Annotated in this window: 99 protein-coding genes and 12 tRNA genes (2 of these 111 cut by a window edge); 32 read left to right on the forward strand and 79 right to left on the reverse strand. The window is 41.3% G+C overall.

Translation table 11 applies throughout. The features are described from left to right. The 17 genes from L3V77_RS13960 to rlmE form a co-directional block, all read right to left on the reverse strand. Positions 1 to 798 carry the 5' portion of an MATE family efflux transporter gene (locus tag L3V77_RS13960; protein WP_275134690.1) on the reverse strand. It extends 519 nt beyond the left edge of the window, so only the first 798 of its 1,317 coding nucleotides appear in the window; its start codon is at positions 796 to 798; the stop codon falls past the left edge of the window. 52 nt (positions 799 to 850) lie between these two features. Then, a complete protein-coding gene (locus L3V77_RS13965; RefSeq protein ID WP_275134691.1) occupies positions 851 to 1,261 on the reverse strand; it encodes a MarR family transcriptional regulator in 411 nt (136 codons plus the stop codon). 132 nt (positions 1,262 to 1,393) lie between these two features. Beyond that, positions 1,394 to 2,323 (reverse strand): lipoprotein NlpI, encoded by a 930-nt coding sequence (gene nlpI / locus L3V77_RS13970; RefSeq protein ID WP_275134692.1) that lies wholly within the window; start codon positions 2,321 to 2,323, stop codon positions 1,394 to 1,396. Between the two features lie 186 nt (positions 2,324 to 2,509). Next, positions 2,510 to 4,633 carry a polyribonucleotide nucleotidyltransferase gene (gene pnp / locus L3V77_RS13975; RefSeq protein ID WP_275134693.1) on the reverse strand — a complete coding sequence of 708 codons (2,124 nt, stop codon included), beginning with the start codon at positions 4,631 to 4,633 and terminating at the stop codon, positions 2,510 to 2,512. 293 nt (positions 4,634 to 4,926) lie between these two features. Then, positions 4,927 to 5,196, reverse strand: coding sequence for a 30S ribosomal protein S15 (gene rpsO, locus L3V77_RS13980; protein ID WP_275134694.1), 270 nt, complete (start codon positions 5,194 to 5,196; stop codon positions 4,927 to 4,929). A gap of 145 nt (positions 5,197 to 5,341) precedes the next feature. Further along, positions 5,342 to 6,295 (reverse strand): tRNA pseudouridine(55) synthase TruB, encoded by a 954-nt coding sequence (gene truB, locus L3V77_RS13985; protein WP_275134695.1) that lies wholly within the window; start codon positions 6,293 to 6,295, stop codon positions 5,342 to 5,344. Next, positions 6,295 to 6,726 carry a 30S ribosome-binding factor RbfA gene (gene rbfA / locus L3V77_RS13990; protein WP_275134696.1) on the reverse strand — a complete coding sequence of 144 codons (432 nt, stop codon included), beginning with the start codon at positions 6,724 to 6,726 and terminating at the stop codon, positions 6,295 to 6,297. Before rbfA ends, truB begins: the two co-directional genes overlap by 1 nt. A gap of 85 nt (positions 6,727 to 6,811) precedes the next feature. Continuing rightward, a complete protein-coding gene (gene infB / locus L3V77_RS13995) occupies positions 6,812 to 9,514 on the reverse strand; it encodes a translation initiation factor IF-2 (RefSeq protein ID WP_275134697.1) in 2,703 nt (900 codons plus the stop codon). A 21-nt stretch (positions 9,515 to 9,535) separates the two neighbouring features. Continuing rightward, entirely contained in the window at positions 9,536 to 11,023 is a 1,488-nt protein-coding gene (nusA, locus tag L3V77_RS14000) for a transcription termination factor NusA (RefSeq protein ID WP_195704204.1), read from the reverse strand. A gap of 35 nt (positions 11,024 to 11,058) precedes the next feature. Continuing rightward, on the reverse strand, positions 11,059 to 11,514 hold the full coding sequence (rimP, locus tag L3V77_RS14005; RefSeq protein ID WP_275134698.1) for a ribosome maturation factor RimP: 456 nt from the start codon (positions 11,512 to 11,514) through the stop codon (positions 11,059 to 11,061). 244 nt (positions 11,515 to 11,758) lie between these two features. Beyond that, positions 11,759 to 11,835 (reverse strand) — tRNA-Met (locus L3V77_RS14010). A gap of 86 nt (positions 11,836 to 11,921) precedes the next feature. Next, positions 11,922 to 12,006, reverse strand: a tRNA-Leu gene (locus L3V77_RS14015). Between the two features lie 68 nt (positions 12,007 to 12,074). Beyond that, entirely contained in the window at positions 12,075 to 12,416 is a 342-nt protein-coding gene (gene secG, locus L3V77_RS14020) for a preprotein translocase subunit SecG (protein ID WP_195704206.1), read from the reverse strand. 151 nt (positions 12,417 to 12,567) lie between these two features. After that, positions 12,568 to 13,911 (reverse strand): phosphoglucosamine mutase, encoded by a 1,344-nt coding sequence (gene glmM / locus L3V77_RS14025; RefSeq protein ID WP_275134699.1) that lies wholly within the window; start codon positions 13,909 to 13,911, stop codon positions 12,568 to 12,570. A gap of 14 nt (positions 13,912 to 13,925) precedes the next feature. Next, positions 13,926 to 14,762, reverse strand: coding sequence for a dihydropteroate synthase (gene folP, locus L3V77_RS14030; protein WP_275136780.1), 837 nt, complete (start codon positions 14,760 to 14,762; stop codon positions 13,926 to 13,928). A 68-nt stretch (positions 14,763 to 14,830) separates the two neighbouring features. After that, positions 14,831 to 16,810: an ATP-dependent zinc metalloprotease FtsH gene (gene ftsH / locus L3V77_RS14035; protein WP_275134700.1), complete on the reverse strand. Its 1,980-nt coding sequence runs from the start codon at positions 16,808 to 16,810 to the stop codon at positions 14,831 to 14,833. Between the two features lie 86 nt (positions 16,811 to 16,896). After that, on the reverse strand, positions 16,897 to 17,526 hold the full coding sequence (rlmE, locus tag L3V77_RS14040) for a 23S rRNA (uridine(2552)-2'-O)-methyltransferase RlmE (RefSeq protein ID WP_275134701.1): 630 nt from the start codon (positions 17,524 to 17,526) through the stop codon (positions 16,897 to 16,899). 185 nt (positions 17,527 to 17,711) lie between these two features. On the opposite strand from rlmE, the gene yhbY reads away from it, so the two are divergent. Then, entirely contained in the window at positions 17,712 to 18,008 is a 297-nt protein-coding gene (gene yhbY / locus L3V77_RS14045) for a ribosome assembly RNA-binding protein YhbY (RefSeq protein ID WP_195704210.1), read from the forward strand. Between the two features lie 81 nt (positions 18,009 to 18,089). Here yhbY and greA read toward each other — a convergent pair whose 3' ends face one another. After that, positions 18,090 to 18,563, reverse strand: a complete 474-nt coding sequence (gene greA / locus L3V77_RS14050; RefSeq protein WP_195704211.1) for a transcription elongation factor GreA — start codon at positions 18,561 to 18,563, stop codon at positions 18,090 to 18,092. 491 nt (positions 18,564 to 19,054) lie between these two features. Here greA and L3V77_RS14055 point away from each other — a divergent pair, with 491 nt between their 5' ends. Together L3V77_RS14055 and dacB are read left to right on the forward strand one after the other, a co-directional pair. Next, positions 19,055 to 20,119 (forward strand): porin, encoded by a 1,065-nt coding sequence (locus tag L3V77_RS14055; protein ID WP_275134702.1) that lies wholly within the window; start codon positions 19,055 to 19,057, stop codon positions 20,117 to 20,119. Between the two features lie 114 nt (positions 20,120 to 20,233). Then, positions 20,234 to 21,637: a serine-type D-Ala-D-Ala carboxypeptidase gene (dacB, locus tag L3V77_RS14060; protein WP_275134703.1), complete on the forward strand. Its 1,404-nt coding sequence runs from the start codon at positions 20,234 to 20,236 to the stop codon at positions 21,635 to 21,637. Here dacB and L3V77_RS14065 read toward each other — a convergent pair. Together L3V77_RS14065 and tyrS are read right to left on the reverse strand one after the other, a co-directional pair. Beyond that, a complete protein-coding gene (locus L3V77_RS14065) occupies positions 21,603 to 22,448 on the reverse strand; it encodes a magnesium transporter (protein WP_275134704.1) in 846 nt (281 codons plus the stop codon). The genes dacB and L3V77_RS14065 overlap by 35 nt on opposite strands. Before the next feature lie 354 nt (positions 22,449 to 22,802). Next, a complete protein-coding gene (gene tyrS / locus L3V77_RS14070; RefSeq protein ID WP_275134705.1) occupies positions 22,803 to 23,990 on the reverse strand; it encodes a tyrosine--tRNA ligase in 1,188 nt (395 codons plus the stop codon). Positions 23,991 to 24,114: 124 nt separating this feature from the next. On the opposite strand from tyrS, the gene L3V77_RS14075 reads away from it, so the two are divergent. Together L3V77_RS14075 and L3V77_RS14080 are read left to right on the forward strand one after the other, a co-directional pair. Continuing rightward, positions 24,115 to 25,407 carry a peptidoglycan DD-metalloendopeptidase family protein gene (locus L3V77_RS14075; RefSeq protein ID WP_275134706.1) on the forward strand — a complete coding sequence of 431 codons (1,293 nt, stop codon included), beginning with the start codon at positions 24,115 to 24,117 and terminating at the stop codon, positions 25,405 to 25,407. Positions 25,408 to 25,889: 482 nt separating this feature from the next. After that, on the forward strand, positions 25,890 to 27,356 hold the full coding sequence (locus tag L3V77_RS14080; protein WP_275134707.1) for an SLC5 family protein: 1,467 nt from the start codon (positions 25,890 to 25,892) through the stop codon (positions 27,354 to 27,356). 103 nt (positions 27,357 to 27,459) lie between these two features. Here L3V77_RS14080 and tyrA read toward each other — a convergent pair whose 3' ends face one another. After that, on the reverse strand, positions 27,460 to 28,587 hold the full coding sequence (tyrA, locus tag L3V77_RS14085) for a bifunctional chorismate mutase/prephenate dehydrogenase (protein WP_275134708.1): 1,128 nt from the start codon (positions 28,585 to 28,587) through the stop codon (positions 27,460 to 27,462). Positions 28,588 to 28,695: 108 nt separating this feature from the next. Beyond that, positions 28,696 to 29,766 carry a 3-deoxy-7-phosphoheptulonate synthase gene (locus tag L3V77_RS14090; protein ID WP_195704218.1) on the reverse strand — a complete coding sequence of 357 codons (1,071 nt, stop codon included), beginning with the start codon at positions 29,764 to 29,766 and terminating at the stop codon, positions 28,696 to 28,698. Positions 29,767 to 30,007: 241 nt separating this feature from the next. On the opposite strand from L3V77_RS14090, the gene L3V77_RS14095 reads away from it, so the two are divergent. Continuing rightward, positions 30,008 to 31,678 carry a sensor histidine kinase gene (locus tag L3V77_RS14095; RefSeq protein WP_275134709.1) on the forward strand — a complete coding sequence of 557 codons (1,671 nt, stop codon included), beginning with the start codon at positions 30,008 to 30,010 and terminating at the stop codon, positions 31,676 to 31,678. A gap of 17 nt (positions 31,679 to 31,695) precedes the next feature. Then, entirely contained in the window at positions 31,696 to 32,421 is a 726-nt protein-coding gene (btsR, locus tag L3V77_RS14100; RefSeq protein WP_275134710.1) for a two-component system response regulator BtsR, read from the forward strand. A gap of 28 nt (positions 32,422 to 32,449) precedes the next feature. On the opposite strand, the gene nagZ is transcribed toward btsR, so the two are convergent. Then, complete coding sequence (nagZ, locus tag L3V77_RS14105) at positions 32,450 to 33,433, reverse strand: beta-N-acetylhexosaminidase (protein WP_275134711.1); 984 nt, start codon at positions 33,431 to 33,433, stop codon at positions 32,450 to 32,452. Between the two features lie 124 nt (positions 33,434 to 33,557). Here nagZ and L3V77_RS14110 point away from each other — a divergent pair, with 124 nt between their 5' ends. Next, positions 33,558 to 34,676, forward strand: coding sequence for an anhydro-N-acetylmuramic acid kinase (locus L3V77_RS14110; protein WP_275134712.1), 1,119 nt, complete (start codon positions 33,558 to 33,560; stop codon positions 34,674 to 34,676). Between the two features lie 13 nt (positions 34,677 to 34,689). Then, positions 34,690 to 35,604 carry an N-acetylmuramic acid 6-phosphate etherase gene (gene murQ, locus L3V77_RS14115; RefSeq protein ID WP_275134713.1) on the forward strand — a complete coding sequence of 305 codons (915 nt, stop codon included), beginning with the start codon at positions 34,690 to 34,692 and terminating at the stop codon, positions 35,602 to 35,604. A 51-nt stretch (positions 35,605 to 35,655) separates the two neighbouring features. Here murQ and L3V77_RS14120 read toward each other — a convergent pair whose 3' ends face one another. Then, the gene (locus L3V77_RS14120; protein WP_275134714.1) at positions 35,656 to 36,000 is read right to left on the reverse strand and encodes a DUF2799 domain-containing protein; all 345 of its coding nucleotides are present in this window, start codon (positions 35,998 to 36,000) and stop codon (positions 35,656 to 35,658) included. A gap of 273 nt (positions 36,001 to 36,273) precedes the next feature. On the opposite strand from L3V77_RS14120, the gene L3V77_RS14125 reads away from it, so the two are divergent. After that, positions 36,274 to 37,758, forward strand: coding sequence for a carbon starvation protein A (locus tag L3V77_RS14125; protein ID WP_275134715.1), 1,485 nt, complete (start codon positions 36,274 to 36,276; stop codon positions 37,756 to 37,758). Between the two features lie 117 nt (positions 37,759 to 37,875). Here L3V77_RS14125 and ispH read toward each other — a convergent pair whose 3' ends face one another. The 7 genes from ispH to murJ form a co-directional block, all read right to left on the reverse strand. Next, positions 37,876 to 38,820: a 4-hydroxy-3-methylbut-2-enyl diphosphate reductase gene (gene ispH / locus L3V77_RS14130; RefSeq protein ID WP_275134716.1), complete on the reverse strand. Its 945-nt coding sequence runs from the start codon at positions 38,818 to 38,820 to the stop codon at positions 37,876 to 37,878. A 28-nt stretch (positions 38,821 to 38,848) separates the two neighbouring features. Beyond that, positions 38,849 to 39,313 carry an FKBP-type peptidyl-prolyl cis-trans isomerase gene (fkpB, locus tag L3V77_RS14135; RefSeq protein ID WP_275134717.1) on the reverse strand — a complete coding sequence of 155 codons (465 nt, stop codon included), beginning with the start codon at positions 39,311 to 39,313 and terminating at the stop codon, positions 38,849 to 38,851. Between the two features lie 118 nt (positions 39,314 to 39,431). Further along, positions 39,432 to 39,725 carry a type II toxin-antitoxin system RelB/DinJ family antitoxin gene (locus L3V77_RS14140; protein ID WP_275134718.1) on the reverse strand — a complete coding sequence of 98 codons (294 nt, stop codon included), beginning with the start codon at positions 39,723 to 39,725 and terminating at the stop codon, positions 39,432 to 39,434. Between the two features lie 300 nt (positions 39,726 to 40,025). Continuing rightward, positions 40,026 to 40,529, reverse strand: coding sequence for a signal peptidase II (lspA, locus tag L3V77_RS14145; protein WP_275134719.1), 504 nt, complete (start codon positions 40,527 to 40,529; stop codon positions 40,026 to 40,028). Positions 40,530 to 40,541: 12 nt separating this feature from the next. Then, the gene (gene ileS, locus L3V77_RS14150) at positions 40,542 to 43,373 is read right to left on the reverse strand and encodes an isoleucine--tRNA ligase (protein WP_275134720.1); all 2,832 of its coding nucleotides are present in this window, start codon (positions 43,371 to 43,373) and stop codon (positions 40,542 to 40,544) included. A gap of 58 nt (positions 43,374 to 43,431) precedes the next feature. After that, positions 43,432 to 44,367, reverse strand: coding sequence for a bifunctional riboflavin kinase/FAD synthetase (gene ribF / locus L3V77_RS14155; RefSeq protein WP_275134721.1), 936 nt, complete (start codon positions 44,365 to 44,367; stop codon positions 43,432 to 43,434). 166 nt (positions 44,368 to 44,533) lie between these two features. Then, positions 44,534 to 46,093 carry a murein biosynthesis integral membrane protein MurJ gene (murJ, locus tag L3V77_RS14160; RefSeq protein ID WP_342752038.1) on the reverse strand — a complete coding sequence of 520 codons (1,560 nt, stop codon included), beginning with the start codon at positions 46,091 to 46,093 and terminating at the stop codon, positions 44,534 to 44,536. 257 nt (positions 46,094 to 46,350) lie between these two features. On the opposite strand from murJ, the gene rpsT reads away from it, so the two are divergent. Then, a complete protein-coding gene (gene rpsT / locus L3V77_RS14165) occupies positions 46,351 to 46,611 on the forward strand; it encodes a 30S ribosomal protein S20 (RefSeq protein ID WP_195704231.1) in 261 nt (86 codons plus the stop codon). A gap of 90 nt (positions 46,612 to 46,701) precedes the next feature. Here the strand turns inward: rpsT and L3V77_RS14170 are convergent, their stop codons facing one another. Then, a complete protein-coding gene (locus tag L3V77_RS14170; RefSeq protein ID WP_195704232.1) occupies positions 46,702 to 46,998 on the reverse strand; it encodes a metalloregulator ArsR/SmtB family transcription factor in 297 nt (98 codons plus the stop codon). Between the two features lie 149 nt (positions 46,999 to 47,147). Next, positions 47,148 to 48,038 carry a transcriptional activator NhaR gene (gene nhaR, locus L3V77_RS14175; RefSeq protein WP_275134722.1) on the reverse strand — a complete coding sequence of 297 codons (891 nt, stop codon included), beginning with the start codon at positions 48,036 to 48,038 and terminating at the stop codon, positions 47,148 to 47,150. A 356-nt stretch (positions 48,039 to 48,394) separates the two neighbouring features. Here nhaR and L3V77_RS14180 point away from each other — a divergent pair, with 356 nt between their 5' ends. Beyond that, entirely contained in the window at positions 48,395 to 49,561 is a 1,167-nt protein-coding gene (locus L3V77_RS14180) for a Na/Pi symporter (protein WP_331275667.1), read from the forward strand. Between the two features lie 174 nt (positions 49,562 to 49,735). Here the strand turns inward: L3V77_RS14180 and L3V77_RS14185 are convergent, their stop codons facing one another. The 4 genes from L3V77_RS14185 to rppH form a co-directional block, all read right to left on the reverse strand. Further along, complete coding sequence (locus L3V77_RS14185; RefSeq protein ID WP_275134723.1) at positions 49,736 to 50,587, reverse strand: thymidylate synthase; 852 nt, start codon at positions 50,585 to 50,587, stop codon at positions 49,736 to 49,738. Next, on the reverse strand, positions 50,588 to 51,403 hold the full coding sequence (gene lgt, locus L3V77_RS14190; RefSeq protein ID WP_195704236.1) for a prolipoprotein diacylglyceryl transferase: 816 nt from the start codon (positions 51,401 to 51,403) through the stop codon (positions 50,588 to 50,590). A gap of 106 nt (positions 51,404 to 51,509) precedes the next feature. After that, the gene (ptsP, locus tag L3V77_RS14195; protein WP_275134724.1) at positions 51,510 to 53,759 is read right to left on the reverse strand and encodes a phosphoenolpyruvate--protein phosphotransferase; all 2,250 of its coding nucleotides are present in this window, start codon (positions 53,757 to 53,759) and stop codon (positions 51,510 to 51,512) included. A 2-nt stretch (positions 53,760 to 53,761) separates the two neighbouring features. Beyond that, entirely contained in the window at positions 53,762 to 54,280 is a 519-nt protein-coding gene (gene rppH / locus L3V77_RS14200; protein ID WP_275136782.1) for an RNA pyrophosphohydrolase, read from the reverse strand. A gap of 609 nt (positions 54,281 to 54,889) precedes the next feature. Between rppH and mutH the strand changes: the two genes are divergently transcribed. Then, a complete protein-coding gene (gene mutH / locus L3V77_RS14205) occupies positions 54,890 to 55,555 on the forward strand; it encodes a DNA mismatch repair endonuclease MutH (RefSeq protein WP_275134725.1) in 666 nt (221 codons plus the stop codon). Positions 55,556 to 55,578: 23 nt separating this feature from the next. Here the strand turns inward: mutH and L3V77_RS14210 are convergent, their stop codons facing one another. The 8 genes from L3V77_RS14210 to hrpB form a co-directional block, all read right to left on the reverse strand. Beyond that, positions 55,579 to 56,022, reverse strand: coding sequence for a cytidine/deoxycytidylate deaminase family protein (locus L3V77_RS14210; protein WP_195704239.1), 444 nt, complete (start codon positions 56,020 to 56,022; stop codon positions 55,579 to 55,581). A 233-nt stretch (positions 56,023 to 56,255) separates the two neighbouring features. Continuing rightward, complete coding sequence (locus tag L3V77_RS14215; protein ID WP_275134726.1) at positions 56,256 to 56,570, reverse strand: DUF6482 family protein; 315 nt, start codon at positions 56,568 to 56,570, stop codon at positions 56,256 to 56,258. A 498-nt stretch (positions 56,571 to 57,068) separates the two neighbouring features. Further along, on the reverse strand, positions 57,069 to 57,320 hold the full coding sequence (locus tag L3V77_RS14220; protein WP_275134727.1) for a hypothetical protein: 252 nt from the start codon (positions 57,318 to 57,320) through the stop codon (positions 57,069 to 57,071). A 566-nt stretch (positions 57,321 to 57,886) separates the two neighbouring features. After that, positions 57,887 to 59,215: a sigma-54 dependent transcriptional regulator gene (locus L3V77_RS14225; protein ID WP_275134728.1), complete on the reverse strand. Its 1,329-nt coding sequence runs from the start codon at positions 59,213 to 59,215 to the stop codon at positions 57,887 to 57,889. A 231-nt stretch (positions 59,216 to 59,446) separates the two neighbouring features. Beyond that, positions 59,447 to 62,044 (reverse strand): bifunctional aconitate hydratase 2/2-methylisocitrate dehydratase, encoded by a 2,598-nt coding sequence (acnB, locus tag L3V77_RS14230; RefSeq protein ID WP_275134729.1) that lies wholly within the window; start codon positions 62,042 to 62,044, stop codon positions 59,447 to 59,449. A gap of 243 nt (positions 62,045 to 62,287) precedes the next feature. Beyond that, on the reverse strand, positions 62,288 to 64,591 hold the full coding sequence (locus L3V77_RS14235) for a patatin-like phospholipase family protein (RefSeq protein ID WP_275136783.1): 2,304 nt from the start codon (positions 64,589 to 64,591) through the stop codon (positions 62,288 to 62,290). Positions 64,592 to 64,701: 110 nt separating this feature from the next. After that, a complete protein-coding gene (gene mrcB / locus L3V77_RS14240) occupies positions 64,702 to 67,095 on the reverse strand; it encodes a penicillin-binding protein 1B (RefSeq protein ID WP_275134730.1) in 2,394 nt (797 codons plus the stop codon). Beyond that, positions 67,092 to 69,557: an ATP-dependent helicase HrpB gene (gene hrpB, locus L3V77_RS14245; protein WP_275134731.1), complete on the reverse strand. Its 2,466-nt coding sequence runs from the start codon at positions 69,555 to 69,557 to the stop codon at positions 67,092 to 67,094. Before hrpB ends, mrcB begins: the two co-directional genes overlap by 4 nt. Positions 69,558 to 69,612: 55 nt before the next feature. Between hrpB and sfsA the strand changes: the two genes are divergently transcribed. The 7 genes from sfsA (at position 69,613) to panC (ending at position 75,503) form a co-directional block, all read left to right on the forward strand. Continuing rightward, positions 69,613 to 70,320, forward strand: coding sequence for a DNA/RNA nuclease SfsA (sfsA, locus tag L3V77_RS14250; protein WP_275134732.1), 708 nt, complete (start codon positions 69,613 to 69,615; stop codon positions 70,318 to 70,320). 136 nt (positions 70,321 to 70,456) lie between these two features. Then, positions 70,457 to 70,900, forward strand: a complete 444-nt coding sequence (dksA, locus tag L3V77_RS14255) for an RNA polymerase-binding protein DksA (RefSeq protein WP_195704247.1) — start codon at positions 70,457 to 70,459, stop codon at positions 70,898 to 70,900. 74 nt (positions 70,901 to 70,974) lie between these two features. Beyond that, positions 70,975 to 71,865, forward strand: a complete 891-nt coding sequence (gene gluQRS, locus L3V77_RS14260) for a tRNA glutamyl-Q(34) synthetase GluQRS (protein ID WP_275134733.1) — start codon at positions 70,975 to 70,977, stop codon at positions 71,863 to 71,865. Positions 71,866 to 72,002: 137 nt separating this feature from the next. After that, the gene (pcnB, locus tag L3V77_RS14265) at positions 72,003 to 73,313 is read left to right on the forward strand and encodes a polynucleotide adenylyltransferase PcnB (RefSeq protein ID WP_275136784.1); all 1,311 of its coding nucleotides are present in this window, start codon (positions 72,003 to 72,005) and stop codon (positions 73,311 to 73,313) included. Next, positions 73,313 to 73,795, forward strand: a complete 483-nt coding sequence (folK, locus tag L3V77_RS14270) for a 2-amino-4-hydroxy-6-hydroxymethyldihydropteridine diphosphokinase (protein WP_275134734.1) — start codon at positions 73,313 to 73,315, stop codon at positions 73,793 to 73,795. Before pcnB ends, folK begins: the two co-directional genes overlap by 1 nt. A 29-nt stretch (positions 73,796 to 73,824) precedes the next feature. Further along, positions 73,825 to 74,619, forward strand: coding sequence for a 3-methyl-2-oxobutanoate hydroxymethyltransferase (gene panB, locus L3V77_RS14275; RefSeq protein WP_275134735.1), 795 nt, complete (start codon positions 73,825 to 73,827; stop codon positions 74,617 to 74,619). Positions 74,620 to 74,630: 11 nt separating this feature from the next. Next, on the forward strand, positions 74,631 to 75,503 hold the full coding sequence (gene panC, locus L3V77_RS14280; protein WP_275134736.1) for a pantoate--beta-alanine ligase: 873 nt from the start codon (positions 74,631 to 74,633) through the stop codon (positions 75,501 to 75,503). Positions 75,504 to 75,620: 117 nt separating this feature from the next. Here panC and L3V77_RS14285 read toward each other — a convergent pair whose 3' ends face one another. After that, positions 75,621 to 76,391, reverse strand: coding sequence for an ABC transporter permease (locus L3V77_RS14285; protein WP_275134737.1), 771 nt, complete (start codon positions 76,389 to 76,391; stop codon positions 75,621 to 75,623). A gap of 6 nt (positions 76,392 to 76,397) precedes the next feature. Next, a complete protein-coding gene (locus L3V77_RS14290; RefSeq protein ID WP_275134738.1) occupies positions 76,398 to 77,315 on the reverse strand; it encodes an ABC transporter ATP-binding protein in 918 nt (305 codons plus the stop codon). A 261-nt stretch (positions 77,316 to 77,576) separates the two neighbouring features. Between L3V77_RS14290 and can the strand changes: the two genes are divergently transcribed. Beyond that, positions 77,577 to 78,233, forward strand: coding sequence for a carbonate dehydratase (gene can, locus L3V77_RS14295; RefSeq protein WP_195704254.1), 657 nt, complete (start codon positions 77,577 to 77,579; stop codon positions 78,231 to 78,233). A 92-nt stretch (positions 78,234 to 78,325) separates the two neighbouring features. Here can and hpt read toward each other — a convergent pair whose 3' ends face one another. Beyond that, the gene (hpt, locus tag L3V77_RS14300) at positions 78,326 to 78,856 is read right to left on the reverse strand and encodes a hypoxanthine phosphoribosyltransferase (protein ID WP_275134739.1); all 531 of its coding nucleotides are present in this window, start codon (positions 78,854 to 78,856) and stop codon (positions 78,326 to 78,328) included. A gap of 343 nt (positions 78,857 to 79,199) precedes the next feature. Between hpt and L3V77_RS14305 the strand changes: the two genes are divergently transcribed. After that, complete coding sequence (locus L3V77_RS14305) at positions 79,200 to 79,811, forward strand: TetR/AcrR family transcriptional regulator (protein ID WP_275134740.1); 612 nt, start codon at positions 79,200 to 79,202, stop codon at positions 79,809 to 79,811. A gap of 104 nt (positions 79,812 to 79,915) precedes the next feature. Here L3V77_RS14305 and lpdA read toward each other — a convergent pair whose 3' ends face one another. The 5 genes from lpdA to ampD form a co-directional block, all read right to left on the reverse strand. Then, a complete protein-coding gene (gene lpdA, locus L3V77_RS14310) occupies positions 79,916 to 81,340 on the reverse strand; it encodes a dihydrolipoyl dehydrogenase (protein WP_275134741.1) in 1,425 nt (474 codons plus the stop codon). 269 nt (positions 81,341 to 81,609) lie between these two features. After that, on the reverse strand, positions 81,610 to 83,490 hold the full coding sequence (aceF, locus tag L3V77_RS14315) for a pyruvate dehydrogenase complex dihydrolipoyllysine-residue acetyltransferase (RefSeq protein WP_275134742.1): 1,881 nt from the start codon (positions 83,488 to 83,490) through the stop codon (positions 81,610 to 81,612). Between the two features lie 119 nt (positions 83,491 to 83,609). Next, positions 83,610 to 86,273, reverse strand: coding sequence for a pyruvate dehydrogenase (acetyl-transferring), homodimeric type (gene aceE / locus L3V77_RS14320; RefSeq protein WP_275134743.1), 2,664 nt, complete (start codon positions 86,271 to 86,273; stop codon positions 83,610 to 83,612). A gap of 51 nt (positions 86,274 to 86,324) precedes the next feature. Further along, positions 86,325 to 87,092 carry a pyruvate dehydrogenase complex transcriptional repressor PdhR gene (pdhR, locus tag L3V77_RS14325; RefSeq protein WP_195704260.1) on the reverse strand — a complete coding sequence of 256 codons (768 nt, stop codon included), beginning with the start codon at positions 87,090 to 87,092 and terminating at the stop codon, positions 86,325 to 86,327. A gap of 284 nt (positions 87,093 to 87,376) precedes the next feature. After that, a complete protein-coding gene (ampD, locus tag L3V77_RS14330; protein ID WP_275134744.1) occupies positions 87,377 to 87,928 on the reverse strand; it encodes a 1,6-anhydro-N-acetylmuramyl-L-alanine amidase AmpD in 552 nt (183 codons plus the stop codon). A 186-nt stretch (positions 87,929 to 88,114) separates the two neighbouring features. Between ampD and nadC the strand changes: the two genes are divergently transcribed. From nadC to yacG, 8 genes are all read left to right on the forward strand, one after another. After that, entirely contained in the window at positions 88,115 to 89,002 is an 888-nt protein-coding gene (nadC, locus tag L3V77_RS14335; protein ID WP_275134745.1) for a carboxylating nicotinate-nucleotide diphosphorylase, read from the forward strand. A gap of 428 nt (positions 89,003 to 89,430) precedes the next feature. Next, positions 89,431 to 89,835: a pilin gene (locus L3V77_RS14340; RefSeq protein ID WP_275136785.1), complete on the forward strand. Its 405-nt coding sequence runs from the start codon at positions 89,431 to 89,433 to the stop codon at positions 89,833 to 89,835. Between the two features lie 57 nt (positions 89,836 to 89,892). After that, positions 89,893 to 91,140, forward strand: coding sequence for an ATPase, T2SS/T4P/T4SS family (locus tag L3V77_RS14345; protein WP_275134746.1), 1,248 nt, complete (start codon positions 89,893 to 89,895; stop codon positions 91,138 to 91,140). A gap of 36 nt (positions 91,141 to 91,176) precedes the next feature. Next, positions 91,177 to 92,400 (forward strand): type II secretion system F family protein, encoded by a 1,224-nt coding sequence (locus L3V77_RS14350; protein WP_275134747.1) that lies wholly within the window; start codon positions 91,177 to 91,179, stop codon positions 92,398 to 92,400. A 36-nt stretch (positions 92,401 to 92,436) separates the two neighbouring features. Further along, positions 92,437 to 93,306, forward strand: a complete 870-nt coding sequence (locus tag L3V77_RS14355; protein WP_275134748.1) for an A24 family peptidase — start codon at positions 92,437 to 92,439, stop codon at positions 93,304 to 93,306. Between the two features lies 1 nt (position 93,307). After that, positions 93,308 to 93,910 (forward strand): dephospho-CoA kinase, encoded by a 603-nt coding sequence (gene coaE / locus L3V77_RS14360; protein WP_275134749.1) that lies wholly within the window; start codon positions 93,308 to 93,310, stop codon positions 93,908 to 93,910. 38 nt (positions 93,911 to 93,948) lie between these two features. After that, entirely contained in the window at positions 93,949 to 94,689 is a 741-nt protein-coding gene (gene zapD / locus L3V77_RS14365; RefSeq protein WP_275134750.1) for a cell division protein ZapD, read from the forward strand. 24 nt (positions 94,690 to 94,713) lie between these two features. Further along, on the forward strand, positions 94,714 to 94,911 hold the full coding sequence (gene yacG, locus L3V77_RS14370) for a DNA gyrase inhibitor YacG (RefSeq protein ID WP_275136786.1): 198 nt from the start codon (positions 94,714 to 94,716) through the stop codon (positions 94,909 to 94,911). Between the two features lie 120 nt (positions 94,912 to 95,031). On the opposite strand, the gene rplS is transcribed toward yacG, so the two are convergent. The 5 genes from rplS to ffh all read right to left on the reverse strand — a co-directional run bounded on the left by rplS (position 95,032) and on the right by ffh (position 98,683). Next, positions 95,032 to 95,385 (reverse strand): 50S ribosomal protein L19, encoded by a 354-nt coding sequence (gene rplS, locus L3V77_RS14375; RefSeq protein WP_195704269.1) that lies wholly within the window; start codon positions 95,383 to 95,385, stop codon positions 95,032 to 95,034. 56 nt (positions 95,386 to 95,441) lie between these two features. Continuing rightward, on the reverse strand, positions 95,442 to 96,182 hold the full coding sequence (trmD, locus tag L3V77_RS14380) for a tRNA (guanosine(37)-N1)-methyltransferase TrmD (protein ID WP_275134751.1): 741 nt from the start codon (positions 96,180 to 96,182) through the stop codon (positions 95,442 to 95,444). Positions 96,183 to 96,209: 27 nt separating this feature from the next. After that, a complete protein-coding gene (gene rimM, locus L3V77_RS14385; protein WP_275134752.1) occupies positions 96,210 to 96,764 on the reverse strand; it encodes a ribosome maturation factor RimM in 555 nt (184 codons plus the stop codon). Positions 96,765 to 96,782: 18 nt separating this feature from the next. Next, entirely contained in the window at positions 96,783 to 97,031 is a 249-nt protein-coding gene (gene rpsP / locus L3V77_RS14390) for a 30S ribosomal protein S16 (RefSeq protein WP_195704272.1), read from the reverse strand. Positions 97,032 to 97,288: 257 nt separating this feature from the next. Continuing rightward, entirely contained in the window at positions 97,289 to 98,683 is a 1,395-nt protein-coding gene (ffh, locus tag L3V77_RS14395) for a signal recognition particle protein (protein ID WP_195704273.1), read from the reverse strand. 184 nt (positions 98,684 to 98,867) lie between these two features. Between ffh and L3V77_RS14400 the strand changes: the two genes are divergently transcribed. After that, positions 98,868 to 99,665, forward strand: coding sequence for an inner membrane protein YpjD (locus tag L3V77_RS14400; protein ID WP_275134753.1), 798 nt, complete (start codon positions 98,868 to 98,870; stop codon positions 99,663 to 99,665). Positions 99,666 to 99,767: 102 nt separating this feature from the next. Beyond that, positions 99,768 to 101,033, forward strand: coding sequence for a CNNM domain-containing protein (locus L3V77_RS14405; protein ID WP_275134754.1), 1,266 nt, complete (start codon positions 99,768 to 99,770; stop codon positions 101,031 to 101,033). A 93-nt stretch (positions 101,034 to 101,126) separates the two neighbouring features. Here L3V77_RS14405 and luxS read toward each other — a convergent pair whose 3' ends face one another. From luxS to alaS, 21 genes are all read right to left on the reverse strand, one after another. Continuing rightward, positions 101,127 to 101,642 carry an S-ribosylhomocysteine lyase gene (gene luxS, locus L3V77_RS14410; protein ID WP_275134755.1) on the reverse strand — a complete coding sequence of 172 codons (516 nt, stop codon included), beginning with the start codon at positions 101,640 to 101,642 and terminating at the stop codon, positions 101,127 to 101,129. A 43-nt stretch (positions 101,643 to 101,685) separates the two neighbouring features. Next, positions 101,686 to 103,251 (reverse strand): glutamate--cysteine ligase, encoded by a 1,566-nt coding sequence (gene gshA / locus L3V77_RS14415; RefSeq protein WP_275134756.1) that lies wholly within the window; start codon positions 103,249 to 103,251, stop codon positions 101,686 to 101,688. Between the two features lie 126 nt (positions 103,252 to 103,377). Next, positions 103,378 to 106,230 (reverse strand): pitrilysin family protein, encoded by a 2,853-nt coding sequence (locus L3V77_RS14420; protein WP_275134757.1) that lies wholly within the window; start codon positions 106,228 to 106,230, stop codon positions 103,378 to 103,380. 10 nt (positions 106,231 to 106,240) lie between these two features. Continuing rightward, positions 106,241 to 106,693, reverse strand: a complete 453-nt coding sequence (locus tag L3V77_RS14425) for a YqaA family protein (RefSeq protein WP_275136787.1) — start codon at positions 106,691 to 106,693, stop codon at positions 106,241 to 106,243. Further along, on the reverse strand, positions 106,675 to 107,670 hold the full coding sequence (locus L3V77_RS14430; protein WP_275134758.1) for an NADP-dependent oxidoreductase: 996 nt from the start codon (positions 107,668 to 107,670) through the stop codon (positions 106,675 to 106,677). The genes L3V77_RS14425 and L3V77_RS14430 overlap by 19 nt, the downstream gene beginning before the upstream one ends. 64 nt (positions 107,671 to 107,734) lie before the next feature. After that, on the reverse strand, positions 107,735 to 108,865 hold the full coding sequence (locus tag L3V77_RS14435) for a sodium ion-translocating decarboxylase subunit beta (RefSeq protein WP_195704280.1): 1,131 nt from the start codon (positions 108,863 to 108,865) through the stop codon (positions 107,735 to 107,737). Between the two features lie 9 nt (positions 108,866 to 108,874). Then, positions 108,875 to 110,647 (reverse strand): sodium-extruding oxaloacetate decarboxylase subunit alpha, encoded by a 1,773-nt coding sequence (gene oadA / locus L3V77_RS14440; RefSeq protein ID WP_275134759.1) that lies wholly within the window; start codon positions 110,645 to 110,647, stop codon positions 108,875 to 108,877. Positions 110,648 to 110,680: 33 nt separating this feature from the next. Continuing rightward, positions 110,681 to 110,938, reverse strand: a complete 258-nt coding sequence (locus L3V77_RS14445; protein ID WP_275134760.1) for an oxaloacetate decarboxylase subunit gamma — start codon at positions 110,936 to 110,938, stop codon at positions 110,681 to 110,683. A gap of 430 nt (positions 110,939 to 111,368) precedes the next feature. Continuing rightward, positions 111,369 to 111,445, reverse strand: a tRNA-Arg gene (locus L3V77_RS14450). Between the two features lie 85 nt (positions 111,446 to 111,530). Continuing rightward, positions 111,531 to 111,607, reverse strand: a tRNA-Arg gene (locus tag L3V77_RS14455). An 87-nt stretch (positions 111,608 to 111,694) separates the two neighbouring features. Beyond that, a tRNA-Arg gene (locus L3V77_RS14460) sits at positions 111,695 to 111,771 on the reverse strand. Positions 111,772 to 111,858: 87 nt separating this feature from the next. Beyond that, positions 111,859 to 111,935 (reverse strand) — tRNA-Arg (locus L3V77_RS14465). 93 nt (positions 111,936 to 112,028) lie between these two features. Then, positions 112,029 to 112,105 (reverse strand) — tRNA-Arg (locus tag L3V77_RS14470). 87 nt (positions 112,106 to 112,192) lie between these two features. After that, positions 112,193 to 112,269, reverse strand: a tRNA-Arg gene (locus L3V77_RS14475). An 87-nt stretch (positions 112,270 to 112,356) separates the two neighbouring features. Continuing rightward, positions 112,357 to 112,433, reverse strand: a tRNA-Arg gene (locus tag L3V77_RS14480). Positions 112,434 to 112,537: 104 nt separating this feature from the next. Continuing rightward, positions 112,538 to 112,630: transfer RNA gene (locus L3V77_RS14485), tRNA-Ser, on the reverse strand. A gap of 12 nt (positions 112,631 to 112,642) precedes the next feature. Further along, positions 112,643 to 112,719 (reverse strand) — tRNA-Arg (locus L3V77_RS14490). Between the two features lie 23 nt (positions 112,720 to 112,742). Then, positions 112,743 to 112,835 (reverse strand) — tRNA-Ser (locus L3V77_RS14495). Positions 112,836 to 113,037: 202 nt separating this feature from the next. Further along, positions 113,038 to 113,274 (reverse strand): carbon storage regulator CsrA, encoded by a 237-nt coding sequence (gene csrA, locus L3V77_RS14500; RefSeq protein WP_195704283.1) that lies wholly within the window; start codon positions 113,272 to 113,274, stop codon positions 113,038 to 113,040. An 86-nt stretch (positions 113,275 to 113,360) separates the two neighbouring features. Beyond that, positions 113,361 to 114,545: an aspartate kinase gene (locus L3V77_RS14505; protein ID WP_275134761.1), complete on the reverse strand. Its 1,185-nt coding sequence runs from the start codon at positions 114,543 to 114,545 to the stop codon at positions 113,361 to 113,363. 283 nt (positions 114,546 to 114,828) lie between these two features. Continuing rightward, positions 114,829 to 115,343: the final stretch of an alanine--tRNA ligase gene (gene alaS, locus L3V77_RS14510; RefSeq protein WP_275134762.1), read on the reverse strand. It continues 2,068 nt past the right edge of the window; the window shows 515 of its 2,583 coding nt (coding positions 2,069-2,583); its start codon lies off the right edge, out of view; the stop codon is at positions 114,829 to 114,831.

Genomic DNA, 115,343 nt, shown 5'->3' on the forward strand with positions numbered 1-115,343 from the left:
ACCAATAGTCAAAACTGATCCATACTGTATGAACATCCAATTGTGTACGGCAACCATCACAGAACCATACATATACATGAACATACTCGATGCACCTATCGAGAGTATCTGAGGTATATACCCATAGTGGACTGTGAAATTGGATACCGATATCCTCACTTTAGCGTACCGACTAAAGAAATACCCAACACCCAATGTCGTCACCACACTTTGTGCCAACAAGGTCGCTATCGCAGCCCCTTTTAACCCCCAACCTAGTATGGCAATAAAAAGATAGTCAAATCCTATATTGATGAGCGCGCCTAGTACCATTAAAAAAGTAGCGAAATTAGGGCTTCCATCGTTACGCAATAGAAATGGTACCGCTATTGAACCTAACGAAAACAAACTACCTAATATCAGAACTTTTAGGTACTGTTGCCCTAATTCGAATACGATTCCTCCAATACCTTGAGCCAGTAATAAGGCATCAGAATATTGCCATAGAACCAATGCGATGAATGGGAAAACCATCAATATAAGAGCGAGCCCTGTACTTACCGTGCCCTTTGCCTTCTTGTCACTTCCCGCACCACTATTGATAGACAAGATGGCACCAGTACCGACGCCGATCATCATACCGATACCTAGTACTGAACCAATCACCGGCCAAACGACGTTTATTCCTGCAAGCCCATCCGCGCCTATATAACGACCGATAAATATCCCGTCAACGATCTGATAAAGTCCGTTGACCAACATTGCGGCAACCGTGGGTATAGTATATTTCCAAAACTGTTTGTAGATGGATTGTTCCATTTCTTGCCACTCTGTTAGCTAAGCTAACTAATTAATTAAAATTTTTTCAATATTACTTGAGCATCTTAGATAAGATTTTTACGAGTTGTTTAAACTCTTGCTCTGACACTTTGTTTTCAAGTTTTTCTGTAATAATTTGAAGAACACTATCTTCAGTCGATAGACCTTCAATCGCTTTATCGGTTAAGACGACTCTTTTCGCTCTTGCATCTTCAGGGCAAGAAATTCTACGCACTAGTGCCTTTCTTTCCAGTCTAACCACCATATTTGAAGCAGAAGGCTTGGTTACCATCATCTCGGAAGCTAAATCAGTGATACGAATAGGTTCGCTTGAGTACTGAATAACCTTTAAGTAATCAAATTCGTTGAAACTTAGGGATGATAGAGGATCATCTTTCGCGTGCACACGCCACTCTTTTGACATGAAACGTTCAAGATCGATTAAGCAGGTTTGAAAAGACATACAAAAAACCCAACATGGTTAGCAAGGCTAACTATATTAGTGCAGATAGAATAATTTACAAGAAAAAAACGCCAGATCTTCATCTAGCGTTTTTTATTAAGTTAAGTTGAGCGAGGCAATATTCTCAATAGATTATTTTTCTACCGTCAATCCATTTTCAATCGCATTCTCTTTTTGTGCTTCTTCTTGTAAGGCCCTTACGTCATCATAGATACGTCCTAGTTCTAAGAAAGAATAGCGATGTTCTACGTATTCATAAACATTAAACGACAGTGCGAGCTTATAGAGGGCGATAGCATCAGCATATTGTCCAGAGAACTGGTAGCGTTTACCTAAATAGAAATAGGTTTCGGTCAAACGCTGCGCCAGCATAACGTTATCTCTCGTCCCATTTAAAACGGCTTTAAAAGCCTGTTCTTCGCCTACTTCATTCAGCATGATACCAACCAATACCCAACCCCACTCTTGGCTCTTATCTGAATAACGTGCTCTTAAATTTTCTTCCGCTTTGGCTGCGTCTATTTCACGCTCAATTATATAGAGCCACAGCGCCCTAAAGGGGTCTTCTGGATTATCCGAATAATGTGCTTGCATCTCTTGGTATGAGAGATCGATACGGTCACCATAATAAAGGGCTATCGCCATATTGCGTTCCGCATATTCATTCGAGGGGTCGAGTTCTAATGTCGAATCAAATGCTTCATACGCGGCGTCGTATTCACCTACTTGAGTAAAATAAACACCGAGTAAATTGAAAATATCTGGTTGAGCAGGATTGATGCTCAGTGATTTATTGAAATCTAGACGGGCTAAATCGCGTAGGCCGACGCTGTCATAATAACTTCCTCGTTCATAAAACATCTTCGCCCTAACGGCGTTTTCTAAGTCTGGACGTTTTAATAATTGATTTAGCCTTGCTATCTGCACTTCTTGCTGAATACTCGCTTGTAACGGCACAGCCATTGGTGGATAAACCCACTGGTTTGAATTATTACTCGGGTTAGTGGCACAACCCGAAAGTATTATCAAGAATCCCAGACTTGCTATTTGAAACCATTTCACAGACGCCTATCTCCTTTTATGATCCACAATTTCCGCATAACCATTTTATAGCAGCAAAAGAAAAGGGGGAACAATCATGTTCCCCCTTTTATAACACGCTTTACGCTATATACGCTAGGAAAGCCATCATCTCTCAGGATTTACTCTATCCACAATAAAGAAGCTTAGCTAACGCAGCTACAGAGCTTATTCAGCTTCTGGTGCTTGTGCTTCTTCAGCAGGTTTATCTTGTGCTTCTTTCATACTTAGACGTACACGACCTTGGCGGTCAATTTCTAGTACTTTAACTTTAACTTCTTGTCCTTCACTTAGGTAATCAGTCACCTTCTCAACACGCTTGTCAGCGATTTGAGAAATGTGTACTAAACCGTCTTTACCCGGAAGAATAGTAACAAACGCACCGAAGTCAGCTAAACGAGCAACTTTACCAATGTAAATAGTGCCAACTTCAACTTCAGCGGTTAATTCTTTAATACGATTAATCGCATCTTCAGCTTGCTCACCAGACGTTGCAGCGATTTTAACAGTACCGTCATCTTCTATTTCGATAGTTGTACCCGTTTCTTCACAAAGTGCACGAATAACAGCGCCACCTTTACCGATAACGTCACGAATCTTGTCAGTGCTGATCTTCAACTGGTGGATACGAGGTGCAAACTCAGAGATATCATCACGAGCACCAGAGATAGCTTCATCCATTACAGAAAGGATGTGCTTACGAGCACCTTGAGCTTGGTTAAGCGCAATTTGCATTATCTCTTTAGTGATACCCTCAATTTTGATATCCATCTGAAGTGCAGTGATACCTTCATTAGTACCCGCTACTTTAAAGTCCATATCTCCTAAGTGATCTTCATCACCAAGGATGTCAGAAAGAACAACAAAGTCGTCGCCTTCTTTAACTAGACCCATTGCAATACCCGCAACAGACGCTTTAATAGGAACACCAGCATCCATTAGTGCTAGAGAGGTACCACATACAGAAGCCATTGAAGAAGAACCGTTAGATTCTGTGATTTCAGATACTACACGAACCGTGTACGGGAATTCTTCAGCTGAAGGCATAACCGCTTGGATACCGCGTTTTGCAAGCTTACCGTGACCAATTTCACGACGCTTAGGTGAACCAACAAAACCAGTTTCGCCTACACAGAATGGAGGGAAGTTATAGTGTAGAAGGAAGTGTGACTTCTTCTCACCAGTTAGTTCATCAATGATTTGAGCGTCACGTTGTGTACCAAGAGTCGCGGTTACCAATGCCTGAGTTTCGCCACGAGTAAATAGTGAAGAACCGTGAGTACGAGGAAGAACGCCAGTACGTACATCAAGTGCACGAACCATATCTTTTTCACGTCCATCAATACGAGGGCTACCCGCAATGATGCGACCACGAACTACGTTTTTCTCTAAAGAACCAAGCATTTTTTTCACTTCGTTCACGTCTAGCTCTGCATTTTCAGCCGAAAGCGCGGTAACAACGTCTGACTTAATTTCGCCAACTTGCTCATAACGAGCCATTTTTTCTGTGATTTGGTAAGCTTCGGTCAAACGAACTTCAGCTAACTCAGCAATTTTCGCTTTAAGATCTGCATCCACTGTTGGTGCAACCCAATCCCATGAAGGCGTTGCTACTTCTGCAGCAAACTCTTTTATTGCAGATATAACAACTTGTTGTTGATCATGACCAAATACTACCGCAGATAGCATTTCTTCTTCTGATAGATTGTCCGCTTCTGATTCAACCATAAGCACGGCACCATCAGTACCAGCAACAACAAGATCTAACTTAGATGTTTCTAGCTCAGTATTGCTTGGGTTAAGCACAAGTTGACCATCGATATGACCAACACGAGCAGAACCAATAGGGCCATTAAATGGAATCCCAGAGATAGAAAGAGCCGCTGAAGTACCAATCATCGTTACAATATCAGGTTGGACATCTGGATTTACAGAAACAACGGTTGCGATAACTTGAACTTCGTTTTTGAATTCATCTGGGAATAGAGGACGAATTGGACGGTCGATTAGACGCGCTGTCAATGTCTCGCCTTCTGATGGGCGACCTTCACGTTTGAAGAAACCACCTGGAATTTTACCAGCGGCGTATGTACGCTCTTGGTAGTTAACAGTAAGAGGGAAGAAGCTTTGACCTTCAACCGCTACTTTTTTACCAACAACGGATACTAATACAGCAGTATCGTCCATTGTTACCATAACAGCAGACGTTGCTTGACGTGCTATTACGCCTGTTTCTAAAGTAACAGTATGGTTACCATACTGGAATGTTTTTACGATAGGATTCGCGAACATTATATTTCCTTTCATATAACTGGATTCTAAGTAATTAGAATCACATAGTGAATACACCTTTCTGTATTACCAATCGCGACTAATGAAAAGTATCTTAATAGAAAATTTTCATTAGTCGCGACCTTAAGGCCGGCTACGCTGACTGTAATACTAGATAAAGTGCAGATTGGCTAAGCTAAGCTTAGTTGGGCAGTATTATAGATGAAAAACGTTGATATGTGCAGATGGAAGCGAGGAATATTTCTGATAAAAAAAAAGAGGCTATAAATAGCCTCTTTTTTTACAAACTGTTCTTAGCGACGTAGGCCTAGACGTTTGATAAGACTTTGGTAACGATCTAGATTCTTACCTTTCAAGTAGTCTAGAAGTTTACGACGGCTTGAAACCATACGTAAAAGACCGCGACGACTATGGTGATCATGTTTGTGGTTAGCAAAGTGACCTTGAAGGTGGTTGATAGAAGCAGTAAGTAGAGCTACTTGTACTTCTGGTGAACCTGTATCGCCTTCGCCTTGTGCATAATCGGCTACGATAGCTGCTTTTGTTTCTGCGTTCAGAGACATAATCTCTCCTAAATAAGAGTTAAATTAATAAAGTGTGCCGCCAATCTCTGATTCAGCTGACACGATGAGCGCGCATATTACTTTGCTACGCATCTAACCGCAAGCGATATTTACGTAACAACCCTACATACGCCAAATCTAGAACCTAAAGTTCTTCATCTCGAAAAACAACCAATCTCTTTGGTGCGACTCTACCATCATCGTCTATCTCGCCGATGCCAATAAATAGTCTTTCCTCTCCACTGGTCATTCTTACTATACCGTCAGTTGGCGCACCAAATACTTGTACGGGTTGGCCATGCTGAACCATATGAGTTAGATCTGGAATCAAATTGACTTCTGGTAAATCTTGTACCGCTGAGTCCATAGGCATCAAGAGTGGATCAAGCAATTCGCGAGGGGCAATATCTTCTTCGCGCGCTTTCTCTAATAATGCTTCTAACTGCTCTAATGTCACCATATTTTCATATGGGTAGTTCGATACACCTGTTCGACGAAGATAAGTAACATGAGCGCCACAGCTCAACATTTCACCTAAATCATCAACAATCGTTCTGATGTATGTCCCTTTAGAACAGTGCACTTCCATTTCGACTTCCGTACCTTCAAAGTTCAGAAGCTCAATAGAATATACAGTGATTTTCCGTGATTCTCTCGGAACTTCGATGCCTTCTCTCGCGTATTCGTATAACGGCTTGCCCTGATGCTTCAGAGCTGAAAACATTGATGGGATCTGATCGGTTTCGCCACGAAATTTTGCAATACAACGTTCGAGCTGTCCACGGTCGACTTTCACATCACGGGTCTGAACCACCTCGCCATCTGAATCAGATGTATTGGTTCTTTCACCAAGTTTAGCGACAACACGATAGCGTTTATCCGATTCAAGTAGAAATTGGGAGAACTTAGTTGCTTCCCCAAAACAGATTGGTAACATGCCAGTCGCTAACGGATCGAGCGCGCCAGTATGCCCTGCCTTTTCTGCAAAGTAGATTCTTTTTACTTTCTGAAGTGTGTCATTAGAAGTAATTCCAGCTGGCTTATCCAGCAATATAACGCCATCTACAGGGCGACCTTTACGACGACCTCTGCGACCCATTACTCTTTTTCCTCGTTAAGACCACTCTCATCATGAACAACACTTTCATCACGGCCAGATTCATGAGCACGACGTTTGTCATCACTGATTATTTCACTCACTAGGTTAGACATTCGCATGCCTTCCACAAGCGTATTATCGTAGGTAAAACGTACTTCTGGCGTCAATCTTAAGCGAATGCGCTTCCCTAAAATCATGCGCACATTAACTTCATGTTCTTTCAACGCAGCAAGACTTTTCTCTGGTGTTTGCTCGCCAACACATAAGAAGGTAACGAACACTTTTGCATAAGCAAGATCTCGAGAGACTTCCACGTCAGAGATAGTAACCATACCAATGCGGGAGTCTCGAACTTCACGCTGTAATATTAGCGCGAGTTCTTTTTGTAATTGTTGCGACACGCGTTGCGTGCGACTAAATTCTTTTGACATTATTTTTTCTCTTAGAAAAAATGAGGGGCTAAAGCCCCTCATGGTGTATTTAACAACCGTTTTTCAAAACGTTAGCCAATAATGACTAATCGAGGGTACGCTTTATTTCAATCGTTTCGAATACTTCGATTTGGTCACCAGCGCGAACATCGTTATAGTTCTTAACACCAATACCACATTCGTAGCCATTCTTCGCTTCTTGCACATCATCTTTGAAACGACGTAGCGATTCTAGTTCACCTTCGTATATAACCACGTTTTCACGTAGAACACGGATAGGTGCATTACGTTTGATAACACCCTCGGTAACCATACAACCAGCGATAGCACCTAGTTTAGGAGACTTAAATACTTCACGTACTTCAGCAAGGCCAATGATTTCTTGTCTGAATTCTGGTGCCAACATGCCACCCATCGCTTGTTTAACTTCGTCAATCAATTGGTAAATGATTGAGTAGTAACGAAGGTCTAAGTTTTCATTTTCAATCATACGGCGTGCAGATGCATCAGCACGAACGTTGAAACCTAGGATGATAGCGTTAGATGCAGCGGCTAGAACAGAATCAGTTTCTGTAATACCACCGACACCTGAACCGACTACATTCACTTTTACTTCTTCAGTAGAAAGTTTAAGTAGTGAATCTGATATCGCTTCAACAGAACCTTGAACATCCGCTTTCAGAACAACATTAAGTTCTGCTACTTCGCCAGCTTCCATATTAGAGAACATGTTCTCTAATTTCGATTTCTGTTGACGTGCAAGTTTCACGTCGCGGAATTTACCTTGACGATAATTAGCAACTTCACGTGCTTTACGCTCATCACGTACTACCGTGGCTTCATCACCTGAAGCAGGAACACCCGACAGACCGATAACTTCAACAGGAATTGACGGACCTGCTGTAGTGATTTCTTTCCCATTTTCGTCACGCATTGCACGAACACGGCCATACTCTTGACCACAAAGTAAGATATCACCTTTATTCAAAGTACCTGATTGAACAAGTACCGTTGCAACTGGGCCGCGCCCTTTATCAAGACGAGATTCAACAACAACACCAGACGCCATACCATCAGCAACAGCAGTCAGCTCTAGAACTTCAGATTGAAGAAGAATCGTTTCCAATAAACCTTCAATGTTCGTTCCTTGTTTAGCAGAGATGTGAGCAAACATGTTTTCGCCGCCCCACTCCTCAGGAATAACATTATATTGAGCAAGCTCATTCTTAACGTTATCTGGGTTTGCGCCTTCTTTGTCGATCTTATTCACAGCAACAATAAGAGGTACGCCAGCCGCTTTAGCATGCTGAATCGCTTCTACTGTTTGAGGCATAACACCATCATCTGCAGCAACAACAAGTACAACGATATCCGTCGCTTGAGCACCACGAGCACGCATCGCGGTAAACGCGGCGTGTCCAGGGGTATCCAAGAAAGTAATCATTCCGTTGTCGGTTTCAACGTGATAAGCACCAATATGCTGTGTAATACCACCCGCTTCGCCAGATGCAACGTGGGCTTTACGGATATAATCCAGTGTTGATGTTTTACCGTGGTCAACGTGACCCATGATAGTAACAACAGGTGCACGTGGCACCGCATGCTCTGTTCCATCACGATCAGAGAGAATCGCTTCTTCAAGTTCATTCTCTTTACGTAGAACCACTTTATGACCCATTTCTTCAGCCACTAGAGCCGCAGTTTCTTGGTCAATAACTTGATTAATCGTTGCCATTGCACCCATTTTCATCATCACTTTGATGACTTCAGAGCTTTTCACTGACATTTTATTCGCCAGTTCAGACACAACGACGGTTTCACCTATCACAACATCTTGCTTAGCAACTGTTGCTGATTTATCAAAACCATGTTGTTGCATTGACGTAGGTTTAGCCAACTTACCTTTGCGGCCTCTGCCACGTTGGTTACGACCACCGCGACCTTGTGCTTCGTTGCTTTCAGGCGCTTTTTTCTTGCGCTTACGGCGACTAGTAGGACCAGGTGCAGCAGCTTGACGATCCGCTTCATCTTCGGCTTCACGAGCGTGAGTTGAAGTAGTGACATGGTAGTCAGTCGTCTCTTCCTGAGCCTTCTTCTTCTTCTCTTCTTCCGTCCAGCGTTCTTGATTGTCTTCAGCCAACTTACGAGCGTCTTCAAGTAATTGAAGAGCTATAACTTCCGCTTTCTTCTTCGCTTCTTCGTCTTGACGAATTCTCAAATTATCTGCTTCTTTTTGAGCCGCGTCTTGTTTTGCTTTTTCTTCTGGATTCATTTTTTGCTCTGCTTCGCGCTTAGCTTTTGTTTCGGCTTCTCGTTTCGCTTTTACTTCCGCTTCCGCTTCACGCTTAGCTTTAGCTTCTACTTCACGTTTTGCAGCTTCTTCTGCGTCGCGTTGAGCCGTTTCTTTAGCTTCACGTTTTGCCACTTCTTCCGCTTCACGTGTTGCTGCGTCATCTGCTTCGCGTTGAGCTTCTTCATCAACTGCGCTGCGTTTAACGTAAGTACGTTTTTTACGTACTTCAACTTTCACGTCTTTACTCTTACCGCCAGTCGCAGCAACACTTAGTGTGCTGTGCGTTTTACGTTGTAAAGTTAAACGTGTTGGTTCTGCTTCACCAGAAGTATCACCGTGTTCTTTCTTAAGGTGAGTAAGAAGATGTGACTTCTCCTCATCAGAAACATTGTCGTTGCTGGTCTTTTTCATACCGGCATCAGCAAGTTGTTCTAACAAGCGATCAACCGGTGTACCGATTTCATCACTCAGTGCTTTAACTGTTAGTTGCGTCATTGCGCTACCTCCTTGCTGAAATTAATCTTCGTCGCTAAACCAACAGATGTTACGCGCAGCCATAATTAATTCGCCTGCTCGTTCTTCTGTTAGACCTTCGATACCTTCTAGGTCATCGATGCCTTGTTCAGCTAAATCTTCTAGTGTTGCAACGCCTTTGGCTGCAAACTTAAATGCCAATTCACGTTCTAGACCTTCGAGACCTAATAGGTCCTCTGCTGGTTCTAGACCATCGAATGACTCTTCTTGTGCAAGAGCTAACGTTGTTAACGCATCTTTAGCGCGGCCACGTAACTCTTCAACGATCTCTTCATTCAGACCGTCCACTTCTAATAATTCATTAACGGGTACGTAAGCGACTTCTTCTAACGTTGAGAAGCCTTCTTCAACTAGCATCTCTGCGAACTCTTGTTCTATATCAAGATACTTCATGAAGTTTTCGATAGAAGCTACTGATTCTTCTTGGTGCTTCTTCTGCAACTCTTCGACCGTCATTACGTTCAATTCCCAACCAGATAGTTGAGAAGCTAAACGCACATTCTGACCATTACGACCAATCGCTTGTGCTAGGTTATCGGCTTCAACAGCGATATCCATTGCGTGAGCATCTTCATCAACAATAATCGATGCAACATCAGCTGGTGCCATTGCGTTAATAACAAATTGTGCCGGATTATCATCCCAAAGCACGATATCGATACGCTCACCGCCAAGTTCACTAGATACGGCTTGAACACGAGCGCCACGCATACCTACACACGCTCCTACAGGATCTATGCGGCGATCATTTGTCTTCACTGCGATCTTAGCTCGAGAACCCGGGTCACGTGCAGCTGCCTTAAGTTCAATCAACTCTTCAGCAATTTCTGGCACTTCAATACGGAAAAGCTCTGTCAACATCTCAGGTTTTGAACGGCTAATGAACAACTGGAATCCACGTGCTTCTGGTCGCACTGAATATAGAAGTCCACGAATACGATCACCTGGGCGGAAGTTTTCACGCGGAAGTTGGTCATCACGCATGATGACCGCTTCTGCGTTGCTACCTAAATCAATAATAATTGATTCACGATTTACCTTTTTGACTACACCAGTAACCAGTTCGCCTTCATTATCGATAAACTGTTCAACAACTTGAGCACGCTCAGCTTCACGTACTTTCTGTACGATAACTTGCTTAGCCGTTTGTGTAGTAATACGGTCAAACGTAACGGATTCGATATCATCTTCGATGTAATCGCCCAGTTCAATTGTTTCGTCCTCGTATTGCGCTGCTTCAATAGAGATCTCTTTAGTTGGACTCTCTACTTCTGCAACCGCCATCCAACGACGGAAAGTACCAAAATTACCTGTTTTACGGTCAATTTCGACACGAACTTCAATCTCCAGTTCGTGTTTTTTCTTCGTGGCTGTCGCTAATGCAATTTCTAACGCTTCAAAAATACGCTCACGAGGAACCGCTTTTTCGTTAGAAACAGCTTCAACAACTGCTAAAATTTCTCTGTTCATTAATCTAGCCTCTCAAACAATTCTCTCTAGGAGAACTAAAATTTAGGGATCAGGTTAGCTTTAGAAATATTGCTTAATGCAAATTCTTCCGTTTGTTCTTCAGCGATGATAGTTATCAATTCACCGTCAACTGCTTGAATAACACCTTTCCATTTACGGCGGTTACCCATAGCCATTTTGAGAACAATATTGACCTCGTGACCAATAAATTGTTGGTAATGCTCTGTTTTAAAAAGTGGTCTCTCCAAGCCAGGAGAAGATACTTCCAAGCTATACGCTACCGAGATTGGATCTTCGACATCTAGCACCGCACTTACCTGACGGCTTACTTCAGCACAATCATCAACATTAATGCCGTTTTCACTATCAATATAAATACGTAAAGTTGAGTGTTCGCCTGCGCGAATAAACTCGAGACCGACTAATTCGTAACCCGACGCTCCTACAGGAGACTCAAGCATTTCAGTTAGTTGCCTTTCTAAACCAGTCATTTAACCACTCCAGAAACAAAAAAAGGGCTCAGAGCCCAATCTAAACCCCAAGCAATAACACTGTATTTCGACCAATTGGCGAAGTACAGATAATAAAAAACCCCGAAAAAGTCGGGGTTTATTATTGCTGGACCCTGATAATACTAAACAATAACCAAAAATAATTATTATTTAGTTCATAGTTAATGTGACTCTGTAAATCGCCATTAACTATGAAAACTTATAAATCAGACTCAGTGAGTATTGGTTGCGGGGGCCGGATTTGAACCGACGACCTTCGGGTTATGAGCCCGACGAGCTACCAAACTGCTCCACCCCGCGTCCGACTGTCGAGCATTATACGCTCAACAGATTGATTTACAAGTTACATCAACCTAATCCTGACATTACTATCAATCTTAAATTAATGGTGCCGAGAGAGGGACTTGAACCCTCACACCCTAAGGCACTAGCACCTCATGCTAGCGTGTCTACCAATTTCACCATCTCGGCATTTAAAGCTTATGCTTTTCAAAAAACAATCAATAAATTAATAACAATTGCCATTTTAAAACAATTACTTATTGAGGAATTTCGTCGCCACTTTTTTCAGCGGGAATTTCACTCGGTACGTCTGCAGCTTCTTCTTGGATTATTTGACCTTGTGTAGGATCAATCCATTGAGACTCAGTTTGATGTGTTGCCATGTTACCAAACATCAGAGCTACAGCGAAAAATACAGTTGCACATATTGCAGTCATTCGGGTTAGGAAACTTCCTGAACCACCAGCACCAAACACTGTGTTTGAAGCACCGGCACCGAAAGATGCTCCCATATCTGCGCCTTTACCTTGTTGAATCAAAACAAGACCAATTACACCAGCCGCTGCCAACAGGTAAACCACAAGTAATATAGTAGTCATTTTTCCACCTATGTTACTATTTGCCTAACTAGCAACGCCTATGATAATTAAAGGCAAAGCTAACGACCTCCGGTATCGAAGGCCGAGCAATACTATAGGATTGGTATTAGGCTGACAAGTAAAAATTCATACTTAAACTCTAAGTGGTTAATTAAGCGTCAAAGCTCGACCTAACCGCATCGGCGATCTTTAGCGCAGACGATGTCACGAGTTCTTCGTCTTCACCCTCAACCATCACACGAATTAACGGTTCGGTACCAGATTTTCTTAAAAGGACTCGCCCTTTTGAACCTAGTTTTTGTTCCACTTCTTTCGTCGCATTGATAACCGCAGACGCCTCTAATGGATTAGAATTACCGTTAAATCGTACATTCTCCAACACTTGAGGATAAAGCGTCATACCTTCCGTCAATTCTTTGAGTGACATTTCGCTGCCTATTAACGACGCCAAAACCTGTAACCCAGCAACAATAGCATCACCAGTGGTGACTTTATCAAGCAAGATGACATGTCCGGAGTTTTCGGCACCAATGGACCAACCTTTTTCCTGTAGTTGCTCCATGACATATCTATCACCAACAGCCGCACGAACAAAGGGTATACCTAGTTGCTTGAGACCATTCTCCATGCCAAGGTTTGTCATTAATGTACCAACCACGCCACCTTTCAACTCGCCACGTCGCAAGGCATCACGGGCGATGATATAAGCTATTTGATCACCATCCACCTTATTACCTTCGTGATCGACCATAATGATACGGTCACCATCACCATCAAAAGCTAAACCTAAATCTGCTTTTTCTTCCACTACTCGTTTCTGAAGCGCTCTGACATCGGTCGCGCCGACCTCAGCATTAATATTGGTACCGTTAGGCTCAACCCCTATTGTTATGATTTCTGCGCCTAACTCTTTAAACACTGAAGGTGCAATATGATACGTTGCACCATTTGCACAATCCAAAACGATTTTAAGGGCGGTTAAATTAAGATCTTTCGGAAAAGTACTTTTGCAGAACTCAATATATCGTCCTGCGGCATCAACAAGTCGAGCCGCTTTACCGAGTTCGGCAGACTCCACACAGACAAGTGCTTTATCTAATTCAGCTTCAATTGCCAATTCAACTTCATCAGGTAACTTCATCCCCTCAGAAGAGAAGAACTTTATGCCATTATCATAATATGGATTATGAGAAGCAGAAATAACGATGCCCGCTTCAGCACGAAAAGTCTGAGTTAGATACGCGATAGCTGGTGTAGGCATTGGTCCAGTTAGCGTTGCATTTAACCCAGCAGCAGCGAGCCCTGCTTCTAATGCCGATTCAAGCATGTATCCAGATATTCGAGGGTCTTTACCGATAATAACCTGTTTAGTGCCTTGCTTAGCGAGAACTCGTCCAGCTGCCCAACCTAGTTTTAGTATAAAATCTGGCGTAATCGGGAACTGACCAACTTTGCCACGTACACCATCGGTACCAAAATAACGTCTTTCTGACATAGGGAATTTCCTACTTAAATAGTTTTATATTCATTTAGACATTGAACAACCTTTAATGCATCCAACGTCTCTTCAAAATCATGCACTCGTATAATTTGTGCACCTTTTAATGCCGCGACGGTTGCACAAGCAACACTCGCGGCTACCGTCTCCGACGGTGGTTTATTTAGCACATTAAACAACATGGATTTCCTAGACATACCAACGAGTAATGGAAAACCAAAATGGTGAAAATTATCTAATTTATCAAGTAATTGATAATTATGTTGTAACGATTTACCAAATCCGAAACCAGGATCTAAAATGATTCTGCTTTTATCAATGCCAGCATTTTCACAAGCCGCTATTCGGCCCACCAAAAAATCTTCTATATCTAAAAAAAGATCGCTATATATTGGATTTGACTGCATCGTTCGAGGCTGTCCTTGCATATGCATAAGACAAATAGGCACATCAAACTGAGCGGCTACTTCAAGTGTTCCAGGCTCGCTCAGCGCACGGACATCGTTAATAATGTCGGCACCAGCGTCTATCGCTTGGTGCATCACCTCAGCTTTACTCGTATCGATTGAGATCCAGATGTTTGAACGTTTCCGTATTGCCTTAATGACAGGAATCGTTCTTGAGAGCTCTTCTTGTAGAGTAACGTCAGGTGCCCCTGGACGAGTTGACTCGCCGCCGATATCAATGATAGCGACACCCGCCTTGATCATTTTTTCAGCACGAGCTAAAGCATCGTTAATATTGTTGTAGTTTCCACCGTCAGAAAAAGAATCAGGGGTCACATTTAATATCCCCATCACTTTGGAAATACCTAGGTCAAGCTCTTTGTCGTTGGATTTTAGTTTCATCATTAGGCATATTGAATATACAAAAAGACCCCGATTATATCGAGGTCTTGGCTTTATTTATTCAGAAATCACTCAGATTTGTCGTCTTTCTCAACATCACTTTGATCTTCTGTTTTCGTTTCAGGCGATTCGTCTGCCGGTTTTTCTGGTGACGTTTCTTTCTTCGCACTTCCACTCAGCACTGCTTTTGCTTCATCACGCGATTTCTTTACTAGATCTGCAGAGTCAGTCGTCCAACCTTGAGGTTCTCGTATTTCGTCTTTACGCGCCATTAAGTCATCAAGCTGTCCAGCATCAATGGTTTCATATTTCATCAACGCATCTTTCATAGAATGCATGATATCCATATTTTCTTCCAAAATCTTCTGAGCATGTTTGTAGTTCTTATCGATAATGATACGAATCTCATCATCGATTAACTTAGCGGTATCATCAGACATGTGTTTCGTCTGTGTGACACTACGACCAAGGAATACTTCACCTTCTTCTTCTGCGTACAAAAGAGGACCCAATTTTTCAGAGAAACCCCATTGAGTCACCATCTTGCGCGCAATATCAGTTGCACGTTCAATGTCATTTGAAGCACCTGTTGATACTTTATCCGCACCGTAAATGATCTCTTCCGCGAGACGTCCACCATACAGAGTCGCAATCGATGATTCTAATTGCAAACGAGACATGCTGATACGATCTTGTTCTGGTAAGAACATCGTCACACCCAGTGCACGACCGCGTGGGATAATAGATACCTTATAAACAGGATCATGATCTGGCACTAAAAGACCGACAATTGCGTGACCTGCTTCATGGTAAGCCGTCGATTCTTTTGACTCTTCAGACATAACCATTGAGTGACGCGCCGCGCCCATCATGATTTTATCTTTCGCGAGTTCAAACTCAACCATAGACACATTACGCTTGTTACCACGAGCTGCGAAAAGCGCAGCTTCGTTCACAAGGTTGGCTAAATCTGCGCCAGAAAAACCAGGCGTACCACGAGCGATAAGCGAAGGTTCAACATCATCAGATAAAGGAACTTTACGCATATGTACTTTTAAAATCTGCTCACGACCACGTACGTCAGGAAGACCAACCATAACTTGGCGGTCAAAACGTCCAGGGCGTAATAATGCTGGATCAAGTACATCTGGGCGGTTCGTTGCTGCAATGACGATGATACCTTCATTACCTTCAAAACCATCCATCTCAACAAGCATTTGGTTTAGTGTTTGTTCTCGTTCATCATGTCCACCACCAACACCTGCGCCACGTTGACGACCTACGGCATCGATTTCATCGATGAAAATGATACAAGGTGCAGCTTTTTTTGCCTGTTCAAACATGTCACGCACACGAGATGCACCAACACCAACAAACATTTCAACAAAATCTGAACCTGAGATAGTAAAGAACGGTACTTTGGCTTCGCCTGCAATAGCTTTTGCCAAGAGCGTCTTACCTGTACCAGGAGGACCAACCAACAACACACCCGTTGGTATTTTACCGCCTAGCTTTTGGAATCGACTTGGATCACGTAAGTAGTCCACCAGTTCTTTCACATCTTCCTTGGCTTCGTCACAACCTGCAACGTCGCCAAATGTAGTTTTGATTTGCTCTTCGCTCATCATACGAGCTTTACTCTTGCCAAAGGACATCGCGCCTTTGCCACCGCCGCCTTGCATTTGACGCATGAAGAATATCCACACACCAATAAGCAGGATCATCGGGAACCAAGAGATAAAGATAGAACCAAGCAAACTCTGCTCTTCAGGTGGAGAACCCTGAACCTTTACGTTCTGATTTATGAGATCATCAAGCAACTTATTATCATAGAAAGGCATATAGGTAACGTTGCGAGAGTTATCGCTACGATAGAATACGATTTCTTGATTATTAAAGGTTGCTTCACGAACTTGGCCTTGTCCCACTTCTTGTACGAACGTGGTGTAATCCACCGTTCTGCCGTTACTTTCACTAGGTCCAAAACTCTGGAATACCGACATCAAGACAACAGCGATTACCAGCCATAGAATTAAATTTTTTGCCATGTCACTCAAGGTGGCAGCCTCTCGATAACTAATTGTAATTAAAAGTAGAGTACTACAGATCGTTGTCCGTAGCTACAGCGCGTTAGTTAGCCTTTATAACCAGTGGCTACTATATAGACCTCTCGAGAACGAGCTCTCGATGAGTCTGGTTTTCTTATTCTCACGACTTTAAACATGTCGCGTACATCTTTCACGTATTGGTCAAAGCCTTCACCTTGGAATACTTTAACAACAAAGCTACCATTAGGAGCAAGAACCTGTCGGCACATATCAAGTGCAAGCTCTACTAAATACATAGCTCTTGGTTGATCAACTGACAAGTTTCCCGCCATATTCGGCGCCATGTCTGACATAACCACATCAATCATATCCGGTTGAATTTTCGCTAATAGTGCCTCTAATACTGCATCTTCTCTAAAGTCACCTTGTAAAAAATTCACTCCGGCAATGGAATCCATTGGCAAAATATCACACGCAATTACTTGGCCTGCATCACCAACGACTTTGGTCGCATATTGTGACCATCCTCCTGGAGCTGCACCCAAGTCTACAACAGACATGCCTTGTTTAAGCAATTTGTCTTTTTCTTGAATCGCTTCAATCTTAAATATAGCACGTGAACGATAACCTTTTTTCTTCGCCTCGTTGACATATTTATCATCAAGGTGCTCTTTAAGCCAACGTCCAGAACTTGCTGAAAGTTTCGATTTACTCATTCTATTCCTAGTAAATTTCGACAAATAACCAAATAAGTATGGTAGAAAAATTAGTCTTCGTGATTAGATGGCGTTAAAATACGGTTTTTCAACCCCGAATCCGCTTAACTTTCAAAAATTATCATGCGATTTTTTAATCTTTTGAAACTTGAGCACTTTTAACTACTAACATAATTGGCCGCGTAATGAATCTAAGCACCAAGCAAAAACAGCACCTTAAAGGCCTAGCACACAACTTAAAACCAGTTGTGCTAATGGGCGCGAACGGATTGACCGAGGCTGTTCTGGCGGAAATAGAACTGGCCCTTGATCACCACGAATTAATCAAAATTAAAGTTGCATCAGAAGATAGAGACACCAAAGAACTCATTATTGATGCAATTATTCGTGAAACTAAGGCCGAAAAAGTACAAGGCATAGGTAAAGTTTTAGTTATTTATCGCCAATCTGAACAACGAAAAATTGAGATACCTAGAAAGTAAGTAATGAATTATTTTGTAACAGAATAATAAAAAAGGTCGCAATTAAAGCGACCTTTTTTACATCTCGAACTCATTACTCGTCTAGACGTATAGTACTTTATCGATTTCGTAGTCCTTATCTCCACCAGGGGTAGAAATAATCACTTCATCACCTTCCAACTTACCAATGAGACCACGTGCGATTGGTGAGGTTACAGAAATACGACCAGCCTTAATATTCGCTTCATCTTCGCCGACAATTTGATACGTGGATTCTTCTTCTGTATCTAAATCAATTAAGGTCACCGTAGTACCGAAGATAATTTTACCCGTATTATCCATTTTAGTGACGTCGATAACTTGAGCTACTGATAGCTTATATTCAATATCTCTAATTTGAGCCTCACAGATACCTTGCTCTTCTCGGGCTGCGTGATATTCAGCGTTTTCTTTTAAATCACCTAATTCACGAGCCTCTGCGATTGCAGCCGATATAAGTGGACGACGTTTTAATAATATTTCTAGTTCTTCACGTAGTTTTTTTTCACCACGTAGAGTCATTGGGACTTTTTCCATTTTAAACCTCTAAGACCAAAGTCAGCTTTGGACAATAAAAACCCGCTCAACAAGTGCTGAGTGGGTTTAGAAACGAATTGATTTTGATTAGTGTAAACAAAGATTAGTGATTAATCATCTATATTCACGTTTTGTATCACAAAAACAAACCTGAGCAGCAACTTTGTGCTTTTTTACTCATTTCATTTCAAATCAATAACTAAAAAAATCTAAAAAACATCAATACTCCCATAATTTTAAATTGCCAGAAAGACAACATAAATCCTATATAATCAATTACTTATAGTTAAGTGAACAGTGTTCAATTGTGTTTTTTATATAATTTTACTAACGAATAACGGAACTTTCGCTGTACAAATTGTTCACGAGGAAACACAACACCTTGAAGTCTATACAAAGAGTTTAGGCAATTTCGGGTGCTGTATTAGTCCGTGTTTAAACCAAAAAATTATTTACCCCTTAGATAATTTGGCAGATTAGGAATGATCCACATGAACAAGAAAATTTTAGTTTTAGCAGTATCCGCAGCAACTTTGTCAACAGGCGCTTTTGCTTCAGCTGACGGCAAGCAAGCTGGTTCTATAGACGGAACAACAGTATATAGTTCAAATGGTAACAGCTTAGAAATAGGTGGCCGTGCAGAAGCGCGTATGTCTATTAAAGATGGTACTGCTGATGACAAATCTCGTGTACGTTTAAACTTCTTAGGTAAAACTCAAATCACCGACGATTTTTACGGTGTTGGTTTCTATGAAGGTGAATTCGTTACTTCTGATGCCGGTGCTTCTACTGATTCAAATAGTGATAGCATAACTAACCGTTATGCATACGCTGGATTTGGTGGCACATTTGGTGAAATCACTTACGGTAAAAATGATGGCGCTCTTGGAGTCATCACAGATTTCACTGATATCATGGCATATCACGGTAACAGCGCTGCTGACAAAATAAACGCAGCGGACCGTGCAGATAACATGGTTTCTTATAAAGGCGCATTTTCTGATTTAGCAGTAAAAGCAAGCTATCGCTTTGCTGATTCTCAAGATGACAACGTAAATGGCGGTTATACAGACAATGGCCAAGACGGCTATTCTCTATCTGCTATTTATAGTGTTGCTGATACTGGCCTTGCTTTGGGTGCTGGTTACGCAGATCAAGATAAAAACAATGAATACATGCTTGCTGCATCATACAAGATTGGCGCTTTCTATGCCGCGACCACGTTTACCGACGGAGAGAAAGATTTTGATGGCGCTCAATATGGTGGCTCAAGCAACTTCTCTGGCGTTCAAGACTACACAGGTTACGAACTCGCTGCTGCATACAAAATGAATCAAGTTGTATTCACGACTACATACAACAACGCAGAAACTGGTAGCCACACATCAGCTGACAACGTAGCAGTAGATGCAACCTATTACTTCAAGCCTAACTTCCGTACGTACATCTCTTACAACTTCAACCTATTGGACAAAAATGACCAACTAGGTACTGGTACAGTTGGCGAGCGTGGCGCAGAAGATGAAATCGCACTAGGTCTTCGCTACGATTTCTAATTCATTATTGGATTAGAAAAAAGTTGATTACTTAGAAAACGCCTGCTTTTGATAGCGGGCGTTTTTTTTATTCTATATACTCAATTTTCTTCGATTTATCCCACTAGGTTAACTATGCGCACTATTATCACACTTATATGTGTAGGATTTTCAAGTTACCTATTTGGATACGCTCCTATAGACACCTTACCCCAAGGCAGTCGCGTTAGCTTATTGGTAAACAATTCCGTTGGTTCACCTTTATCTATCAACTCAGACCAACTTTTCCCACCAGCCAGTACTTTGAAAGTGATTACTGCGTTAGCAGCAAAATTGGAACTCGGTGATAATTTCAGATTCAAAACCCAATTGGAATCAAAAGATAACGACATTATTGTGCGCTTCTCTGGTGACCCAACGCTAACAACAAAAAATTTAGATGCCTTATTTAAACGATTATCCCAACAGGGAATAAGTACTATAAAAGGAAACATCTGGCTTAATAATGGTATTTTCACTGGATACGAAAGAGCTGTTGGTTGGCCATGGGATATCTTAGGCGTCTGTTATAGCGCTCCTTCGAGCGCAATAACCCTCGACGGGAACTGTGTACAAGCATCTATCTATACGAATGTAGATGGAACGACTCGAGTTTACGTACCAGAGCACCAGCCTATTACTGTACGAACGACGGCCATTACCGTTTCCAAAGAAGAACAGAAAGAGAGGCAGTGCCAATTAGAATTGCTGACTGCAGATAACAATACCTATCACCTTTCTGGTTGTTTAACGGCAATGAAAAAGCCTTTACCGCTAAAATTTGCAGTACAAGAAACACAGGCTTACACAGAGTCAGTAATACGGAGATTACTGGCTAAGCATCACATTTCATTCAATGGTCAGATCTCTAAACACAATGACATACAAGGGAAAATAGTTGCATCCCATACATCAATTCCCTTAAATGAAATGTTGGATACCATGTTAAAAAAATCATCCAATTTAATTGCAGACAATATTACTAAAACGCTCGGGGCTCGATTCTATTCTCAAGCAGGTAGTTTTAATAATGGCACTGAAGCGATTAAACAGATCATTTTCTCTAACAGTGGTATAGATTTAAGCGACGCTCAATTAGCTGATGGATCTGGTTTATCTAGAAACAATCGAATTACAGCCCGCGACATGAGTAGAGTACTCGATTATATCTGGAAGAATGACTCAACCCTTAATTTAATGGCAATGCTGCCAAAATCGGGTGAGACTGGTACTTTAAAATACAGAAAAAGCATGCAAAAACCATCTATAAAAGGATACATGCAAGCGAAAAGTGGCTCCGTCTATGGCACCTATAATATGGCTGGGTATGTGTTAGATGAAAATGGCCGACCAAAATCAATCTTTGTGCAATTTATTAGTGACTACTTTCCAAACAAAGAGGAGAAGGAATCTAATTCACTCCCCTCTGTATATCAGTTTGAACAGGCCTTCTATCGAGATCTGATTAAGCAATCCCCAAAAAGTAGTTCACTACCGTAAAATAGATCCACATCCCAGATATATCAACGATAGAAGCAAGCACCGGACTCACCAAGACTGCTGGGTCCAACTTACACGCTCTCGCCAATATCGGCAGTAATCCTCCCAATGTCGTCGACATAGTAACCTGAATAAACAGCGCAATAGCAATCGCTAGCGCGATAATATTAATATCGAAGCCTCCCGTTGCTCCAGGATCACTAAAAAGTAAAATACGAGCGACAATGACCAACGCGATTACCACCGCTAAACAAACGGCTATACGACTTTCTTTCAAAAAAACCTTAAACCACTGCCGTTTTTTTAGTTCGCCCGTCGCTAACGCTCTAATCACTAATGTTGCCGCTTGCGAACCTGTATTCCCCCCTGCTGCCGCAATGACAGGCATATATATCGCTAGCAATACCAATTGACTTAACGTGTCCTCATATTGTGAGATAATAAGGCCCGATACGATGCCCAATAATGCAAGCATCACTATCCATCCCACACGTTGTTTTACATGGTCCAAAACGCCAGTGGAAAGGTAACCTTTCGTGGGCTCAGCCTCCGAGCGTATAAAGCCTAATTGGTGATCATAGTGCCGTGCTTGCTTATCAAAGCCCTGAAGTTCGAGTTGCTGAATTAAATGTTGCACATAACCAACGGTGCAGTGTTTAAGGATCTCCACCGCTTCTTCTATTGGCATAATAGTCAGAAAATGAATTTGTTGATCTTGTTCATATTGCAAAAAAGCATTTCTCGCAGCTCCTATTTCTATGAATGAAAAGGGGCTATTTGTTTCTAAATACTCATGGTTTATTACCGTCATTGCGAACCTCCCGATTAGCTGACGACCATCATTATCACCGTTCAACAAAAACCAAACACAAGAACGCCTTATTGATTTCAGATCGGTAATTTTAATAATATCTGGAGAAAAATAGAGAGGAAGGATGAAACAAAAGATCGCCTACTGTTGGGTAGGAATGAAGAATGCCAATACCGTCGTGGTTATTTCTCTCCCTTGATACTAGGAGGATGGTCGATATTGTTCATATGAATCTCCAAGGTTACTGCGATTTGCAGCGAGCGTATTCTATCACTATAGGACTTGTTTACACGTCAGTTTAATGTAAAAAAGGCGCTATAAAAGCGCCTTTTTATAATGATTATCGAATAATCATTAGTTCAATGTGATACGGGCAAATTTACGCTTACCTACTTGATATACTGCTGTTCCTATTTCGGGGATCAGTTTCGTATCTTCTATTTTATCCCCATCAATCTTTGCAGCACCTTGGCGAATCATCCGCATAGCATCTGATGTTGAGTTCACTAAACCCGCTTCTTTCAGCAAATTACCAATGGCAATACCTGACTCAAATTCAAACTCTGGCATTTCATTTGGCATCGCACCTTTTTGGAAGCGATTAATAAATTCTTGTTCCGCTGCTTCAGCGTCAGCTTCAGTATGGAAACGAGCAATAATCTCTTTCGCAAGTAGAATTTTAATATCGCGAGGGTTCTTACCAGCTTCAACATCGGCTCTAAACTGTTCAATTTCTGCCAATGGACGAAAGGACAGTAACTCGTAGTAACTCCACATAAGAACATCAGAAATAGACATGATTTTACCAAACATATCATTAGGCGCATCACTCACACCGATGTAGTTATGAGCTGATTTGGACATTTTCTTCTCACCATCAAGGCCAACAAGAAGAGGCATAGTAAGCACACACTGAGGTTTTTGACCATTTGCCTTTTGCAGTTCACGTCCCATTAACAGGTTAAATTTTTGGTCCGTACCACCTAATTCGACATCCGTCTCCATCGCAACAGAATCGTATCCTTGAAGAAGTGGATACATAAATTCATGGATCGCGATTGGTTGATTGTTCGAATAGCGTTTTTTAAAGTCGTCTCGCTCTAACATACGTGCGACGGTTTGATTTGCGGCTAGGCGAATCATCCCTTCAGCACCAAGCTCTGATAACCATTCTGAGTTAAACTGAATTTTAGTTTTCTCAGGGTCTAGTATCTTAAATACTTGTTGTTTATACGTTTCTGCGTTTGCTAACACATCTTCACGAGTCAGCGGTGGTCGCGTTGTATTTTTACCTGATGGGTCACCAACCATACCAGTAAAATCACCAATCAAAAATGTAACTTCATGTCCCAACTCTTGAAACTGACGTAATTTATTTAATATAACGGTGTGTCCTAAATGAATATCAGGTGCCGTTGGATCTGCGCCTAACTTAATACGTAAAGGACGATTCTCTTTCAGTTTTGCAATCAGTTCTTCTTCCGGTAAAAGTTCATCAATACCGCGCTTTATCTCAGCCAATGCTGCTTCTATACTCGCCATTCTTGTTAACTCCCACAGATTTGGCAAAAATTAATAGTTGCACAGTTTACTTGAATAGCTATGTATTTTGAAACCAGTTAAACTCAGTATTGACGAATTTCACCAAATTTAATAATTATCGACCATGCTTTCTACTTTTTTTCGACTTCCGATTATCCATCGCGCTCTGATTTTGCTTTTTTCAGCGCTAATTACCGTTGTTATTTTTCTTCCTGATAGCGAAGATCTAACTAAAAACCAAAATACTCTAGAAATTGGTCGACATTATCCCCTCGCCATATCTCTCGAAACGTTAGAAACAAATAACAGTATTCTGCCTGAATCAGTCGTTCGCTGGGAGAAATATAAAATAGCTTCCGGTGAAAGCGCCGCTAAGTTATTCAATAGAATTGGATTATCGGCACAACTACTACACAAACTTATCTCTAGTGATACAGAAATCAACAAACAGCTTTCTCGTCTTCGCGTGGGTGAAGAACTCACATTTGGTTTTGATGAAAACCACGAGTTATTGCAGATAAGACGAGTTATCACTCCATTTGAAACCTTTCGAATAAGTAAAGCCGATGTCGGATATAAAGCAGCATTCGAAACGAAAACCGTTAATATTCAGTTTAATTACACTGAAGCTGAGATCACTTCAAATTTCTGGAACGCAGCACTTTCTGCCGACCTCACGCCCAATCAAATAATGGAACTTGCAGGTATTTTTGGTTGGGATATAGATTTTTCTCTTGATATTCGTTCGGGAGACAGTTTTAGAGTGCTCTATGAAGAAAAAGTGGTCGAAGGAGAAAAAATGGGACGCGGGCGAATTATTGCTGCCATTTTTTCTAATCAAGGCGAAACGTTTAAGGCAATACTTGACGACAACACAAGCAACTATTACGACGAGAACGGCAGGGCGATGAAAAAGGCGTTCTTACGCTCTCCAATAGATTTTAGGCGGGTAACTTCCAACTTTAACCCAAGAAGACGCCACCCTGTTACAGGTAAAGTTGTTGCTCACCGAGGGACAGATTATTCGGCTCCAGTAGGAACACCTATATGGGCGGCTGGTGACGGCGTAGTGGAAAAATCTGGCTATAATCAGTACAACGGTAATTATGTATTTATACGCCACAGCAACACTTATATTACCAAATATCTACATATGACACGTCGTTATGTTAAAACTGGCCAACGAGTTAAACAGGGACAATCCGTCGGAACATTAGGTAGTACAGGGCGTGTAACCGGTCCTCATCTTCATTATGAATTCCTTGTTAACGGTGTTCACAAAAATCCAAGAACCGTCAAGTTGCCTCAATCAAAATCGCTTAAAGGGCAAGCAAAGACGGAGTTTATGACCAACGCAAAAGATAGGCTCTCAAAGTTAGAGCGATACGGACAGCTCCTGTTCGCCAAGCAGAGCTAACTCAATACATTTACAGATATCGCCTTTGTGTTACGTAAAATAGAGGCGATCACTCTCCTCCAAAAAATCCTACGCGGACAAATATGATCTACACCCGGATCATTATCTTATATTTACTTTACTTACCCTAAAATGAAAATGTATAGCGCAAACATTACTGACAGCTTACATTAATTACAATATTACTTAATAAATCAACGATTATTTAAAGTTCAGGGAAACTCAATCAACTTTTTGTTTCATTTTCATGTGATCGCAAACAATTTTATGAAAATAAATCAAACCATAAGGGTAAACGTTTACACTAATCATATGTAGATCACGGAATTACTTGCTAACCCAACGTATTCTCACCTCATACAATCTGCAGAACTTCCGAATTTAAACACTATAAAGGCCAATTTAAATTATTTACGTATTCATTGCCCTTTGTAAACGATTCCAGTTCATCATTAATTTAGTTTGACAAAAAGGTGGAAAATATGGATTCAGCGATACAACTAATCGTATTTATCAGTCTTACGGCTCTAGTTGGTTACCTGACTTACCGTAAATGTGCTCAGGCAGGCCCTAGAGGAGAAGGTGCTAAAGATTACTTCCTTGCGGGGGGCGGTCTTTCATGGGTATTTATTGCTGGTTCTATCACGCTAACCAATCTTAGTACCGACCAATTGGTTGGTATGAATGGTAACCAGATGGCACTTCTTGCGCTTTGGGAATTATGCGGATTTATTGGTCTAATCATTCTTGCAAAAATATTTGTTCCTATCTATTACAAATACAACTGCACAACAACAACCGAACTTCTAGAGCGCCGTTACAACAATAAACATATTCGAGCAACCGTAGGTACGTTATTCCTATTGGGTAATATATTTATTTATCTTCCCGCGATGCTTTACGGTGGAGCGTTGTTTATGCAAACCATGTTTAACGTTGAAATAGGTATTATGCCAATCGCGATCATGTTTGCTGTCGTGGGTTCGGCTTATGCCATTTTTGGGGGTCTACGTGCAGTCGCTGTATCTGACACTTTTAGTGGCGTTGGCCTTTTATTAATGGCGCTTCTAATTGTATATCTTTCTCTAAGTGCCATTGATTTTGACTTATCTGGCATTCCTGCAGAACGTCTGACTCTCATAGGGGGACCTGACTCACCAATTCCCTGGCCTACATTATTTACTGGTATGTTATTTATCCAGATCTATTACTGGAGTACTAACCAAACTATCACTCAGCGAGCTATGGCGGCAGAGAACGTTAAAGAAGCACAAAAAGGGGTTTTAGCCGCAGCCTGTATCCGTATTCTGATTGTCCCTGCAATCGTTATTATTCCAGGTATTGTCTCTTACAAACTATATGGCGACATTGGTGACCAAGCTTATGGTCGTATCGTAGGCGATTTACTACCTAACTATCTATCAGGAGCATTCGCAGCGGTAATGGCAGCAGCAGTACTAACCAGCTTTAACTCTGTACTTAACTCATCTGCAGCTCTTTACGTGTGCGATATTCACCAGAAATACTTCAATGAGGAACCAAACGTTAAACGCTTGAACAATGTTGTCTCTATCAGCTTCGTGTGTATCGCGCTTCTTCTTGTCCCTGCATTTGCTACAGCAGACAGCTTGATTAACTTACTTCAACAATTGAATGGCCTATTAAGTATGCCTATCTTATCCGCATTCATCACTGGCCTAATGTTCCGCAACGTCCGCGCAGAATCAGTAATAATGTCAGTCGTATTTGGTACAGCGCTCTATGGCTATTTCACATTCGGTACTGCGCCATTTGGTCTGCACTTTATCCACTTAATGGCTATTACACTAATAGCTTGCGTAGTGTTTGCATTAATACTGAACCGAGTAGTGTTTAAAAACAAAGCAGAATTTGTTGCTTTCAAGAAAGAAAAAGATGGCAATTTGGAAACCACAACAGAAACAAATTAAAGAAGATTAACGAGAAAAAAGCAGCTAATCTTCTCAATAAAAAGCCCTCTATTCAAAATAAATAGAGGGCTTTTAAATAATCTAGATCTTAACTTAAACAAACTTAACCACGATGAATCGCATCGTTAGCTTGCTTAAGAAGGTTCTGACTTTCAGTCATAAATTGTTGTGAATAATCACCAAACCAATCACTCACCTTCTCAAAGCTTTCAACAAATGTGGCTTTATCATGACCTTCAAGTACTTTGATCGCTTCACCGAAGCTAGTATGGAAACGCTTAATCATCTCTATATTTTCTTCTGATGATAAAATAATATCACCGTATAAAGTTGGATCTTGAGCAAATAGTCTACCCACCATAGCGAGCTCCAAGCGATAGATAGGTGAGCTCAACTGTAACAACATATCTATGTTAGGGTTTTCACGACTTAAATGGAGACCATATGCAAACGAAGTAAAGTGACGCAAAGCTTGAATTAACGTCATTCCATGATCATGCTCTTTCGCATCGATATTACATAAGCTGGCACCCCAAATACCAAATTGCTTTAACAACCATTGATATTCCTCACTACCGCGACCATCACAATAGACAATAACCTGTTTTGCTAGGCTCGGTACATCAGGTCCAAACATTGGATGCAGACCAACCACTGGTCCAGCGTGAACACTCAGCATTTTTTCTAGTGGTTTAGATTTTATCGAGGTTAAATCACAAAGAATGCAGTCATCAGGTAGCGCATTTAACTTCTCTATAACGCCCGTTGTTAAGTGAATAGGTACGGTAACAACGACTAAACCAGCATCATGTAACAGATCGTCAGCATTATCCCAATCTTTACTACCCAACACTTTCACTTGATACCCAGAAAGTGTAAACATACGGCCGAACAAACTGCCTAATTGGCCATTACCACCAATAATAACCACAGGACCCAACGAAGGAGCTAAGCATTTAAAACCAGAATCTTTTTCACTCGCATATGATTCTCGCATTGTTCTGCGTAGGATGTCTTCAATTAACTGCGGTGGAATACCACGCTTCTCTGCTTCTTGTCGACGAGAAGCAAGCATTGCCGCTTCTCTATCTGGGGCATAGATAGGCAAGCCGTGTTCACTTTTGACTTCTCCCACCTTTTCGACAAGAGAAAGACGACGAACCAGAAGCTCAATCATCTGCTTATCTACTTCATCAATTTGATCACGTAACTCATTTAACTCAACTGCCATCAAATTTGCCTTTATCTGTATTGACTAAATAAAAATGAAGCAACTAAAAGCCGCTCCACTGTTTGGTAAAAATTATTCGTCACTTCCATCTCTTAAATCAGTGACTCATCACTTAACTCTATCTTGTAAGAATGGCACCAGCTCTTTATGTGCATTACGTAATAGTGCTTCAGTTGATTGCCAATTAATACACGCATCTGTAATAGAAACCCCGTACTCCATCTGCTTTAATGGTATATCAGATGGTTGATTCCCTTCGTTCAAATGACTTTCTATCATTAGTCCTATGATGGATTTATTACCTTCGCGTATTTGAGAAATTGCATCTTCAGCGACTAAAAGCTGGCGACGATAATCCTTACGTGAGTTAGCATGACTACAATCTATCATTAAAGCGGCATCAAGGTCATATTTGGCTAACTCACCTTCACACTCAGCAACAGAAACTGAATCATAATTCGTTTGCTTGCCTCCACGCAAAATCACATGGCCATTGCTATTTCCTTGGGTAGTCAGAAGCGCGACCTGCCCTTCTGTATTAATTCCCATAAAACGGTGACTAGAAGAGGCGGCCTGCATCGCATTGATCGCTGTCGATAGACTACCGTCGGTGCCATTCTTAAATCCAATAGGCATAGAAAGCCCACTTGCCATTTCACGGTGAGTTTGGGACTCCGTAGTACGAGCACCTATCGCTGCCCAACTGAATGTATCAGAAAGATATTGTGGACTAATCGGGTCCAATGCTTCCGTCGCTAAAGGAATATCCATTTCAGCCAAATCAACCAATAACTTGCGCCCCACATGCAACCCATGTTCAATATCAAAGGTCCCATCTAATTGAGGATCGTTTATAAGGCCCTTCCAACCAACCGTTGTACGTGGCTTTTCAAAGTAAACACGCATAACGATGTATATCTGATCCTTAAGCTCTGCAGAAAGTGCTTTAAGGCGTTTAGCGTATTCCATCGCTGCATCTACATCATGAATAGAACATGGACCACAAACAACCAATAAACGATGGTCCTTCTTGTGTATAATGTTTGAAATCGTCTGACGAGATTCCTGGATAAACTGTCTTGCGTTGTCGCTAAGAGGCAGTTTCTGTTTTAACTCATTAGGTGTGATTAAAACCTGTTCATCACTGATGTTGATATTGCTTAATGTGCTTTTTTTCATCTTCTTTTCCGTAAATAATTTTTTACACTTAGTTTCGTCAGTGATTCGTAACAGCCAACTTAATGCTTAATTTACCAGTATTAACAAAACTTTCAAGTGTAAATAAATAAAAACATTACGTGTAAAAATAAATTTACACATAATTAACTAGTACCAAGTATTATAAATACGATCTAGGTTCTACGCAATTTACCTAAAATTGCATAAGATGCATTGCAATAACTTCTACTGGGCTAAACATATGGAATTGATTCTCTCGTTGTTACAACAAATGTGCGTATATCTTGTTTTGGCCTATATGCTCAGTAAAACGCCCGTATTTTTACCTCTACTTAATATATCAAACCGTCTTGAAAACAAACTTAACTGTTACGTAATTTTCTCACTATTTTGCATAATGGGAACCTACTTCGGGCTGCAAATTAATGATGCCATCGCTAACACTCGTGCAATCGGCGCTGTCATGGGCGGTATTTTTGGCGGGCCTATTGTTGGTTTTGCAGTGGGCTTCACCGGAGGTATACATCGTTACACCTTAGGTGGATTTACTGACATCGCCTGCGCGATATCAACAACGGCCGAAGGGGTAATTGGTGGTGTACTTCATAGTTACCTAATAAAAAGAAATAAGCAGGAACAACTGTTTAACCCTAGCGTCGTTTTTTCTATCACCCTCTTCGCTGAAATCATTCAGATGTTCATTCTTCTTATTGTGGCAAAACCTTTTGATCAAGCTTATACCCTCGTCTCCGCCATCGCTGCACCTATGATTATTGCCAACTCAATTGGTGCAGCACTCTTTATGAGTATTCTACAAGACAGAAAAACCATTTTCGAAAAATATTCAGCTACCTTTTCCAGAAGAGCTCTTAATATTGCGGAACGATCTGTCGGTATTTTGAATTCCGGGTTTAACTCTAAAAATGCGGCAAGAATAGTACGAATTGTTTATGAAGAAACGAATGTGGGGGCAGTCGCAATAACGGATACAAATAAAATACTGGCGTTTGTCGGTATTGGGGATGATCACCATAAACCAGACACCCCTATTTCGTCTCAATGTACTTTGGATGCCATTGAAAAAAATGACATCATTTACTTAAATGGTAAAGACAACCCTTATCAATGTTCTATTTCCGAAAACTGCAAATTGGGGTCAGCACTCATTATTCCTTTAAGGGCTGGTGATAAGGTCGTCGGAACAATAAAGCTCTACGAGCCCAAGCGAAAACTATTCTCTACTATCAATATGTCCATGGCTGAAGGAATCGCTCAACTGCTTTCAAGCCAAATTCTTTATGGTGACTATCAACAACAACAGATGTTGCTGTCTCAATCTGAAATAAAGCTTCTCCACGCTCAAGTTAATCCTCATTTTTTATTCAACGCACTCAACACAATTAGTGCCGTTATTCGTAAAAACCCTGACAAAGCAAGAGAGCTTATTCAACATCTTTCTCATTTTTTCCGCAGTAATCTTAAACAAAATATAGAAACGGTTAGCTTGAAAGAGGAGTTAGCTCACGTAAATGCCTACCTAACTATCGAGAAGGCACGCTTCAGTGATCGATTAGAAGTAGAGATGAACATAAGCTCTGAATTACAGGATAGAAAAGTACCAAGTTTTACGCTACAACCTCTCGTTGAAAACGCGATTAAGCATGGGGTGTCCCACATGTTAGAAGGTGGAAAAGTTAAGATTTATAGTCAATGTAACGACATGGGCTGTGAAATAATTGTTGAAGATAACGCTGGAAGCTATCTAGAACCAAGGAAAGATCATAAAGGTTTAGGTATGCAAATTGTGAGCAAGCGCTTATCTAATTACTTTGGCCGTGACGGGGAGCTAAAAACTCACGTCGAAAAAGACCAAATAACACGAATGAGCTTTATCATTCCTAATGAGAAATAACACAATAAGGGATCATAATGCTTACTGCATTAGTCATCGATGACGAACAGCTTGCTCGCGAAGAACTCACCAATTTATTGCATGACACGAATAACATTGAAGTCATAGATCAAGCCAGCAATGCAATTGAAGGGCTAAAAAAGATCAATGTATTGAAACCTGACGTTATTTTCTTAGATATTCAGATGCCTCAAATATCAGGCATTGAACTGCTTGCAATGCTTGATCCCGATACTATGCCGATGGTTGTATTTGTTACTGCTTTTGATCAATACGCCATTCAAGCATTTGAAGACAATGCATTTGATTACCTGTTAAAGCCTATCGAAATAAAACGACTAGAAAAGACGGTTTGTCGTTTAGTAAAACAACATAACAAACAAATTGAAACACAAGATTTGTCTATACTTGCCCCCGCATCATTGGAACAAGTCCCATGTATAGGCTTAAATAGAATCATGATTATTCCAACTCGAGACGTCGAGTATGCATTCAGTGATATCAGCGGTGTACATATCCGAAGCGCAGACCAAATCGCATCCAGTCAGTTGACATTAAAGGTATTAGAGGAGAAGACTGATCTTCTTCGATGCCATCGACAGTACTTAATAAACACTAAGGCCATCAAAGAAATAAAATTGTTAGAAAATGGCTTAGCCGAAATTATAACGCGAAATGATTATCCCGTTCCGGTTAGCCGTCGATACCTAAAATCACTAAAAGAGAAATTAGGTATTGTCTAAATCATCTAGATCTTAGATTAACAATGAGTTAACCAACGACTTTTTTCATTGCTTCACTGGCCTCAGTCCACTCCCTCGCTCGCTTTAGCTCTGACAATGTAAAGCTTTGCTTCTTAAACAACGTTTCTGCTATTGGGATCTGCACTATTGGCAATCTGTCTAAAATCTCCACACTACGGTTGCGATTATTACAAAGTAACAACATATCACAACCAGCGGCTAGCGCCTGCTCTGCTCGTTCTGCTGCACTGCCCATGACCGATGCCCCTTCCATATTCAAATCGTCCGAAAAGATAACACCTGAAAAGCCTAATTTTTCACGTAAAACATCTTGCAACCAATACGTAGAGCCACTTGCAGGTTCTGAATCGTAATGAGGGTAGATAACATGAGCTGGCATCATCGCATCTAAAATACCAGCCTCGATCTGAACTTTAAAAATAGCCATATCGGTTTCAAAAATAGTATCTCTATGGTCATAAGGGGTCTCCAAGTGAGAATCAGCAATAACACCGCCGTGCCCGGGGAAATGCTTTCCAGTAGTCGCCATGCCCACCAATTTCATACCCTTCATGTAGGCGGTGCTATTCTTCAATATAGTGTGGATGTCATTACCGAATGCGCGACTTCTTATCGCTTTGCATTCGTGCCCTTTATCCAAAACAGGAGCAAAGCTAAGATCTATGTTATGCGCTATCAATTCTGCCGCCATCAACCAACCTGCTTGATGAGCTAATTTTTCACTATTTTCATATTGTGAAAGTGCTTGCGCCGAAGGGATAAGGGTAAAGCCTTGTCGAAATCGCTGAACCAAACCTCCTTCTTGATCCACACCAATAAGGGCACGACCTTTACTTACTTTTCGGATGTCATCACACAGAGCCAATAACTGTTCATTATCGTGGAAGTTTCTAGAGAATAAAATTAACCCGCCTACCGTTGGGTGTTGCAGGATCTCTCTATCTTCTGCGTCTAGCTCATATCCTGAAATATCGATCCAAAGTGGCCCCATCTATAATCTCCCGAAAATGTTGATGTACAATCAAAAAATGATTATAACCTTAAGTACCTTAGATATAATCAATTTCCAACACGTTATCTAAACAATTCACTTTCTACTGAGGGTAGTCATTTTTATGAATAAAAAAGAACTCTATATTGGCGTCATGTCAGGAACCAGCCTAGATGGTATTGATACTGCCTTAGTAGAAATTGACGATAATGAAACAACACTCATTGATTTTGATTGCTACGCCATACCCGAACATATTAAAAAAAGTATTCTCAGCTTCGCAACAGGACAGTCTACCGATATTGTTACCATAGGGCAGCTCGAGACATCGCTTGGTATTTTATATGCCGATGCCGTGATACAACTTTTAAACAAGACCGGAATCAACGCTTCAGATGTCGTCGCAATTGGTAACCATGGCCAAACGGTATACCACCAACCCACTGGCAACAATCCATTTACCATGCAACTTGGTGATGCCAACATCATATCGGCTAAAACTGGTATTACGACTATTGCCGACTTTAGACGTAAAGATATGGCGCTTGGAGGGCAAGGTGCGCCTTTAGTTCCTGCTTTTCATCGAACAATATTTCAGCCAACTCATTCTACCGTGGTGGTTTTAAATGTTGGTGGAATCGCCAACATCTCAGTACTTAGGCCGGACATGCCCACCATCGGTTATGATACTGGTCCAGGAAATATGTTATTAGACGCTTGGATATATGAGCAGACAGGTAAGAAATTTGACGAAGATGGATTATATGCAGCGTCTGGAAAAATTATACCTAAATTACTAAAGCGTCTATGCACCGAAGATTATTTCTCACGAAGCGCCCCTAAAAGCACTGGACGAGAGCTTTTTAATCTAGCTTGGCTAACCGATATACTCGAGCAGTTTGATAGCCCATTTCGACCACAAGATATTCAAGCCACGCTTACAGAATTTACCGCCGTCACTATATGTCAGGAAATAGAAAATCATACGATAGGAACCAATCCAGAGTTACTTGTATGTGGTGGTGGAGCAAGTAACCCTTTGTTAATGCAGAAACTCAATACTTATCTACCGGCTTGGACGGTTAGCACTACGGATGAGAAAGGAGTAAGCAGTGATTATATGGAGGCCATCGCATTTGCTTGGTTAGCTTATCGGCGAGTGAAGGGATTGCCAAGCAATTTACCAGACGTAACCGGAGCCTCTAGATACGCATCTTTAGGTGTTATCTACCCCTCTGAGTAATAGGAGTACTCTAATGACCAATGAAGCACTGATTTCCGCCTTATCTCAATTGATATCAGAAGGGCGAAATCCTCAAACCATGGATATTGATCTACTCTCATCTCTTGAAATTGTAACAAAGCTCAACGAGCAAGATAAACTTGTTCCTTGCGCTGTCGAGAAGGTGTTACCTATGGTGGCCATCGCAATAGATGAGATAACGCAGGCATTTAAAAATGGTGGTCGATTGATCTACATGGGCGCAGGAACAAGCGGACGACTCGGTGTGCTAGATGCATCAGAGTGCCCGCCAACCTTTGGTATTCCTCGTGATATGGTGATTGGTTTAATTGCAGGTGGCCACCAAGCCATGTTTAATGCCGTAGAGGGAGCAGAAGATTCTGCGATGCTTGGTCAAGATGAACTCCGCAGAATTGGTTTCAATAACAATGACGTTTTAGTCGGTATAGCCGCTAGTGGCCGAACACCTTATGTAATAGGTGGTTTAGAATTTGCTAATAAACTTGGTGCTACAACGATAGCCATTTCGTGCAACCCAACCTCAACCATCGCTAAAATTGCCGCTATAGATATAAGTCCAGTCGTTGGACCTGAAGCACTATCAGGCTCCACCCGACTAAAATCTGGTACTGCACAAAAACTTATTCTAAATATGTTAACCACCGCTAGCATGATTCGACTCGGAAAAAGTTATCAAAACCTAATGGTCGATGTTAAGGCAACCAACAAGAAACTCACGGCTCGAGCGGTTCGTATTGTCATGCAAGCAACAGAATGCGACGAATCGATTGCTAGAAACACCCTTATTGAGACTGATTATGATGTGAAGTTGGCCATATTAATGCTACTCACCAACATGGATAAAGATCAGGCAAAAATACAACTAGACAAACAAAATGGTTTCTTAAGAAAGGCAGTGGAAGGGTGACACCCCTTCCCGGTTTCTACTATTAGCACACCATTAATATGCGAATATGTTTTAATTTGACTCGTTCCAACCTCTTTGCCATTCCATACGAAATCGCTGAGATTCTTCAGTACCTTCACATACACCTTCATAATATTGTCCAGAAAGGCCTATTTGGTAGGCAAAATCAGGATTACAATATTCTTCAACACCTTTAAGGTAACCTTGATCATACTCAGCTTGATTTGCTTGGCCTAATTGTTGTAGTTCGCTAAAAGAGCGAGAATGATGTCCTTTAATGCCGTCGGAAAAACCAATTTCGTTCCAATCTCCTTTTTGGGCAAGATCGACATTACTAGATGAACAAGCCACGACCAAACATGAAAGTGTAAACACGACCAATTTGTTAAACAACATCGGAAATCCCTTAATATAAATATACGCAATACAAAAATGGTCTATTTTATTTTGAAAGTCAAACACCTATAGTTTCAACTACCACTATTTTCTGTTAATTAGAAACCAAACATCAAACTCGAGCAATCGAAGTAATAAAACCATTAAATTTACACAGAAACCACTTAATGTTGAATAGTACCACTCACTCAAGAATCGGATGCAGCTAGCATTCACTCGTTTTAGTATTGACACTGAATTATACAAATTACTAATAACAGTGGGACGAATATTATGATGTGGTTTCTCTTTTGTGTCGCAGCCTTAATTGGCGGATACGTTATCTACGGTGCGTTTGTTGAAAAGGTTTTCGGTATTAATGAAAATCGTAAAACTCCAGCGCACACAATGCAAGATGGTGTTGATTTTGTGCCTATGTCAACACCTAAGGTTTATCTTGTACAGTTACTCAATATTGCTGGTGTGGGTCCAATTTTTGGTCCAATCATGGGTGCACTATATGGGCCAGCGGCTCTGTTATGGATTGTACTAGGTTGTATATTCGCGGGTGCGGTTCATGATTACTTCTCTGGCATGCTATCAATTCGTAATAAAGGGGCTTCCGTACCTGCGATAACTGGTCGTTACTTAGGTAACGGTGCTCGTCATTTTATGAATGTTTTTGCTATCGTTCTTTTACTTTTAGTCGGCGTTGTGTTTGTTTCTGCCCCCGCTGGCATGATCACAAACCTTGTGAATGAGCAAACATCTTTCGAAATGTCTAAAGTAAGTATGGTCGTGCTCATCTTTGCATACTATATAATCGCAACGATTGTCCCTGTTGATAAAATCATTGGTCGTTTCTATCCGTTCTTTGGTGCATTACTTGTATTCATGTCTGTTGGCTTGATGGCTGCGGTTGCTTTCTCTAGTGAGCACACGGTAATGGGTGGCTTTGTTATTAGTGACCTATTCAACAACATGAACCCGAACAATATGCCTCTATGGCCAGCGCTGTTTATCACTATCGCGTGTGGTGCTATATCAGGTTTTCACGCAACGCAGTCTCCACTGATGGCTCGATGCATGGAAAATGAAAAGAATGGCCGTTTCGTATTCTTCGGTGCAATGATTGGTGAAGGTATTATCGCTATTATCTGGTGTACACTTGCGCTCTCTTTCTTCGGTTCAGTTGAAGGCCTTCAAGAAGCGGTTAAAGCTGGTGGTCCAGGTAACGTAGTATATAGTGCCTCATTTGGTCTTCTTGGTGTATTTGGTGGTATCTTAGCTTTCCTAGGCGTGGTTATTCTCCCTATCACATCAGGTGACACCGCATTTCGTTCAAGCCGTCTCATCCTTGCTGAATACTTTAATGTTGAGCAAAAAACATTGCCAAAACGTCTTCTTATGGCGCTTCCACTATTCGTAGTTGGCGGTATATTAACTCAAGTTGACTTTGGTATTATCTGGCGCTACTTCGGGTTCGCAAACCAATCTACAGCAACTATCATGCTTTGGACTGCGGCAGCTTACCTACTTCGCCACAATAAATTACATTGGATTGCTACTATCCCCGCGATGTTCATGACAACAGTGTGTATCTCATTCATCATGAGCAGCGCTAAGTTAGGCTTTGGCTTACCAATTACCATCTCTACTGTAATCGGTGTTGTATCCGCTATCGGCGCTGCTGCTTATGTTATTACCGTATCGAAAGGCAAGGGTGAAACAGACTTAGCAGATGAAGACGAACCCGACTCTCCGGTTAAAACTGCATAATCACTTTTGGCTCAAACACATAACCTTAGCATTGAATAAAAGTGTTAAGCATTAATCAAAAAGGGTTCCCAATGGGAACCCTTTTTGATTAAACAGCTTTAACTCATAAATTATTTATCAAGTCACATTTTTAATTTGTAACTCTTTAGGCACTTCAAAGAACATATTCTCTTTCCTTCCTTGAACTTCTTCTACTTCCGTTGCTCCCAGTTCTCTTATTTTATTAAGAATCTGGTCAACAAGTTCTTCTGGTGCAGATGCACCAGCGGTCACACCAATTTTGGTCACATTTTCAAACCACTCGGCTCGAATGTCCTCCGGACAATCGGTTAAGTATCCTTTTGTCCCCAATTTTTCTGCAAGCTCTTTTAACCGCGTAGAGTTTGAGGAGTTTTTTGAACCAACGACAACCAATACATCCACCTCCAAAGATAAACCGCGAACAGCATCTTGTCTGTTTTGTGTTGCATAACAAATATCGTCTTTTCGAGGACCTTGAATATTGGGATAGACTTCTCTTAACCTGTCTATCACGCTGGCGGTTTCATCAACCGATAACGTAGTTTGGCTTACATAATGCAGCTCACTCGGATTCTTAACCACAAGCTTATTTACATCTTCAGGCCTTTCCACAAGGTACATGCCACCACTATCACTCGCATACTGCCCCATTGTCCCTTCAACCTCGGGATGACCCGCATGACCAATCAGAACCACTTCCATATTTTTTTTGCTGGCTCTCGCGACTTCCATATGCACCTTGGTAACCAATGGGCATGTCGCGTCAAAGACCGTTAAATCGCGAGATTTTGCCTCTTCCCGAACAGCCTGCGATACGCCATGAGCAGAAAAAATAACGATGTTATCATCTGGCACTTCACTGAGTTCTTCAACAAAAACGGCACCTCGCTGTTTAAGCCCTTCAACGACGAAACGGTTATGTACCACCTCATGTCTTACGTAGATTGGTGTTTGATATAAATCTAATGCGCGCTCTACGATGCTGATTGCACGATCAACTCCGGCACAAAATCCTCTAGGATTAGCGAGTAATACTTTCATTAATTTGCTCTTGATATCTCTTTAGCGTTTATTCTACCGATAATATTTCAACTTCAAAGGTAACATCTTGTCCAGCTAAAGGGTGATTAAAGTCAACGGTAACGGAATTACCTGCTATATCGGTTATTATACCGGGAATTTCGATTCCATCTGGTCCAGAAAAAGCCATTATCGTACCAACTTCAACGGCGGCATCACCAACAAATTTTGCTTTGTCCATATGATGTATATTATCTGGATTTGCCGAACCGAATGCATCCGCAGCCTTCAAGTCGACTACTTTAGTATCACCAGGAGATAAACCGATAAGATGACTCTCGAAATTTTGGCTAAGGCTACCATCACCAATAGCTAGCTGAGCCGGTTTACCCATATTATGAGTTGAGTCTGCAACGGAGCCATTACTTAGCTTGATTGTAAAATGCAGAGTGACCGTGCTGTTGGATGTAATAGTTGAGTTGTCTAAAGTGACATTAGTTTGAATTTGAGACATGGGTTAAGGCATTCCTTAGTGAAAATAAAGACTTTCCATTTCTCTATTTAACCACCAAGTGAAGATATAAAAAACCACAAGTTTATTCAGGACGTAAGAGTTGTGAGAAAGAGCAGCGTTAGATACCCATCAATTCATTGAAGAAACGGCTTTCAGTATCAGCAAACAACATATCTTCTTTCTGAAGATCTTGCGTTGGAACTCGAATTTGAGAAGAAGCACCATTTCCATACATACATGACTCTAGTTGCTTCGCCTTTAGATGAAAGGGGATATCTCCCTGCTCAACAACAGACTCAGTAAACAATGTCAAAGCCTCGCGCGGAGTAAGGCCTGCATCCTGACATACTTTTGCAAAAGCCGCTTTTGTCTTGCTATCAACAGGACTCAATTTTAGATTATCGTTACGCATGTCACGGCCCCTCTCATTAATCATTCTGTCATTTATTCCATTCTAGCCTGAATCAACACAGAATCCCATACCATTAAATAAGATAAATTACACCACAACAACTGTCTCAATTTTAAGAATAACCAAAAATAACACAAGAAGTAAGATGTTAGAAGGCTTCTAGGTTGGATCTCTACACCTAATTAAGAATATTTCATTTAATAAAAAGAGAACCAAATCACATTTCAGAATGCATAAAAAAACACCAGAGAGTCAATTTCTGGTGTTTTTTTAAAAATCAGTTAAGCCATTCCTTACTGACTAATCGCTTTTTCTGTTCCTAAACCCGTCTAATATAATCATTGCCGCACCGATGCAAATAGTGCTATCCGCTAGATTAAATGCAGGCCAGTGGTAGGAACCCCAAAACAGATCAAGATAGTCAATTACAAAGCCGTGAACAATTCGGTCAAAAACATTACCAATCGCACCACCGATTATCATCGCATAAGCAATGTTATTCCATTTCTCTCTTGCAGGAAGTTTGCTCATCCAAAAAATAAGCAATCCGCTGACAAAGAAAGCAATACTGGCAAAAAACCATCTTTGCCAACCTGCTTCTTCACTCAGAAAACTAAATGCAGCACCGTAGTTATGTACATAAAGCAGGTTAAAGAAAGGCGTTATCTCTATTCGATTCGCCCAACCGTATCCCATTTTATCCATCACCAATAACTTGATACCGATATCAGCAACAAACACCAGAGCCGCCAGCCAAAGCCAACGTACTCCAGATTGTCTAATTGTCAGTGACTTAACGTTCATATCTACCTTTAATTAAACGAAATGACGCTCTTCTCCGTCACCTTCGACGTTTGTAACACAGCGACCACAGATATTCTCGTGACCATTAACCGTGCCTACATCTGCAACATGGTGCCAGCAGCGATCACATTTCTCAGCTTCAGAAGCTTTAACTTCTACATAGAGGCCTTCGACGTCCGTTGCCTGTGCTTCATTTGATTTTTCATCAATTGATTTAACCGCGGCTTTTGAAGTCAATAAAACGAAACGTAATTCATCTTCAAGTTTGTTTAGTTTCTGTGCTAACGCACTATCAACATACAATGTTACTTCGGCTTGCAGAGCACCACCAATCACTTTTTCTTTACGAGCAACTTCCAGAAGTTTGTTCACCGCTCCGCGGACAGCTTGAACGTCATTCCAGAACTCGTCATTCAGCTCTTCGCCATCTGATATTCCAAATAACCCGTCAAACCACTCTTCTGTGAACACGTATTGATTACGCTTGCCAGGCATTTCATTCCATATCTCATCAGCAGTGAATGACATGATTGGCGCCATCCAACGAACCAATGCTTCTACAATGTAATACAATGCCGTCTGACAGCTACGTTGAGCGTTACCGCCATGTTTAGCGGTATACTGGCGATCCTTGATAACATCGAGATAGAACGAACCCATTTCGATAGAGCAGAACTGCATCAAACGTTGCGTTACTCCATGGGTATTGTACTCATCGTATGCTTTCTCGATTTCATCTTGTGCTGCTTTTGCACGACCTACGGCCCAACGATCGATTGCAACCATATCTTCTACTGGCACAAGATCTGTTTCTGGATTGAACCCATTTAGATTCGCTAGGAAGAAGCGAGCGGTATTGCGAATCCGGCGATAGGCGTCTGCACTACGTTTTAGGATCTCATCCGATACTGCCACTTCACCGGTGTAATCCGTTGAAGCAACCCACAAACGGAGAATATCTGCACCTAGTCGGTTAGTGACATCCTTCGGAGCCACGACATTACCAATAGATTTAGACATCTTACGGCCATTACCATCTACCACAAAACCGTGAGTTAGCACTTGCTTATAAGGTGCAACACCTTTCATAGCGACAGCAGATATCATTGATGACTGGAACCAACCACGATGTTGATCTGAACCCTCTAGGTACATATCTGCACTATGGCCGTTAAACTCTTCTCTATTGTCTACAACCGAATAGTGAGTGACACCAGAATCAAACCAAACATCCAAAGTATCGAGTACTTTTTCATATTTAGTTGCGTCGTCTTCACCAAGCAGTTCGGCAGGATCAACATCCCACCATGCTTGAATGCCTTTCTCTTCTACCAGTTTAGCTACTTTTTCAATAAGCTCTGGGGAGTTTGGATGAAGTTCTGCCGTCTCTTTATGAACAAACAAAGCAATCGGAACACCCCAAGTACGCTGACGAGAAATACACCATTCTGGGCGACCTTCTATCATCCCTTCAATGCGACTTTGGCCCCAATCAGGGATCCATTGCACACCTTTAACCGCTTCCAGTGCTTTTGCTCGTAGACCAGCTTGATCCATAGACACAAACCACTGTGGCGTGGCACGGAAAATGATTGGTGTTTTATGACGCCAGCAATGTGGGTAGCTGTGCTCATACGCGTGATGATGCAATAAAGCACCATGGTCTTTTAGGACCTCTAAAACAGAATCGTTCGCTTTGAATACATGTTGACCCGCAAAAAACTCTGTATCCGGCAAGAATACACCGTTTGAACCAACAGGGTTCGCAGTCTCAAGTCCATATTGTTGACCAACAACGAAATCTTCCTGGCCATGACCAGGTGCGGTATGTACAACACCGGTACCTGCTTCGGTCGTTACGTGATCACCAAGGATCACTGGGACATCAAAATCGTAGAACGGGTGCTTAAAACGAACAAGCTCTAGATCTTCACCGGTCGCAAAACCTAGGTTGTGGTAGTGTTCGATACCAGTACGATCCATCACTTCTTTTGCCAACTCAGATGCAACGATGAGGCGTTGCGGTTTATCACCTTCTACCTGAATCAGAACATATTCTAGATCCGCTCTAACAGTTACCGCACGGTTAGCTGGTAATGTCCACGGAGTTGTCGTCCAGATAACAATAGAAACGTCACCTTGACCTTCGTGATCTTTAATTAAAGCAAACTTCTCGACAACCGTTGCTTCATCTTTAGCCGCAAATTTTACATCAATAGATGGGGAGATTTTATCTTTATACTCCACTTCTGCTTCAGCAAGAGCGGAACCACAGTCTGTACACCAATGAACAGGTTTAAACCCCTTCAATAGATGTCCTTGATCTGCAATTTTGCCTAATGCTCTAATGATGTTAGCTTCTGTACCAAAGTCCATTGTGCGATAAGGTTTATCCCATTCACCCAAAATTCCGAGACGTTTGAAGCTCTCTTTTTGCCCTTCAACTTGCCCCGCAGCATATTGGCGGCATTTCTCACGAAACTCTGCTGCCGTTACTTTTTGGCCTGGTTTGCCTACTTTCTTCTCTACCATTAATTCTATAGGTAGACCGTGACAATCCCAACCCGGAACGTAAGGTGCATCGTATCCAGCGAGGGTTTTAGATTTAATAATAATGTCTTTAAGAATCTTATTTAATGCATGACCGATATGAATATCACCATTGGCGTAAGGAGGGCCATCGTGCAATATAAAAGATTTTTTGCCTTTCTTAGCTTTACGGATCTCACCGTAAAGATCTTCTTTATACCAACGCTTAAGCATTTCTGGCTCACGATTGGCCAAGTTACCGCGCATTGGAAACCCTGTTTCTGGTAAATTCAGGGTATCTTTATAGTCTGTCATTGATTCTTAATTCCGTTATCTTGGGCGAGCGTTAGACATTATTTAACCGACATTTCGGCTAATTCTCTAGCTGATGCAACCACACCCTTGCCGCTTCAGCATCTAATTTAATTTGTTGTTTCAGTGCTTCGAACGAATCGAAACGTTTTTCATCTCGAAGTTTCTTCAATAAGGCAACTTCGAGCTGCTTTCCATATAAGTTATCACTAAAATCAAATAGGTGTACTTCTAACTGTTGACGAACACCATTTACAGTAGGCCGTTGACCTATATTCGCGACACCACCAAAAGGCTTATTGCCGACACCATGTACTTGTACTACATACACACCGGATACAGGTGAAACGCAACGCTTTAACGGTATGTTAGCTGTTGGAAAACCGATGGTTCTGCCTAGCTTTTGTCCGTGAGACACACGACCATTAATACTATATGCTCGGCCAAGCAGCATTTCCGCCGCCGCTAAGTCATTGTCGCTAAGTGCCTTTCTAATAGCCGTACTACTGACTCTCTGTTCATGTACACAGAAACTTTGTGTACTCACTACTTTAAAGCCATATTTTTTGCCCGCGTCTTGAAGCATAGAGAAATTTCCTGCTCTATCTCTACCGAAGCAAAAATCATCGCCTACAACCAAAAATTTAACATCTAACCGCTTAACTAATAAGTCACGAATAAAGGACTCAGCTGACCATTCAGCGAAACGCTTGTTAAAGTTAACACACAACAATCGGTCAACGTTCAATTTCTTCAGTTGAACGTATTTGTCGCGTAAACGACTGAGCCTTGCTGGCGCCTTATCTCTGGCAAAAAGCTCCATCGGCTGAGGCTCAAAAGTCATGACTGTTGAGACAAGGTCCAAAAGCTTAGCTTGGTGAGCAACCTGACTTAATACTTTCGAGTGTCCTAAATGAACCCCATCAAAATTACCAATAGTCAGAACGCATCCTTTATGATGCGCTTTTATATTGTGAATGCCTCGAATCAGTTCCATTGGATCAATTACAAACTCAAATTTATTAATATCATTAGTGCGAAACCGACGGATTATATACCAAACATCCTTTGTCCGTAACTGCTTTTATAGCTAAGCAACGTAACACAATTCCCTTAATATCCAAGAATATTCTTAGCTGCTTGCCTTTTAAAGAAAAAAACAACTATTTAACGGGTGATAATTGGCTCATACGTACACCCAATATCACTGCCGTAAGTAGGTACGTTATCCCCCCAGCCCCGATCAATGCCGCGAGTACCAACACTCGTTCCATTAATGACCAATCAAGCCATAAAGTCATATCGGGTAACTGCCAACGGAGGGCATAGACCATCACTACTCCCGCGACAACTAAACGTAATACAAACATCATAGTTTGCTTAGAACATCTGTACACATCGGCTATGTGCAAACCACGATACAGTAACGCCATATTTACAAATGCAGACAGAGCGGTTGCCATCGCCAAACCTACATAGCCATAAAAATAGGCAAAAATAGCATTGAAGACCATATTTGACACCATCGCAATGATGCCATATTTCACAGGCGTTCTAGTATCTTGTCGCGAATAATACCCTGGAGCGAGTACCTTAATAAGCATGAAATTGAGCAAGCCAGATGCATAGGCAAACAGAGACAATGAGGCTTGCTGAACATCATATACGGAAAACTCTCCACGCATAAAAAGCACCATTAACATAGGCTTAGCTAACAACATTAATCCGAGCATTGCTGGAAGGCCTAACAACACAACCATGCGAACACCCCAGTCCATCGTATTTTTAAAACCGATGCTATGAGCGTCAACATGATTTCGCGAAAGCGCAGGAAGAATAACCGTTGCAATTGCAATACCGAACAAACCCAGAGGAAACTCTAAAAGACGATCAGAGTAATAGAGCCAACTAATAGAACCTGTCCCTAAAAAACTGGCAATAAACGTGTCCAACAAAAGATTAATTTGACTAACAGAAACACCAAATAAAGCAGGAATCATCAAGGTGCGAATCTTAACCACACCCGGGTCACTCCAGCCCCACTGCGGTTTCACTAACATTTTCTCCTTCATCAAGAATGGAATTTGAAAAATAAATTGAACTGCTCCTCCCAAAAACACCCCAATGGCGAGACCGATTTCCGGTTGTGCTAAGTTTGGTGAGATAAATAGGGCAGAACCAATAATCATCACATTGAGAAATACAGGAGTGAAAGACGATACGGCGAACTTCCCTAAGGTATTTAATATTGCCCCTGAAAGTGCAACAAAAGTAATAAACCACAGATAGGGGAAGGTAATCTTCAACATCAAACTGGCAAGTTCAAACTTGTGTGCCGAAGGACCATCGTTAAGCCAATCAATGTACCAACCTGCGCCAAAAAGAGCGGTTACAACGCCAGAGCCTACTACGCCAAACAAAGTCACTATCGTGACTAACACGCCTAATGTACCCGATACCTTTGCGATCAGTTCTTGCGTTTTATCTTTATCACCAAGCGCTTGGTATTCGGTTAATACGGGAACAAATGCCTGAGAAAATGCACCTTCAGCAAATAGACGCCTTAAAAAATTCGGAATTTTGTTGGCAAAGAAGAATACATCCGCACTTGCCCCTGCGCCTATTAGATTCGCGACAACCACATCACGGACTAAACCCAACACACGTGAAATAAGCGTCATCGCACTGACAATTAAGCCTGACTTTAGGAGTCGCTTGCTCACAAACACCTCTTTTATATAGATAATTAGGGACGTTATACACCAGATTCTCACAACCATCCATATTGGTTGGTTTATTTAATGGCATTGGCATAGAAATACTGTTAGAATCCCGCCATCTTAACCGCGTTAACCTAACTATTCCAAAAATTGTGTGGATTAGCTGGGTTTTTGCACAAATCATTTGACATATTGGCGATAAAGAGGCATATTCCTCCGCCTTAAATTGTCACCAAACTAAGTTTCTGGGAGTTAGACCCTTGGCAAACAGTAAATCTGCTAAGAAGCGCGCTATCCAAGCTGAGAAACGTCGTCAGCATAATGCTAGTCGTCGTTCTATGATGCGCACTTACATGAAAAAAACAATCGCCGCTATTGAAGCTGGCGATAAAGAAGCTGCAACAACTGCATTAGCAGTAGTTTCACCAATTCTAGACCGTATGGCGAATAAAGGCGTTATTCATAAGAATAAAGCTGCGCGTCATAAGTCTCGTTTCGCTTCTGCAATCAAAGCGCTTTAATTAACCCTAGGGTTTTTAAAGATTTGATTTAAGATAAAAAAAACCGGCGATTGCCGGTTTTTTTATATCTGTAATTTGAGAATTATAAGCTCAAGATCCGCAATACAAAGAATGAAGCAAGCGAATCATCTCTTTTACTTCGCGACTATATAGCGAATAGTATACTGTCTGTGCTTCTTTTCTTGTCGAAACAAGCCCATCCCGTCTTAACCATGCTAAGTGTTGAGACAAAGCAGATTGACTGAGGCTTAGTTTTGTACACAGTTCACCTACAGATAATTCCTGATCATGCAATATACAAAGGATTTGTAACCTTCTTTCGTTCGCCATCGCTTTCAATAAAGCAACGGCTTGAGCAGAATTTTTTTCCATATCCTGTAGGTTCATTTCGCAATCTCCATCAAACTTAAACTAGCTAGGAATGTCATTGGTTAACTCGTCTATTCTTGTAATGTCACTGTTTTTTTCCAATAATAGCGATACAAACTACCGCTATATGACGCTTTCGGCAAGTATCTACACAAGAAAACGCTAATTTAGTCAAACAAATTACTAAAATCTGCATCACAAACATTCTTTACCGCAGGGTGTTGAATCATTCTTTCTGCAAATATTACGTAATACTCTTCTTTGAGGTCGTGCACGTTTGCAATTAATTGGAGTGGTGACTCTTCAAGTATTTCAGAAAGATAAAGGTTTGGTGCGAGAAAAATGACATCTTTATGAGACTGAGCAAAGGCTTTCATCAATGCTACATCATCAAACTCACCTAAAATATTTGCCCTAATACCCTGCTGATCAAACCATTGAGACACCTTTCGTCCCATTGACGTACGACTGCCTGGTACCAGAATTTTTCTCTCTTCTAAAACAGCTGGAAAATCGATATCGTCAATTCTGCCATAACAAAAAAAACTCAACGAACACTCACCCAATTTTTTACTGTAAAGGCCGGGACTTTGAGTTGAATCAACTGGGCAGTCTGAAAGAATCATATCCAATTTATGTTGTGACAATTGTTCGAGTAAAAGCTCATGGGTTGACTCAAAACAACGCAGATGAATACTGTTATCTTCGGGGATTGTTGTCATGAGAACTTTACTCACTAGACGCTTGGAAAGGGCATCCGCTACACCAACATCAAACAATACATTTGATCGTTGACTGTAGTTTACAATATCGAGCATCTCATAGCTTAGTCCAAACATTCTGTCAGAATACTTATATATTAACTGACCAAGTTCTGTTGGTTGAACATTTCGACCATTTCGCTTTGTGAGCTTTCCACCTACCCTATCTTCGAGTGCTTTTATCTGCCCTGTGACCGTTTGAGGGGTCAAAAACAAAGCATCAGCGGCTTTAGATACAGAACCTTGCTTGCACACCATCCAAAAATAGTAGAGATGGTTATAATTCAAATGTGACATGGTAAATTCCAGAATTCTTTTGACCTAGCTTACTTGATACGCTGTGTTAAACCTAATTTTCGTTATATCCGAACTAAATCCTGATAATGACTGGTTTTTCCGAAGTTTTATATATCGAAGATGACAGTAAATTTGGTGCGATGTGCACTTTTTTGTCAATTTGTAGGTTAACCTTACAAGAAAACATTAAGGTTAAAACATTTTATCTATTAATTTTCATATAGATAGAGATTTTTTCAGACCATACACCCCCCCCTAAAACGACACTAAACTAAATCATCAATTTTATAAAAGTGTAATATTATTGAAATATTCATTCTCTACTATTCCGATCAGATAAGTAAACTGACTTAAATATGGTCCTGGAGAAAAAAATGAACCAAGCGACAACGAGCGCTACACCGCGACAAAGCTCTATTAAGAATTTGATGCGTTGGGCGAACTTGGTATTCATGCTTTATTTACTTCTGCTTGCTGTTTCAATGGTAGGTGGTGGCTTCAAACTTGCTACTGGCGAGCAAGCTAAGACACTCTTTGAATTCGCTTCTCACCCCGTAGCTGGTCTAATGATAGGTTTAGTCGCAACGGCTCTCATCCAATCATCTAGTACTGTCACGTCTATCATTGTGGGTTTGGTAGCAGGTGGTTTACCTGTTGAAACCGCTATTCCAATGATCATGGGTGCCAATATAGGGACCACTGTAACCAATACCTTAGTCAGCCTAGGACATATGCGTTGCAAAGTTGAATTTAAACGTGCCTTTGCCAGTGCCACTGTTCACGATTTCTTTAATTTGCTTGCGGTGCTGATATTCCTACCAATCGAAATGATGTTTGGTATGTTAGAAAAAATATCCCATTGGTTAATTTCTCCTATGCTTGCCACTGGCGATATGAGTATAAAAGGATTTAACTTTGTTAAACCTATCACTAAACCTGTCATATCAGCGCTCAAAGAGCCTCTAGGTGCATTTAGTGACAGTATTGCTGGTATCATTCTTATTGCCCTAGGTATCACCACCGTTTTCCTAGCGATCACTGTGATGGGCAAATTAATGAAGAAACTGATGGTTGGTCGTGCAAAAGACATTCTTCAAAGCGCGATAGGTAAAGGTCCAATACACGGTATCGTATCAGGTTCCATTGTTACCGTTTTGGTGCAGTCTTCGTCTACGACAACAAGCTTGATGGTGCCACTCGTAGGTACAGGCGTACTCAAAGTAAGAGATATCTACCCATTCACCTTAGGTGCTAACATAGGTACTTGTATCACGGCTTTACTTGCTGCAACTGCTGTAACGGGGGAATATGCCGTATTTGCGTTACAAATTGCACTGGTTCATTTAACCTTTAATATCCTCGCAACTGTATTTATATTTGGTATTCCATTCTTACGTGAATTACCACTTAAAGGCGCAGATATTATTTCAGATATGGCAATGAAAAATAAATCCGTCGTCGCTATCTATTTAATTGCTGTATTCATTGTAATGCCAGGTGCCATTCTCGCTTTAACGACTTAATGTGATCTTAAGCTGACTTAAATTAGCGAACTCTAAAACGTAGAACGAACAGCAAGCTAAGTAAGTTCATGTTCCGTCAGTTTTCCAGATTGATATAAAGGTTCGCAGAAGTAAAAAATCCCCAGCCATCTTGGATGCTGGGGATTTTTAATTAATGTCTTCATAGGGTCGAGACTATACCGAAAACGGGTACTTAATCGCATCATGACTTTCGTAGCCAATCACTTCAAAATCATCTAATGTGACCCAAGTCTCCAAGTCTTCTAGAGATTGAATCTTAGGGTTTATTTTCAGTTGTGGTGCAACAAGAGGCTCCCTTTTTAATTGAACGTCTCTCATCAGTTCTAATTGATCTTCATAGATATGACCATTAACTATCTTATGATAGGCCAATCCCGCTTTTTTACCGGTAATCTGAGCCATAATAGCCAAAAATACATGTACCTGAACCATATTGAAATTAAGCCCCAATGGCACATCACATGAGCGTTGAGTGCTATTCAAATACAAGGTATCACCTAGCAATGAAAAGTGATGACTGTACATACAAGGCCTTAAACAACCCATGTGAAATTCACCAGGATTATAAAAATTTAAGATTTCGCCTCGATCATCATTACCGTTCGTTAAATCATCAACAATTTTTTTTAGTTGATCGACAAAACCACCGTCTGGTTTAGCCCACCTACGCCCTTGAACACCATATACTCTGCCCATATCATCGTCACCTTTACGATATGGGTTCTGCAGCCAAGCCTCATTTAAGTTTGCATTCGCATCCCAAGTTTTGGCGCCCAAATGACGAAAATCTTCCGCATTATCATAGCCTCGAATATAACCAAGTAGCTCTGCAACAGCGGCTTTCCAAAAACTCTTTCGAGTTGTCACAAGGGGAAGTTGGTTATTACCTACATCATAGGTTAAATCCGCATTAATAACCGTCAGGCAACGCTTACCTGTTCGACTATTTTCAATCCAAACCCCTTCGTCAACAATACGTTGGCACAAATCTAAATACTGCTTCACTTATTTACCTTTAACCGTTTGTATACGACTATCTGTTTTGTACGCCCAAATCATCATCAAAATACCAATTATAATCATTGGAGAAGAGAGTATTTGTCCCATAGACACAAAATTACCAAATAACCCTAAATGCTCATCGGGTTCTCGGAAATACTCGACAATAAAGCGAAACGAACCATAACCAATTAAGAATAACCCCGATACCGCTCCGGCTGGTCGAGATTTTCGAATAAATACATTCAATATTACAAAGAGTACAACACCTTCTAGAAAGGCTTCATAAAGCTGCGACGGGTGTCTTGGTAAATAACCACCGCTAGGAAAAAGAACCCCCCAAGAAACATCAGTAACACGCCCCCAGAGTTCATCATTCATAAAGTTACCGAGTCGACCCAACCCCAAGCCAAAAGGAACCAGCGGAGCGACAAAGTCTGCAATACTGAAAAATGTACGACGGTTCCGATATCCATACCATCCCATTGCGGATATAACACCAATCAATCCACCATGGAATGACATACCACCTGTCCAGACTTTAAATAAATACAGTGGGTCATCCAAAAACAGATCAAAATGATAAAACAACACGTAGCCGATTCTACCTCCTACCACTACACCTAAAAAACCGGCAAATAGTAAGTCCGAAACCTGTTCTCTTGTCCATCCGCTATTGGGTTGATCCGCTCTTCTATTTGCCAACCAAATAGCGAACATAAACCCAAATAAATACATCAATCCATACCAACGAACCGAAACAGGTCCAAGAGACACGAGGATAGGATCAATCTGTGGAAACTCAATAAAGCCTTGAGCCATAATAATTTACTTCCTTAATTGCATAGCTGGCTATGCGGATAACAACATTTTACCCGCAACATCACGCAAAAATACAGCAAAGACACCCTTAAGACCAAAAGAACGTTTATTGCTTTCCTGCGCGAGTAAAACCTGCGAGATTCTTGTTTTCTAAATATTTCAACATCATAGTATATGTATCTTTGCTATAGCGCTTAGTCAAAGCTTTGTCAGAAAATGATTTTAATTCTGCTGCGCTTGTTTGTCTCAATAGATATTTTACCCGGGCCACATTTGAAGTATTCATGCTTAACGAACGATATCCTAAACCAACAAGCAACAATGCACCAACAGGATCGCCAGCCAACTCACCGCATAAGCTCACCGGGATATTGTATTGATTACACGTATCAAGTATTTGCTTCAATGCCATGATAACGGCGGGGTGGATAGATTCATAAATATCAGAAACGCGAGAGTTATTACGATCTACCGCCAGCAAATATTGAGTAAGATCATTACTCCCTACAGAAACAAAATCAACTTTATCCGCAACCATCGGCAGTAAATAGATCATAGATGGAACTTCAACCATGATACCTATCTCAGGTTTAGCGACTTTGGGCTCAAATTGCTTAACTTCAGTAAACGCCTGATCGATAAGTTTTAACGCTTCGTCTAACTCCTGGCAGCTAGACACCATGGGTAATAATATACGTAAATTATCCAAACTAATGCTCGCCCGCAACATTGCCCTTAACTGAATAATAAATATATCTGGGTGATCTAACGTAAAACGTATGCCCCTCCAACCAAGAAATGGATTATCTTCTTCTATAGGAAGGTATGGCAGTGGCTTATCTCCGCCAATATCCAAAGTTCGCATTACCACCTTTTTGTTGATATACGCCTTTAGGACACATCTATATTGTTGAGCCTGCTCATCCTCTGAAGGGAATCGATGCTGTAATAAAAATTGAATTTCTGTCCTGTAAAGACCGACACCATCAACACCTTTATTAATGGCTATATTTGTATCGGCACTCAGACCTGCATTTAACAATACTTCAATCTTTGTTCCATCATTAGTGCAGGCATCTTGACTAAGTTCTCCCTCAACCATTTGAGAAAGCTCAAATTCTTCACCTTGTAATGACCGGTATTCTTGTAATAACTGATCGTTGGGCTCAACCAAGATCTTACCGCTGTACCCATCAACAACACCCATACGACCATGGATAGCTTCTGGTGATAAATTAGCACCCATTATGGCAGGGACACCTAATGCTCGAGACAGAATAGCAGCGTGCGAATTAGCGGCACCTTCTAATGAAATAACCGCTAACAATTGTTCCTTAGGCACGCCTGCCAATATTGATGCTGTAAGCTCTCTAACAACTAGAATAACGGGCTTTTTTAGAACGATTTGACCAGATTCAGAATTGTGTAGAAAATAAAGCAACCTTTGCCCTAGCTCTTTAATATCCTGAGCTCTTTCGCGCATATACACATCACTCATTTGAGCAAATCGATGTGAATAAGTCTCCACGACTTGTCTCAACGCCCAATCAGCTCTATCACCTTTGTTTATCTGCGCTTTAAGGTCTGCACGCAACATTGGGTCATTTAACAAGTGAGTGAATAAGTCAAAAATCGCCAATGCATCTTTATTTAACTCGCCATCGAATTTTTTGCGCATTCGCCGAAAATCGGTAATTGCATTCTCGATCGCCAACATTAACCATTCATGTTCTTGTTCGGTATTTACAGCAGAAGCGGGTAAAACGTTTGAGAGTTCAGGTTGGGTATTGTCCCACCAGAATGGACCTACAGCGACACCTGGAGAAGCCGCAATACCAGAGATGCTTATTGTCTTTTGTTCCGCAAGCAACCAATGGCCCTTCGTTTGGGCATGAGCAACGATAACTGCTACCTGTGCGGCAAGTGTCATCAAAAATGACTCTTCGATTTCACTAAACAATCGAGGCGATTTTTGCTGAATGACTAAAACGCCTAAGACTTGTTTTCGGTGAATGATTGGCGTACCAAGAAATGAATGGTAAACCTGCTCACCTAATTGAGGAAAAAATTTATAATTTGGATGTTTTGAGGCTTCCGCTAGATTTAGCGGTTCGGCACTGCGACGCACCAGTCCCACAAGTGCCTCAGAGTAATCTATATGAATAGAATGACCTTGCAATTGCAGACCTTGAGTTGCCATTAACTCAAGCCGCTGCTGCTGATCATTAGCCAAATAAACAGTACAGCAGTCTGTTTGCATCGCAATACACGTTTCTTTAACCAAAAGGTTCAAAGCTTGATGAACATCATCAAGCCTTATAACCTTTTCAACTATATCCCTCAGCTGAGTTAGCATTGCTATCCTCTACGGTTTTTACGTTTACCTTTCGACTTTCGCTCCTTAAAAGGCATAGCTAAAGAAGCAAATTCTTTCATCGCACGCCTATAGACATCACGTTTGAATGAAACAACTTGCCTAACAGGGTACCAAAAACTAACCCAACGCCAACCATCAAACTCAGGGGTATTACCACGTTGCATATTGACTTGCGACTCATCGCTAATCATGCGCAGTAAAAACCATTTCTGTTTTTGCCCGATACAAACAGGTTTAGAATCCCAACGAACAAGGCGCTTTGGTAGGCGATACCTTAACCAATGACGGCTTGTTGCTACTATTTTTACATCCTGTTTAGTAAGACCAACTTCTTCGTATAGCTCTCTGAACATCGCTTGCTCAGGAGTTTCTCCGTCATCAATTCCCCCTTGAGGAAACTGCCAAGAATGTTGCCCGTATCGTTTAGCCCAGAATACCTGACCATGGTTGTTACAAATCACGATTCCCACATTTAAGCGGTAACCATCGCCATCGATCACTGGCCAACCTCTAGAAAATTCTCGTTGGCATGATTTTTTCACATATCCCTAGATGTCGCAAACTTACAGTGTAAGTTTAGGTAATATTTATTAGCCAACACTCACTTTTGAATAAACTCTAGCCAATATACTAGTTATCAACACTATCTAATGACACCTAACCAATTTATTCACTTTTTCTGTGAATAAGTTTGTGAAGAATTCCAGTGAACTAAATCCACTTGCTCATTCATTACACAAGGATAAAAAACGCTTCACAAGAATAATTAAAAGAAATCATAATTTAACAACAAGTTACATAAGTACCAAAGGATCAACTGTCGCAAAAAATGGCTAAAGATCTTCATCTTTTTTTGATCGGTTAAAGATCAACCACAGGGGTTCTTATCCACATCATTGATCCTAACTTTCATTATTTGACGATAATATCAACTCCAAAATCCGACCAAAACCACTGTTAATTGATCCAGTTACAATTAATATTGCGTTTTTTCTGACAAGCCTGTGGATAACTAGGATTCATCTCAAATAAAAGGCATAGATCCTCATAGATACTCCGTTCTTTCTCTGGAGTTTGTTACAATAACTTTTTTAGTCTAGTGGTCAATAATGAAACCAGAACCAAAAACCGAGGCGGAGCTCTTGCAAAGAGCGTTAGATATTGCAGGACTTTCATTTCTTGAGCTCGCAGAAGATGCGAATATGACCGTTCCTCCAGATTTAAAACGCGACAAAGGTTGGGTTGGTCAATTACTTGAATGGCACCTGGGTGCTACAGCAGGAAGCAAACCACAACAAGATTTCTTGGATCTAGGAATAGAGCTTAAGAGCATTCCTATTAGTTACACAGGAAAACCACTAGAAACGACCTTTGTATGTGTCGCACCACTCGTCGGTGTACATGGTTTAACTTGGCAGACAAGTCATGTACGACAAAAACTATCCAAAGTACTTTGGATCCCGATTGAAGGTGAACGCGAAATACCGTTAGCGGATCGTAAGGTAGGATCGCCGATCTTATGGTCACCGAACAAAGAAGAACAAGATCAACTTCAACTAGATTGGGAAGAGTTAATGGAGATGATCGTTTTAGGCCAAGTAGAGCAGATAACGGCGAGACATGGAGAGGTTTTGCAGTTAAGACCCAAAGCAGCCAATAGTCGAGTCCTAACACAAGCGTATGGCGCAACAGGAAAGCCAATAAAAACGACGCCAAGAGGCTTTTACTTAAGAACTCAGTTCACTCATAAAATATTGAAGCGGCACTTTTCTTAATGCCGCTATCAAACGTCAATCGACTACTTAATTTCTGAAATTGGTAACCAATCTACCTTTACACCTGCTTGCAAAAACATATCTTGGCTAACGTTGATTTTATCTTCCCAACGAGAGAGAAAATCTTCTGTTTGTTCAGGACAATGTACGCTAGCAATACCAGTCTGAATAATCTTCGCCGCACAATTTGGACACGGAAAATGTGTCACCCAAATTTCACAGCCATCGAGATCCCGCTTAGCAAACAAAATCGCATTTTCTTCCGCATGGAGAGTTTTAAGGTATTTCATATCACGATCATCAGTACTGGCACTATCTGAAACACCATGCGGATAGCCATTAAAACCAACGGATACGATGCGATTTTTTTCAGTAATTACCGCACCAACTTGTGTGGAAGGATCTTTACTCCATGAACCCACTAACTCAGCCATTTGAAAAAAACGCTGTGCCCATTTTGAAATCATTCTAACGTCCTCAATTATCGATCATTTATTCGACAAAAAATCATGGCCAACTACTGCTTGATCTTACTATCTCAAAGGCTAAAAAAGAACTAGCCAAATCAGAAAGATAAGACTAGCTCATTAGGTATGCAAGCGAAACTTATGTTTCGCGTGTGTTAACGTCCTTACGGAGACCAATTCGTTAGATACAATGTATTCGATAAAACGAAGATCAATGTAGTCGATACCAATTTCTAATGTGTCTGCAAGGACATTTCTATATCATGATAAGGAATAGAGTCACCAATGGCACTGCATTCATCATCTGTGTTGTGCAAACGTAAATAGATAGACTCCACACCTAATCGTGAAAGAACATCCTTAACTTGCTCAAGAGATGAAAAATGCATCGGTTCTCCATCTTTGTGAACGGGTTCCAATTTATGCTTGTATTCCACCGCAAGTAGATAATTTGACAGATCTTCACAACCAATGACATACAATTTTGGTGCAATATGTTTCCCAGAATGATCGGCATGTAACCAGTGTTCGAGCTGAATCTTTTGCATAGGATCCTCCTTTATTCATACTAAGCTTAGACTAGACTGCAACATTTTCTAATCATTCTTATTTTTCCAAGGTGAAACCTGTTCAATATATTCAATAAAACAGTATCAAAAAACAATTGTTATATAACACCGTCATCAACACTGACCACTCAAAAATCATATGAATTTGCATCGCTAAAGCCACGCGATGACATTGACTCCATATTATTCATCCTATTGAATAATATGGAAATTAATTATTTTTAACATTCAATACACTGATAACAAAGATGCGATTCATGCCTATCAAGACAAATTAACATAAGCACTTGTTCGCTCATGTATTATTAAATCGATAGGTACATTGGTTTAACTAATAGAGATAATGCTTAGGACTAAAGTAGTACTGGCATCTGAACATAAGCAATCAAAAAACGTTTCTCTACATTAGTTATTCTTACGTACATTTGAAAATTGGAACGGGGGAAGCCTACCAAAAGCTAGAGCTCCCCCCAACCTCTACGTGACAATTCGAGAACGGTGTACGCGACGAAGATGACGGATACGACGTTCAACGATGACATGGCGAGGTTGACTGTAACCAATAGTACGACCGTCCGTTTCAAGACCGATATCCTTTAATAGGTGTGCACTCTCCCAAGGGATATCATATACAGAACGGCGTAGCTTTCGTTTCCATACTCTTTCTTCTCTTTTCAGATCGGCTTTAACAAGAAGAACAGCAAGGTGTAAATAAATAGAACGACTCATATTTTTTCTCCAGTATGTCTGCTGGGAAAAATAACGTCTTAAAGGGGAATATTTGAAAGGTTCCCTATTTAGCTGCTATCTTTCCGCAGCCTTATAAGGTTTACGGACTAGTTAGTTATCAGATAGATCTATTCGCAAATCAGCCGCATGAGTTGCTGACATGGTTTGCGTTTTTAAGATCACAGAAGCGCAACAAAAATGAATTCGTTTTAACTGTTTCATATCGCGCCTCCTATCTAACTAATTAATCCAATTAAGAAATGTGTGAACTTCAATTCACGGTGAAATTGTAACCAAATTGTTTGTTTCTTCAACCCCTTATTTAATTAAATTATAAAATATAACTAAAACATCTAAATTTTAACGACTTATAGAAATCATAGCAACTTATTACACTGTATAACCATGAGTATTCAGAGCAAAATACTGCTCTAAAAATCTCTGTGTCATTCACATGAAGGTGATGTATGTAAATGCTACTCGCGTAAGCACTATCCTTTGGTTATGCGTATAAATGAAATAAAAAAAGCGCATCTAAGTGCGCCATTTTTTACGAAGGATAAAAACTACATTGCTTCGGTTATCAGGTTATGTTTATTGAGTAATCTGTACATAGTCGCTCTCGATACTCCTAGCTCTTTTGCAGCAGGTGATACCTGCCCATCATGCGACTCTAGAACATATATCAAGGCATCTTTTTCTGCATTCTCGCGAATAATTTTCAGACTACGTTTTCCATTTGATATCTGAGGTAAATCCAGTTGTGGTAATTCGATAATATCGCTGTCAGACATCAACACAGCGCGTTTTATCTGATTCATAAGCTCTCTTACATTTCCAGGCCAATGATATTGAGTCATCGCCTTAACCGCTTCGTCTGAAAAGTCTTTTGCCTGCGCGTTGTACTCTTTGGAATACTCCTGCAAAAACTGCTTAGCTAAAATGCCAATGTCTCCTGATCTTTCTTTAAGACTAGGAACGTTAATCCTTAAGACATTAATATAATGATACAGCTCGTCATTGAAATCTTTATCGACCAAAGCTTTTTCAATATCAGAGCTATATGCCGCCAATATTCTTACGTTAAGTTGTTTATTACCGTCGACAGTGTCTATCTTACCTTCTTGCATAAAGCGCAAAAGATTACGCTGCTGCGAGCGTGGTAACGTTAAGATGTCATTAAGAAAAAGCGTACCTTCATTTGCCTTTTCTAAGAAACATTCCACGCCTTCCTCCGCGCCAATACCAAATATTTCTTCCTGCATTCTTGCTTCTGAAAGCGCACCACAGTTAACCGTAATGAATGATTCTTTAGAACGTGCCGACATATTATGTATCGCTTTTGCTACGCTCTCTTTACCTGAACCATTTTCACCGTAGATAAGAATACTGACATCCGTGGAACCGATTCGCCTCACTTGCTCTCTCAGACGCTTAATCGATACTGATTCACCGGAAATCCCCATATCTTTAGTGCTACCAAAATTAGGCCATACTTTTTTCTCTAATTTAAGCATCCCTAATTGGTGCCCTATCGTGTTCATAAGTTGAGCATCTGGAATAGGAGAGGTAAAAAAATCAATACAGAAGTTAACGATGAACTGACAAATAGTGTCAGAACCAATTTGCGACTCTCTAATAAAAGCAATCCAACGAACGTGCTTGTGACTGCTCACTAAGTTGGCAATGCCATTTAAGCTGAATTCATCCTGACTTAAGTCGACAATACCAATACAAGGTCCGATTTCATGTAAAAGTGTATCGGCCTTACGTAAGTCGCCACATCTTTGACATTGCCAACCAGCTTGTTCTAATACAGATAACCAAGGTTCGTGCTTACCGCTTACCACTACGAGTGAGCCGGGGACAGAATCCATACGGAATTGAGTTCCCATCAAAAATCCCTTATTGTTTTATGAGAATTACATTCAAACAAAGGGTTCAACATTCGAACCGCTAAGCCAGTCCCTACATTATCAAGACATTCGCTACAATTTACTGTCTCATTATTAAGACATAGCACATGTAAGCATTCCGTCAAGTTATGCATACATTTTTAGAACTAGCATCACATTAAAAAGCCCGCTCAAATGAGCGGGCTTTTCTTAGCTAAATCAGCGAGTTTTCTAAGCTGGTTCTTGGAAAATCACCGTATCCGCTTTTTTCGTATACTGACCCATTTTGTGGAAGTTCAGGTAACGGTAGGTATCTGATGCTGTAGCATCGAGTTGTTTAGCATATTCCAGATACTCATCCTTAGTCGGAATTTTACCTAAAATAGCCCCCACAGCGGCAAGTTCGGCGGAAGCTAAGTAGACGTTTGCTCCAGTGCCTAAACGGTTAGGGAAGTTACGAGTAGACGTAGACATAACGGTTGCGTTATCCGCTACACGTGCTTGGTTACCCATACACAGTGAACAACCCGGCGTTTCAATACGCACCCCTGCTCGACCAAAAATACCATAGTACCCTTCTTCCGTAAGTTGGTCTTTATCCATCTTAGTCGGTGGTGCAATCCATAGCCGAGTATCAAGTTGCCCCGTATAATTGTCCAAGAGCTTACCAGCAGCACGGAAGTGACCAATGTTAGTCATGCATGAGCCAATAAAGACTTCGTCAATCTCTGTGCCTTGTACGTCTGATAACACACGAGCATCATCCGGATCATTCGGAGCACAAAGAATAGGCTCACTAATGTCCGCAAGGTCAATCTCTATTACATGCGTATATTCTGCATCACTATCCGCTTCCATCAACTCAGGGTTCGCGACCCACTCTTCCATCGATTTAATACGGCGCTCTATCGTGCGACGATCACCATAGCCTTCGGAAATCATCCACTTAAGCATAATAATGTTCGAACTGAGATATTCAGAAATCGATTCTTTGGACAATTTAACCGTACAACCAGCAGCTGAACGCTCTGCGGAAGCATCAGACAATTCAAATGCTTGTTCGACCGAAAGATGTTCAACACCTTCAATTTCTAGCACTCGGCCTGAGAACTCATTGATCTTACCTGCTTTCTCAACCGTCAATAGACCCTGCTTAATTCCGTAATAAGGGATAGCATGAACCAAATCACGCAATGTGATTCCTGGCTGCATTTCACCTTTAAAACGCACCAAAATAGATTCAGGCATATCTAACGGCATAACACCCGTCGCGGCAGCAAACGCAACCAAACCAGAACCTGCAGGAAAAGAGATACCTAGAGGGAAACGTGTATGAGAATCACCGCCAGTACCGACAGTATCAGGCAGCAACATCCGGTTTAACCATGAGTGAATTACACCGTCTCCAGGGCGTAAAGAGACACCTGCACGATTCATAATAAAATCTGGTAACGTATGATGCGTATTCACATCAATCGGTTTTGGATACGCAGATGTATGACAGAATGATTGCATCACTAAATCAGCTGAGAAGCCTAAACACGCCAAGTCTTTGAGTTCATCACGAGTCATAGGACCTGTCGTATCTTGCGATCCAACCGTTGTCATCTTAGGCTCACAATACGTCCCAGGACGAACACCATCTACACCGCACGCTTTACCAACCATTTTCTGAGCTAACGAATAACCTTTACCTGTGTCCACAACCTCTACAGGTCGGCGGAATACGTCTGAAGTATCAAGGCCTAGCGAGACACGAGCACGATCTGTTAGTCCGCGGCCGATGATAAGTGGGATACGGCCACCGGCACGAACTTCATCGATTAACACGTCCGTTTTCAATTCAAATTCAGCTAAAACTTCGCCACTTTCATGGCTCTTCACCTGACCTTCGAATGGATAAACGTCGATGACATCACCCATATTAAGCTTGGAGACATCGACTTCAATTGGTAGTGCACCAGCATCTTCCATTGTGTTAAAGAAGATTGGTGCAATTTTACCACCAAGGCAATAACCGCCTGCTTTCTTATTCGGAACATTAGGAATATCATCGCCCATGAACCAAAGTACAGAATTGGTTGCCGACTTACGTGAAGACCCGGTACCCACAACATCACCAACATAGACTAATTGATGACCTTTTTCTTTTAGAGCTTCGATCTGCTTAATAGGACCAATGGTCCCTGCAGCATCGGGAACTATTCCTTCACGCGCATTTTTTAGCATCGCTAATGCATGAAGTGGTATATCAGGACGAGACCATGCGTCGGGGGCTGGTGAAAGGTCATCCGTATTCGTTTCACCTGTTACTTTAAATACCGTTAAGGTGATTTTCTCTTGTAGTTTAGGTTTTGATACAAACCATTCAGCTTCAGCCCAAGAAGTAAGTACCTGTTTAGCGTACTCATTTCCTGATTTTGCTTTTTCTTCAACATCATAGAATGAATCAAACATTAGCAAAGTATGCGAAAGTGCTTTCGCGGCAATTGGAGCCAAACCGTCATCGTCTAGAAATCCGATAAGTGAATCAATGTTATAACCGCCTTGCATTGTTCCAAGCAGTTCAGTGGCTTTTTCTTTGCTTATTAACGAGGAAGATACTTCTCTTTTAGCAAGTGCCGTTAAGAAACCCGCTTTTACATAAGCGGCTTCATCTACACCTGGTGGAATTCTGTTTTCAAAAAGATCAAGAATAATGGATTCTTCACCCTTTGGTGGGTTCTTTACAAGTTCTACTAGTGCAGTAACTTGTTCAGCATTTAGGGGTTGAGCGACAACTCCCTCAGCAGCACGCTCTTCGACGTGTTTACGATAGGCTTCAAGCACGACTTCTTCCTCTCATTACGGTTTGTATATAAAAAACAAACATCCTTGGAAATATGGCTTACCACCATTTTTATTGTTGATTTGTTCCAAAATATCAACAGTGGCAATGGCCAAACTGTGCGTAGAGAATAGCAAATTTAACGAAAAATTAAAATCTAATCAATTTGACCAACATAGCAACTTACGACTAAAGTTCTACTAAAAATCATTAACAAACTTTAAACTATAAAAGGTAATACAACATCAATATGTATGACCAACAATCAAGTAATACGACTGGTAATTATCTTCTGTCAAACCATATGCAAACACAATTGGTCCTATTGGGGACGCAACACCAGCAAACACAGATCCTGCTGTATACAAGGGCGCATCAGAAATAGAAATGTCGGTATCTGACCACACTCCACCATATTCTAGAGATGCACCAAAGTAGACAGGCGCCGTAAATAAGCCGAAATCATTCTCAAACCATTTATATCGATAAACGATACTTCCAAAGAGTAGGTTCTCCCCTACTAAACTGTCTCTAGAAACACCAGACAGTCGTAAAAAACCACCGAGTTCTTTAGGCTGTATAGGTGGATTATTGCCCGTTTTATCCTCAACCAGACCATATTCAAGACCTGCAACAAAGGTGTGCTTATCAATACTAAAAGCACCACGTACTTTGGTTGAAATCTCATGAACCGTATCATTACTGTATTCGATCTCGTCACCTCCGCTAGTGTCCGTTATGGAGCGTCCACGTACGCTGTCATCAGAGATGAAGTATTCTAAATCAACAAGAAAACCTGAAGTGGGTAGACTATAATCATCCAATGTATCCAGTCGAAAACGAGCAAAAGGGCCTTGGCGAGTGTAACTAACGTCACCAAAAACAGGCAATGTGGTTAGGTTGGCTTCACCATCTATATACCGAAAGCCAACATAGGTAGAATGCCAAAATTTAGGCTGATACCCTAAAGCGGCTTCAAGCGTCAAATCAGTATAAGTCGTCGATAGTGAGTTCTCTGTAATATCTAAAGAACTGCCCGATCCAAACCCCTCGACGGGTGTGTTTTTTTTATCTTTACTATACGTAACGCTGGCCAAGCTTATTATATTAGGATTAAACAGAAACGGAGATGTCCATACCAAAGCGATTCTTCTATCTGTTCCCAAGTCCAAATTAAGCTTTAACTCGGCACCCGCGCTGTTCAAACCAGTAAAATTGGTCGACACACCAAGAGAATATTGACTATCGGAAGTGAAATCTTCTTCTAAGAAAAAGCGGAAATTCATATAATTTGGACCCCACCCTTTCTCTTTTATATCAACAATTAAATTGGTTTCATCGTTATCTGTTTCAAAATGGTAGGTAACTGTTTCAAATCGGTCTAGAGCATAAAGATTACGAACTTTTTTCTCCATTACTTCTGTTGGTATCCTTTCACCCGTTTGAATACCAAGTCTGTTGAGAACCAAACGATCATCATAATGTGAATTATTATTAAGCGTAATACGATCAATAATCAGTTCATCACCATAAGTCAGCGTTCGTCTAGCCTCTTCTTTTTCGTCAATATAGTTTTGGTACTGAGACGTTGTTATTGAATAACGGGATAATTTTTCTTTTTCTTTGAAGGCAACGTCATAACCTCGGATATAAGCCTCCGGCATTTTATCAAATTCCATCGTATCCATGTTACCAACAGAAGGGCTTAACAATGTGTCTTGCTCGGTCAATAATTTTATCTGTTCATCCGTTGTTCGGCGGACAAGGTAATTTGAAAGTTGGCCTCCAACTGCAACAAAATTTTCTATCTCGTCTTCATTGTAATATTCGCTGCTTATATCGACGGCAATAACTATATCTGCGCCCATCGCTTTCGCAAGAGCTACAGGCATGTTGTTCGTCACTCCTCCATCAACGAGTAATCTTCCATCTATTTCGTAGGGAGGTAACGCCCCAGGAACGGACATGCTTGCCATCATTGCATCGGTTAATAAACCTTTATCGATGACCACTTCTTCTAGTTCAACGATATCGGTTGCCACGGCACGATACCTAAGAGGCAGTTGATCAAAAGAGTCAAATTTAGGCAGATTACCGGAGGTTTCTCGCAGTATCTCCATCATTCCTTGGCCTTGGACAACACCTTTTGGGGAGCGAAACTCTCCAAAACCAACACCTAGGTCGGCATTAATCTGATAATGATCTTCATGGATTTTTTCTATGACTCTCCTTTCACTTCTATCAACTCTATCTCGATAGCCGCTATTCCACTCAGTTGAATAGATAAGTGATTCGATCTCATCAGCACTCATGCCTGTCGCGTAGAGCCCACCAACATACGCTCCCATACTCGTACCAGTAATAATATCTACTGGTATGTGCATTTCTTCCAGTGCTTTAAGTACACCGATGTGTGCTGCGCCTTTCGCTCCACCTCCGGCTAAAACAACAGCAATTATAGGGCGTTTATCTTTATCTGTGGTGCCCTCGTTTAATGCTGGCGTACTCTCACCTTTCGCCAATGCCAACGGTGAGAACACCGAACTCATCACAGTAACGATTATTGAACAACAAAACAGGCGTACATTTTCCACATCAAATCCTTTTACATATCGGAAAAATTAAACAGATAATAGAATGACTATAAAGCATCCCATTGTTAATCAAAAAGATTCTTTAACCACTGTGTCGGGGAGTTCTCACACGATTTTTTCAATGTACCACTTGCATCCCACACGGGCAGTTTGAACTCATTCCCACACTCTAATTTTAGACCGCCATTTTTCTGCTTAGCATAGCCCATTGTCGTCACTCCTTTTGGCCAAGGTAGCTGCAATCGTTGTGGTATTCTGAAAGATAAATACTCGTTATACACTCGTAACGCACCAGTAGAACCCGTCAGTTTTGTGGGTTTATTATCGTCCCTTCCTACCCATAAAGTCACAACTTCTCGGCCATCAACACCCACAAACCAACTGTCCCTACTATCATTGCTTGTGCCCGTTTTTCCAGCTAGACCTGCCCAACTAAACTGATTCTGTAGGTACCTTCCGGTACCTTCTAATACGGCCTTCTTCATGACATAGGTTGTTAACCATGCGGCTTGTTCATCAACGGTAACCTGTTTCCTTGGCATTGACTGATAATGTATCTCATCATTCAGATCTTTTACTACTCGCAAAGCACTAAGCGGTGCTCGCTGACCAGAATTTGTTATTGTTTGGTACATCTGAGCGACCTGATAAGGCGTCAGAGAAAATGAACCTAAAAACATAGAAGGTACGGGCCGGATCTCTTTCCTATCAACGCCTAACGCTTCCAAGGTATCGGTCACCTTAGGAATGCCTAACTTAAGCCCCAGCCTCACTGTTGGAATATTAATCGATTTAGCCATGGCCTGATAGAGCGGGACTGAACCCCGAAATTTGTTATCAAAATTTTTCGGTTTCCATACCGTTCCTTTGCTGCCTTTCAGTTGTATTGGCTCATCTTTTAAGGTGGTCGCAAGAGTATATTCATCTGGGTAAGATAACGCGGTTAAATACACCGCCGGTTTTACGAGGGAACCAATTTGTCGACTCGCATTTAACACTCGATTAAAACCGTCATAACCGGTCCTTTTTCCTCCCACCATTGCTCTAATTTCACCGGTTTTTCTGTCAACGGCAATAGCAGCAGCCTCAAGTCCTACTCCATTCTTCTTTTCCAAGTCTGGTAGTTTTCTCTCAATCGCTTTCTCTAACATAGTTTGAGAAACAGGGTCTAAGGTAGTAAATAAGGTCAACCCTGCAAATGTAGTAAATTCTCCTCCCAGTTTTTTCGCTAATTCGTTCTTGAGTTGTTGAAAATAAGCGGGTTGTCGACTTGCTATTCTAGGATTGTCTTGGATATCTAAATCACGGCTAACAGCTTGATTATATTGACCAGCAGTCACATAATCCTGTTGCATCATCAGTCTCAAAACAAGGTCTCTTCGCTTTTTAGCACGCTCAGGATTTTTTATTGGATTATAGTAAGATGGGCCTTTTACCATGCCAACAAGGAGAGCAAGCTGGTCATATCTGAGCTCTTGTACCGGAACACCAAAATAAAGACGAGATGCCAAACCAAAACCGTGTACTGCCAGCCCGCCACTTTGTCCTAGATAAACCTCATTTAGGTACGCTTCCAATATCCTATCTTTGTCATAACGGTAATCAAGAATTAACGCAATATACGCTTCACGAACCTTCCGCCAAATCGTTTTCTCTCTTGTTAAAAAAAGGTTTTTGGCTAACTGTTGGGTTAACGTGCTCCCGCCCTGAACTGTTCGCCCAGCTTTAACATTTGCCACTAAGGCGCGTAAAATAGAGGTCGGCGATACACCATCGTGTTGATAAAAATCTCTATCCTCTGTTGTTAATAGTGCATCAACTAAAAATTCTGGAAACTGATTGCGTTTCAAATAGAGACGAGTTTCACTCACCTCTTTCTCTAACATTCCAAGCATCTTCGGTTCTATACGTAAAAAACCAAGGTCACCCTTTTGCTCTAATGATTGAATTCGATTAAGCCCCAAATTGTCAAAATGAAGCATCACGTGCCTATCTGGCTGAGGGCCGTCTTCAAAATCAAACGGGCGACGAATCATTTCTACTTTTGTTGATGATGCAGAGTACTCCCCCGCATGCCTAGGGTTTCGAACCTTTTTATAAGCTAACGCATCCAACTCTTGTTTCATCTCTTTAATGCTAAATTCCATTCCAGGAGACAAGTGTAAAACACGAGCATAAACAACCGTAGGCAGATCAAAAAGTTGTCCTTCGAAGCGCTCTTTTACTACAGAATCAAAGTAGATGCCGACAAACATAATGATTGCGCCACCAGCAACCGATACCTTCCATGCTAAGCTCCACAAATTTCTTAACCAACCTCGTTTGGTTGGTTTTCCTTTGGTGGCTCGTTTACTTGACGATTTTTTCGCTACAGGCACCTTAGTCGGCGCCTTCTTTTTCGGTGCGACTTTTTTCGTCGTTAATGTTTTTTTCGGAGCTGTTTCTTTCTTATTTATCATGACTTCAACTGTCGTTTAGTTTTTGTTGTCGCAATATGATTAGCAGGATCGTCAGGCCAAGGGTGTTTAGGGTATCTTCCCTTCATCTCTTTTTGCACCTCTTTGTAACTTCCCATCCAAAAACCAGCCAAATCTGCTGTTATCTGTAGTGGGCGGTGGGCCGGCGACAGTAATTCCAATACTATCCGTTTTCGCCCATCAGCAATAAGTGGTGATGTTTTCTCACCAAACACTTCCTGCATACGAACCGAGACCATGGGTTCTGCTCCTACTTTATAAATTATTTTCTTATTGCTCCCTGTTGGAACCTGATAGTACATCGGCAATAAACCATCAATCTCTTTATTCAAAGGCCAACCAAGATAAGCCAGTAAGGCCTGAGAGAGGTCTATCCGTTCAAGGCTCTTTACGCTCACTTTACCTACCATGAATGGCTCTATCCATTTTTCCAAATGCTCGACTAAGCCATGTTCAGTTAGGTCCGGCCACGATTTCTCACTGAACCAATCTGAACCGCAACGCATTCGTTCTAAGAGAGCCAAACTAGCCGGTGTCCAATTCAAACACGAAATTCCTTTTCGACGAACAAAATTAAGTAGAGCTTGTGTCATTTTTTCTGCATTAGGTTTCGGAAGTGCTTCTTTTTTAATGATCAACTTTCCTAGTTTCAATTGCTTTTCGGCGACAAGCAGCCCTTTATTCTCATCCCAATCTATACATTCAATAGAATCGAAGATGGATGGATAAAATTGATGTAATTCGTCTATGTTTAAATTTGCGGCTACAAATACCCTGCTCGTATCCTGCCAGCTTCGCATTAGGTTAACGGCAACAACATACTCGTTTGTAGACAAAGATTCCAAATCATCAATAGAGGCTCCATGTCCATTAGCCAACAAAAACTGTCCATCCTGTCCTTTTCTCTGTTGAGCAATTCGATCTGGATACGCCAGAGCTAGGCAAAGCCCAGCTTCCTCTTCTTTTATACAACGTAGTGAGAAACTAGTACCCATTTTTTCAGCTAATTGCCTTGCTCTGTGTTCAATGACACTTTGCGATCTATTTTTTTTATGCTTTAGCGCATACAGTAACTGAGCGATATCTACATGCACCTGTGTGGACTCTTCTACAATCGGTATCAAAGCCAATGCCGTAGGCAACAAAGCCTCATTCATTTGGCGTATTTTAACTAGCATCGCAGCAAGTCTGGGGTCAATTCCGAGTTTTTGGGCAGATTTACCAAGTGATGTTAACTGTCGTGCAACGGACACTAGTCCTAACTTTTCAAGTAACGTAAAGCCTTGTTCTAGGCTTGATGTCAAAGGCGTATCTAGCCAATGAAGTTCATCTGCCTTGACGGTTCCCCATTGGATTAACTCTAAGCATAGCGGCGAGAGATCACTATGCCGTATCTCTGGTTCTGGTACTAAAGCAAACTGTTTGAATTGATCTTCACTATATAAACGAATACAGACGCCATCTTCAAGGCGGCCGGCTCTTCCCGCTCTTTGTATAGCAGAAGATTGTGCAATTTTAGCCTCTTCTAATTTCGTAACCCCAGTCCTTAAATCAAACTTAGCCACTCTCTCGAGCCCTGAGTCGATAACGATACGGATACCTTCAATTGTTAAGGATGTTTCGGCAATATTCGTCGCGAGCACAATTTTCCGGTGTCCTTTGGGACTAGGAGCAATTGCCTGCTCTTGCTCCTGAAAGGTTAATCGCCCGTAAAGAGGGTAGACCTGCGTTTTTTCATCCAGTTTTCCAAGCCCTAACGCTAACTGCTTAATGGCCCCAACACTTGGAAGAAAAACTAAAATGGAACCTTGTTCATTTCGCACTGCCTGCAAAATGACTTTGATCATACTCGGAATCAAGCGCTCGTTGACACGCAGTGGCGAGTAGCGATAGTGAATTGGAAAACCTCTGCCGTCAGATTCAATATACGCAGCTCGAGGAAGGAGGCTCTGTAACGCCTGTTGATCTAGCGTTGCCGACATCACGACAATTTTAAGGTCATCCCTCAACGCCTCTTGCACCTCTAGTGCAAAAGCAAGAGAGGTGTCAGCATGGATACTTCTTTCATGAAATTCGTCAAATATTAGTAGATCGACACCTGAAAGCTCTGGGTCAGACTGAAGCATGCGAGTCATAACCCCTTCGGTCACTATTTCAAGTTTGGTATTCGCGCCTACCTTTGTTTCACCTTTTACACGAAATCCGACTTGTTCCCCTACCTTCTCACCAAGCTGCCTTGCTAAGAAATAAGCGATATTTCTTGCCGCAAGACGTCTAGGTTCCAACATGATTATTTTACCTTTAATCACCTTATGTTTAATCAGCTGAAGTGGAAAATAGGTTGATTTCCCTGCACCCGGTTGAGCTTTAAGGATGATTTGGTCACTCTTTTCGACATGAGTTAACAGATCTGAGATAACAGTTTCAATTGGTAGTTGTGGCAAGGTGAAACCTTATGATTTACTAGTTAAACAAGATTGTAATGAAAACAGTGAAAAGATGCACTTTGAACCTAAGCTAAAACCGGCCACATTAATCAAACGCTATAAGCGCTTTTTGGCTGACATAGAACTTCCATCAGGAGAAATTCGTACCATACACTGCGCAAACACTGGGGCGATGACGGGCTGTGCTGACGCAGGAAATACCATTTGGTATTCAACTTCTGACAATCCGAAGCGAAAATATCCAAATAGTTGGGAACTCAGTCAGAATGCAAGTGGTGAAAATATCTGCGTAAATACCGCTAGAGCAAATAATCTTGTGGTTGAAGCAATCAATACCAATGTTATTTTGGAACTTTTAGACTACGATAAATTGAATACAGAAGTTAAGTATGGCAGTGAAAACAGCCGTGTAGACATTTATCTTGAAGGTCAGGGCAAAGCTCCTTGTTACGTAGAAGTCAAAAGCGTCACGTTACTAGAAAATAGTGGACAAGGGTACTTTCCTGATTCCGTGACAACTCGCGGCCAGAAGCATCTGCGTGAGCTCACAGAAATGGTTAATTGTGGTAACAGGGCGGTACTTTTTTTCGCTGTTTTACATTCAGGCATTGAAAAAGTGTCCGTTGCACACCATATAGATGCAAATTATTCACAATTACTAAAACAAGCAAAAGAAGCTGGTGTTGAAATACTCTGTTATAAAGCAGAATTATCAAGCCGTGAGATTCGCCTCGTTTCTTCTATCGAGTTTATCGATTAATAAAAAATGATGCAGACCTCACACAGAAGGCAATTATGAAATTTCTTAATTTGCTTCCAGCTTTTCTTTCTGCTATAGATACCCGCCTAAAATTAACTACAAGTCAGTTGATGTTGGTGTAAGTAGGAGACGTGGTATGCCAGAAAAGAAAAAAGCGCTAGGCATCCTAGCCATTGCAGGCGTTGAGCCTTACCAAAAAAAAGCTGGTGAAGAGTACATGTCACCAGAACAGATGGATCATTTTTCCAAGATCTTAGGAGCTTGGCGTGACCAACTTAGAGATGAAGTTGAACGGACTGTGCACCACATGCAGGATGAAGCAGCTAACTTTCCAGATCCAGTTGATAGAGCATCACAAGAAGAAGAATTCAGTCTTGAATTACGTAACCGAGATCGTGAACGTCGTTTAATCAAAAAAATTGAAAAGACGCTCAATAAGATCGAAGAAGACGATTTTGGATTCTGTGAGTCTTGCGGTGTTGAAATCGGTATTCGTCGATTAGAGGCTCGCCCAACAGCCGATCTTTGTATCGATTGTAAAACCCTTGCGGAAATGAAAGAAAGACAGATGCAAGGTTAATCTAAAAGTAAAAACTGAAGGGAGCCTTGGCTCCCTTTTTTCTTTTACTATACCGAGTTAATACTGATTTATTTATGAGTTATATAGGTCGTTTCGCTCCATCACCTTCAGGTCCGTTACATTTTGGATCACTTGTTGCGGCTCTTGGTAGTTATTTCCAAGCCAAGTCGAACAGCGGAACATGGTTGGTTAGGATGGAAGATCTCGATCCGCCAAGAGAGATACCTGGAGCCGCCACCCATATCCTAGAGACACTCGAAGCATACCATCTCTATTGGGATGGCGATGTGATGTATCAAAGTCAACGTCACAACGCATATCAACAAAAGATTGACGAATGGTTAGTCACTGGGCAGGCCTATTATTGCCAATGCAGTAGGAAACAGATTAAGGCTCAAGGTGGTTTTTATCTTGGAACCTGCCGGGACAAAAAAATAACCACCCAGAAAGAGTGCGCTATACGAATACGAGTGGATAACCCAATAACGTATTTTGTCGATTCTGTTCGAGGTAAGATAAATATCCCTGATGCGTTAGCTTCTGAAGACTTCATAATCAGGCGCCGAGACGGACTATTTGCATATAATTTAGCGGTTGTGCTTGATGACATAGCGCAAGGTATAACCGAAGTAGTTAGAGGTTCAGACCTCATCGAACCAACGGGACGTCAAATTGGTCTTTATCGGCTTCTAAACACGACGCCAATTAGTTATTTTCATCTACCATTGGCGATTGATGAATTTGGGCATAAACTGTCCAAACAAAATCATGCGAAAGCCATTAATTTGCAACAACCAAAGCCTACTCTTATTCAGGCAATGCAATTTTTAGGTTTTGTTATTCCTCAAGAGGTTCAAGAGGCAACATTGGATGATATTTTGACATGGGGATGCTCAAACTGGTCAATTAATGAACTGCCACCGGAGAGCAAGATCACAACACCATTCTCAAATGGTGCTCCGTAGGCTATTATTAGCACCGTTTTTGGCATTAGCACATGAAAGTCAAATTAGAATTGCTTAATTTGACTATAAATGCCAACTGGCAAACAATGAAATATATAACTATTGGCAGACAAAACCATCCAACTAACAATTAATATATTGGAGAAATCAAGCTGAACATTATCAATCGAAATGAGCACGGAGTTTCCCGTAAAGACATTAGTGACAGTGCATTAAAGGTGCTCTATCGCCTTAACAATGCCGGGTTTGATGCATTCTTAGTTGGTGGTGGGGTAAGAGATTTACTTTTAGGTCATAAACCAAAAGACTTTGACATTGCCACAAATGCCACTCCAGAAGAGATTCGAGCATTATTTAAAAACTGCCGTCTGATTGGTCGAAGATTTCGCTTAGCTCATATTATGTTTGGCCGCGAAATTATCGAGGTCGCAACATTTCGTGGGCATCATCAAGAACCAGCTAAGAATGTATCCGCGCAATCTGACGAGGGCATGTTACTCCGAGATAATGTATACGGGACCATTGAAGAAGATGCAGAGCGTCGAGATTTTACAATCAATGCCATGTATTACAGTATTGCTGACTTCAGTATTCAAGATTTCGCTGGCGGTAAAGAAGATCTCGATGATGGATTGATCCGTCTTATCGGAGATCCTGAAACTCGATACCGTGAAGATCCCGTTCGAATGCTGAGAGCAGTGCGTTTCGCCGCCAAATTAGATATGGATATTTGCGAGACGACTGCAGATCCTATCCTCGATCTAGCCTATTTGCTCGAAGACATTCCATCTGCTCGCCTTTTTGAAGAATCACTTAAACTCCTTCAATCTGGACAAGGTTTCGAAACCTATTTATTAATGAGAGATTACGATCTCTTTAAAGCGCTCTTTCCGCTTGTTGCTGAAGAATTTACTGACGAAGGTGACTCAGAAACTGAGCACATGATTGAACTTGTTCTAGACTCGACAGACAAGCGAATCAATGAGGGCAAACGAATTAATCCTGCCTTTATGTTTGCAGCCCTACTTTGGTATCCACTTAACCGAGTCGCACGCCAGATGATGGAAGAAAAAGGCCTCGCGTATTACGATGCCATTATGGAAGCAAGCAATGTTGTATTGGATCAACAAGTAAAAAGTATTGCGATACCAAGAAGACATACCGCAACTATCAGAGAAATTTGGCAGCTTCAATTAAGGCTACCAAGAAGAAGTGGTAAGAGAGCAACACGCCTTATGGAACTCAACAAGTTCCGTGCAGGGTTTGACTTTTTAGAGATGCGTGGTGAAGTCGAACAGGGCGAGGCAAAAGAACTCGCAAAATGGTGGCAGACCTACCAAAACTCAGGACGGAATACGCGTCAAGCAATGAGTAACGATTTAGGAGACGACAAACCAAGCTTTCGTCGCCGTAAGAACTATCGCAACAAGAAAAGCAAACCAGAGTAATGATAACGGTCTATATTGCGATTGGCAGCAATCTAAATGATCCTGTCAATCAAACAAAAAATGCAATAGAAGCATTGAAAAATTTGCCAAAGACCCAATTTATACTGGCATCATCACTGTATAATAGTGCTCCGATGGGACCACAAAATCAGCCCGACTATATTAATGCTGTTGTAGCGATAAAAACAGAATTAACGCCCATACAACTACTTAACGCAACACAAGCGATTGAGTTAGAGCATGGTCGTGAGCGTAAAGACGAACGCTGGGGATCTCGTACCCTAGATTTAGACATTCTACTTTATGGCAACTCAACGATAAATTCCGAGCGCCTTACCGTTCCTCATTATGGAATGAAAGAGAGAGAATTTGTTCTCTACCCGCTCGCAGAAATTGCACCAAATTTGAAGCTTCCAGGTGGAACCGAGCTATCGAATCTACTACTTCAAGTAGATAGAAATGGCCTAAATGTTTGGCAATAATAGTCCATTCCATCTGAAAAGGATTACACATGAAAAAAATCACTATTAACGATCTGATCACTTGGAAAAGAGAGGGTCGTAAATTTGCTTCATCAACGGCATATGATGCAAGCTTCTCTCAACTTTTTGAACAACAAGAAATGCCAGTACTGCTTGTTGGTGACTCTTTGGGGATGGTACTCCAAGGGCAAGATAATACCTTACCTGTCACCATAGATGATATGGCTTATCATACCCGTAGTGTGCGTGCAGGAAGCCCAAACAGTCTACTGATGACCGACATGCCATTTATGAGTTATGCCACGCCTGAACAAGCGGGCCGAAATGCTGCGAAGTTAATGCAAGCCGGTGCAAACATGGTTAAGTTAGAGGGAGGCGACTGGTTAGTTGATACGGTTAAATTTCTAACCAACCGTGCCGTTCCTGTATGCGCTCATTTGGGGTTAACTCCTCAATCTGTCAATATTTTTGGTGGCTATAAAGTTCAAGGTAGAGATCAAAAAAAGGCGGACCAAATGGTTCGTGATGCTATTTCAATGCAAGAAGCAGGCGCTCAAATTGTTCTTTTAGAATGTGTACCTGCCGAACTAGCAAAAAGAATCACCCAAGCCGTTGACGTGCCTGTTATCGGCATTGGAGCGGGAAGCGATACCGATGGTCAAATTTTGGTAATGCACGATATGTTCGGTATTTCCGCTAATTATATGCCTAAGTTCTCTAAAAACTTCTTAGCTGAAACAGGAGACATCCGTAAAGCGGTGTCTCTCTATATCTCAGAAGTACAAGATGGTACTTTCCCTGGTTCTGACCACACCATCGCTTGAGGAATAATATAATGCAAACAATCTCAGATATTTCCTCTCTTCGAGAGCAAATTACTCTTCTGAAACGTGACGGTAGAACCATTGCCTTTGTCCCTACGATGGGCAACCTTCATGAAGGGCACTTAACTCTAGTACGTAAAGCAAAGGAATATGCTGATGTTGTTGTGGTGAGCATTTTTGTTAACCCAATGCAGTTTGAACGAGCAGATGATCTAACTAATTATCCTCGCACTTTAGACAAGGACTTAAGTAAACTGAATGGCGAGGGTGTCGAACTCGTGTTTACACCAACCCCTGAAGTGATGTATCCAGAGGGCTTAGATAAGCAAACCTTTGTCGAAGTACCTGAGTTATCACATATGCTTGAAGGCGTTTCTCGTCCCGGTCACTTCCGCGGTGTGGCCACGATAGTAACCAAGTTATTTAATATCGTTAGGCCCGATTTTGCCTGTTTTGGTGACAAAGATTTCCAACAACTTGCTGTTATTAAACAAATGACCGAAGACCTTTGCTTGGGCACCGAGATTATCGGTGTGCAAACCGTTAGAGAATTAGATGGCTTAGCGATGAGTTCTCGCAACGCACTTCTCACTATGGACGAACGTCAGCGTGCTCCCGTATTAGCAAGAACAATGCGTTGGATAAGCAGCCAAATTCGAGGAGGTAGAAACGATTACGATTCAGTCATTGAAGATGCAGAAGACCAACTAAGAGCCGCTGGCCTACACCCAGATGAGATATTCATTCGTGATGCAAAAACACTTTTAATTATCGGTGAAGAGACATCACAGGCCGTTATCTTAATATCTGCTTTCTTAGGCAAAGCAAGGTTAATTGATAATCAGGTACTTGAATTAGTTGCAGAGGAAAAAGAGCAAGAATGATATTTATCATGCCCTCAAACTGTATTTGATTTTGTCTTTTTTACCAATAACGATACAAAAAAATAGCTATCAGCAGTCACTGATAGCTATTTTTATATCCCATAATTAACGAATACCCTAAGACCTAAGCCCTATACCTTTCGTTACTAAATAATGTGCAATAGCATACAACGCGACCACAAAAGCAATTAACACAGTAAAAGAGGTCACAATCCCTACGTCAGACACCCCTAAGAAACCATACCTAAAAGCATTAACCATATACACAATTGGGTTAATCTTCGATATCCCTTGCCAAAATTCTGGCAACAGATTGATCGAATAAAATACACCACCTAAATAGGTTAAGGGTGTCAGAATAAACGTCGGGATTATCGATATATCATCAAAGGTTTTGGCAAAGGTAGCGTTAATTAAGCCACCCAATGAAAAGACAACAGACGTCATAAAGACTGTCGCAATAATGATCCCCCAATGCTCGACCTGCAAGTCGACAAAGAATAATGAGACAACCGTAACAATCGCACCTACGGCTAACCCTCTAGTCACTCCTCCCATAACAAAGCCGATAATAATGACATAATTAGGAACAGGAGCTACCAACAACTCTTCGATATTCTTTTGGAATTTGGAACTATAAAAAGAAGAGGCAACATTAGAATATGAGTTAGTGATAACTGACATCATGATCAAACCTGGAACGATATATTCCATATAACTGAAACCATTCATTTCTCCAATTCGAGAACCAATAAGATTGCCAAAGATGATGAAGTAGAGTGTCATTGTAATCGCTGGTGGCACGAGTGTTTGTACCCAGATACGCATAAAGCGATTAATCTCTTTCGATAATAAGCTTTTAAAAGCCGTCCAGTAAATTTGATACATAATTAATTATTTCCCGCTCTGTTCTCGAACAATACTCACAAATAGCTCTTCTAGTCGGTTCGCTTTGTTTCGCATCGATAAAACATTGATACCTTGCTCGGTTAATTGACTAAAGACAAAATTCAAACCTTGCGTCTTGTCTATCTCAATTTCTAGAGAATCGTTATGATGAGTCATAGAATTCACTCCTGTAAGCTCAGGTTTAGAACTGCCTTCATCCAAATCAAGAATAAAAGTTTCAACATCCAGCTTGTTGAGCAACTCTTTCATTGTTGTATTTTCGATTAACTCACCACGATTAATAATGCCGATATTTCGGCACAACATCTCCGCTTCTTCTAAGTAGTGAGTCGTCAGTATGATCGTGATACCTTCCGCGTTTATTTTTTTAAGAAAATGCCACATGGAACGGCGTAATTCTATATCCACACCCGCGGTAGGCTCATCTAAAATAAGCAGTTTGGGTTCATGCATCAGAGCACGAGCTATCATTAAACGTCGTTTCATACCACCAGAAAGGTTACGTGCTCGCTCTGACCGTTTTTCCCATAGATCAAGTTGGGTAAGGCACTTCTTTGCTCTATGTTTGGCTAACTCTTTTGACACGCCATAGTAACCCGCTTGCTGTATAACTATCTGCTCAACGGTTTCAAACTGATTAAAATTAAATTCTTGTGGTACAAGGCCGAGGTGCTGTTTTGCTTGCTCTAGGTGAGTGTCCATATTGTTGCCAAAAACCTTTACCTCCCCAGATGTTTTGTTTACTAAAGAAGAGATAATACCAATAGTTGTGGACTTACCCGCTCCATTAGGACCTAAAAGCGCATAAAAATCGCCTTTTTTGACCTGTAAACTGATACCTTTCAGCGCTTCAAATCCACCTGAATAGGTCTTTCTCAAATCTTTTATTTCTAGTGCGTACATAGTTATGATCTTATTTAGTGGTCTTGCAGCTTCGTATGGAGACGATAAATACAGAGTGACAGTAAAACTAAATGGGGGCTAATCCATATAAAAACAACATTTATTTATTAGAATCATCTAAATAAAAGTGCCTTGTGTGAAATAGCCTATTAAACGCCAACAACTACTCTTACCAGTAATGTAAATGTAAAAAAGCATTAACTATTATGGGAACCAATTCAGTAGCATGTGTATAGTATGTAAAATACAGAGGGAACATAAATGCCACATATAAAAGAACTATTTGAAAAAAATGCTGAATGGTCAAATCGGATGACCTCAGAGAGTCCTGAATATTTCACTAAATTAGTAGAAAGACAAAGTCCAGATTATCTATGGATTGGGTGTTCGGATAGTCGTGTGCCTGCAGAATTACTGACCGGATTAGATTCCGGCGAGCTTTTTGTTCACCGTAATGTTGCAAATCAGGTGATTCATACCGATCTAAACTGCCTTTCGGTCGTTCAGTACGCCGTTGATGTATTAAAAGTAAAGCATGTTATCGTTTGTGGTCACTACGGTTGCGGTGGCGTCAACGCATCCATAGACAACACACCATTAGGTCTTATTAACAATTGGATACTACACGTTCGAGATATCTACCTTAAACACCGCAATTGGTTAGGCGAATATCCACGAGAGCAATGGGGAAACAAGCTTTGTGAGGTCAATGTAGCCGAACAAGTGTATAACTTGGGCAATTCAACCATATTGCAGAACGCTTGGGAGAGAGGTCAACAGATAGATCTTCACGGTGTCATTTATGGTATCGATGATGGAAAGCTAAAAGATCTAGGTATGCGAAGCCACAGCAGAGAATCTTTAGAAATTGCCTACCAAGGTGCCATATCTAAACTGACTAGCCACGGTGAGATATAACAAATATTTGCAGGTCTATAAGTTAATAACAACGCGATAAGTTGACAAGTACCTGAATTAAAAGGAGCCCATAAATGCGCTCCTTTTTGAGTTTATTCTTGAGGCACTACTTTACCAATGTAAGGTAGGTGACGATATTTTTGCGCGTAATCGATACCGACACCGACAACAAACTCGTCTGGTATCGCAAACCCTATCCATTTAACCGGTACGTCCACTTCTCTACGTGAAGGTTTGTCTAATAACGTACAAATCTCAATTGAGTTAGGCTCACGTATCGACAATATTTCACACACTTTACTCAATGTATTGCCAGTATCGATAATATCTTCAACCAGCAGTACATCCTTACCTTTAATGTCATCATCTAAATCTTTTAAGATACGTACATCACGAGAGCTTTCCATCGTGTTTCCGTAGCTTGAGGCCGTCATAAAATCAACTGAGTGGTTGATCTCAATTGCTCGCGCAAGATCGGCCATAAAAACGAAAGAGCCTCTCAAGAGTCCAACCATTACTAGGTTTTCGGAATCTCCATAATGTTCCGTAATCTGTTTACCGAGCTCTAGGACACGCTGCCGAACCTCTTCTTCAGAGATCATCACTTCAACTGTATGTTTCATTCTCTTCTCAATTATCTGGTTAAGCTATAAACGCTAAATATACTACTAAAAATCTTACCGTATTCTAACATTACTCTAGTGGTGGTTGCTAACTTAGTTCTAGTGATGAACTCCGGCTTAGCTCTATAAGTTCTAACCCGACTACCACTAATAACATTTACATCATTAATGTAAATGAAATATAAGATTTCATTCTGTTTTGTGGGGGAATCTCAAATTAGTGACATAATTGTTAACTGTATAAATTGACCGCATTTATATGCACTTGTACACTCATTAAGCAATATAAACATCATAATAAGTATAAATTAGATAATCAACGATTTGGCAAGGTAAACCCGTTATGGACATGATAAAGAAACATCCTCGGACTCGTTTGTCCCCGCAAAAACGTAAATTGCAGTTAATGGATATTGCATTAGACGTTTTTGCCCGTCGTGGTATAGGCCGTGGTGGCCACGCCGATATAGCTGAAATTGCACAAGTTTCAGTTGCTACGGTTTTCAACTATTTCCCTACAAGAGAAGACCTCGTCGACGAGGTATTACACCATGTTGTGCGTCAATTTTCTGCTTTTCTCAATGAGAATATAGATACCTCTTTACATGCTAAAGAGAATCTTAAAAACACAGCAGATAATATGTGTGAACTGGTATTACAAAATGAGCACTGGTTAAAAGTATGGTTTGAATGGAGTGCATCAGCTCGCGATGAAGTGTGGCCGCTTTATGTTTCTCTTAATAAAAACAGTCGACTATTAGTAGAAAACATGTTTTCCCAATCTATTGAACGTGGAGAAATATGTGAAAATCAAAACCCTGAAAACCTGGCTAAAATGTTTCACGCCATCTGTTACGCTATCTATTTAGAAGCGAATCGTAACAATGATAAACAGCATCTTGATCAGTTCACCGATAGTTTTTTAAATATGCTTTGTATCTATAAAGAAGACTAAAATAATAACGTTTATTGGCAATAGACAAAAAGCGATGGGCTACCATCGCTTTTTTATGGCAATAAAAAACCGCCAATAAAGGCGGTTTTTTCAAGAAAATATAGTTACTTCTTCTTCGCTTTTCTGTTTGGAAGATCGGTAATTGTACCTTCAAACACTTCCGCAGCAAGCCCTACAGATTCATGTAAAGTTGGGTGTGCGTGAATGGTCAATGCAATATCTTCAGCATCACAGCCCATCTCAATTGCTAGGCCTATTTCCCCCAACAGCTCGCCACCATTAGTACCAACAATAGCGCCACCAATCACGCGATGAGATACTTTATCAAAAATAAGTTTAGTCACACCATCTGAACAATCAGATGCAATTGCACGACCCGAGGCAGTCCAAGGGAAAGAGGCTACTTCGTAATTTATTCCTTCTTCTTTTGCTTCTTTTTCTGTTTTACCAACCCAAGCAACCTCTGGTTCAGTATAAGCAATAGAAGGAATGACCTTAGGATCAAAGTAATGTTTCTTACCAGAAATAACTTCGGCAGCAACATGCCCTTCATGTACACCTTTGTGAGCGAGCATTGGTTGGCCTACAATATCGCCAATAGCATGGATATGAGGTACGTTTGTACGCATCTGCTTATCAACATTAATAAAGCCGCGATCATCTACTTCTAAACCCGCTTTCTCCGCATCAAGAAGCTTACCATTGGGTACTCGACCAATCGCAACGAGCACAGCATCATAACGCTCTGGTTCCGCAGGCGCTTTTTTGCCTTCCATCGTCACGTAGATACCATCTTCTTTCGCTTCAACTGCTGTCACTTTAGTTTCCAGCATCAAATTGAATTTGTTTTTTATTCGTTTGGTGTACACCTTAACGATATCTTTATCCGCCGCAGGAATAAGTTGATCAAACATTTCTACAACGTCGATCTTAGAACCTAAAGAATGATATGCCGTACCCATTTCTAGGCCAATGATACCCCCCCCCATAATGAGTAGTTTTCCAGGTACTTCTTTCAGCTCTAGAGCATCCGTAGAATCCCAAATACGTGGATCTTCATGTGGAATAAACGGCAGCTTAATTGGACGAGAGCCAGCGGCAACAATCGCGTTGTCAAAGTTTACCGTTGTTTTACCGTCTGCACCGTCAACCTCAATAGAGTTCGGGCTGGTAAACTTTCCGTAACCATTAACAACAGTAACCTTACGCATTTTAGCCATACCAGCGATACCGTTGGTTAGCTGTCCAACCACTTTGTCTTTCCACAAACGTATTTTATCTATATCAGTTTGTGGCTCACCAAACACGATACCGTGTTCAGCTAGGGCTTTAGCTTCTTCAATTACTTTCGCTACGTGCAGCAATGCTTTTGATGGAATACACCCAACATTCAGACATACACCACCTAGTGTGCTATAACGCTCGATAAGTACAGTTTCCAAGCCTAAGTCTGCACAACGGAATGCAGCGGAGTATCCACCAGGACCGGCACCAAGTACGACGACTTGGGCTTTAATTTCTTTGCTCATTGTGACCTCTTGTAGTCATTATCCCTAACAGGCTAAAAGTCGATAATTGTTAACTTCTTTTTCTTTCAGACCTCAACAGTTTACAAACTTGTTAACGAAGTGAAAAGAAATTCCATTTAGCCTGTGAGCTGTACAACAATTCCATTAACAGCAATGCCGTATCAATGAAATTATTGTCGTTAATTTATAAATACCATACTCGAAACTAACCAGAATGATATGAAATTATAAAACAAGAAAGGTGGCTACATTGCCACCTTTCATTTTTACTACAGAACTAATCGACGGATATCAGATAGACAACCATTTAGATAAGTAATGAATCGAGCACCTTCTGCTCCATCAACCACTCGGTGATCGTAGGAGAGCGATAGAGGTAATTGTAAGCGCGGCACAAAGTCTTGACCGTTCCAAACCGGCTTCATCTCAGACTTAGATACGCCTAAAATAGCGACTTCAGGCGCGTTCACTATTGGAGTGAACGCTGTTCCTCCGATACCACCTAAACTCGAAATGGTGAAACAACCACCTTGCATATCCGCAGCAGTAAGTTTGCCCGTGCGCGCCTTCTTCGATACAGCCATTAACTCGTCAGAAAGCTCATAAATACCTTTCTTATTCACGTCTTTGAATACCGGAACGACTAAACCATTTGGCGTATCAACCGCGATACCTACATTAACGTATTTCTTCAGTATTAAGCTTTCACCATCTTCACTCAATGAAGAGTTAAATGTCGGGAATGCTTCAAGCGCTTTCGCAACCGCCTTCATGATAAATACGAGAGGCGTGATCTTAACACCCGAGTCTTTCTTCGCTTCTACTGCATTTTGCTCTTTACGGAATTTTTCTAGTTCAGTGATATCAGCATTATCCCACTGTGTAACATGCGGAATCATTACCCAGTTACGGTGAAGATTCGCACCAGAAATTTTCTGAATTCGCGATAGCGGTTTAGTTTCAACATCACCAAACTTACTAAAATCAATCTTCGGCCAAGGAAGTAAGCCAAGTGCACTACCATCGCCTTTACCTGCGGCGGCGGCACCAGATTCAAGACGCTTCAACGCTTCTTTAACGTAGCTTTGCACATCTTCTTTGAGGATACGGCTCTTACGACCCGTTCCCTTAACTTTCGCTAGATTAACACCGAACTCACGTGCGATACGACGAACCACCGGAGACGCATGCGAATAGTCATTATTAACCTCAAACTCACCCGTTGCTGGCGCTTTTGATACTGCTGCCGCTTTAGGTGCTTCTGGTTTCGTTGCTGGAACGGGTACTGAAGGCACTGCTGCAGTTACTGCGGCTACTGGCGTACCTGCAGACATCGTTTCAAATATCATAATCAAAGAACCAGAAGTAACTTTATCGCCTTCTGTGATCTTGATTTCTTTCAAAACACCAGCAAACGGGGCAGGAACTTCCATTGAGGCTTTATCGCCCTCAACAGTAATGAGTGATTGCTCTTCTTCAATAGCATCACCTACTGCGACCATGATCTCAGTGACTTCAACCTCATCACCACCAATATCAGGTACCGTGATCTCTTTAAGCTCAGCGACAGCTTGCACTGATTCAGTCGGCGCTATTGTGGCAACTGGCGCCGCTCCGCCTTCTGTCACTTCAAAGACCATGATAAGTGAACCCGTGGTAACTTTGTCACCCTCAGTTATCTTTATGTCTTTCAACGTACCAGAGAATGGAGCAGGTACTTCCATTGAAGCTTTATCGCCTTCAACAGTAATAAGTGATTGCTCTTCATCGATAACATCGCCGACAGCAACCATTATTTCAGTGACTTCAACTTCATCACCGCCGATATCCGGTACGATGATCTCTTTTAGAGAGACGATTGAAGGCGCCGTGGAGGCAACTTCAGGTGCTGGAACCGGAGCTGATACCGCTCCATTTTCCGCGGCTTCAAAGAGCATGATCAATGCGCCCGTCGTTACCTTGTCGCCTTCAGCAACTCTAATCTCTTTTACAATTCCCGCTTGTGACGCTGGAACTTCCATTGAAGCTTTGTCGCCTTCAACGCTGATAAGGGATTGTTCTTCTTCAACCTTGTCGCCTACACTGACAAGAATCTCAGTAACTTCAACCTCATCCGCACCTATATCAGGTACATTAATTTCGATTGCCATTATTCTGTCCTACCTCTTATGCGTCGTATTGAAGGTTAGTTTCAAGCGAACTCGCGATATCCGCGTCTACATTAAAATTAGGCACATTAATTTTGATTATCATTATTCTGTCCTATTACTTATGCGTATAACGGGTTAGTTTTATCTGCATCAATGTCGAATCTCTTGATTGCTTCAGCTACCACAGGTTTTTCAACATCACCACGTTTCGCCAGTTCATTTAGAGCCGCGACGACAACATAACCAGCGTTCACTTCAAAGTGACGACGCAGATTTTCGCGACTGTCTGAACGACCAAAGCCATCAGTACCAAGCACTTTATAAGATTCGGCAGGGATAAATGCACGAACTTGCTCCGCATAGTTCTTCATATAATCCGTTGCTGCAATAGCTGGTTCAGAACCCATTACGTCAACGATATAAGGCACTTTTGCTTCTGCTTCAGGATGCAGCATGTTGTAACGATCCGCTTCTTGCCCGTCACGAGTGACTTCATTGAACGAGGTAACAGAATAGACATCGGAAGCAACACCATACTCTTCACTTAGAATTTCTGCTGCTTTGCGAACTTCATTCATGATAGTACCAGAGCTCAGCAATTGAACTTTGCCTTTACTACCTTCGTGAGTTTCGAGCTTATAGATACCTTTACGTATACCTTCTTCAACACCTTCTGGCATCGCTGGCATCGCATAGTTTTCATTCATAAGCGTCAAATAGTAGTACACGTTCTCTTGGTCACCATACATACGACGAATACCGTCTTGCACAATAACAGCCACTTCATAAGCGAAAGTGGGATCATAAGAGATACAATTTGGTACTGTGCTTGCCATGATATGGCTATGACCATCTTCATGTTGAAGACCTTCACCATTCAATGTTGTACGACCCGCCGTTGCTCCCAATAGGAAGCCACGTGCTTGTTGGTCACCGGCCATCCAAGCCATATCTCCAACACGTTGGAAACCAAACATAGAATAGTAGATATAAAACGGAATCATTGGTAAATCATTGGTGCTGTACGATGTCGCAGCGGCAACCCATGAAGACATAGCACCTAGCTCATTGATACCTTCTTGAAGTACCTGACCTGATGTTGCTTCTTTATAATAAGAGACAATATCTCGATCCTGAGGTGTATAGTTTTGCCCTTGTGGATTATAAATACCAATTTGTCGGAATAGACCTTCCATACCGAAAGTACGCGCTTCATCAGCAACGATAGGAACAATATTCTTACCAATGCCTTTATTTTTCAGTAGCACATTAAGCGTACGCACAAATGCCATTGTTGACGAGATGTCACGCTTTTGCTCTTCAAGTAGTGGCTTAAACTCATCCAGTTGAGGTATTTCTAACGGCTGAGTGAAGTTAGGTAAACGAACAGGTGTATAACCATGCAACGCTTTACGACGAGCGTGTAGATATTCGAACTCAGCGCTCCCTTCTTCCAGTTTTAAGTAAGGCAGAGACTTCATTTCTTCGTCAGAAACAAGATCTTTTAGGCCTAAACGATCACGAAGTTGTTGAACATGTGTCATATCCATTTTCTTCACTTGGTGAGCGATATTCATACCTTCAGCTGCTCCACCCATCCCATAACCTTTAACTGTTTTAGCAAGGATAACCGTTGGGCGATCTTTCGTTTGTGCTGCATTTTGGTACGCGGCATAAAGCTTCGAAGAATCATGACCTCCACGTTTTAGGGCGAATATCTCAGCATCTGTCATATCAGACACAAGCGCTGCAGTTTCAGGATAACGTCCAAAGAAATTCTCACGTACATACGCGCCATCTTTAGATTTAAATGTTTGATAATCACCATCAACTACTTCATTCATTAACTGCAGTAGTTTACCTGATTTATCTTTGGCAAGCAGTGCATCCCAGCCACTGCCCCAAACAACTTTAACTACGTTCCAACCCGCGCCTTTAAATAAGCCTTCTAGCTCTTGGATTATCTTACCGTTGCCCATTACAGGACCATCGAGTCTCTGTAGGTTACAGTTAATAAGGAAGCATAAATTATCAAGTTTTTCACGAGCGGCAAATGAGATCGCGCCGCGTGATTCAGGCTCATCCATTTCACCATCACCTAAGAACGCAAAAACACGTTGCTCAGATGTATCTTTAAGTCCACGTCCATCTAAATACTTGAGGAATCGAGCTTGGTAAATAGAAGAAATTGGGCCAAGTCCCATAGAGACAGTCGGGAACTGCCAGAATTCGGGCATTAATTTTGGATGCGGGTAAGAAGGAATACCTTTGCCACCCACTTCCTGACGAAAATTATCAAGCTGCTCTGCCGTCAATCGGCCTTCTACGAATGCACGAGAATAGATACCCGGAGAAATATGACCTTGATAATAAACTAGGTCACCACCATCCTTCGCATTGGGAGCGCGAAAGAAGTGATTAAAACAGGTTTCATAGAACGCAGCTGAAGATTGAAAAGACGCCATATGGCCGCCCAACTCTAAATCTTTCTTAGAGGCGCGTAATACAATCATAATTGCATTCCAGCGAATAATAGAACGAATACGACGCTCTAAAGTAGTATCACCTGGATAAGCGGGTTCTTGATCGGGAGATATCGTATTGATGTAGTTTGTAGTAACACCAGTAGGCATATCTACACCATCAAGACGTGCTTTATCTAAAACTGTTTCTAGTAAGAACTGTGCACGCTCTAAACCCTCTTCACGTACTACTGACTCTAGTGCAGCAAGCCACTCTTGAGTTTCCAGTGCATCAACGTCATTATTAATGACTTCAGACATGGCGGTCTATCCTTTTTATTAGTTGGATCTAGTGAACATGCGATAATTCGTTTACGACTTATCGCTCTGCTGGATTCTACGTAAAGAGCGTTTCCTTCTACTCTCTTCACGATTGATATCCAACAATGTTTCCTCGATATAAGCCAAATGAGAATGGGAAAGTTCACGAGCCTGTTCAGGCTGTCCAGAAACGATCGCATCAACAATATTAGCTCTGTGTCTACTTACTTTTCCAGCCACATCACTGCGGCGGTTCAATAGTTTTAAATTCTGTAATACGTTTTGCTCAAGAAGAGGCGCTAGGCTTCGAACAATATGCAGTAGCACAACATTATGGGCGGCGTCAGTGATAGCGATAAGTGATTTCATTACTTCGGCAGCTTCTTGTTCTACATTTTTCTCTTCTTCCGCTTTTTGGATTCGCACTTGGATACTGCGAATTCTTATATAATCTTCTTCTGTCCCACGCAAAGCGGCAAAGTAGGCCGATATTCCTTCTAATGCGTGGCGAGATTCTAACAAGTCTAATTGGGTTTCATTATGAGTAGATAGAAGTTCAAGTAGCGGATCTGAAAAACCTTTCCATAAGCTTTCGCTTACGAAGGTTCCACCACCTTGACGACGAGTCAAAAGACGTCTGGCTTCTAATCTTTGAATAGCTTCACGGATAGAAGGACGCGAGACATCAAATTGCGTCGCTAGTTCTCTCTCCGGCGGCAATTGCTGGCCTGGTGAGAATGTTCCTTCTAATATCAACCTTTCTATTTCTTTCTCTATCACATCGGAAAGTTTAGGCTGACGTATCCTTTGATAAGCCATATCGTTATTTTTTACTCAATTATTCTAACTTGTGAACCATGTAAATTGGTATTACCAATTTTAAAGTGGACAAAAGTTAACATAAAAATAACGTTATTGTCTAGACGAAAATTGATTTAAATCATAAAAAATACCGCATGTAACATAAGGTCAACATTTTATTGCCATCGATATACATTAATCTTTTGATGTAGCTACATTAAGTATAATAATCCTCACCGTTGTTAATAAATTGTTTCTTAGAGTTTTGTTTAAAACACTCAACGACACAGATTAAAATACGATTAGTCACGATTGATTACACTATGGAAATAGCGCCAGTTAAAAACCAAACCTGGATCCGTTTTTCTTAGTGGGGCAATGTATTGGTGGCCAGTAATTCGCTCGGTGGTAATAAACGGATACCGTTCCATCAATAGTGTTGTAACGCGTCCTAAAGACACATATTGCTGATCTGTATACGAATCAAAATCGGTACCTTCCAATTCGATACCAATAGAATAATCATTGCATCGCTCTACGCCTGAAAAACTGGATTTTCCGGCATGCCAAGCTCTCATATTAAATGGAACAAACTGCACCACTTCTCCATCTCTACGAATTAAACAGTGCGCCGAGACCTTCATTTGATGGATGACGGCAAAAAAAGGATGTTCACTTGGTGCAAGTCTGCCAGTAAACAATTGTTCAATTGCCTCGCCACCATATTGGCCTGGGGGTAAGCTTATATTATGAACAACGAGCAAACTCACATTCGCCTCACTAGGCCGTGTATCGCAATAAGGCGAAGGGACATGCCTCACACCTTCCAACCATGCATCCGTCGTAATTCTCATTATGTATTCCTGAACGGGTTAATCTTTAACACTCTATCGCAACTATCAGAATGACAACAAGGGCTTGGTAGGCATTACTAAGCAAGTTTTTAACATCAGAGACACAAATTGCTCGTTTTCCTGCTGAAATAATTCACAAGCCGGAGTATCATCCTCTACTCCCTACTTACTTGCGCCAGATCAGCCATGAAAAATACACACGACAGCGACGCTCGCCTTAATTACTTAAAAAAGCAACTTCCTTTAGAAATAACACGTACGGTTTCAGAAACACTACGTGAAGACTTAGGGGGTACATTGGATGTTACGGCAGACATTACTGCAATGCTTATTCCATCTGATCGACAAAGCGTCGCAACCATTATTACTCGTGAAACAGGCGTTTTTTGTGGGCAAGCTTGGGCAGATGAAGTGTTTAAACAACTCGGAAGTAAGGTAAGCATAGATTGGCATGTACAAGATGGTGACAAGGTCGAACCAAATCAAACCTTGTGTACACTATCTGGTCCCGCAAGAGTGTTGTTGACGGGTGAGCGCAACGCCATGAACTTTATTCAGACATTATCTGGTTGCGCAACCATAACCGCACAGTATGCCCAGCAGATCGCCGGAACAAACTGCAAGCTACTAGACACACGTAAAACTATTCCGGGTTTACGCAGCGCGCTAAAATATGCGGTTGCCTGCGGTGGTGGTTTTAATCATCGCATCGGAGTATTCGACGCCTATTTAATTAAAGAGAATCACATCATTGCTTGCGGTGGTATTAATAAGGCGATTTCAGCGGCGAAAACCCTTAATCCTGGCAAACCAGTTGAAATCGAAACAGAATCGCTTGAAGAGCTTATAGAAGCAATTGACGCTGGTGCTGATATCGTTATGTTAGACAATTTTACTACCGATATGATGAGAGAAGCAGTGAAGATTAACGCTGGCAGAGCAGATTTAGAGAACTCAGGAAACGTAACATTAGCGACCATTAGAGAATTTGCGGAAACGGGTGTTGATTATATCTCGGTGGGTGCTTTAACCAAGCATCTAAAAGCGATGGACCTTTCAATGCGTTTTAGATAATTATGTTCGAACATCGTTGAAAGATAAAAACCAATCTAATTGATAAAAAAGAGGCCTAGCCTCTTTTTTTGACCTTATAAATACTTATCACCTCATAGACATTTTTATCTCATACACAAGTATTACTCTATAAACCAATGTTCACGTCTAGCCAGCTCGCATTAGTTTAAGCATGGTCTAATTCAGTTTCTGTCGGGTCATTTTTAACAACACCTGTAACAAAAAATAATTTTTATTAATCGACACGCGTTCTCTTATCGGCAGCGTTTCTGTTTACTCCCGTTCTTTCTACTCTTGCTTTTCATTATGACCCACAGCAGGAGAATATGATGCTTTTTAATCCTCACGCCAATTTCAAGAGTGGCGGTAGTTTCACTCTATCTAACAATCGCAACATAAGCAGTAGTGGCTTCACTTTAATAGAACTGATGATAGTCGTTGCTGTTATTGGTGTGTTGTCCTCTATCGCCATCCCTCAATATCAAAATTACATCAAGAAGTCTCAATTAGGTGCAGCGATGGCAACCATAGCCGCACTTAAGATTAATGTAGAAGATTACATAGCAACGAGTGGAGAGTTCCCTACTTTATCTTCAAGCCAAATAGCCTCAGATCTTGGTGCAACCGCTTCATCACTAGGCGATATCGAAACAAAATCAGCAACCAGCGATCCTCTATCAGGTCAACTGATCCTAACGATGGGTAGTGATACTCAATTTAATAAGAAGAAAATCGCGCTTAATCGCGATAACGCGGGAAGCTGGACATGCATTACAGATGTTGCTGAAAAATTAGTTATGCCAAAACAATGCTCAACAGGCACGGTGTTCTGATTTCATTGCTATGGGCTGAGTATTGATATCGGTTAGATGAACGTATAGGGAGAAACTATGGATATAATTCGAAATATCAGCAATGACCAACTATCGGAATTGGTTCCTCTTTCTAATGAAGAACTAAACACAACCAGTGCTGAGATTCAAAGAAATGACCCTATTAGCCGTTATATCAACCAAATTTTGTTAGAAGCAATGCAGAAAAGGTCCTCAGATATTCATTTCGAGCCTTATGAACATAAATACCGTATTCGCTTACGATGTGATGGTGTATTGGTCGAGATAGATTCTCCCCCACCTCAATTAGCAAATAGGTTGTCCTCTAGAATAAAGGTAATGGCCAACTTAGATATTGCAGAGAAAAGACTTCCGCAAGACGGACGGATGAAACATACCTTAACGTCTAAACAGAGCGTTGATATCCGCGTCTCCACATTGCCAACATTATGGGGAGAAAAAATCGTCCTTCGATTACTCAAAACGCAATCAGTCCCATTAGACATAACAGCCCTAGGCTTATCCCAAACGCAAATGGACCTCTATGTGTCTGCAATTAGTAAACCTCAAGGATTGGTGTTAATCACCGGTCCTACGGGAAGTGGTAAAACCATTTCACTATATACCGCGCTCACCTATCTCAATACACCAGAAAAGAACATATCAACAGCTGAAGATCCGATCGAGATTAACCTATTAGGTATCAATCAAGTGCAAATGAACGACAAAATCGACCTGAACTTCACCTCCACCTTAAAGGCCCTTCTAAGGCAAGACCCTGACATCATTATGATCGGAGAAATTCGTGATATTGAGAGCGCTGAGATTGTAATTAAAGCGGCCCAAACTGGTCACCTTGTACTTTCCACACTGCATACCAACTCAGCTAGTGAAGCGGTGACTCGACTGCTTAACATGGGGGTAGATAAATTTAGCCTAGCCTCATGCTTATCATTAATCGTCGCGCAGAGACTTACACGAGCACTATGTCCTGCATGCAAGGAATTAGATTTGGAGACCTCTTCGAATCGAAAGCTAAACCCTCGAGGTTCTCTACAAATATACAAAGCTAATCCTCACGGATGCGCCGACTGTCTCAGCGGCTACTCAGGATTGATTGGTATATTCGAATTGCTAAACATAGACAAAACCCTTATGAGAACAATTGAACGCCAAAGCAGCGCTTCTGAAATAAACGACATAGCGTTAGAGAATGGTTTTATTCCTCTATCTGATTCAGGGAGAAATAAATTGATTGAAGGGATAACGAGTATCAAAGAATTGCAACGAACCTTAATCTTTTAGTACCCACTTATCGCGCTAACTATTCAAAGGTAAAAAATGACATCGACTCAACTCCCCTTACATCGTTACCGCTGGACCGGCCGAAATATTGCGGGAAAGCAAATCAATGACACTATGTTCGCAAGAGATAAATATGAAGTCATTTCAATACTGACAAATAGGAATATTTATATAAGAGATATAAAACAGATCAAAACCTCATTTTATTCGCTAAAAAAACAGCGAATGACAACGAAAGATATCAATCTATTTACTCGACAATTAGCCACACTACTTAATTCTGGACTTTCCTTAACTTTATCATTATCACTGCTTGCGAATAATCACCCTAAATCAGGTGGCCAGTTTGTTATAACCTTAATTAAAAATGCGATTGAAGAAGGATGTCCACTTTCCGAAGCTCTTAAAAAGGCCAGTCCTCTATTTGATAATACCTATGTACATTTGGTTTCTAGCGCCGAACTTTCCGGGCAGTTAGCACAAACTTTCGAGAGAATTGCTCATTATAGAGAAAAAACGACGCAGCAAAAATCAAAGCTTGTGAAAGCAATGATCTACCCTGTCTTTGTCTTATTATTAGCCTTTTTAGTCACCTATTTAATGTTAGTAAAGGTCATTCCAGAATTTGAATATATGTTCCGTAGTTTTGGCGCTCAATTACCTTGGTTTACTCAGAAAATTATTTCACTCTCTCACTGGTTAAGTGCTAATACGGCCAAACAAGTAACGTGGTTAATCGCACTTACTGCGTTTTACAAGTTTCTCATTGTCTACTCTTATCGTTTTCATCGGCTCATCGACAAAAAAAAACTTAGTATCCCTATTGTTGGCCCTCTGATCGTGAAATCTATCATTGCTCGATTTAGTCGGTCATTGGCGGTAACGGTTCGTTCCGGAGTTCCCGTCATCAGCGCCATTCGTAACAGCATAAATCTAACAACAAACCTTTATTTTAGGGCGGCCGTTAATCAACTATTCGATGAGGTATCAACTGGTGTACCCATCTATGTCGCCATGACGAAAACCCACTGCTTCCCAGATTTTATGATTCAAATGGTCATGGTAGGTGAACAATCTGGAGCACTTGATTGCATGCTAGATAAAGTTGCGGATACATTTGATACAGAACTAGATGAATCCATAGATAAATTGAATACTTTAATAGAACCCTTGCTCATTCTGTTTTTAGGTGTCGTTGTCGGAGGAGTAGTCATCGCAATCTACCTACCTATCTTTAACATGATGGACGTATTAGGATAGAATGCGTATTGCACCTTTTTCTACCTAGGCCTATAAATGGAATTATTCGAGTATTACCCTTGGCTTTACCCTGTTTTCGCGGGGATATTTGGACTCATTGTCGGCAGTTTTTTAAATGTGGTAATACACCGCGTACCAATCATGATGGAGCGCGAATGGAAACAAGACTGCGCGGAAACATTCCCAGAGCTTAATATTCCATTAGATAACAAGAAATTTAATTTAAGCATTCCTCGTTCTAGTTGCCCTAGATGCAAAACGCCACTACGTTTAATTGATAACATCCCAATAATAAGTTGGTTATTGCTTAAAGGAAAATGCCATCATTGCAAAGAACCTGTCAGTATTCGTTATCCTTTAGTCGAGTTATTAACGGCAATAATGAGTTGCACAATTGCTTACTATTTTGAATTAAGTTACTACTCGGTAGCTCTTATCTTCTTTTCCTTCGCTTTAATCTCAGCAACGTTTATCGATCTCGATACCATGCTTCTTCCCGATAGCATCACCTTACCATTAACTTGGTTTGGTCTCTTCCTTGCTTTGATTGGGTGGAGTCCTGTCTCTTTGCAAGATGCCGTAATTGGAGCCATTGCTGGATACCTTTGTCTTTGGAGCGTGTATTGGGTATTTAAGATAGTCACAGGTAAAGAAGGCATGGGATATGGCGACTTTAAACTTCTGGCAGCACTTGGCGCTTGGCTAGGTTGGCAACACCTACCTATGATTGTGTTATTGTCCTCTTTTGTAGGACTCATATTCGGACTCATTCAGTTACGCTTGCAAAAAAAAGGAATCGATAGACAGTTTCCCTTTGGTCCATATCTTGCTATTGCTGGATGGATAAGTTTACTATGGGGAAATCAAATCATGGTCTGGTACTATTCTTCTGTATTAGGTATTTAACATGCCATACATAATAGGATTAACTGGAGGCATTTCTAGCGGCAAAACGACGGTTGCCAATCTATTTCAACACCATTTCAATATCGGTATTGTTGATGCCGACGTCGTTGCAAGGGAAGTTGTTGGGCCTGGCACTACTGGTTTATCCGAAATTACTGAACACTTTGGAATAGATATATTAGGTCCAAATGGTGAACTCAATAGAACAGCACTACGATCTCGGGTATTTACAAACCAGAATGAGAAGAATTGGTTGAATAACTTGCTGCATCCCATGATTCGCGACAAGATGAAACAAGATCTCGATAAGATAACAACACCTTATGCACTATTAGTAGTTCCCTTATTGGTTGAAAATCAACTACAATCAATGACAGATCGAATCTTAGTTGTTGATGTCAGTACTGAAGTACAAATAAAGCGGACAATGGAACGAGATAACGTCTCAAGAACACAAGTAGAATCGATACTTTCAGCTCAGGCAAGTCGAGCTGATAAGCTGAAATTTGCAGACGATGTTATTCAAAACGACAATAAGAACATTGATCTTTTACCTCAAGTTTCGAAGCTTCATCAGCACTATATGTCGCTAAGTCGAGCATGATCAAAGAAGTAAACCAAAGGAGACGGTAAGGTCGCGGAATGACAAAACACAAATTTGAACACCCACTAAATGAAAAAACCCGTATCTATCTTAGAGTAGAAGCACTCATGAGACAGATGCACCACTCCGCAAGCTTTGTCGATAATCTACAGTATCATCAATTTTTCCGTTCAATTTTTGATTTACTTGAGATATTTGAACAGATCCAATTGAAAGCTGAATTGGCCAAAGATTTAGAAAAGCAGCGCCTTAATTATAAGCATTGGCTAAACGTTGATGGTGTTGACCAAGAGAAGCTACTTTCTGTATTAGAAGAGATAGATACAACTCATAAATATCTTATGGCTGCAGAACGTTTTGGTCGCACACTGAAAGAAGATCGATTTTTAAGCTCTATACGTCAACGATTTAACTTGCCTGGTGGAACATGTTGTTTTGACTTACCTGCTTTACATTATTGGAATCACCTTCCTATCGAGCAAAGACAAAGAAATGCTCAAGGATGGATGGACACGTTGGCACCTTTGTCAAAATCACTTAATCTATGGTTAAAACTCTGCCGAGAAACCGGCTATTTTAATCCACAAATAGCCCGTAACGGCTTTTATCAAAGTGATGCAGAAGAGGCAAATATCTTACGGTTGAATATACCGTTAGCTGATGGTGTTTTCCCGATGATTTCGGGACACAAAAATCGATTTGCGATAAAATTTATGTCCTTTGATAATGGACAAGCCTATAGTCAAGATGTTGAGTTCGATCTTGCTATTTGCAATTAAGGAATACATTTCGTGTCTACACCAATTAAACCTAAACCAACTATCGTTTCTTGCCCTCAATGTAAAAAGGAGGTGGTTTGGAGTACAGATAACCAATATCGTCCTTTCTGCAGTAAGCAATGCCAGATGATAGATTTTGGGGAGTGGGCCGATGAGAAAAACACTATCGCAGGCGCTCCCGACATGTCAGATTCAGATGGTTGGTCAGAAGAGCCTTATTAAACGACAATTTAAATCGTTATTTAATAAGATTGACGTACCTTATTTGACAGTTTTATTTCTCGTATAAAAAAAACGGGTTCCATATGGAACCCGTTTTTTATTTGAGAATGCTGGTTAGCATTACTTCTTAGCAAGCTTCTCTTTAATACGAGCTGACTTACCAGAACGCTCACGTAGGTAGTACAACTTGGCACGACGTACTGCACCACGGCGTTTAACTTCAATGCTATCAACCATAGGAGAGTGAGTTTGGAACGAACGCTCAACACCTTCACCGTTCGAGATCTTACGAACAGTAAATGCTGAATGTAGGCCACGATTACGAATACCGATTACAACGCCTTCAAAGGCCTGTAGACGTTCGCGATCGCCTTCTTTTACCTTAACCTGAACAACAACAGTGTCACCTGGGCTGAACTTTGGAAGGTCTTGTTTCATTTGCTCTTCTTCAAGAGCTTTGATGATGTTACTCATTTTTAAAATTCCTAGAATAAACTGATACTAAATAAAATAGGTTACTTAACTGTATTTTAAGACCGATAGTCTTTAATAAAATCAGTTAGTAATTGTTCCTGTTCGTCAGTCAGAGCTAGGTTTTCCAAGAGCTCTGGTCTTCTTAGCCAAGTACGGCCTAACGATTGTTTCAATCGCCAGCGACGAATATCCTTATGATTTCCAGATTTCAGTACCAATGGTACCTCTATTCCATCCAAATCATCAGGACGTGTATAGTGTGGACAATCTAGCAAACCATTTGCGAAAGAATCTTCTTCCGCTGACGCAAAATCACCAAGTACACCTGGTATAAACCTCGATACTGAATCAATTAACGTCATGGCTGGTAGTTCACCACCCGTCATCACAAAATCCCCAATTGACCATTCTTCATCAACTTCAGATTGTATGATGCGCTCATCTATCCCTTCATAGCGTCCGCAAATAAGAATCATATTCTCGTTCGTAGCAAGCTCTTCAACTCCACTTTGGTCGAGCTTTCGACCTTGAGGAGAAAGATAGATAACCTTCGTCTTTCCCGGTGCTGATTTCTTGGCAGTTTGTATGGCTTCGCGCAAAGGCTGCACCATCATCAACATACCAGGACCACCACCGTAGGGTCTATCATCGACAGTTCGATGTTTGTCATGAGTAAAATCTCTAGGATTCCATATCTCAACTGACAAAAGACCTTTTTTAACCGCTTGACCTGTAACCCCAAATTCAGTAATTGAACGGAACATATCAGGAAATAGGCTAATTATGCCAACCCACATATCTGTTCTCTCGCTCTACTGTGGAGTTTAAAACGCAGGATCCCAGTCAACTTCGATCCGTTGAGCATCGCGATCAATATTTTTAATCACTTGCTCTTCAAGAAACGGAATTAATCGTTCCTTTTGGCCAAAAGCATCTTTCAAATTTGCTTTCACTACCAAAACATCATTTGCACCAGTTTCTAACATATCGGAGACAGTACCGAGGTCATATCCCTTCGTTGTTAATACCTGCATACCAAACAATTCACGCCAGTAAAATTCATCTTCTGACAGTTCTGGTAATGACTCTGGATTAATCACAATTTCAAAGTTAGTTAGAAGATGAGCATCCTCGCGGATCTCTAACCCTTCAATTTTAGCAACCATACCTTTGTTATGGCGCTTCCAACTTTCAACCTTGTATTCAACCCATTTGCCTTTTTGGTTTATATACCAAGGGCTATAGTCAAAAATGCTTTCAGCATCGTCTGTATAGGAAATAACTTTAAGCCAACCTTTGATACCGTAAGTCGCACCAAATTTGCCAACTACGATTCTTTCAGCTTGCTCGTTCATTACTTCATTTCCTTTAACCGACATTGCTTTGTTACCTACCAATTAAGCCGCTTTTTGAACGTCTTTCACTAGTTTAGTAACACGGTCAGATAGTGAAGCACCTTCGCTAACCCAATGGTTAACGCGGTCTAGGTTAATACGTAAACCTTCTTCTTGACCTTGAGCTGTTGGGTTAAAGAAACCAACGTTCTCAATGTAGCGACCAGTAGCTGCGTTGCGGCTATCTGCTACTACGATTTGGTAAAATGGACGCTTCTTTGCGCCGTGACGTGCCAAACGAATGGTAACCATATCGTCCTCTTTGCTTTCTCAATAATAAAAATAACCCCAAAAGCCGTAATTTTTAATTTAACAACCTGGGGTCTCGTGCCAATTTAAAGCCCCGGAATTTTACTCTTATCTGGGGTTTTTGCAAGGCTTTTTGTGATCTAGAAACGGTTTCGGAGGTGTTTATATTTTGGTAGGGAAATCAAACAGCTAAAGCAGTAAGAAAATATTAGTCAAAGCTATATGGCGCATAGCTTGCGCCATATATTCGTGTTTGAGTGTTATCGGCCGAATGGTCCACCCATTCCGCCCATGCCACCTGCGCCACCCATGCCGCCCATCATTCCTTGCATATTTCGCATCATTCCCTTCATGCCACCCTTCTGCATTTTTTTCATCATCTTCTGCATTTGAGTAAACTGTTTTAGCATACGATTCACATCTTGCACTTGCACGCCAGAACCTGCAGCAATACGCTTTTTACGTGAACCTTTGATTAATTCAGGGCGTAAACGTTCTTTCATTGTCATGGAGCTAATCATTGCTTCCATCTGATTGAACATTTTGTCATCAACTTTATCTTTAACATTAGCAGGTAGGTTGCTCATACCAGGAAGTTTATCCATCATTCCCATCATGCCGCCCATATTCTGCATCTGTCCAAGCTGCTCACGGAAGTCTTCAAGATCAAAACCTTTCTTCTCTTTGAACTTCTTCGCCATCTTGGCGGCTTTGTCTTTATCGACATTACGCTCTAAATCTTCAATCAAAGATAGAACGTCACCCATACCAAGAATACGTGACGCAACGCGATCTGGATGGAAAGGTTCAAGTGCGTCGGTTTTTTCGCCCACCCCTAAGAACTTAATCGGTTTGCCAGTGATATAACGAACGGACAGTGCAGCACCACCACGCGCATCACCATCTACTTTTGTCAGGATAACACCTGTCAGAGGTAATGCATCACCAAAGGCTTTTGCTGTGTTAGCGGCATCTTGCCCCGTCATTGCATCTACAACAAACAGCGTTTCTACTGGCTCTATCGCGGCGTGAAGGTCTTTAATTTCCCCCATCATTTGTTCATCGATGGCTAGACGGCCTGCGGTATCAACCAAAAGGACGTCATAGAATTTCTTCTTAGCATGGTCAACAGCAGCATTCGCAATATCAATCGGCTTTTGATCGGCAGAAGAAGGGAAAAAATCCACTCCCACATCAGACGCAAGCGTTTCCAACTGTTTAATCGCCGCAGGGCGGTAAACATCGGCAGAAACGACCAACACTTTTTTCTTGTTAACGTCTTTTAAGTGTTTAGAGAGTTTAGCAACACTGGTTGTTTTACCGGCACCTTGCAAACCTGCCATCAAAATTATGGCTGGCGGTTGGGCGGCTAGATTGAGCTCTTCGTTAGATTCACCCATTACCCCTTCTAGCTCTGTTTGAACTATTTTTATAAATTCTTGGCCGGGGGTTAATGACTTCGAGACCTCGACACCAACGGCACTTTCTTTTACGCGTTTAATAAACTCACGTATAACAGGAAGTGCGACATCAGCTTCTAAAAGGGCCATACGCACTTCACGTAATGTCTCTTTTATATTGTCTTCTGTTAGGCGACCTTTGCCGCTAATATTTTTAAGTGTACTGGATAGTCTATCCGTTAAATTCTCAAACATGTCTGTCTCTTTAGCTGGACTTTTCGAAACACCTTTTAGCAAAGCAAGGGCGATTAATGTCGGCAGTATACCTTAGGTAATTGATCTTCCAAAATCTAAACGATGATTTATTCGATCCTTAGATAGCTCATCGAGTTTAACCGCGTTATAATCCGTTCATTAGATAAGAATTTATTAGGAAAATATGGACAGTTTAATCGCTATTGCCGCTGCCATTTTATATGCAATTGCTACTGCAACAATAGTCTCAGGGCTATCTCAGCAAACCCACATAAAGGCAAAAACTGTCTTCGTGAGCGCAGCGTTAGCCATTATTCTCCACGTATGGTTATTACATGGCCAAATTCACAACAGTTCAAGCGGACAAAACTTGAGCATGCTCAATGTTGCTTCTCTCGTCAGTTTTATTACTTCATTAGTAATGAGCTTGGCGATGTTTAAAACCCGTTTGTGGTTTTTGTTGCCTGTCGTTTACGGTTTTTCGATTATTAGTATTCTCGCTTCAAATTTCTTACCTGGTGCATTCATCACTCACTTTGAAGGGAAAATGGGATTGTTAATCCATATTACAATCGCACTATTCGCTTACGCGACCTTAACGATTGCCGCACTATATGCAATTCAGCTCGCTTGGTTAGACTATAAATTGAAAAACAAAAAAGCGATGGCAGTGAACCCTAACCTCCCACCATTATTAAAAGTAGAAAGGCAGCTTTTTAACATTATCCTCATTGGTAATGGTCTGCTAACCTTAACTCTATTATCTGGATTCGTATTTTTAGATGATATGTTTGCGCGTGGTTCTGCCCATAAATCTATTCTTTCTTTTGTTGCTTGGGTAATTTATTCCGTATTACTCTGGGGACATTATCAAAAAGGTTGGCGTGGTAAAAAGGTAACATGGTTTGCTATTGCAGGTGCGACCTTGCTTACACTTGCCTATTTTGGCAGCCGATTTGTTCGAGAAATCATTTTGAACTAGATTACCCGTTACTAAAAATACTATTTTATTCATAATATAATTGACAGCTCAAATCACTTAAGTCATAAATTAAGCGATAACTGAAAGAAGGAATTTCAAACATTGAATGACATATCAACGGGTGTACTGTTTACCATACTCGCATGTCTAATCGTCATTTCTGGTTATTTTTCAGGTTCTGAGACTGGAATGATGTCCTTAAACCGATATCGACTAAAGCATCTGGCTGGAAAAGGCCATAAAGGTGCAAAACGTGTCGAAAAGCTATTAAGCCGTCCCGACCGTTTAATTGGCCTTATTCTCATTGGAAACAACTTAGTCAACATCCTCGCCTCTGCCATTGCGACCATACTTGGAATGCGTCTATTTGGTGATCTTGGTGTCGCAATAGCGACGGGATTATTAACACTTGTTGTGCTTGTCTTTGCCGAAGTTACCCCTAAAACATTAGCTTCGCTCTATCCAGAAAGAGTCGCCTATGCCAGCAGTATTATATTAAACATACTGATGAAGGTGCTTGCACCCGTCGTTCTAATGGTGAATTTAATTACCAATGGTGTATTACGATTATTCGGTATAAAAGCGACACACCCTACTGAAGACCCTTTAAGCTCTGATGAGCTTCGTACTGTTGTAAACGAGGCTGGAGGTCTCATTCCTCGTGGGCACCAAGAAATGCTGGTATCCATTCTCGATTTAGAGAACGTCACTGTAGATGACATTATGGTGCCTAGAAATGAAATTACGGGTATCGATATTAATGATGACTGGAAATCCATCGTTCGCCAATTGACTCATTCACCACATGGACGAGTAGTACTTTATCGCGACCAGATAGACGAAGTTGTCGGTATGCTGCGTTTACGTGAAGCTTATCGTTTAATGCTGGAAAAAAATGAGTTTACAAAAGAGACGCTTTTACGCGCAGCAGATGAGGTTTACTTCATACCAGAAGCGACGCCACTAAACGTGCAACTACTGAAATTCCAACGCAATAAAGAAAGAATAGGACTCATTGTCGATGAATATGGCGATATTATTGGTCTTGTCACTCTAGAGGATATTTTGGAAGAGATCGTTGGTGAATTTACGACGTCTATAGCACCAAGTCTATCTGAAGAAATCACCCCACAAGGTGATGGGAGCTTCCTCATTGAAGGAAGTGCCAATATCCGTGACATTAATAAGGGTTTGAAGTGGCAACTGCCTACGGACGGACCAAGAACACTTAATGGACTTATATTAGAACACCTAGAAGATATCCCTGAAAGCCAAGTTAGTATCGAGGTTGAAAAACACCTAATGGAAATAATGAAGTTTACGGAAAACAAGATCAGTTTAGTTAAAGTATTTCCCGCTCGGAAGTAGCCAGTTTGAACGTAACATTCAGTCATAAGAAAGGGAGTGTAACCATAAGGTGACACTCCCTTTAAAATACCATTCGCTTCAAATAAAAATACGTTACTTATTCAGCTCTTCCAACATAGAAGCAGGCAAAGCTAACTCGTCATTTTTATTTACTAGAATCCCAGCTTCAATCACATTTTTGGCGATATTTTTCGCATCGGCTAAAGAGTGCATACCATAGGTACCACATTGATATTCATTTAGCTCTGGAATGTTATTTTGGTTCTCTACCTTTAGCACATCTTCCATCGCGGCTAACCACGCATCTGCTACGCGCTCTTCTGCTGGAGTGCCAATCAAACTCATATAAAAACCAGTACGGCAACCCATTGGAGAGATATCGATAATTTCAATACCCGCACCATTTAAATGTGCACGCATAAAGCCGGCATATAAATGCTCTAACGTGTGAATACCTTGTTCAGAGAGTATCTCTTTATTTGGCACACAAAAACGCAAATCAAATACAGTTATTGTATCCCCTTTGGGCGTTTGCATAGTTTTTGCCACGCGAACAGCTGGTGCATTCATTCTTGTGTGATCAACAGTAAAACTATCTAGTAACGGCATTTTTATATCTCCATTGACTCGATTCAGATTTCGAGCCGATTCGTTATTTTAGGTATGAGAAGTAGTCTTCAAGAAACTCATCAAAATTCACTTCGTCAGCTTGCTCTATCTCTTTTTGAGCTTGAAGAGAAGCGCTTACTTCATATTGCATCTCTTGTTGACTATAAACATTATAGTTATTTGTTAAATGGTAATCTCTATATTCGCGGCCATAGGTACAACCAACCTGACCAATACCCCCTAGCTCTTTTGTTCTCTCTAATAGCTGACCAGAAATTGTCAATTCAGGATTGTCTATCCACGTCATCAGTTCTTGGCATGTTTGCTGATACTCATCACCATCACTCGCCATATCCATCTCAACGGCGATCAACTGTAGATCAGAAAAAATGTGCTTAGTATAATCGTGTAGCGTACGCTCTTTGCCATCACAGTCTTCCGTCAACATCAAATCGGGTTTACGACCTTCTTGAATAACTCTAGTCCAGTTATCCTTCCAACAGCAAAGCTCTTTATTGTCTATCGGGCCGGTATCTTTAATCAAGCACCAGGTTAAAAAGAGGTCTAAAAATCGAATCTGTTCTTTTGTTACCCCTATCGGACTGAATGGGTTTACGTCCAATGAGCGTACTTCTATATACTCTACTCCGCCACGTTTTAATGCTTCTGATGGTTTTTCACCAGATTGACCTACGCGCTTGGCACGAATAGGCGCATACAACTCATTTTCAATTTGCAGAACATTACTATTAAGCTGTTGATACTCTCCGTCTATCTTGATACCAATTTGAGCGAAATCGCTTGAAGGCGTTTGAATTGCTTTTTCTAAACCGTCTAAATACCCATCAAGATTATTATAATTAATTTGCAACTCACTCTGAGCGCTATTGGTATAACCTAAGTCACTTAATCGTAAGGATGTACCATAAGGAAGATAAAGCGTCTGACCGATATTTTCAAAAGGTAATTCAGTTTCTCTACCTTGTAAGAAAGAGGAGCAAATAGCAGGAGAGGCACCGAAAAAATAAGGAATTAACCAACCAAAACGGTAATAATTTCGGATAACGTTGAAGTATTCATCTGATTTCGTATTGGCTCTATCGCTTTCTGATTGCTCGCCGTAAAGAGAATCCCATAAACTTTCAGGAAACGAAAAATTAAAATGAACACCAGAAATAATCTGCATCAAACTACCATAACGGTTTTTAAGTCCTTTACGGTATAACGTTTTCATTTTACCTACATTCGATGAGCCATACTGAGCGAAGGCGATATCATCTTCATTCTCGACATAGCAAGGCATGGAGAGAGGCCAAAGCTTCTCTTCTCCCATCTCTTTCACGGTAAAATGGTGAATATCAGATAGCTGACCAATTAATTCTTCTACATCAGTAGAAACAGGGGTAATAAACTCCAATAATGATTCTGAAAAATCGGTGGTCACCCATTTGTTTGTCAATGCAGACCCTAAACCAGTAGGATGGGGGGTTAGTGCTAAATGCCCATCCAAGGTGTATCGAAGAGTTTCGCGCTCAACACCACGACCAATGTTTTTAAAATTATCAGGGTTTTTCGCTACTTTTTTCAGTCTTGAGGAAAAATTTGTCAAAATGGTGACCACTTCTAATCTTGTTTTTGCGTAGGTTACGCTTTTTTATATAAAATACTAGTTCTGCATTTTTGTATGCAGTCAGTATAAAGAGAGACAATTTGTGCCTCTCTTTATATGTGTGCGCTACTTAGAAATTTCAAGTTCTACCACTGGTATATCCAGATCTTCCAATTGAGGTTTTAAACTCTTAGCATCTCCTACTACTATAATTTGGTAGTCAGTAGGATTAAACCATTTGCTTGCAACCTCATTCAATGTAGAGCGATTTACATTACTCAATACCGCGTTCCGCTGCTCTATATAGTCATCATCTAATGAATAATTAAGTATATTAGACAGCAATCTCGCCTTTTGGCTTGGTGTTTCGTATTTCAAAGCATCTTGTTGACCAACAGCCAAGCGCATAAACGCTAGCTCCTGGGAGGTCATGCCATCTTCACTGTAGCGTTTCATCTCTTTAATGAACTCTTGGATAGATGGGACGGTTGAATCTGCTCTAACTTGAGCATCGAAGACAATAATACCAATCTCTTTATTACTCGCATGATAACCACTCGCACCATAGGTATACCCTTTATCTTCGCGTAAATTCTGATTAATACGGCTATTAAAGTTACCGGCTAGATTGAAATTAGCGAGTTGGTTTAGGTATTGTTCACCAACCGTATCATATGGCAGTCCTTGTCGGACTAACCTAATTACACTCTGTGGCGCACTTGGCTTATCAACAAGGTAGATATGTTGTCCTACTGGTGGTTTTACTATTTGAGGTCGTAGTATCGGTGCATCAGACCCTTCCCACTTGCTCAGAAATTTGAGATTGGGGATTAATTTCTCTTTAGAAATATCCCCGACAATAATGACTTGGGTTCCTAACGGAGTATAATTACTATTATAAAACGCTTTCACGTCTTCAAGTTGAATGCTCTCTATCGACTTCAATGTACCATCATTTGAACGGCCGAATGTGGATCTGCCAAACAGTATTTGTCTAGTCGCTTGCGACGCTAACCATGCAGGTCTTTGGTGTTCATAGATAAGACCTTCTAAAGATTGTTTCTTTAAACGGTCAAAATCATCTTGTTTAAATTCTGGTTTAAAGAGCATCTCCTCAACAATGGCTAATGTCTGACTGAGATTTTTCTTCAATGAAGAAACGCTGATCGTTGTCGTATAGTTTCCAGAACCAAAACTAATAGAGCTACCCAATTTATCGAGTTCGGCTTGAATCGCTTCAATACTTTTTTCTGTTGTACCTTCTTGCATCAATTCAGATGTAAAGTTTGCCAAGCCTTCCTTACCTTTAGATACATATCTGTGGCCAGCAGGTAATAAAATCTGCAATTCAACCGTAGGAGTCTCGCTTGATTCAGTGCCCAGAACCTCAATCCCATTATCTAGATAAACGTTGTAGAGTTCAGGCATATTACCTTTAACGGCGCCGCCAACAGGAGGCATTATCGTTCGATCAAAGCTGTCCTTTGCTTTAGAATATTCTAAATCGCTGCTTTCAATTTTATTGTATTTCGGTAGTGTTCTCTCGGGGGTAATAAAATCTACTTTTCTTACCTCTAGATCTAATTTTCCTTTTGGTACAACACTCAACGTCACCTTATTTTTTCCTTCGACAAACGTGTTATAGGCATTCATTACCGCCTCAGGTGTCACACCTTTAAGTTGTTCAAGTTGTCGCTCTATCCTGTCAGGTTGACCATAAAACGTTTCATTGGAAGCCAATTGAGTCACTTTCCCATGAACACTCTGTAATGCAAATACGGCGCTAGATTCGGCTTGGCCAATAATTTGTTCAAGCTTACCTTGTTCTACTCCATTCGCTTTAAAATTGACTAGCGCCCCCATGAGGTCATCATAGATTTTACTTAAGTCACCTTGATCACCAGAATCGCCCATCGCATAAACATAAAAACTACAAGAGAGCTCAGCACACTGATGAAACGCACCTGCGTCTATCGCTTTCTCAGTTTTCACTAACTCTTGGTATAGAACGCTATTTTTTCCACTACCCAAGATTGACGCAAGGGTATCTAATGCCGTTTGACTCTCTTCTCCTCGATAGGTGGTTGGCCAACCAATCATTACCATCGGCTGTTTTATTCGATCTTCGAGCGTAATGTATTTGTCTCTATCCAATTTAACCGGTTGTTTTTCTGAGTTCTCTACTGCTGGCCCTTCAGGAATTGAACCAAAATACTTACTAACCCAATTGAGTGTTTGCTCTACATCGATATCACCACCAATGGTTAACGTCGCGTTATTTGGACCATACCAACGAAGAAAAAATGCTTTCAAATCGTTAACATCTACTCTATCTAAATCTTCTACATAGCCAATTGTTTGCCAAGAATATGGATGGCCTTCGGGATAAAGAGCTTCACCTAATCGCTCCCACATTAAACCGTATGGACGATTGTCATAATTTTGTGCACGCTCATTCTTAACCGTATCTCGTTGTATTTCGAATTTTTTTTGTGATACGGCATCAATAAGAAACCCCATACGATCCGATTCTAACCAAAGAATTTTCTCTAATTGATTGGAGGGAATGGTTTCAAAATAATTGGTTCTATCTCGGTTGGTCGTACCATTTAACGTCCCACCAGCTTCAGTAATTATTTTAAAATGCTCTTGATCCCCCACATGTTCTGAACCTTGAAACATCATGTGTTCAAAAAAATGGGCAAAACCAGATTTCCCGACATCCTCTCTTGCTGAACCAACGTGATAAGTTACATCCACATGTACTAAAGGGTCTGAATCATCCGGTGACAAGATCAATGTGAGCCCGTTATCAAGAACGAACTTGGAATAAGGTATCGAAACCTTGTTGGGTTGAGCTAATGATTGCTCGATGAAAGTAAAACCTTCAGGTACTTGAATATTATTATCTGTTGATGCTGTTTGAGAACAGCCATATAAGGCGATCAAAAAGATCGCACTGAGCCCTATTTTTTTCATTAATAAATCCTTAAATCAATCCATAAAACAGCGCGGTTAGAGCGCTGTACCTCAATGCCTTACCGAGGGCTATTAAAATAAAACTGGGAAGAAATTTCATCCTTAACCACCCTGCTGCCAAACATAGAGGATCGCCGATAACTGGAAGCCAGCTAAAAAGAAGGGCAACATAACCGTACTGACTTAGCCATCCTATCGCTTTATGACCATGTTTTTCTTTTTGAGTTCGATTTGGTAACCATAAACCTATCCAATAATTTGTAAGGCCACCTAACGTATTACCTAAAGTCGCGATAAAAATAACTGAAAAAACCGTGTGTTGTTTAATTCCCAAGGTCGCGATAAACGTCGCTTCAGAAGCGCCAGGCAACAAAGTGGCACTTAAGAAACCAGATATTCCTAATAACCAAAGGGCTGAGTCAGTAAAATACAGAGCGATCTGGTCTAACACCGCATGTCCAATACTAACTTGCCTCTAGTATGCCCTGTCTCAAGCCTATAATGGGCCTCTACAACGTTTTTAAACGATATCGCTGGCTGAACATCTACTTTCAACAAACCAACACTTACCATATATAACATGGTGTCTAACTGTTCTGGATTCGGTTCTACAAGCATGCCATCAGCACTAAACCCTAAAATTCCAGCTTTTTCACAGATCAGATCTTTGGTGATGGTAGGAACAGTGACGACTCTGGCTTTATCTTTCAAACATTTAAGGGCATCAAGAGCAACATCACCACCAATAAGGTCAATAAGTACATCCACATCGGAAACACGTTCAGATACAGGAGCAAACTGATAATTGACGGCATGAGCACCAAGGTTTGCAAGGTAATCCAAATTTGATTCACTACACGTGGTGTAGACTTCTGCTTGCGCTGCTACCGCTATCTGCACAGCAATATGCCCAACGCCTCCTGCTCCAGCAAGTATCAGAACCCTATCCCCCGCCTTTACACTCGCTTTGTTCAGTGCCTGCGCTGCAGTTTGTGCAGCTACTGGTAACGCAGCTGCAGCTTCTAACGTTACTGCACTAGGGACCAAACTCAAATGTTCTTCCGCTACACAGAGATATTGACTGTATCCACCTGCGTTTAATGGAAAACCAACCAGCCCCGCTACAGTATCACCCTCGACAAAGCGTTGCGTATGCTCACCCATAGAGACAATTTTCCCCGATATCTCATAGCCAGGCGTCCAAGGTAAGTTATCTCTATTTTGAGCCGCAGCCCAACCCATTCCAGCTCGAGTTTTGACATCAATCGGATTCAAGCCTGAAAAGTAAACCTTTATTAAAACTTCACCTTTTTGAGGTTCAGGTATCTCTCCACTCACAAAATCCAAAACGTTAGGTTTTCCGAACTCAGGTATTACTATTTTTATGTTTTCAGTCACTTGGTTCCCCTCAAACAAACGAAAAAAGGGATGCGTTAGCATCCCTTTGACTATAAACCATTTTGTTCTACTTGGTTAACCCAATTGTTTGGATTACGACCAGATATTAACCGACCAACGCTAACAAAATACCAGCAGCTACCGCAGATCCAAGTACACCGGCCACATTGGGGCCCATCGCATGCATCAACAAAAAATTGTGTGGATTGGCCTCAAGGCCTACCTTATTCACAACTCGTGCAGCCATAGGTACAGCAGAAACGCCTGCCGCGCCAATAAGTGGATTAATGTCTTCTTTTGATAACTTATTCATCAGCTTAGCCATAAGTACACCTGCCGCCGTACCGATGCTAAATGCCACTGCACCAAGCGCCAAAATACCTAACGTTTCTAGATTTAAGAATTTATCGGCCTGTAATTTAGAACCAACACCGAGACCCAAGAAAATAGTCACAATATTAATTAGTTCATTTTGTGCCGTTTTAGATAAACGCTCAACAACGCCAGCTTCACGCATCAAGTTGCCTAAACAAAACATCCCCACCAAAGGTGTTGCTGATGGTAAGAAAAGTATTGTCATTAACAGGACAGCGAGTGGGAACAGTATTTTCTCGGTCTTACCAACATGACGCAACTGGGCCATCTTGATTTGACGTTCTTCTGGCGTGGTTAATGCCTTCATTATCGGTGGTTGAATAATAGGCACTAATGCCATGTAGCTATATGCAGCAACCGCGATAGGACCCAGAAGATCAGGCGATAATCGACTGGACAAGAATATCGCCGTCGGTCCATCAGCACCACCAATGATAGCAATAGACGATGCATCTGCTAAAGTAAATTCCATACCAGGTATGTAATTCAATAAGATAGCACCAAACAGTGTTACAAAAATCCCAAATTGAGCCGCAGCACCTAACCACAAGGTTTTTGGGTTAGCTATTAAGGCACCAAAATCGGTCATTGCTCCTACACCCATAAAGATGATTAATGGAAACACACCAGTCTCAATACCTACGTGGTATACGAAGTAAAGCATACCGCCAGGCTCAGTAAAACCAGCATTAGGGATATTTGCTAGTACTGCACCGAAACCAATTGGCAGCAATAGTAAGGGCTCAAAGCCCTTACGAATGGCCAAAAATAGTAACAGGCATCCGACGGCGATCATACAGATCTGACCAAATTCAAAATTGGCTATTCCTGTATCATTCCAAAGACGCATTAAACCTTCCATGATTCTCCCTTAAGCCAAGCTAAGTAGAGGAGAACCAACCATTACGGCATCACCTTCTTTAACGTTGATTTCTGCAACTGTTCCAGCTTTTGTTGCGCGAATTTCTGTTTCCATTTTCATTGCTTCTAAGATGAGAAGTACTTCCCCCTCCGCAACTTGTGTACCTGGGGCAATCATCACTTTAAAAATGGTACCAGCTAGCGGTGCAAGAACCACTTCAGCATCGCTCGCTGCTGCAGGAGTGGTTGTTGGTGCAACAGTAGTAGGCGTCACTGTCGTAAGCTGACCTTGTGGGCCGACTTCGACATCATATACTTGACCATCCACCTTAACGCTGTACGATTCAACACCGCCAACCGCTGGTGCTGCAATTTGTGCAGGTGCTGGTTTTTCTTTACCTGGAGCGGGTTCAAACGCATCTGGGTTGCGACGGTTTTTAAGAAACTTAAGACCCACTTGAGGGAATAACGCATAAGTTAAGACATCATCTACTGTATCTTCTGCTAGAGAGATACCTTCTGCTTTTGCTTTTTCCAATAATTCCGTTGTCAATGTATCCAGCTCATCTTCTATCAGATCGGCTGGACGACAAGTGATCGCCTCTGCTCCATCCAATACACGAGCTTGCAGTTCTTTATTTACTTCAGCTGGTGCTTGACCATATTCACCTTTAAGTACACCCGCCGTCTCTTTAGTTATACTCTTATAGCGTTCGCCAGTTAATACGTTGATTACCGCTTGAGTACCCACAATCTGAGATGTTGGGGTGACCAATGGGATAAAGCCAAGATCTTTACGAATACGCGGGATCTCTTCCAATACTTCATCTATACGATCTGCAGCGCCTTGCTCTTTTAACTGGCCTTCCATATTCGTTAACATGCCGCCGGGTACTTGAGCAATCAGAATACGTGAGTCCACGCCCTTCATCGCCCCTTCCCATTTCGCATATTTTTTACGAACTTCACGGAAATATGCGGCAATCGGTTCTATCTCCGTCAGTTTAAGACCAGTATCACGCTCAGAGCCCTCTAGCATCGCCACAACGGTTTCCGTTGGCGTATGACCGTAGGTCTGGCTCATAGAGGAGATTGACGTATCTAGTATGTCTAGACCCGCTTCAACGGCTTTTATAGCCGTTGCGGTAGATAAACCAGTAGTCGCATGACAGTGTAGCGCCAGAGGCACGTCACAAGACGCCTTAATACGAGTAACTAACTCTTCAGCCTCATAGGGTTTAAGCAACCCTGCCATATCTTTGATACAAAGAGAATGACATCCAAGATCTTCAAGGCGTTTCGCTAAGTCTACCCATGTATCTGAATTATGAACCGGACTTGTCGTATAAGAGAGTGTGCCCTGAGCATGCGCCCCTACATCTACAACAGATTTCACGGCTTGTTGGAAATTACGTACATCATTCATCGCATCAAATATACGGAAAACATCCATACCGTTTTTATGAGATCGTTCAACAAACTTTTCAACAACATCATCACCGTAATGGCGGTAGCCCAAAAGATTCTGGCCACGCAGCAACATTTGCATCGGTGTATTTGGCATCGCCTTTTTAAGCTCTCGCAGACGTTCCCACGGATCTTCACCTAAGAAGCGGATGCATGAATCAAATGTTGCACCACCCCATGTTTCCAAAGACCAATAGCCTATATTGTCCAGTTCCTTTGCAATCGGTAGCATATCTTCGATACGCATACGAGTAGCAAATAACGATTGATGAGCATCGCGTAGCACAACATCAGTAAGAGCAAGTGGTTTAGACATGCTTAATAACTCCTTTTAATCTTATTAAATTTACTACTTAGTATGAGAAGTTCGGTACTGATGTACCGCAGCAGAAATCGCCGCTATAACTTTTGGACTAACAGTAGATGATGTTTGTTGAACTTTAGAATGTTGAATTGGGGCAGCCATCAGTTGTGGTACTTCTTCAGGTACCAGCGAAGACATCAGCCGAACTAGGTATACAAGAATGGTCAGAAACACAAACACGACACCCATACCAGTGAGCATGAGTGTAGCGGCCTGTTCCAATAAACTTCCAATATCTGTCATTATGCTTCCTTTCGCTGTCTTAGAGACAATTAATCCTAAGCTTGAGATCCATTCACAAACTTGTCGTTAAGGATTATCTCGATTGGGGTCTAATTGTCAATTTCGAATACGTGTTCAAATAAGCTAACAGAGTTTTCTATTGTTTAATCCATTAAAACTATACGAATTACTACAAATCAGCCTCTTTGGAAATATATTAACGGAACGCTAAAAATAAATTAAGCGAATACAGCAATAAATACTGAGAGATAGGTAATAAAATTAAGATTTCTTTCTAAAAAACAGCAAGATGTAAAAACAATACACTTAATATGCTAATGCTTTGTTAATGAAAACCACTAATAATGTTACAGATACTTGGGGTATTGGAATCGCTAGAAATTTTGGAACTAAGAATAGTATCAGAAGAGCAGGTGATTTAAAGAAAATATGGTGCGCTCGGAAGGATTCGAACCTTCGACCGCCTGGTTCGTAGCCAAGTACTCTATCCAGCTGAGCTACGAGCGCACAATTTTTTTCGTTACATGGCTTGAAAATTCATACTTGGAAGCCAAGCATATCAACGTTCAGATACCACGTTACCCTTGATGTATGGTGCGCTCGGAAGGATTCGAACCTTCGACCGCCTGGTTCGTAGCCAAGTACTCTATCCAGCTGAGCTACGAGCGCACAATTTCTTTATCGGTACATGGCTTGAAAATTCATACTTGGAAGCCAAGCATATCAACGTTCAGATACCACGTTACCCTTGATGTATGGTGCGCTCGGAAGGATTCGAACCTTCGACCGCCTGGTTCGTAGCCAAGTACTCTATCCAGCTGAGCTACGAGCGCACAATTTCTTTATCGGTACATGGCCTGAGAATTCATACTTGGAAAAGAAGCATGTCAGCGTTCAGATACCACATTACCCTTGATGTATGGTGCGCTCGGAAGGATTCGAACCTTCGACCGCCTGGTTCGTAGCCAAGTACTCTATCCAGCTGAGCTACGAGCGCACAATTTCTTTTATCGGTATGGCCTGAGAATTCATATTGGATACTTGGAAAAGAAGCATGTCAGCGTTCAGATACCACATTACCCTTGATGTATGGTGCGCTCGGAAGGATTCGAACCTTCGACCGCCTGGTTCGTAGCCAAGTACTCTATCCAGCTGAGCTACGAGCGCACAATTTCTTTATCGGTACATGGCCTGAGAATTCATACTTGGAAAAGAAGCATGTCAACGTTCAGATACCACATTACCCTTGATGTATGGTGCGCTCGGAAGGATTCGAACCTTCGACCGCCTGGTTCGTAGCCAAGTACTCTATCCAGCTGAGCTACGAGCGCACAATTTCTTTATCGGTACATGGCCTGAGAATTCATACTTGGAAAAGAAGCATGTCAGCGTTCAGATACCACATTACCCTTGATGTATGGTGCGCTCGGAAGGATTCGAACCTTCGACCGCCTGGTTCGTAGCCAAGTACTCTATCCAGCTGAGCTACGAGCGCACAGGTTGTGAAATATATCACGTTTATGCTTCTGAGAAACAAAAAAATGGTCAAATGAGACCATTGTGTTACTAATTACATTGCATTACTAACTAGATTAGTAATGGCGGTGAGGGAGGGATTCGAACCCTCGATACGGTATTAAGCCGTATACTCCCTTAGCAGGGGAGCGCCTTCAGCCTCTCGGCCACCTCACCACATGTTAGAAATGGTGCGCTCGGAAGGATTCGAACCTTCGACCGCCTGGTTCGTAGCCAAGTACTCTATCCAGCTGAGCTACGAGCGCATAATTTCTACTAAACACAAGAATGGCGGTGAGGGAGGGATTCGAACCCTCGATACGGTATTAAGCCGTATACTCCCTTAGCAGGGGAGCGCCTTCAGCCTCTCGGCCACCTCACCATCTTGCGGAGGCACATATTACGATTTACCAAAAATATGTCAAATACTTTCTTAGTTAAATTAGGTAAAAAACGTTTGATAGGGTACTAATCAACCAACATCTTAGAAAAACACAGTTTTCTTTGCTTATTACTTTCATTTTTCGGTTCTACCGAAACAAAAAAAGCCAGCACATTGCTAGCCTTTTTTGCGATATATACGCTTAGTAGTTTCCTGATACCGTACTGCTACCTGGTACTGGATTACTTCCTGCTACGGTACTCGTCGCCGTCCCTTTTTCAGCTTGGATACGCATGTATATTTCTTCGCGGTGGACGGATACCTCTTTCGGAGCATTCACACCAATTCGAACTTGATTCCCTTTGACACCAAGTACTGTCACTGTTACTTCATCACCTATCATTAACGTTTCGCCAACTCGGCGAGTCAAAATCAGCATTTTTCCACTCCTTGAGTAATCTCTGAACTTTCTCTGTAATAAGGCTTATTATCCAACAAAACATCTATCTTCGTAAACAATACTAGTTAAGAAATAGCTAATTTTCGTTGTTCTTCAAGCTCTACCTTGAAATTTATCTGTTTTTCGTGAATAAGATTAGCTGTTTTCTCTAATAACTCAGGCTTAAGAATAAACGTTGAGTAGTTTATCCCTGCCGCGCGGTTTAGAATTTTTATATCATGCTGTGCAAATAATTCACAAGACTGCTGCAAAATCCCTTTCGCTTTGCTACCGACAATAGTCAATGCACTCACAGCTTCACTATTACGGATTTTTTCAATAAAAACCAGACTTAACTTAGCAAAACTCTCTTGAAGGATCACTACTCCACTCTGATCTGTTTCCTCGATCACGTTCCACAGCGCAATTCCAAGCAGCCGACATTGTTTTTTTAATGAGTCAAGATCATCCGCGTTCACTTGCACGAACATCAATGACCTTTGTAACGCGATACCGCAAATGCCCTTATCACAAGTCTCTCCCTTAACGAGAGTTCCTTTATCATGGGAAAAAGAAGAGAGTACTCTTAATGGCACATTTTGAGCCCACGCGAACTGTACGCTAGGGAGATGAAGAACCTTAGCGCCTTTTCTAGACATCTCTTCCATATTTGGAAAATCTATACGGTCTAATTTTCGTGCGCTCCTAACTACCCTAGGATCGCAGGTATATATTCCATCGACATCGGTGAATATCTGACACTCGTCAGCACTAAGTGCACCTGCGAGCGCAACCGCTGTAGTATCTGAACCACCACGCCCTAACGTTGTAATGTCGCCATATTCAGTGGTCCCTTGAAAACCGGCAACAATCACTATCTTGTTATCCGCCAGAAGACCTTCTATATGACTAGTATTAATTTGTCGGATAGTGGCATCGTTATGAACGTTATCTGTTAGTATTTGTGCCTGCCCGCTTGTCAACGACACGCTGCTATAACCATGCTTATTTATCGCAATCGAAAGTAAAGACATCGCAACCTGCTCTCCGGCAGACAACAATACATCCAACTCCCGCGCATTTGGCACGTCGTCAATCTGCTGCGCTAGACTCATCAGTCGATTGGTTTCACCCGACATTGCAGAAACAACGACGACAACATTAACCCCTGAGGATTTCGTCTTAATTACTCTATTCGCAACGGCTTGAATCCGCTCAATAGAACCAATCGACGTCCCACCAAACTTCAGTACATATAACGGTTTGTTCACCGGCCTTCACCTTCCCTAAGAGCTCATCTCGTATAAATCGGTACTGTGAGTTCAATCATTATCTGCCCAATTTAGAACGATAATCAATGTAATTAATCATGCAGCTTTTAACCAAAACGCATGTATACCTAACTTAGTAAGCTTGTAACAACTGACTTCGCTTGATACTGGTTCATTGCGTATAAACCCAAATAATGGCTTATCGCGAGTTCAGATTACTTAACAACAAAAAAACCAACTAATTGTCATTAGTTGGTTTTTTTTCAGTTAACTTAATCAGCGGTTAAAGACGTTCTTCTAACCATCCATGAACCGATTTAATCGCTTCCGGTAATGCGGCAATATCTGTACCACCAGCTTGAGCCATATCAGGACGACCTCCGCCTTTACCACCAACCTGCTGCGCTACCATATTCACCAATTCACCAGCCTTAACTTTGCCGATAAGATCTTTAGTCACACCTGCTATTAAGCTGATTTTACCATCATTAACATTGGCTAGAAAAACAATACAACTGCCCATTTGGTTCTTAATGTCATCAACCATCACTCGTAAGTTTTTGTTATCGCCTCCTTCAAGAGCAGCGACTAAAACTCGGTGACCAGCGATAGTTTCAACCTTACCCATAACGTTAGCGCTTTCGACTGCAGCCAACTTATCTCTAAGCTGTTGCATTTCTTTCTCTAGAGCTTTCGATTTATTTGCAGCATCACTTAATTTTACTTCATATTGAGTTTGCTGAGCATCAATTGCGTCCAGAGCTGCTTCGCCCGTTACCGCTTCAATACGGCGAATAC

This window comes from Vibrio sp. DW001 (assembly GCF_029016285.1).
Taxonomy (GTDB): domain Bacteria; phylum Pseudomonadota; class Gammaproteobacteria; order Enterobacterales; family Vibrionaceae; genus Vibrio.

Bases quoted from the DNA above. Each gene is read 5' to 3' on its own strand.
- L3V77_RS13965 (WP_275134691.1), bottom strand. From the start codon at position 1,261: ATGTCTTTTCAAACCTGCTTAATCGATCTTGAACGTTTCATGTCAAAA.
- pnp (WP_275134693.1), bottom strand. From the start codon at position 4,633: ATGTTCGCGAATCCTATCGTAAAAACATTCCAGTATGGTAACCATACT.
- rpsO (WP_275134694.1), bottom strand. From the start codon at position 5,196: ATGTCTCTGAACGCAGAAACAAAAGCAGCTATCGTAGCCGATTATGCA.
- truB (WP_275134695.1), bottom strand. From the start codon at position 6,295: ATGGGTCGCAGAGGTCGTCGTAAAGGTCGCCCTGTAGATGGCGTTATA.
- rbfA (WP_275134696.1), bottom strand. From the start codon at position 6,726: ATGTCAAAAGAATTTAGTCGCACGCAACGCGTGTCGCAACAATTACAA.
- infB (WP_275134697.1), bottom strand. From the start codon at position 9,514: ATGACGCAACTAACAGTTAAAGCACTGAGTGATGAAATCGGTACACCG.
- nusA (WP_195704204.1), bottom strand. From the start codon at position 11,023: ATGAACAGAGAAATTTTAGCAGTTGTTGAAGCTGTTTCTAACGAAAAA.
- rimP (WP_275134698.1), bottom strand. From the start codon at position 11,514: ATGACTGGTTTAGAAAGGCAACTAACTGAAATGCTTGAGTCTCCTGTA.
- secG (WP_195704206.1), bottom strand. From the start codon at position 12,416: ATGACTACTATATTACTTGTGGTTTACCTGTTGGCAGCGGCTGGTGTA.
- glmM (WP_275134699.1), bottom strand. From the start codon at position 13,911: ATGTCAGAAAGACGTTATTTTGGTACCGATGGTGTACGTGGCAAAGTT.
- folP (WP_275136780.1), bottom strand. From the start codon at position 14,762: ATGAAACTAAAATCCAACGACAAAGAGCTTGACCTAGGTATTTCCAAA.
- ftsH (WP_275134700.1), bottom strand. From the start codon at position 16,810: ATGGCAAAAAATTTAATTCTATGGCTGGTAATCGCTGTTGTCTTGATG.
- rlmE (WP_275134701.1), bottom strand. From the start codon at position 17,526: ATGAGTAAATCGAAACTTTCAGCAAGTTCTGGACGTTGGCTTAAAGAG.
- yhbY (WP_195704210.1), top strand. From the start codon at position 17,712: ATGAATCTAAGCACCAAGCAAAAACAGCACCTTAAAGGCCTAGCACAC.
- greA (WP_195704211.1), bottom strand. From the start codon at position 18,563: ATGGAAAAAGTCCCAATGACTCTACGTGGTGAAAAAAAACTACGTGAA.
- L3V77_RS14055 (WP_275134702.1), top strand. From the start codon at position 19,055: ATGAACAAGAAAATTTTAGTTTTAGCAGTATCCGCAGCAACTTTGTCA.
- dacB (WP_275134703.1), top strand. From the start codon at position 20,234: ATGCGCACTATTATCACACTTATATGTGTAGGATTTTCAAGTTACCTA.
- L3V77_RS14065 (WP_275134704.1), bottom strand. From the start codon at position 22,448: ATGACGGTAATAAACCATGAGTATTTAGAAACAAATAGCCCCTTTTCA.
- tyrS (WP_275134705.1), bottom strand. From the start codon at position 23,990: ATGGCGAGTATAGAAGCAGCATTGGCTGAGATAAAGCGCGGTATTGAT.
- L3V77_RS14075 (WP_275134706.1), top strand. From the start codon at position 24,115: ATGCTTTCTACTTTTTTTCGACTTCCGATTATCCATCGCGCTCTGATT.
- L3V77_RS14080 (WP_275134707.1), top strand. From the start codon at position 25,890: ATGGATTCAGCGATACAACTAATCGTATTTATCAGTCTTACGGCTCTA.
- tyrA (WP_275134708.1), bottom strand. From the start codon at position 28,587: ATGGCAGTTGAGTTAAATGAGTTACGTGATCAAATTGATGAAGTAGAT.
- L3V77_RS14090 (WP_195704218.1), bottom strand. From the start codon at position 29,766: ATGAAAAAAAGCACATTAAGCAATATCAACATCAGTGATGAACAGGTT.
- L3V77_RS14095 (WP_275134709.1), top strand. From the start codon at position 30,008: ATGGAATTGATTCTCTCGTTGTTACAACAAATGTGCGTATATCTTGTT.
- btsR (WP_275134710.1), top strand. From the start codon at position 31,696: ATGCTTACTGCATTAGTCATCGATGACGAACAGCTTGCTCGCGAAGAA.
- nagZ (WP_275134711.1), bottom strand. From the start codon at position 33,433: ATGGGGCCACTTTGGATCGATATTTCAGGATATGAGCTAGACGCAGAA.
- L3V77_RS14110 (WP_275134712.1), top strand. From the start codon at position 33,558: ATGAATAAAAAAGAACTCTATATTGGCGTCATGTCAGGAACCAGCCTA.
- murQ (WP_275134713.1), top strand. From the start codon at position 34,690: ATGACCAATGAAGCACTGATTTCCGCCTTATCTCAATTGATATCAGAA.
- L3V77_RS14120 (WP_275134714.1), bottom strand. From the start codon at position 36,000: ATGTTGTTTAACAAATTGGTCGTGTTTACACTTTCATGTTTGGTCGTG.
- L3V77_RS14125 (WP_275134715.1), top strand. From the start codon at position 36,274: ATGATGTGGTTTCTCTTTTGTGTCGCAGCCTTAATTGGCGGATACGTT.
- ispH (WP_275134716.1), bottom strand. From the start codon at position 38,820: ATGAAAGTATTACTCGCTAATCCTAGAGGATTTTGTGCCGGAGTTGAT.
- fkpB (WP_275134717.1), bottom strand. From the start codon at position 39,313: ATGTCTCAAATTCAAACTAATGTCACTTTAGACAACTCAACTATTACA.
- L3V77_RS14140 (WP_275134718.1), bottom strand. From the start codon at position 39,725: ATGCGTAACGATAATCTAAAATTGAGTCCTGTTGATAGCAAGACAAAA.
- lspA (WP_275134719.1), bottom strand. From the start codon at position 40,529: ATGAACGTTAAGTCACTGACAATTAGACAATCTGGAGTACGTTGGCTT.
- ileS (WP_275134720.1), bottom strand. From the start codon at position 43,373: ATGACAGACTATAAAGATACCCTGAATTTACCAGAAACAGGGTTTCCA.
- ribF (WP_275134721.1), bottom strand. From the start codon at position 44,367: ATGGAACTGATTCGAGGCATTCACAATATAAAAGCGCATCATAAAGGA.
- L3V77_RS14170 (WP_195704232.1), bottom strand. From the start codon at position 46,998: ATGAACCTACAGGATATGGAAAAAAATTCTGCTCAAGCCGTTGCTTTA.
- nhaR (WP_275134722.1), bottom strand. From the start codon at position 48,038: ATGTCACATTTGAATTATAACCATCTCTACTATTTTTGGATGGTGTGC.
- L3V77_RS14180 (WP_331275667.1), top strand. From the start codon at position 48,395: ATGGTCCTGGAGAAAAAAATGAACCAAGCGACAACGAGCGCTACACCG.
- lgt (WP_195704236.1), bottom strand. From the start codon at position 51,403: ATGGCTCAAGGCTTTATTGAGTTTCCACAGATTGATCCTATCCTCGTG.
- ptsP (WP_275134724.1), bottom strand. From the start codon at position 53,759: ATGCTAACTCAGCTGAGGGATATAGTTGAAAAGGTTATAAGGCTTGAT.
- mutH (WP_275134725.1), top strand. From the start codon at position 54,890: ATGAAACCAGAACCAAAAACCGAGGCGGAGCTCTTGCAAAGAGCGTTA.
- L3V77_RS14210 (WP_195704239.1), bottom strand. From the start codon at position 56,022: ATGATTTCAAAATGGGCACAGCGTTTTTTTCAAATGGCTGAGTTAGTG.
- L3V77_RS14215 (WP_275134726.1), bottom strand. From the start codon at position 56,570: ATGCAAAAGATTCAGCTCGAACACTGGTTACATGCCGATCATTCTGGG.
- L3V77_RS14220 (WP_275134727.1), bottom strand. From the start codon at position 57,320: ATGAGTCGTTCTATTTATTTACACCTTGCTGTTCTTCTTGTTAAAGCC.
- L3V77_RS14225 (WP_275134728.1), bottom strand. From the start codon at position 59,215: ATGGGAACTCAATTCCGTATGGATTCTGTCCCCGGCTCACTCGTAGTG.
- L3V77_RS14235 (WP_275136783.1), bottom strand. From the start codon at position 64,591: ATGAGTTCGGTGTTCTCACCGTTGGCATTGGCGAAAGGTGAGAGTACG.
- mrcB (WP_275134730.1), bottom strand. From the start codon at position 67,095: ATGATAAATAAGAAAGAAACAGCTCCGAAAAAAACATTAACGACGAAA.
- sfsA (WP_275134732.1), top strand. From the start codon at position 69,613: ATGCACTTTGAACCTAAGCTAAAACCGGCCACATTAATCAAACGCTAT.
- dksA (WP_195704247.1), top strand. From the start codon at position 70,457: ATGCCAGAAAAGAAAAAAGCGCTAGGCATCCTAGCCATTGCAGGCGTT.
- gluQRS (WP_275134733.1), top strand. From the start codon at position 70,975: ATGAGTTATATAGGTCGTTTCGCTCCATCACCTTCAGGTCCGTTACAT.
- folK (WP_275134734.1), top strand. From the start codon at position 73,313: ATGATAACGGTCTATATTGCGATTGGCAGCAATCTAAATGATCCTGTC.
- panB (WP_275134735.1), top strand. From the start codon at position 73,825: ATGAAAAAAATCACTATTAACGATCTGATCACTTGGAAAAGAGAGGGT.
- panC (WP_275134736.1), top strand. From the start codon at position 74,631: ATGCAAACAATCTCAGATATTTCCTCTCTTCGAGAGCAAATTACTCTT.
- L3V77_RS14285 (WP_275134737.1), bottom strand. From the start codon at position 76,391: ATGTATCAAATTTACTGGACGGCTTTTAAAAGCTTATTATCGAAAGAG.
- L3V77_RS14290 (WP_275134738.1), bottom strand. From the start codon at position 77,315: ATGTACGCACTAGAAATAAAAGATTTGAGAAAGACCTATTCAGGTGGA.
- can (WP_195704254.1), top strand. From the start codon at position 77,577: ATGCCACATATAAAAGAACTATTTGAAAAAAATGCTGAATGGTCAAAT.
- hpt (WP_275134739.1), bottom strand. From the start codon at position 78,856: ATGAAACATACAGTTGAAGTGATGATCTCTGAAGAAGAGGTTCGGCAG.
- L3V77_RS14305 (WP_275134740.1), top strand. From the start codon at position 79,200: ATGGACATGATAAAGAAACATCCTCGGACTCGTTTGTCCCCGCAAAAA.
- lpdA (WP_275134741.1), bottom strand. From the start codon at position 81,340: ATGAGCAAAGAAATTAAAGCCCAAGTCGTCGTACTTGGTGCCGGTCCT.
- aceF (WP_275134742.1), bottom strand. From the start codon at position 83,490: ATGGCAATCGAAATTAATGTACCTGATATAGGTGCGGATGAGGTTGAA.
- aceE (WP_275134743.1), bottom strand. From the start codon at position 86,273: ATGTCTGAAGTCATTAATAATGACGTTGATGCACTGGAAACTCAAGAG.
- pdhR (WP_195704260.1), bottom strand. From the start codon at position 87,092: ATGGCTTATCAAAGGATACGTCAGCCTAAACTTTCCGATGTGATAGAG.
- ampD (WP_275134744.1), bottom strand. From the start codon at position 87,928: ATGAGAATTACGACGGATGCATGGTTGGAAGGTGTGAGGCATGTCCCT.
- nadC (WP_275134745.1), top strand. From the start codon at position 88,115: ATGAAAAATACACACGACAGCGACGCTCGCCTTAATTACTTAAAAAAG.
- L3V77_RS14340 (WP_275136785.1), top strand. From the start codon at position 89,431: ATGATAGTCGTTGCTGTTATTGGTGTGTTGTCCTCTATCGCCATCCCT.
- L3V77_RS14345 (WP_275134746.1), top strand. From the start codon at position 89,893: ATGGATATAATTCGAAATATCAGCAATGACCAACTATCGGAATTGGTT.
- L3V77_RS14350 (WP_275134747.1), top strand. From the start codon at position 91,177: ATGACATCGACTCAACTCCCCTTACATCGTTACCGCTGGACCGGCCGA.
- L3V77_RS14355 (WP_275134748.1), top strand. From the start codon at position 92,437: ATGGAATTATTCGAGTATTACCCTTGGCTTTACCCTGTTTTCGCGGGG.
- coaE (WP_275134749.1), top strand. From the start codon at position 93,308: ATGCCATACATAATAGGATTAACTGGAGGCATTTCTAGCGGCAAAACG.
- zapD (WP_275134750.1), top strand. From the start codon at position 93,949: ATGACAAAACACAAATTTGAACACCCACTAAATGAAAAAACCCGTATC.
- rplS (WP_195704269.1), bottom strand. From the start codon at position 95,385: ATGAGTAACATCATCAAAGCTCTTGAAGAAGAGCAAATGAAACAAGAC.
- trmD (WP_275134751.1), bottom strand. From the start codon at position 96,182: ATGTGGGTTGGCATAATTAGCCTATTTCCTGATATGTTCCGTTCAATT.
- rimM (WP_275134752.1), bottom strand. From the start codon at position 96,764: ATGTCGGTTAAAGGAAATGAAGTAATGAACGAGCAAGCTGAAAGAATC.
- rpsP (WP_195704272.1), bottom strand. From the start codon at position 97,031: ATGGTTACCATTCGTTTGGCACGTCACGGCGCAAAGAAGCGTCCATTT.
- ffh (WP_195704273.1), bottom strand. From the start codon at position 98,683: ATGTTTGAGAATTTAACGGATAGACTATCCAGTACACTTAAAAATATT.
- L3V77_RS14400 (WP_275134753.1), top strand. From the start codon at position 98,868: ATGGACAGTTTAATCGCTATTGCCGCTGCCATTTTATATGCAATTGCT.
- luxS (WP_275134755.1), bottom strand. From the start codon at position 101,642: ATGCCGTTACTAGATAGTTTTACTGTTGATCACACAAGAATGAATGCA.
- L3V77_RS14420 (WP_275134757.1), bottom strand. From the start codon at position 106,230: ATGAAAAAAATAGGGCTCAGTGCGATCTTTTTGATCGCCTTATATGGC.
- L3V77_RS14430 (WP_275134758.1), bottom strand. From the start codon at position 107,670: ATGCTAACGCATCCCTTTTTTCGTTTGTTTGAGGGGAACCAAGTGACT.
- L3V77_RS14435 (WP_195704280.1), bottom strand. From the start codon at position 108,865: ATGGAAGGTTTAATGCGTCTTTGGAATGATACAGGAATAGCCAATTTT.
- oadA (WP_275134759.1), bottom strand. From the start codon at position 110,647: ATGTCTAAACCACTTGCTCTTACTGATGTTGTGCTACGCGATGCTCAT.
- L3V77_RS14445 (WP_275134760.1), bottom strand. From the start codon at position 110,938: ATGACAGATATTGGAAGTTTATTGGAACAGGCCGCTACACTCATGCTC.
- csrA (WP_195704283.1), bottom strand. From the start codon at position 113,274: ATGCTGATTTTGACTCGCCGAGTTGGCGAAACGTTAATGATAGGTGAT.